Here is a 106,708-nt window from a genome sequence, read left to right on the forward strand (position 1 = left end):
CGCGGCGGCCCACATCAGCGACGCGGCCAGGGCCAACCGCGCCGTGCTGGGCGAGGCACTGAGCGCGGCCGGCCTCGTCAACTACCCCACCGAGTGGTGGCACTGGTCGTACGGAGACCGCTACTGGGCGCTGATGACCGGCGCACCCGCCGCTCTGTACGGGCCCAGGGAAAACAGCTCGACGAGCCTGACAGCTTGACGTCTTAGGACCTGTCCGGGCCGGTGTCCGGGGCGGCGAACGCGTTCACGCCCGTCCGTTGCGCCGACAGCTCCCACAGGCGGGCCGCCTGCCCGGGGTCGATCGCGTAGGCCTTGACGCCGGTGCGCTCGCCGTCGGCCGGTGCGGGCTCGGCGATGTCGCAGTCCTGGAGGTACACGCCGCCCAGGCCGTCCAGCCGGGTCGAGGTCGCCGCCCAGACCTGGGTGGCGGCGCCCTGCTCGGGAGTCTTCATGCCCTCCTGCGGGATCGGGTTGCCGTCCTCGTCGATCCAGCCGCTCGCCACCATCTCCGCCCTGGGCAGATGCCGCTGGAGGGGAGTGAGGATGCCGCCGGGGTGCAGCGAGAAGGCCCGCACGCCGCGGTCCCGGGCGAGCCGGTCGAGGTGGACGGCGAACAGGACGTTCGCCGTCTTGGCCTGCCCGTACGCCTCCCACTTGTCGTAGCCCCGCCGCCAGTCGATGTCGTCCCAGCGGACGCCGGCGAAGTGGTGTCCGCGCGATGACACGGAGACCACCCGGGCGCCGCCGGGCTCGATCGCCGGCCACAAGTGGTTGACCAGGGCGAAGTGGCCGAGGTGGTTCGTGGCGAACTGCGCCTCCCAGCCGGGCCCGACCCGGGTCTCGGGGCAGGCCATGATCCCGGCGTTGTTGATGACGAAGTCGATCGTGCGGCCCGAGGCGAGGAACCGCTCGGCGAAGGCGCGCACGCTGTCCAGGTCGCCGAGGTCCAGCGCGTCCACCTCGACCCCGTCGACACCGTCCAGTGCCTCGTGCGCGGCGGCGGCGCGGCGGGCGGGGACGACGACTCGGGCGCCGGCCTTGGTGAGCGCGCGGGTGGTCTCCAACCCGAGGCCCGAGTAGCCGCCGGTCACGAGCGCGAGTTTTCCGGTCAGGTCGATGCCGGCGAGGACGTCGTCGGCGGTGCTCCGGGCGCCGAAACCCGAGCCGATCCTGTGCTGTTCCGAGGGCATGGGTGCGGTGCTCATGGTCGCAACGCTACGAATTCGAGCGCTCTCGAAGTCAAGCCCGGGCCGCGGCGTGCGGGCCCGGGCATGAGAAAGCCCCGACCGGACGGGGGAATCACGGTCGGGGCGGCCAAAAGGTGGGCACGGATGGCGGTCGCCTCTCGGCGAAAGGCTCCACAGGGCTTCAGCCGAACGATCGTCCCTGTGGGCAATGGTTGAGGCCCGGGGACACTGTCCCATCCGCACCCACGACCTGTTCAACGGGCAACTACCCCTGGATGTTCCTCCGTTCAGCCCGTTACGGGGTGAGGCGCGTCACGGTCGTCGGGAGCCGACACGGTCTCCGTCCAGAGGTTCTCGGCCTGCAACAGCAGGGTCCCCAGGACGGCCGTCCGGGCGGCTCCGTGCGCGGCATGCTCCAGCAGGCCGTCCTGAAGCCTCTCGTGCAGCTCCCGCATCGCGTCTTCGACGCCACAGTCCTGACGTATGTCGGCGTGGGCGCCCAGCAGACGACGGCTCTCCGCGTGGCAGACGTCTCCGATCAGCTCCAGCAGCCGGGCGTACGAGCGCAGTACCGGGCCGTCGGGCGGTGTGGGCGTCCGGTCGGCGTCGGCCGCCACCGCCAGGGTCCGGGTCAGCGCCCTGATGTGTCCGGTGACGCGGCTCCAGCGTTCGTCCTCCGACTCGGCAGGGGTGGCGGCCTGCGGAACCCTGCGGACGGCGCGGATCGGGCGGGAAGCCAGCCGCAGGCTCTCCCGGCTCCAGCCGCGGGCCGACCGCAGCGCGTCCAGGCGCCGCTCCAGCCGTGCCGAGGCGTTCGACCAGCCGGCCGCGGACTGCGTGTCCCCATCGTCGTGCCGCAGGTCACCGGCGAGGCTGTGCAGCACGTCTCCCGCTTCCTGAGCGAGCGCCGCGAGGTTCTCGGGTACGTCCCGCAGGTGGATCGGCGGCAGAACGAGCGCGTTGACCGCGACCCCGATCACCGCGCCGAGCCCTGCCTGGCCCATGCGGTGCCCGACCGCCGACACCGTGACCGGGTCCGAGGTGAGAGTGAACAGCGCGGTCGTCGCCGCGTAGATGCCCTGGTCGCCGAAGCGGGGCGAGTTCGCGAGCAGCATCAGTACCGGTATCGACAGGGCCAGGGCCGCCAGGGTGTCGCCGGTGAGCGCCTGTGCCGCCGACGCCAGCAGCGAGCCCGCGCAGATCGCCGTGAACTGCTGCGCTGCCTGCCGCAGCGAGCTGTAGACGGTGGCCTGGACCAGCACGAGCGCCACCCAGGGCGCCATCAGGGCCATCGGGTCGCCCAGCCAGTCGCTCGCCACGAACCAGGCGAGCAGCGCCGCCGCCGCGGCCTTCAGCGACTGCACGACCAGATCGCGCTCCCGGCCGGGGCTTCGCCAGGCGGCCCGGGCGGCTCGGGCGGCTCGGTCGACGGCGTGCGCCTCCCGTCGTAGCGCATCGGCCGTCCGGGCACCACGGGCTCGTACCGCATCTGTCACTCGGATCATCCGGAGCGGGTATCCGCATCACCCGGCACGTCACGCCGTGGGGTGCGCCGCGATCGCCACCAAGCCCGTGCTCCAGCGAGGCGCTCCGCGACCGCCGCCAAGCACGTCGCCGCGGGGCACTCCGTCAGGATCGCCGCCCGTCCGCCACGACTCCCTCACCTCACGTACCACGTCAGGCGTTCGCCACTCGGTCCGGAGTCCGGCCCTGACGGGTCCAGGCCAGCAGTTCGTCCAGGGGCCACGTGGTGACCACGCGCTCCGCGGGCACCCCGCACTCCTCGGCCCGCGCACAACCGTGGATCTGCCAGTCCAGCTGGCCGGGCGCGTGCGCGTCGGTGTCGATCGAGAACAGCACGCCCGCCGCCACGGCCCGGCTCAGCAGCCGCCGCGGCGGATCGAGCCGCTCGGGCCGGCTGTTGATCTCCACGGCCGTCCCCGACTCGGCGCACGCGGCGAACACCTCGTCCGCGTCGAACTCCGACTCGGGCCGCCCCCGCCCCGTCACCAGCCGCCCGGTGCAGTGCCCGAGGACGTCGGCGTGCGGATCGCGTACGGCGGCCACCATGCGCCGGGTCATCGAGCGGGCGTCCATGCGCAGCTTGGAGTGCACGGACACCACCACGACGTCCACCCGCTCCAGCAGCTCCGGCTCCTGGTCGAGCGAGCCGTCGTCGAAGATGTCGCACTCGATGCCGGTGAGGAGGCGGAACGGCGCCCATGTCTCGTTGAGTTCCGCCACGACCTCCAACTGTCGGCGAAGCCGCTCGGGCGACAGGCCGCGGGCCACGGTGAGCCGCGGCGAATGGTCGGTCAGCGCCGCCCACTCGTGCCCCAGCTGCGCCGCCGCCCGGCCCATCTCCTCGATCGGGCTGCCGCCGTCCGACCAGTCGGAGTGCAGATGGCAGTCCCCGCGCAGCAAGGCCCGCAGCCGCTCGCCGCCCCGGGCGCGCGGCGCCGCGCCCTCGCCCTCCAACTGCTCCAGGTAGCCGGGCACCCGGCCGTCCAGCGACTCCCGCACCACCTGCGCCGTCTTCGGTCCGACGCCCTTGAGCGACTCCAGCGTCCCGGCGTCCGCCCGCTCACGCACCTCGCCCTCGGGCAGCGCGGTCAGCACCCGGGCCGCCGTACGGAAGGCGCGCACGCGGTACGTCGGCGCGAGGGACCGCTCCAGCAGGAAAGCGATCCGCTCCAGGGCCTCGACGGGATCCATCGCCACCTCCTCCTCCAGAGTTCCCCAGGGCCGGGGCCGTCGCGCGACGGGCGGGCGGTTTGTCCGGTACCCGGCCGGGTACTGCGATGCCTCATCACCCGCCCGCGCCCACGAGGAGGCCTGTCATGTCCGCTCCCACCGCATCGCGCAGCAAGGTGGCCGTGATCACCGGGGCCGACTCCGGGATCGGCAAGGCCACCGCCGTCCGCCTGGCCCGGGCGGGAATGGACATCGGCATCACCTGGCACAGCGACCTCAAGGGCGCCGAGGAGACCGCCGAGGAGGTCCGCGCCCACGGCCGGCGAGCCGCCGTGGGCCAGATGGACCTCACCCGGCTGCCCACCGCCGCCGGCACCGTCGACGAGCTCTGCGACCGGCTCGGCCGCGTCGACGTCCTGGTCAACAACGCCGGTACGGGCACCATGACGCCCTTCCTCGACCTGGAGCTCGACGACGTGCGCGAGGTCATCGAGGTCGATCTGATCGGGCCGTTCCTGTGCGGGCAGCGCGCGGCGCGGCACATGATCCGGCAGGGCGACGGCGGTCGGATCGTCAACGTGACCTCCGTCCACGAACACCAGCCCCTGGTCGGCGCCGCGCCGTACTGCGCGGCCAAGGGCGGCCTCGGCCTGCTCACCCAGGTCATGGCCCTGGAACTCGCCGAGCACGGCATCACCGTCAACGCGGTGGCGCCCGGCGAGATCGCCACGCCGATGACCGGCCAGGAGGACACCGACCCGCACACCGAGTACCGCCCCGGCGTCCCGCTCGGCCGGCCCGGCGACGCCCGCGAGGTCGCGGCGGTGATCGCCTTCCTCGCCGGCCCGGAAACCTCGTACGTCACCGGCGCGTCCTGGAGCGTGGACGGCGGCATGCTCCGGATGGGTCCGGAGGCCGGATCGCATCTGGCCAGCGACGACTGGCGGCGACCTTGAACGGACTCCCGTGAAGCATTGCCGGACACCGCCGCACCGAAGCCGATGCGGCCGTCGTCGACCCGCTGGCGGGCGAACGCACGCCTCTCCCTCTCGCGGGTTGCGTTCTACGCTCTATCCATGACCGAAATGTCGAGCCCGCACATCACCCACCCGCGGATCCTGGTGCTCGGGGTACAGCCGGGCACGCCGCCGTTCCGGATCGTGGAGATCGACGGCCAGGTCGTCGGTGAGGCGAAGGCCGTCACGGACGTGCTGGAGGCCGCCGCGGCCTTCGGCATCCAGGTCCACGACCTGGACGATCCGGAGATGGTCCGCTGGGTGGGCGGGGACAAGTTCACCTGGACCCGCCACTGACCGAGCGGGTCGGTCACCTCCGCCGGCCGGCGGCGCCGCTCACAACCAGCCCGGCCCGTCGCCACGGACCTCAGCTGTGCACCGCCCGGCTCAGCCGCCGGCCCAGCAGCAGATAGCCCACCAGGGCTCCGGCCGTGTTGAGGATGACGTCGTCGACGTCGAAGGCCCGTCCGGTGACCAGCGCGCCCTGCGCGAACTCCACCATCAGCATGACGATCGCGGTCAGCAGGAGCACCCGCAGGATCCCGCGCGTACGCGGTGCGACCACCGGCACCAGGATGCCGAACGGGACGCCCAGCAGCAGGTTTCCGCCGATCTGCCGGACGGCGTCCCGCAGCGCGGGCTGGTCCAGATAGGCCCGCAGGGTGCGCCCCGGATGCAGATTGGTGTGGGCCAGCGACTCCGAGGCGGGGGAGGGTCGCAGGGTCAGCCGGGCCAGTACGACGGCGAACGCCAGCATGAACGCGAAGGCACACACCATCGCCAGCAGGCGGACGAGGAAAGGCAGGAAGCGCCGCTCGCGTCGGGCCGGCCGTGACCCGCCCCCGGTCTTGTCGGACGTCTTCGACTTGGTGGCACGCAGGCGCAACGCGGCACGCGGACGTGAGGCTGCTTTGGCCATGCGGTCCTCCAGTTGTCAACTTCCCCGCGTCGTAAGGTGATTACCCCCGAACCCGCCGAGAATGCCGTCGCGCTGCCCCGGGTCGTATCCGCGGGCGTTTCTCTTCGTACGGCCGGGGCACTCCGGGCTGAGACCGCGCGCGCCGCCACCGCCCCCACCCGGGGCGGTGTTTGGATGGCGCGGAAACCGCGAAACCGGCATTTCGCCGCACGGGCGAGTGAGCGGACCCCGAGGAGGTGGCGCATGAATCCGCGCGCGACGCTCCTCGCCGTCGCCGAAGTCCTGGCCTGGTGGGCCCCACTCGCCGTGCTGTGGCTGGTTTTCATCAGCGGGGTGGACACGCTGGAGCTCGCGGTCGGCGCGGGCGCGGCCGGCCTCGCCGCGCTGGCGGCACGGGCCGCCCGGCGGGCGGTGACCGGACGGTGAACGGCTGGACGCTCGCGGCCACCGTCACGCTCGGCGGCGGCGTGGGAGCCACCCTGTGGGGCGTCGCCACCGGACCGCTGCGGCGCCGGGTCGTCGCACAGAACCTGTCCACCGCCCTGGCCTGTCCCGCGCTGCTGCTGCTCGCCGAGGGCTACGACCGCCCGTCCTACGTCGATCTCGCCCTGGTCCTCGCCCTGCTGGGCCCGGTCGGCACGCTCGTCTTCGCCCGGCTGCTCGCCGACGAACTGGCCGAGGACCCGCCACGTGCCTGGGCGGTGACCTACGCCGCCGCGGGCATCGGCGCGGCGGTCGTGCTGGTGCTGTGCGTGGCCACCGGACCGAGCCGGGCGATGGTCAAGCTGCTGGTCGTCGGGGCGCTGCTGATCGGCGGGAACATCGTGGCCTCGCGCGCCCTGTCCGGTGGATTCCGGGGGATCCGCCATGGCTGACGCGGTGATCGTCGTCGCGCTGCTGCTGGTCGCCGTGGCGGCGACCATGGCGGTCCTGGTCCGCGACCCGGTGCGCCAGGCCCTGGTCCTGGCCGTCCTCGGTGTCGTCCTCGCGGTGCTGTTCACCGTGCTCCAGGCGCCCGACGTCGGGTTGTCGCAGCTCGCGGTGGGCTCCGCCCTCACCCCGCTGTTGCTGCTGCTCACGGTCCGCAAGGTCAGACGGCGCGGTCAGAAAAGTGGACCGAAAAGCGGACCGAAGAGCGGACAGGACGGCGGTCGGCAAGGTGACCACAAGGAGGTACCCGGGCGGTGAACCAGCGCATCCGGCTCTGGCTCGTGGCCGTGGGAGGCGCGGGCCTGGCGGTCCTGCTCGTCGCCGCCTGCCTCGACCTCCCGGACTTCGGCGGCGACCGGCATCCCTACGGAGACCGGGCCGTGCGCGAAGCCCTCGCCCGGCACACCGCGAACACCGTCGCCTCCGTCAACTTCGACCAGCGCGCCTTCGACACCCTCGGCGAGATGACCATCCTCTTCGCGGCCGTCCTGGGCTGCGTGGTCCTGCTGCGGCAGACCCGCGACGAACACCGGGCCCGGCCCGAACCCGAGCCGGTGGCCCGCCCCGTACGCCGCTACGCCCTGATCGTCCTGCCCGTCGCCCTGCTCACCGGCCTGTACGTCATCGCGCACGGGCAGCTCAGCCCCGGCGGCGGCTTCCAGGGCGGCGTCGTCGCCGCGACCTCCCTGCACCTGCTCTACCTGGGCGCCGACTACCGCGCTCTGGAACGCATCCGCCCGGTCGGCCGCTACGAGGCCGGCGACGCGGTCGCCGCCTGCGCCTACCTCGTCACCGGCCTCGCCGGCCTGCTCGGCGGTACCGCCTTCCTCGCCAACACCCTGCTGCCGTACGGCACGTTCAACACGCTGTCCTCCGGCGGCACCGTGCCCCTGCTGAACGCGGCCATCGGCATGGAGGTCGCCTGCGCGGTCGTCGTGCTGCTCGCCCGCTTCCTGGACCAGGCCGTCGAGATCGAGGAAGAGATCGGGGAAGAGTTCGAGGAGGAGAGCGGGACATGACGCACGTCCTGCCGTACCTGGTCGCCGCATGGGTCTTCCTGGCCGGCTGCTACGGCCTCGCCACCAGCCGCAATCTGATCCACGCCGTCGGCTGCCTGTCCGTCTGCCAGGCCGCCACGTACGTCCTGCTGCTGGCCGTGGGCTACCGCGACGGCGCCACCGCGCCCGTTTTCTCCGACGTGCGGCCCGGCTCCAGGCCGGTCGTCGACCCCGTCGTGCAGGCGCTGGCGCTCACCGACGTCGTCGTCGGCGCCACCGTCACGGCGCTGCTGCTCGCCCTCGTGGTCCAGGTCGCCAAACGCCACGGCACCCTCGACCCCGACGAACTGACCGAGCTGCGCGGCTGATGAACGACCTGCTGCCGCTCCTGGTCGCCATGCCGCTGCTCGGGGCCGCCCTGCTGGTGGCCTGCGGCCGCCGCGTGCCCCGGCTCGTCGCCGAGTCCGTGGGCTGCGCCGTCGCGGGCGGCACGGCCGCGCTCGCGCTCGTGCTGCTCCTGAACTCCTCTCCCCCCATGGTCGAGTGGGCCGGCGGCTGGACGCCCGTGAACGACAGGAGCGTCGGCATCGTCCTCGTGGGGGACGGACCCGGCCTCGGCATGGCCGCGCTCGCCTCGCTGCTGACGCTGGCGGCCCTGGCGTACTCCTGGCACTACTTCGACGAACCGCCGCGCCGCCACGCCGGTTCGTTCCCGGCGCTGGTGCTGCTCTTCCAGGCGGGCATGTGCGGCTTCGCGGTCGCGGGCGACCTGTTCAACGCGTTCGTGTGGTTCGAGCTGATGAGCGTCGTCGCGTACGCGCTCACCGGCCACCGGATCGAGGAGGCCAGGGCCGTGCAGGGCGCCCTGACCTTCGGGGTCGTCAACTCCCTCGGCGCGTACGCGATGCTGATGGGCATCGGGCTGCTGTACGCCCGCACCGGCGAGCTGGCCATGACCCAGATCGGCCGGGGCCTCGACGCACACGGCGCGCCCGACACGCTCGTCCTCGCCGGCTTCGTCCTCGTCCTGACCGGCCTGCTGGTCAAGGCCGCCGCCGTGCCCTTCCACTTCTGGCTCCCGGACGCGCACGCCGTCGCACCCACGCCCGTGTGCATGCTGCTGTCCGGCGTCATGGTCGAACTCGGCGCGTACGGCGTGTGGCGCGTGTACGGCACCGTCTTCGCCGGGCCCGGCGGGGTCCCGGCCGCCGACTTCGAACGGGCGCTGCTGGTGCTCGGCGCGCTGACGGCGGCGGTCGGCGCGGTGATGTGCTGGTACCAGCGGCACATCAAGCGGCTGCTGGCGTACTCGACGATCGCCCACATAGGGCTGTTCCTCATCGGCATCGGCGTCCTCAAACCCGAGGCGGACGACGGGATCGCCCTGTACGTCCTGGGCCACGCGGGCGTGAAGGCCGCCCTGTTCGCCTGCGCCGGCATCCTCCTCGACCGCTACGGCAGCGTCGACGAGCACGCGCTGCACGGACGGGCCGGGGAACTGCGCGGCGTCGCCGTGCTGTTCGCCGTCGGAGCCCTGGGGCTGGCCGGGCTGCCGCCCTTCGGCACGGCCCTCGGCAAGTCCGTCACCGAGGAGGCCGTGGGCTGCCCGCTCACCGTGCTCTACGTCGTGGCGACCGCGATCACCGCCGGAGCGGTACTCCGGGTCGCCGCGCGGGTCTTCCTCGGCCTCGGGCCCGCACCCCGGGACGAGAACGCGTACGAGACGACCGGCACCGGCGAGCGGCCCGAGACCCGGCACCGGCTGGGCCGGATCCCGGACACCATGACGGCGGTTCCCGCGGTGCTGCTCGCCGGGGCGCTCGCCGTCGGCGTGGCACCCGGCTTCGCCGACGTCGTGGCGCACGCCGTGAACGAAGCCGGGTCCGGGGGCGCCGTGGTCGCACCCGTGCACTGGACCCCGGCCGGCATCCTGCTGGGCCTGGCCTCGACCCTGCTGGCCGGGGGCCTCGCCGCCCTCGCTGTCGCCCGCCCGAAGCTGCTCGCCGCACCGCAGTGGGCGCACCCGCTGCGGCGTCTGCAGTCCGGGCACGTCGGGGACTACGTGGCCTGGGTGCTGATCGGCACCACGGTGCTCGGCGCCCTCGCGCTGCCGGGGATCCTCGGCGCCTGATCAGCCGCCGTAGGTGACGCGCACCTCCTTGAAGCCGAGGGAACTCAACAGACCTTTCAGCATGCTCGTGGTGTTGCTCTCGGCCCGCTTGGTCAGCTCGCTCTTCTTCGCCGCGTCGCTGATGTGCCGTACCGCGAGCTTCTGCACCGCCTGTTCGCTGTTGGGGTTGTCCGAGAAGAGGTCGCCGAGGCGGTCGAGGAGACCGCGCTGTTTGGAGACGGCGTAGGAACGGTCGGCGTCCAGGGTGGCCTTGCCGAGTCGGGCGTGCGGCAGGCGCAAGGTGGCGGACGTGCGGTCGTCGTTGACCGTCACGTCGTTGTCGCCGACCTTGCCGAGGTCGACGTAGGCGTCGACGGTGCCCGCCCCGACGTACAGGGTGCGGGAGCCGCGGATCGCGTCGGGCAGGTACTTGGTGTCCTTCTCCAGGTCGACGACGATCTGGAAATTGCCGGACGCGGCGTCGTAACGGCTGATGTCCTGGATGGACTGGAGCAGTGCGGGACCCGAGCGGTCGTGCGTCTCGGTGCCGAACAGGTCCTTGAGGCCCGGCAGCACGCTCAGCCGGATCCCCGCGAAGAACACGACGAGCACCAGCACTACGGCGCTCACCGCCTTCGCCCAGCCGGGCATGCGCTTGGACACGCGCCTGATGGGAGTCGTCATGGCGACGGCCCTCCTTCCTACTGGACGAATGCCCCCTCAAAGGCCTTGCCAGACCGCCGCGTTGGCCGATTGGCACCGCTGACGGGGCAAGGGCGGCGCACTAGCGTGAAGTGACCCTCCCTTCCAGCGCGTCTGGAGACCCGATGAGCGCAGACAGCACCTCCCGGACCCAGTGCCCCATGCACCGCATCCCGCTCCCCGAGCCCGGGCCGCCCCGCCTGGGTACCCTGGCCACCGGCACCCCGGTCTGGCTGGTGACCCGGTACGCCGAAGTGCGGCAGGTGCTCATGGACCCCCGGTTCGACCGGAGTTCCCTGCACGCCGAGGGCGCCCCGCCGCTGCTCGTCGTACCGAACCTGCTGGACGCCCCGGAGAGTCTGCTCAATCAGGACGGACCCGCCCATCAGCGGCTGCGCGGCACGGTCCAGCGGGCGTTCACGCCCCGGGCGATCGCCCGCTGGCGGCCCTGGGTCGCCTCGGTGGTGGACACGCTCCTCGACGAGTTCGCCGAGCGGCCCCGACCGGCCGACATCGTCGAGGGGTTCACACGTGCCCTGCCGGTCGCGGTCGTCTCGCGTCTGATGGGGCTCGGCCATGCCGACTGGGAGCGCATCCGGTACTGGGCCGACCACGCCCTGTCCGGCGGCGCGCACACCGCCGAGGAAGTCGGCCTGGCCATGCGGGAGTTCGGTGCTTTCGCCGGTGACCTGGTGGTCGAGCGGCGGAAGGCTCCCGGCGACGAGCTGGTGAGCGCGCTGGTGGCGGCGGGCGACGAGCTCGGGATCGACGAACGGCAGCTGGTGAACCTGGTCTGCGGTCTGGTCGTGGCCGGACACGAGACGACGATGACGGCGCTCGGCAACATCGTCGTCCACCTCCTCACCGACGGGCGGGCGGCCTGGCCGCGCCTGGCCGAGGGCGAGGAGGCGGCGGCGACCGCGGTCGAGCAGCTGCTGCGGACGGTCCCGCTCAGCGAGGGACGGGTGCTGCCCGGCCTGATCCGCCGGGCCGTCGAGGACGCCGAGATCGGCGGAGTGACCATCCCGGCGGGCAGCGTGGTCGCCGTGCAGACCAACGCCGCCAACCGCGACCCCGAGGTCTTTCCGCCGGGAGCACCTGGAACCCCTGGAACACCTGGAACACCTGGAACACCGGGATCGCCCGGACAGCCCGGACAGCCCGGACAGCCCGGCCCGCCCGGCCCGGCCGACCTGTTCGCGCCTCTGCCTTCGCCCAGCGTGGTCTTCGGCGCCGGGCCCCACCACTGCCTGGGCGCCTGGCTCGCCCGGCTGGAACTCGGTCTCGCCCTGCACCGCCTGGCCGCCCGCTTCCCGGGGCTGCGCGCCGAGTTCACCCCTGACACGATCGAGTGGCGCGAGGGACAGATAACACGCAGTCCGCGACGACTGCCGGTGTCCTGGTGACGTTCGGGCCGAAACCCGTCAGTGCGGCTCGAGTTCGCGGTCGCCCGACGGCCGCGACCACCACACCCCCTCCCCGTGCGTGAGCCCGGGCAGCCGCAGCTCGATCTCGCGCACCCGCCGGGCCGGGAGCTCACCGGTGATCAGCCAGGCCGTGGCCCCGCCCGTGGTGCCGGTGAACTCGGCTCCGAGGGACGCCAGTTGAGCCGTGACCGGGGCCAGCGCGTCCAGCGGGACCTCCGCCTCGAAGGCGTGGTACGGCTCGTACAGCCGGGTCCCCGCCCGCTGAAGGGCCCGGCGCAGCACGATCGGGGTGAGTCCGCGGAAGTCGGCGGCGGTGCTGAGCGGCGCGCAGAAACCGGACCGGATCAGTGTGACCCGGTAGTCGGCGACGGACGCCCCGGACAGCCCGGTCGTCATGGTCGAGTGCACCGTCTCCTCGATGGCCTGATGGAAGGCGCGGGGGAGCGCGCCGAGTTCCGTCTCGTACGTGAACACCCCGCCGGAGCCGAACGGTCCCGGCTCGACCCGCAGACCGATCGTCGCCCAGTAGTGGGTGTGGTCGTGCCAGGGCATCTCGTCGAAGGCCTCGCCGACGCCGGCCGGCCGCTCCAGGAACCGGACGCGGCCCGGCTCGAAGTCGGCCTCGATGCCGAATTCCTGGACGAGCGTCGCAGCCAGCACCTCCATCTGGACCTCGCCGTACAGGAGCAGCGCGGTGGCGCCGGACGCCGCGGGGCGGGCGTGCATCAGCGGGTCCTGGTCGGCGAGCGCCAGCAGAGCGGAGCGCAGCGGCGCCGCCTGCTCGGGGCGGCGGGCCCGGACCAGGGTCTCCAGGGTCGGCGGCGCGAACTGCGGGGCCCGGTCGGTGAGTTCGCCGAGCCGGTCGCCCACCCGGATGCCGGGCACGCCGGTGAGGGCCGCGATGTTCCCCGCGGTGAGCGGCTCGGGCCGCCCGACGACATCGAGGCGGGTCACCCGCCCGCCGACCTCGGTGCTCCGGCCGTCGGCCTCGCGCCGCAGGAACCTCAAGGGCTGACGCCGGACGACCTCACCGTCGTACAGACGCAGATACGCGGTGCGCTCGCCGCCGGGACCGGGCCGCACGGCGAACACCGTGCCGCGTGGTGCCGAGTCCCCGGTCGCCGGGGGCGGCGGGATCAGCCGGGTCATGCCCTCGACGAGTTCGGCGACGCCCTGGCCGCCGAGGGCCGAGCCGAAGAAGACGGGATGGCACGAGCCGTCGGCGGTGCGGGCGGCGAGGGCGGCGCGCAGGTCGTCCGCGGTGGGCTCGGGGCCGTCCACGACCGCCGCCAGGATGTCCGGGTCCACCTCGGCGAGGGCTTCGGCCAGCCGTCGGTCGGCCGGCGGGACAGGCGTCACCCGCGCCTGCGCCGTGCCGATGCCCGTCACGTCCGTGAGCGGCACGACCTGCGGGGTCAGCTTGCGCCGGATGTCGGTGAGCAGGCTCTCGCAGCGGGCGCCCGCCCGGTCGATCTTGTTGACGAACACCAGCGTGGGCAGCCGCAGCCTGCGCAGGGTCCGCATCAGGACGCGCGTCTGTGCCTGTACGCCCTCCACGGCGGACAGCAGCAGCACCGCGCCGTCCAGGACCTCCAGGGCGCGTTCGACCTCGGCGATGAAGTCGGAGTGCCCCGGCGTGTCGATGAGGTTGATCTGGGTGTCGCCGACGGTGAAGGCGGCGACGGCGGAGCGGATGGTGATGCCGCGCTGCCGTTCGATCGCCCCGTCGTCGGTGCGGGTGTCACCGGCGTCGACGCTGCCGAGCCGGTCGATCGCGCCGTGGTCGAACAGCAGCCGCTCGGTGAGGCTGGTCTTACCGGCGTCGACGTGGGCCAGAATTCCGATGTTCAGGGTGTGCATGCGTGGTCGAGTCCTCAAGAACCGTCGTCCAGTAGGGGCGCTGGGAGATTCCGAGGAGTCGGCGCATGTGAGGTTTCCTGACGTGAGAGAACGACGTGAGAGAACGACGTGAGTGAACCGTGCGGGAACACGGGCACGTGGCCATCATGGCCCGCGCCCATGGACGCTCCGCAACCGGTTTTCGCCCGGCCCGTAGCATGAGGCCCGGCAGCCGGAATGATCACGCGAGGAGCGGACCGTGCGAGACATCGCCGTGTTCAGCGGGAGTGCCCATCCAGAGCTGGCTCAGGAGGTCTGCGCGCATCTCGGTGTGCCGCTCAGCCCCACCCGGGTCAGCCGGTTCGCGAACGACTGTCTGGAGGTACAGCTCCAGGCGAACTGCCGGGAACGGGACGTCTTCCTCATCCAGCCGCTGGTCAAGCCGGTCCAGGAGCACCTCGTGGAGCTGCTGCTGATGTGCGACGCGGCGCGCGGCGCGTCGGCCCGGCGGATCAGCGTCGTCATGCCGCACTACTCCTACGCCCGCTCCGACAAGAAGGACGAACCGCGTATCTCCCTGGGCGGGCGGCTGGTCGCGGACCTGATGGTGGCGGCGGGCGCGAGCCGGGTCCTGGCGATGACGCTGCACTCGCCGCAGGTCCACGGCTTCTTCTCGGTCCCGGTGGACCATCTGCACGCCCTGCGCGAGCTGGCCGCGCACTTCAGGCAGTACGACCTGACCCGCACCACCGTCGTCTCGCCGGACCTCGGCAACGCCAAGGAGGCCGCCGCGTTCGCCCGGATGCTCGGCGCCCAGGTGGCGGCCGGCGCCAAACAGCGGTTCGCGGACGACCGGGTGAGCATCAACTCCGTCATCGGCGAGGTCGCCGGACGGGACGTCATCGTGCTGGACGACGAGATCGCCAAGGGCAGCACCGTCCTCGAACTGCTCGACCGGCTGCGGGAGCTGGGGCCGCGCTCGATCCGGGTCGCCTGCACGCACGGACTGTTCGCGGACGGCGCGCTGAAGCGGATCGGCTCGCAGCCCGACGTCCTGGAGATCGTGTGCACCAACACCGTGCCGGTGTCCGAGGAGGAGCGCACGGACAAGCTGCGGATCCTGACCGTCGCCCCGGCGCTGGCCGAGGCCGTGCGCCGCATTCACAACGGTGAGTCCGTCAGCGCCCTGTTCGACGCGGCGCGACCCGAATGACGGGTGAGCCGGGCTCGGGCACGGTCATAACGAGCCGGACGCCGCCTCGGGCTGACCCAGGGCCGCGTCCAGCGTCGGCATCGGGGGCAGCAGCCGGGACAGACCGGTGACGCGCAGTACTCGCAGGGTGAGCGGATGCGTGCAGACCAGGAGCAGCTGCCCGCCCTGGTCGAGCACCCGGCCGCGGGCGCGGTGGAGCAGGCGCAGCCCGGAGCAGTCGAAGAACTCCACACCGCTGAGGTCGATCACCAGACGGGTGCCCGGCCGCCCCGTCACCCGGTCCAGATACGGGATGATCTCCATGGCCGCGGCGATGTCGATCTCCCCGTGGAACTCCAGCACCGTGTGACCCCGGTCCTGGTGGACACGTAGATGCCGGGTGAGCGGTGCGGGTTCCTGCTGCACGACGACATCGCCTCCAACCGGCTCCTCAAAGCGGCGGGGTTGCAGGGCAAATCCGTTCCTCGCCCTGCAAGTTACCCTCGATGGAGTGAATTGGAGCATGTTCGATTGACATATGTCTTCGAATTGGGGCGGACGTCTTAGGACAGGGCCTGCCAGGCCTTGGAGAGCGCCTGGCGGAACTGCTGGGCCTGGTGCGCCGAGAGGTCCCGCACCATCCGCTCCTCCAGCTCCCGTACGGGCTCCACGTAGCGCGCGAGCAGCTCGCGGCCCTCGTCGGTCAGCAGGATCAGCAGCTCGCGCCGATTGCGGGGGTTGCGCTCCCTGTGTACCAGCCCGCGACCTTCCAGTGACCGTACGAGATCGGCGATCGACTGGGCGGTGACGAACGAGTCGCGGGCCAGCTGGGCCGCCGACAGTCCGTCGTGTCGCTCCAGGACGGTGAGCGCGGTGTACTGGAGTGCGGTGATTCCAGCTGGTTTGACCAGCTCGTCCAGATGGGAGCGCACGACGAGCTCCACCTGCTTCACCATGTAGAGGAGCGACGGCGGCGCCTTGGTCGCCTGTGTGTCCAGCATGAGTTAACCCTAGAGCATTGACAGGAAACCTGTCTGTAAAGAGACTGCGAACCAACAGGAATCCTGTTGATTGAAATCTTGGCAATGACGCTGAGGAGTGGTGATGACCACCTTCGAGATCGAACCCGGACAGCTGTTCATCGGGGGGCAGTGGCTCGAGGCCGCCGACGGAGCGCGCACCGAGGTGGTCGACCCGTCCCGGGGCGCGGTCGTCACCACCGTCGCGGAGGCGGGCGCCGCCGACGTGGACGCCGCCGTACGCGCCGCCCGTGCGGCCTTCGACGGCGGCACCTGGTCCGGGCTGAGCGGACGTGAGCGGGGCAGGGTGCTGCACCGCGTCTCCGAGCTGATCCGTGAGCACGCCGAGGAGATCGCCGAGCTGGAGAGCCTGGACGTCGGCAAGCCGATCTCCCTGTGCCGGCCGGTCGACGTGCTGACCGCGGCCGACGAGTACGAGTACAACGCCGCCCTCGCCCAGACCCTCGACGGCGCAACCCGGGACACCCCGATGAACGCGCTGGCCTACACCCGGCGCGGCCCGCTCGGCGTGGTCGCCGCGATCACCCCCTTCAACTTCCCGCTGGTCCTCTCCAGCTCGAAGCTCGCCCCCGCCCTCGCGGCCGGCAACACGGTCGTGCACAAGCCGGCCGACGAGACCCCGCTCAGCGCCCTGTACATGGCCCGGCTGCTCCAGAAGGCCGGAGTCCCGGACGGCGTCGTCAACGTCGTCACCGGCATGGGCCCGGTCGCCGGCGAGGCGCTGCTGAGGCATCCCGGCGTCGACAAGGTCGCCTTCACCGGCTCCACCGCGGTCGGCCGGCACGCCGCGAGCGTGGCCGGCGAGGCGCTCAAGCCCGTCACGATGGAGCTCGGCGGCAACGCGGCCCACGTCGTCTTCGAGGACGCCGATCTGGAGAAGGCGGTCGGCGCGGTCATCAAGGGCTTCGTCTTCAACACCGGACAGTTCTGCATGGGCGGACCCCGGCTGCTCGTGGCGCGCTCGGTGTACAGCACCCTGCTGGGCATCCTCGCCGACGCCGTCCCCGGCGTGCCGCTCGGCGATCCCCGGCGGCCCGAGACGGTCGTCGGGCCGATGGCGGGGGAGAAGCACCTGAGGAAGGTCGAGGAGTACGTCGACCTGGCCCGCAAGGAGGGCGGCCGCATCGTCTGCGGCGGCGAACGCCTCGACCTCGACGGAGGCTACTACTACAAGCCGACCGTGATCGCCGACCTGCCGAACGACTCCCGCGTCGTCCAGGAGGAGATCTTCGGACCGGTCCTCACCGTGCAGCCCTTCGACTCCGAGGACGAAGCCGTCGAACTCGCCAACTCCACGCCGTACGGCCTGGCGTCCGGCGTCCAGACGACGAACCTCGCCCGCGCGCACCGCATCGCCGACCGGATCCAGGCGGGCATCGTCTGGATCAACGACTGGGCGATGCTCGACCCGGCCATCCCGTTCGGCGGGGTCAAGGACTCCGGCTTCGGCCGCGAGTACGGGCCCGAGGCGCTCGCCGCCTACACCAAGGTCAAGTCCGTCGTCGTCTCGCTCGACTGAGCGCGCCTTTCAAGGAGTTCCCGCGATGTCCCTCACCACCCGCGCCGCCGTCGTCGAGTCCGGCGGAGCGCCCTTCACCCTCGCCGACGTCGTCCTCGACGAGCCCGCACCGCACGAGGCGGTCGTCCGTATGGTGGCAACCGGCCTGTGCCACACCGACCTCGGCGTGGCGAGCGGCGGACTGCCCTTCCCCCTCCCCGGAGTTCTGGGGCATGAGGGCGCGGGCGTCGTGGAGGCCGTCGGCTCCGCCGTCACCGGCGTCGCGCCCGGCGACCACGTCGTCCTGTCCTTCACCTCCTGCGGCGACTGCCGCAACTGCCGTGGCGGTCACCCCGCGTACTGCGCCACCTGGCTGCCGCTCAACCTCATCGGCGGTCGCCGGGCCGACGGCACCAGCACCATCAGCCGCGACGGCGAGCCGCTCGGCGGTCACTTCTTCGGCCAGTCCTCGTTCGCCGAGCGGGCCCTGGTGGACGAGCGCAGCCTGGTCAAGGTCGACCCCGACGTACCGCTGGAGTCGATCGCCCCGCTGGGCTGCGGTGTACAGACCGGAGTCGGCGCCGTCTGGAACGTACTGAAGCCGGCCACCGGCTCAGCGGTCGTCGTCCTCGGCGCCGGAGCCGTAGGCCTGTCGGCGGTCATGGCCGCCGCGCTCAGCCCGGCGAGCACGATCGTCGCCGTCGACAAGGTCGGCGAACGCCTGTCGCTGGCCCGGGAGCTGGGTGCCACCCACACCGTCAACGCCGGCGAGGCCGATCTCGGGGAGACCATCGCGGAGATCACCGGCGGCCAGGGCGCGGACGGCGTGGTGGAGACCACGGGCAGTGTCGCCGTCCTGCGCCAGGGCGTCGACGCGCTCGGCGCCCGCGGCACGCTCGTCGTGGTCGGCGCCCCGCCGTTCGGCAGTGAAGTCGCCCTGGACGTCAACGGGCTGCTCGGCGGCAAGCGGGTCGTCGGCCTCACCCTCGGCGACGCCGAGACGCAGACCTTCATCCCCGCCCTGGTCCAGCTGGTGAAGGAGGGGCGCCTGCCGTTGCACCGCCTGATCAGCACCTATCCGTTCGCGGACATCGACCAGGCGGTGCGGGACATGCGCGCGGGCAAGGCGATCAAGCCCGTGCTCACTTTCTGACCCCTCGGGTCAGTCGACCGTGAGGACCAGCTTGCCCGTGGTCCGGCCGGTGCCGCCCAGCGCATGCGCCTCGGCGGCATCGGCCAGCGGGAAGGTACCCGCGATCGTGGCGCGCAGCTTGCCCCGCTCGACGAGGTCCACGATCGTCTTCATCCCGGCCCGGTCGGCGTCGACGAGCATGCGCAGGGCCCGCACACCCAGCCGCTTCGCCTCCTCGTAGAAGTCGTCCGGGCCGACCGGCAGGATCGATACCACGAGCCCGCCCGGTCGCAGCACGCGCAGCGAGCGCAGGGAGGTCTCGCGGCCGATCGTGTCCAGCACGACGTCGACGTCCTTCACGGCCTCGGCGAAGTCCGTCTCCCGGTAGTCGATCGCCTCGTCCACGCCGATCTCGCGCAGGAAGTCGTGCTTGCCCGCGCTCGCCGTGCCGATCACATGCGCGCCCCGCGCCTTGGCGATCTGCACGGCCACGTGTCCGACCCCGCCGGCCGCCGCGTGGATCAGCACGCGCTGACCCGGCTGGAGGTCGGCGTTCTCGACCAGGGCCTGCCACGCGGTCAGGGAGACCAGCGGCAGCGCGGCCGCCTGCGTGTGGTCGATCATGGACGGCTTGTGCACGAGAGCGCGGGCCGGAGCGATGACGTACTCGGCGTGCGATCCGTGGCCGAACGGGTACGGCAGCATGCCGAAGACCTCGTCGCCGGGCCGGAACGCGGCCACGCCGATGCCGACCTCCTCGACCACGCCGGAGACGTCCCAGCCGAGCACGAAGGGCGGCTCGCCGAGGAAGCCACCGGTCTCGCGGTGCTTCCAGTCGGTGGGGTTGACCCCGGCGGCGCGAACCCGGACCAACACCTGGTTCGGACGCGGCTTCGGACGCTCCACCCGCACTTCCTCGAGGACCTCGGGACCGCCCAGGACGTCCTGGCTGATGGCTCGCATCGTGTTCACAGTGCTCATGGTGAACCAGCCTGCCCGGAATCGCCCGTCCGGGAAATGGCATGATTGCCAAGCTTCGATAAGATCTTGCCATGGATGATGCGGAGCGGCGGGTCGAGCGGGTGGAGCGGGTCGTGGTGCTGGCCCTGGACGGCGTGTACCCCTTCGAACTCGGCATCCCCAGCAGGATCCTCGGCGCGGCCGACGGCCGGTACGAGGTGCTGACGTGCACCGTCGACGGTCAACCCGTGCGCACCAACGCGGACTTCGGCATCACCGTCGACCATGGCCCCGAGGCCCTCGCCACCGCCGACACGGTGGTGATCGCGCCCATCTCGCCGTCCCGGGTGACCGCCGACCTCCCGGACGAGATCCTCGCCGCCCTCGCCTTCATTCGCCCCGACGCGCGCATCGTCTCCATCTGCACCGGCGCCTTCGTCCTCGCGGCGGCCGGGCTCCTGGACGGCCGCAAGGCCACCACCCACTGGCAGCTCGCCGACCGGTTCAAGCGCATGTTCCCGCACCTCGCCCTCGACCCGGACGTCCTCTTCGTCGACGACGGCCGGATCCTCACCTCGGCGGGAGCCGCCTCCGGCGTGGACGTCTGCCTGCACGTCGTCCGCCAGGACCACGGCAGCGAACTGGCCAACACGGTCGCCCGGCGCTGCGTGGTCCCGCCGTTCCGGGACGGCGGCCAGGCGCAGTACATCGAGCAGCCGGTCCCGGAGCGGGGCGGCGCGAGCACGGCAGCGACCCGTGCCTGGGCCATGGAACGCCTCGGCGAACCCCTGACCCTGGCGGACCTCGCCGGCCACGCCCGGATGAGCCTGCGCACCTTCGCCCGCCGCTTCAACGACGAGACCGGCCTCAGCCCCGGCCGCTGGCTCATCCAGCAGCGCATCGCCCGGGCCCGGCACCTGCTGGAGTCCAGCGACCTGCCCGTGGACCAGATCGCCGGCCGCGTCGGCTTCGCCACGGGCGCCTCCCTGCGCCAGCACCTGCACGCCGCGATCGGGGTCTCGCCACAGGCCTACCGGCGGACGTTCCAAGCTGCGGGCGCCCGCTGAACGCTCTGTTCCCTCACCGGCTCGCGTGCAGGGCGACCAGCAACTGCCAGACCTGGTCGGCGATGTCGCCGGCGTCGGCTTCGAGGAGGCCGTGCAGCCAGTCGGCGAGGACTCCGGCGAAGGTGGCGGCGACGGCCGAGGCGACCAGCGGGGCGTCGGCCGCGCCCGCCAGTTGGCGTTCGCGCAGGCTGTAGGCGCGCAGATCCCGGTGCAGCACCCGGCCGAGGGGGCCGCCGCCGCCCGGGCTCAGCAGCACGCGGTACAGCGCGGCGCGCGGGGCGAGCGAGGCGAAGAACTCCGCCAGCGCGGGCGGCGCGTGCACCGGATCGGGCCGGCCGCGCCAGGCGTGCAGCGCCTCCACTGCCTCGCGTACGACGTCCGCGCACGCATCGACCGCCAGGGCCTCCAGGTCGGCGTAGTGGACGTAGAAAGTGGCCCGACCGACCCCCGCCCGGCGGGCCAGCGCGGCCACACCGACCTCCGACAGGGGCCGTTCGGCGCACTCGTCGAACAGGGCCCTGCGCAGCCGCGCCCGGGTGCGCGCGGCCCGCGGGTCCTCGGGCCCGCCGCGGTTCACCGCGCGAGCAGGACGGCGCCCAGGGCGAGCGCGCCGGGCAGGGCCTGCGCGAACAGGATGCGAGGGTTGGCGGTGGCGGCGCCGTAGCCACCGGCGACCACGACGCAGCACAGGAAGAACACCTGGACGCGGAAACCGGTGGGATCGGCGGCGATCAGCCCCCAGACCAGGCCCGCCGCGAGGAACCCGTTGTACAGCCCCTGGTTGGCGGCCATCGGCGCGGTCGCCCGGGCCATCTCCCGATCGAACCCGTGCAGCGCCCGGCCGGGCTTCCTCTGCCACAGGAACATCTCCAACACCAGGATGTAGGCGTGCAGAGCGGCCACGAGGCCGACCAGTAGGGCCGCCAGGGTTTCCATGAGCTTCCTCTGTTTATTGGACAGGTGTCTACCATAGCAAGACATCTGTCCAGCAAGTGGCTCGTCGCCTGCAGCGCGGGGTTGTTCGCCGAGGACGGCGGCACCCGGGACGTGAGCATCAACGTCGACTGGCCGCGGGAGCACGGAGCGGCGTCGTTCGCGACGGCCCTCGAAGACCCGGCACGGCTCGTGCTGGTGGCGGACCGCGGCGGGCAGGTGGTCGGACACCTGATGGGTTCCGTGACCGAGCCGACGGCCATGCGGCCGGTCAAGTCCGCCACGCTGATCAGCATGTACGTCCGCCCTGCCCACCGGCGAGCCCGCGCCGGGGCCCGGCTGGTGGAGGAGTTCCTCGCCTGGGCCGGGGCGCGGGGCGCCGGACTGGCGGAGGTGACCGCCTACTCGGCCAACACGGACGCGATCCGCTTCTACGAGCGGCACGGTTTCGGGCCGCGCTCGCTCACGCTGGGGCGACCGCTCCGGGGCGAGGAGCAGGACAAGCCGTAGGCAGGACGGCTGGTCGCCGACTGAATCGGCCGGGCCGGGATATCCGCAAGGGAGAGGGCGCGGGGCACGACCCCGCGCCCCGGACCCTTCGGAGGAGACATGGCCTTGGTGAAAGCGGGCGTCGTCGTGCTCGACTGCGCCGAGCCCGAGAAGATCGCGGTGTTCTACAAAGAGCTGCTGGACGCCGAGCAGACGCACGAGAGTGCCAACCGGGTGGAGATCAGGGGCGCCGACGGGATCCGGCTGGCGTTCCGCCGAGATGCTAACGCGACGCCGCCGAGCTGGCCCCGCCCCGAGAACGCCCTCCAGGCCCACCTGGACTTCGTGGTGGAGGACCTGGACGAGGCGGAGCGCAAGGTCGTCGGGCTCGGCGGGCGCCCCCTGGAGACGAAGGAATCCGCCGGGCCGTACGAGGAACGCGGTTACGCCGACCCGGCCGGTCACTCCTTCACCCTGCGCCTCGTCCCTTCGAGCGCGCCCAAGCAGGGCTGAGGAACGAGGTCAGTCCCGGCCGCCCTTCTCACCGGTCGGCCAGACGCCCGTGGAGCGCTCGATGGCCTTCGCGCCCGTGCGGTCCACCGCGCTGCGCACCACGGCGAAGATGGCACCCTGGACCGCGGCCGCGAACAGGATCTCCCCCCAGCCGCGGTCCCGGTCCAGCGCGTCGGGCGCGTCCTCCTCGTGCCGGATCGCCATCCACGTCTTGCGGAAGGCGAGCCCCGCCAGCGAACCGCTCACCCAGCCCAGCGCGAACCCGAGGGGCTTGTAGGCGAGGGGAAGGTGCAGTTTCTTCCGCTTGGTCTTGGCCATGTACGTCTCCTTCGTCGGTCAGGGCCGTCCCCGCTCCGGAACCTCCTCGGCCGGCGGTGGCGGCCCCGGCGGTGTCCCGTCGCCGAAGGGCCGGCCGCCCAGCTCCGCACGGTGATGCGGCGTCAGCCAGCCGGACAGATCGGGGCCGAGAGGCACGATGCCGGTGGGATTGATGCCGGTGTGCACCTGGTGGTAGTGCCGCTTGATGTGGTCGAAGTCGACGGTGTCACCGAAGCCCGGCGTCTGGTAGAGGTCGCGGACGTATGCCCACAGCACCTCGTTCTCGGTCAGCTTCCAGCGGTTGCACTTGAAGTGGCCGTGGTAGACGGCGTCGAAACGGACCAGCGTGGTGAACAGCCTGATGTCCGCCTCGGTGATCGTGTCGCCGACGAGATAGCGCTGCCGGGCCAGCCGGGGCGTCAGCAGCTCCAGGCGCCGGAAGACATCCGCGCACGCGGCCTCGTACTCCTCCTGGCCGGTGGCGAAGCCCGCCCGGTACACGCCGTTGTTCACGTCCTCGTAGATCTCCGCCATCAGCGCGTCGATCTCGTCGCGCCGCGCCCGCGGGTACAGATCGGGCGCCCCTGCGCGGTGCAGGGCCGTCCACTCGGTGGCGAGGTCCAGGGTGATCCGCTCGTAGTCGTTGGTGACCAGCTTCCCGCTGGGCACGTCCACGACCGCGGGCACGCTCACGCCGCCCGGGTAGTCGCTCTCCCGCCGGTCGTAGGCCTCGCTGAGGTAGCGGATGCCGAGGACGGGGTCGCGGCCCTCGGGGTCGAGGGTGAAACGCCAGCTGCGGTCGTCCTGGATCGGGTCGGCGATCGCGAGGGACAGGGCCTCCTCCAGGCCGAGGAGCCGCCGGGAGACCAGCGATCGGCTGGCCCACGGACAGGCACGGCTGACCACCAGACGGTAGCGGCCCGCCTCCACCGGCCAGTCGTCCCGGCCGTCCGCCGTGATCCGGTCCGTGAAGTGGCTCTTGGACCGCTTGAACGCCTTCCTGCCGTACGCGCTGTTGCCGTCGTGCGCGCTGCCCATGCTTCCTCCCTGTCGTGCGCCTGCCCTGGTGAACGCGTTCCCCGTTTTCCGCCGACGGCACGGTATGAGTCGTACCGACCGGGGCAGTCGGCGAAGGTGAGCGGGACATCCACGCACCGGGAATCGACGACTCGGGAATCGACGGCTCGGGAATCGAAGGATCAATCGACGAATCGGGAATCCACGAACGCCTCATCGACGAACGCGTCGTCCACGGACGGCAAGGCCGATCGCAGGACGCGCGTCACCGTGCTCGTGGCGCTCGCGGCCAACCTGGGTATGGCGGTCGCCAAGGCGGTCGGAGGCCTCGTCGCCGGCGCTGCTGTCGGAGGCCGCGCACTCCGTGGCCGACAGCATGAACGAGATCTTCCTGCTCGCCGCGCTGCGCCGCAGCCGCCGCCCGGCCGACCGGCGCCACCCCTTCGGCTACGGCAAGGAGCGGTTCTTCTGGTCGCTCCTCGCGGCCGTCGGGATCTTCGTGATGGGTGGCTGCTTCTCCTTCTTCCAGGGCTTCGAGGCCCTCAGGAACGGCACCGAGGAGAATCTCAGCGGTTACGTGGCGGGACTGATCGTCCTGGGCGTCGCCCTCCTCGCCGAGGGAACCTCACTGGTACGGGCCCTGTACCAGGCACGACGCCAGGGCGGGGGCGGGGACGGCCTGCGTGACCCGGCCCTGCGCACGGTCGTCGCCGAGGACGGCACGGCGGTGCTCGGCGTCACCCTCGCGATGACCGGCATGGCGCTGCACATGATCACCGGACAGGTCGGGTGGGAGGCGTCCGCCTCACTGGCGATCGGCGCGCTGCTCGTCTATGTGGCCTACCGGCTGGGACGCGAGGCACGGGACCAGTTGATCGGGGAAGCCGCCGACCCGGAGTCCAGCCGCAGGATCCGGACCCTGCTCGAAGCCCAGCCCGAGATCGACAGCGTGGAGGCGTTGTTCACGATGAAGACGGGGCTGGACGCATTCCTGGTCGCCGCCCGCATCGACCTGGTGCCCGGGATCGACAGCGAGCGGGTCGAGGAGGTCGCCGTGCGCATCAAGCGGTCCATCGCCGCCACGGTTCCTCAGACGGGCCAGATCTTCCTCGACGTGACCGACCGTCCGGCCGCGGAGGCACGAGAAAGCCCCGCCGCGACGGGGGAACGCGGCGGGGCCTGACGCTCGGGTGCCCGGCGGACGCGGGTCCATGCGTCCCCGGGCAAGAATTTTTTCGAGAGTGCTCAGCTCCCGTCCGAGGGCTCCAGAACGAAGACCGGAATCTCCCGGTCTGTCTTCTTCTGGTAGTCGGCATACGGCGGATACGCGGCGACGGCGTGCTCCCACCACTCGGCCTTCTCCGCCCCGGTCACCTCACGGGCCGTCATGTCCTGCTTCACCGGACCGTCCTGGAGTTCCACCTGCGGGTCGGCCTTCACGTTGAAGTACCAGACCGGGTGCTTGGGCGCCCCACCCAGGGAGGCGACCGCGGCGTACCGCCCCTCGTGCTCGACGCGCATCAGCGGTGTCTTGCGCAGCTTGCCGCTCTTGGCGCCTCGGGTGGTGAGGACGATCACGGGCATACCCGTGTCCATCAGGGTCGTTCCCTCGGTGCCGCCGGAGCTCTCGTACAGCTCCACCTGGTCGCGTACCCACTGCTGCGTGCTGGGTTCGTACTCGCCCTCAAGAGGCATTGGCATCCATCCCATCGTCGTCAACTACGTGTTGCTCGTACCAGTGTTTAACATCAGTACGAACGGGATTCATCCTTGCCTGTTTCCCCTGCGGCCACACGGCACAGTTGTGACCAAGCCGCATGACAGTCGCCGGCGTCGCCCGGCTCCGTCATGACGGACCCACCACCATCCGCACGGCCAGCACCGTGATCACGCCGCTCGACAGCAGTGCCGTCACCAGCCGTCCCCGCCGGCCCGTCAGCGCCCGGCCCAGCAGGGCGCCGCCCCCGGCGAGCAGCAACTGCCAGCTCGCGGACGCGGCGAAGGCCGCCAGGACGAACACCCCTTGTTCCAGGGGGCGTACGGCGTCCTCGGCGCGGGTGCCGAGCACCAGTGCCGCGAAGTAGATCACGGTGACGGGGTTGAGCAGGGTGATGCCGAGCAGCCCCAGATAGGCGCGAGCGGGGCTCGGGGGAGGCGGGTCGGAGCGGGTGGCGAGCCGGTGGCCGCGGTACCGGCGTACGGCGGTGACCGCGCCCAGGACCGCCAGCGCCATCAGCACCAGGGCGGAGACCCAGCGCAGCGGACCGAGCAGGGGCCGCAGCGTACCGGCGAGGGCGGAGCCGCCGAGCGTGGCCACCAGGGCATAGAGTCCGTCGGCGGTTGCGACGCCGAGCGCGGCACAGGCCCCGGTCCGCAGGGACGTACGTGCGGTGAGGGAGACCAGATAGGTGCCGACCGCGCCGACGGGTACGGCGATGCCGTAGCCCGCGAGCAGCCCCGCGACGAGCGCGGCGGTCACGAGCGTGGAAGCGTCGGCCTCCAGGGACGGCCGGGCTGCTGCTGGACGCGCACCGGAGGAACGGCGGTGGCGGTCGGCGGCAGCAGGGCATCGGTTTTCAGCATGGCCAGATCCTGCGGGCGGGGCCTGTGCCCCGACAACCGAATTTCCGAGGTGCGGTCGACGAACCGGTCCCGGCGGTGAACCCGGCCCCGTGATTGCCGGTCGCGCAGCGGCGATCTCCGGCCAGATCGCGCCCGTCACCGATCTGGCCGAACTTGCCGTCGCCCCATAGATGCCTCGGGCATCTAATGAAGGTCTGCACCACGCACTTCTTCGTCTGCGAGGTCTTCCATGACGGAAACGGAACCTGTCGCCTTCCCCCAGGACCGGACCTGCCCCTACCACCCGCCCACCGGCTACGACCCGCTGCGCGAGGCCCGGCCGCTGAGCCGGATCACTCTCTTCGACGGCCGCCCGGCCTGGCTCGTCAGCGGTCACGCCGCCGCCCGCGCCCTGCTGGCCGACCCGCGCCTGTCCAGCGACCGGACGCGGGCCGGCTTCCCCGCGCCCACGGCGCGCTTCGCCGGGGTGCTGAACCGGAAGAGCGCGCTGGTGGGCGTCGACGACCCCGAGCACCGCACCCAGCGGCGGATGATGATCCCCAGCTTCACGCTCAAACGCGCCACACAGCTGCGCCCGCGCATCCAGCAGGTCGTGGACGAACGGCTGGACGCAATGATCGCGCAGGGGCCGCCCGCCGAGCTGGTGACCGCCTTCGCGCTGCCCGTGCCGTCGACCGTCATCTGCGCGCTGCTCGGCGTCCCCTACGCCGACCACAACTTCTTCGAAGGACAGTCCCGGCGGCTGCTGCGCGGCCCGACGGCCGCCGACATCATGGACGCGCGCGACCAACTCGATACGTACTTCGATGAGTTGATCGACCGCAAACAGAAACAGCGGGAGCCCGACGACGGCGTACTGGACGAACTCGTCCACCGGCAGTTGCGGGACGGCGACCTCGACCGCGAGGAACTCATCGCCCTGGCGACCGTCCTGCTGGTCGCGGGCCATGAGACGACCGCCAACATGATCTCGTTGGGCGCCTACACCCTCCTCCAACACCCCGACCGCCTGGCCGAGTTGCGCGCCGACCCCGCGCTGCTGCCCACCGCGGTCGAGGAACTGATGCGGATGCTGTCGATCGCCGACGGGCTGCTGCGCATCGCCACCGAGGACATCGACGTGGCGGGCACGACGATCCACGCGGGCGACGGCGTCGTCTTCTCGACCTCGGTCATCAACCGCGACGAGACCGCCTACGCCGACCCCGACACACTGGACTGGCACCGGCCGGCCCGCCACCACGTCGCGTTCGGCTTCGGCATCCACCAGTGCCTCGGCCAGAACCTGGCCCGCGCCGAGCTGGAGATCGCCCTGCACACGCTCTTCGACCGGCTGCCCACGCTCCGCCTCGCCGCCCCGGCGGACGAGATCCCCTTCAAACCCGGCGACACCATCCAGGGGATGCTGGAACTCCCCGTGACCTGGTAAGAGGCTCCGGCCATGCACATCGACATCGACAAGGACGTCTGCATCGGCGCGGGCCAGTGCGCCCTGGCCGCCCCGGACGTCTTCACCCAGGACGACGACGGCTACAGCACCCTGCTGCCCGGCCGGGAGGACGGCGGCGGCGGCGACCCGATGGTGCGCGAGGCGGCCCGGGCCTGTCCCGTCTCCGCCATCACCGTGTCCGAGACCGTGCGCTGACCTCCGGCAGATCAAGGACACCGAGCCCGAGCCGACCGAGCCGCGCCGGGTCGGCGACGACGTCGTACGCCGTGATCCGCTCGCCCTCGACGGTCACGGTGAGGGCGAGCACCAGCCGTCCGTGCGGGGCGACGACGACGCCGACGTCGCCGTCGACCAGGGCGGCCACCGCGAACCGGGAGCGCTCGCGCAAGGCCACGGTCCCCTCCGCCATCGCCCGCGCCCCCCGCAGCTCGGGCGCCACCCCGGGCGGCAGGGCGGCCGGGTCGGCCCGCCGCACCACGTCGGGGGCCAGCACCTCCAGCAGCCCGTCGAGGTCACCGCCCCGCGCGGCGGCCAGAAACGCCTCGACCACCTGCCGGTGCCGGTCGAGGTCGGCACCCGGGACCGCGGGAGTGCCCCGGACCTTCTGCCGGGCCCGGCTGGCGAGCTTCTTCGCGGCCGGCCGGGAGCGGTCCACGACCTGGGCGATCCGGTCGAAGGGCACACCGAACAGGTCGTGCAGCACGAACGCGATCCGCTCGGCGGGCGCCAGCCGGTCGAGGACCACCAGCAGGGCGAGGCTCACGGAGTCGCCCAGTACGGCCGCCTCCTCGGGCGCGTTCGCGTCGGACGCCGCCGGGACCCGCGGGTCCTGGCCGTAGGGATCCTCCCGCCGGGACGCACGGGACCGCAGCAGGTCGAGGCAGATCCGGGAGACGACCGTCGTCAGCCAGCCCGCCAGGTTGTCGATGCCGTCGCCGCCCGTGCGGCTCAGCCGCAGCCAGGCCTCCTGAACGGCGTCCTCCGCCTCCTCGAAGGAGCCCAGCATGCGATGCGCCACCGCCCGCAGTTGTCCGCGATGCGCCTCGAAGCGCCGGGCCAGCTCGTCGTGGCCGTCCATCGGTCACCTCTCTCCGTCGTGCTCGGTCACCCCCCTGACGAACCCGACCCGATCGAGGTGACCGAGATGATCCTCCTGCACATCGACTCCAGCGCCGACACGGCCGACGACTCCGTCAGCAGGCGCCTGACCGACCTGTTCGCGACGACATGGCGCGCCCGCGACGGCTCGGCCGAACACCGCCACCGTGACCTGTGCGCCGACCCGGTGCCCGTGCTGACCCCGGCGTACACCGCCCTCGGCCGCCGCGTGGAACGCGAGGGCTTCGTCCCGCCTGCGAAGGTGCCGGCCCTGATCGAGAACGCCGCCGAGGAACGCGAGTGGGACCTCACGCTGCCCCTGATCACCGAACTGCTCGCGGCCGACACGGTGTTGCTCGGCGTACCGATGTACAACTTCGCGGTCCCCGCCGCACTGAAGGCGTGGATCGACCGTGTGACCTTCCCCGGCGCGTACACCGACGCCGACACCGGTGAGAACCTGCTGCGCGACACCCGCGTGGTCGTGCTCATGGCGCGCGGCGGGGGCTACGGCCCCGGCACCCCGCGCGAGTCCTTCGACTTCCAGACGCCGTACCTCACGGCCTACTTCGGCGATCTGGGGGTGGCGCCGGAGAACCTCCACCTCGTCGCGACCGAGCTGACCCTCGCCGGCCTCCTGCCGCACCTGGCGGGCCACGAGGACCTGGCGGCGGACTCCTTCGCCCAGGCATGCGCGGCGGTGACGGCGCTCGCCGCCACCTGACCTCAGCGGGACCCCAGCAGCAACCGGGCCGCCTCACGCGCCTCGGCGGCCGGGTGCGTGCTCCGGGTGATGCCCGCCGTGACCATGGCGCCCTCGGCGAGCAGGAACAGCGGCCCGGCCAGTGCGGCGGGCCGCCCCGCGCCGGTCACGAGCGAGGCGAGGTAGTCGCCGAACGCCCGCTTGTGCGCCCGGACCTGGGCGGCCACCAGGGAGGACGTCGCGCCCAGTTCGCCGTACGAATTGATCCACGCGCACCCGCGGAAGCCGTCCTCGCCGAACCACCCCTCCAGCCAGTCGAAGACCGCCAGGATCCGCCGCTCGGGCTCCACCTCGCGCTCCACGCACGCGGCGAGCCGGCCGCGCCAGCGTCCGTCCCGCCGCTCCAGATAGGCCTCGACCAGTTGCTCCTTCGCCGGGAAGAGCTGGTAGAGCCGCTTGAGCGAGACGCCCGAGGCGCCGCGGATCTCGTCCATGCCGACGGACTGGATGCCGCGCCCGTAGAACAGCTCCTCGGCGGCGTCCAGCACCCGCTCCCGGGCGACTGCGCTGTCCATGGGACGACCACTCCTTGACGCGAGAACGAGCGTTCTCCTACGGTAGCAGCCGCGCGGAGAACGTACGTTCTCCCCTCTTCGATCCGCCGCCGGAGGAGACCATGAACGACCGACCGCCCCTGCCGCCCTTCACCCGCGAGAGTGCCGCGCGGAAGGTCCAGGCCGCCGAGGACGCCTGGAACACCCGCGACCCGCACAAGGTGGCGCTCGCCTACACGCAGGACTCGGTGTGGCGCAACCGCGACACCTTCGTCACCGGCCGCGCGCGGATCGAGGAGTTCCTCACCGCGAAGTGGGCGCGCGAGCGGGAGTACGCGCTGCGCAAGGACCTGTGGGCATTCGACGGCAACCGCATCGCCGTCCGCTTCCAGTACGAGTGCCGGGACGCCGAGGGCCGGTGGTGGCGGTCGTACGGCAACGAGTTGTGGGAGTTCGACGAGCACGGGCTGATGAACCGGCGCGAGGCCGGCATCAACGACGTGGCCATCGAGGAGACGGAGCGGCGGATCTTCGGCCCGCGTCCGGAGGCCGAGCGCGGCCGGTCCTTCCCGCTCCGATAGGCCGCTTGAGTAGGGTTTCCTGGTGACCGAACAGGCCGAGCAGCCCTTCCTCTACGTGGTCGTCTGCGCCGCCGGGATCGCCGCGGACGTCAGCAAGCTGATCACCGTCGCCCAGGAACGCGACTGGGAGGTCGGCGTCATCGCGACGCCCGTCGCGATGAACGGCTTCTTCGACACCGCCGCCGTCGAGGCACAGACCGGCCGGCCGATCCGCTCGGCCTGGCGCAGCCCCGGCGACCCGCGTCCCTTCCCGCCGCCGGACGCCGTGGCCGTCGCGCCCGCCACCTTCAACACCATCAACAAGTGGGCGGCCGGGCTGGCCGACACACTCGCCGTGGCCACCCTGTGCGAGACCTACGGCCTGGGCGTCCCGGTCGCCGTACTGCCCTGCGTGGCCGACGCGTTGGCCGCCCACCCCGCCTACCAGGACAGTCTGATACGGCTGCGCGGGATGGGCGTGCGGTTCGGCGAGCCGTACTCCGGTGAGGCGGGGGAGGACGGCACCCGGCCGGAGTTCGGGTGGAGGCGGGCACTGGATCTGCTCGGGTGAGCCAGCGAGTTTGACCTTGGAGCGCACACGAAGTCGTACGCTCCCTTCGTACCCATCCCGAAGGCAGGAGCAGCAACGATGCAGTACGTGAAGCTCGGTTCGACGGGCCTGGACGTATCGCGGATCTGTCTGGGCTGTATGACCTACGGACTGCCCGACCGCGGCACGCACGAGTGGACCCTCGGCGAGGAGGCGTCACGTCCGCTGATCCGGCAGGCGCTGGAAGCCGGGATCAACTTCTTCGACACCGCGAACGTCTACTCCGACGGCACCAGCGAGGAGATCGTCGGCAAGGCGCTCGGCGACTTCGCCCGCCGGGAGGAGATCGTGCTCGCGACCAAGGTGCACGGCCGGATGCGGCCCGGGCCCAATGGCGCCGGGCTGTCCCGCAAGGCGATCATGACCGAGATCGACCACAGCCTCGCCCGCCTCGGCACCGACTACGTCGACCTGTACCAGATCCACCGCTTCGACCCGCACACGCCCGTCGAGGAGACGATGGAGGCGCTGCACGACCTGGTCAAGGCGGGCAAGGTGCGCTACATCGGGGCCAGTTCGATGTACGCCTGGCAGTTCTCCAAGATGCAGTACACGGCCGAGCGGCACGGCTGGACCAAGTTCGTGTCCATGCAGAACCACTACAACCTCCTGTACCGCGAGGAGGAGCGGGAGATGCTGCCGCTCTGCGCGGACCAGGGCGTCGGTGTGCTGCCCTGGAGCCCGCTCGCCCGCGGCCGCCTCACCCGGGACTGGGGCGCCGTCACCGAGCGCAGCGCCAAGGACGGCTTCGGCAGCCGGCTCTACCAGGAGGGCGACCGCGCCATCGTCGAGGCCGTCACCCGCATCGCGAACGACCGCGGCGTCCCGCGTGCGCAGGTGGCCCTGGCCTGGCTGTTGCACCAGGACACGGTGGCCGCACCGATCGTCGGCGCGGCCAAGCCGCAGCACCTCGAGGACGCCGTGGCCGCCGTGGACCTGGAGCTCAGCGACAAGGAGGTCGAGGAGCTGGAGCAGCCCTACGGCCCGCACCCGATCGTCGGTCACAGCTGACCGGTCCACGGGCGCGTACGGCTCAGTGCGGCCCGTGCGGTGCGAACTCCGTGCCGCACGGGCCCGCGCCCTCGCTCCGCGGCAGCGGGACGCGCTCGCCGCTCATCGACAGCGTGCGGTAGAAGCCCCCGATGCGCTCGGCCGAGCGGCCGACGTAGTGGCCGATGAACGAGCGGCGGAAGCGGTCGGCCGTCCGGTTGGGCTGCGAGCCGTGCACCAGGCTGCCGTTGAAGAACAGCACGTCGCCCGGCTCCATGTCGACCGGTACGGGCGCGAGGCCGGGCGGCGGCGGAACGTACTCCCGCGCGAAGGACACCTCGGCGTCCGCCACCTCCGGGCAGAACAGCTCCATGGCGTGCGTGCCGGGGACGACCTCCAGACCGCCGTTGTCCCGGTCGATCACATCGCAGGCCACCCACGCCGCCACACAGGTCCCGGGCTCGACCCGCAGATAGAAGTTGTCCTGGTGCAGCGCCTGGCCCCGCGCTCCGGGCGGCTTGAAGTAGAACATGCTCTGCGCCGCCAGGACCTCCTCGCCGAGCAGCGTCTCCAGCACCGAGCGCAGCCGCGGGTCCAGCAGGACGCGCAGCGCCAGGTCGTCGATCTCGTGCGGGTGCATCACCCTCGGGTAGGCGTGCAGCGGATCCGCCGACGCGCGCGGCTCGAAGTGACCGGGCACCGGCCCGGCCGTGTGCAGCGCCGCGAACTCGGCGCACAACCGGTCGATCTCGTCGTACCCGAACAGCCCCGGCACGACCGTGAAACCGTCGTCCTCGAACTGTCGCAGCCCGTCCTCGGGCAGGATGGAAGCGCCGGCGGCGCCGATGTCCGTGGCTGTCATGCGTCCGCTCCTCGGTCCGGTGTCCCCGGTACGTCACGCTAGGCCGCCGCGTGCCCGAGGAGGATGCCCGTGAACGCTGACGGATTGCCCGAGACTGCTGTGCCCAGGAATCCCGGTGATCCCGCTCCGCCGCCGGGCCTCGTGGTGGTCGGCCGCTTCGACCAGCTCCCGGGGTACGGCGTGAACCGGCCGCGCGGGGCCGACAGCTGGCTGTTCACCTGGACGACGGGCGGCCGGGGGCGACTGCGCCAGGGGACGGCCGAGACCCGGGCGGGCGCCGGGGACCTGGTCGTGCTCGCCCCGGGCGTCCGGCACGACTACGGCGTCGAACCGGGCGCCGGGCACTGGCGGTTCTGGTGGGCGCACTGCCGGGCGAGAGCGTCCTGGCCGGCCTGGCTGCGCCCGTACGGCGTCGGCGACGGCCTGTACGTCGTCACCCCGACCCCCCTCGGCGCGCACGACCGGGTCGAGGCCGCGTTCCGCCGCATGCTCGCCGACGCCCGCTGGACGGGGACCGGGGCGCCGCCCGCCACCACGCCCGCCGACGACCGGGAACGGGTCGCCGTGGCCCACGCGGCGGCGGCCAGGGAACTCGCCCTGGGCGCGCTTGAGGAGATCGTCCTGCTCACCGCCGGCGCCGCGCGCACCCCTTCGCCCCGGCCCGGCATCGACCCCCGGGTGCGCCGGGCCCAGGCGCTGATCGCGGCCGACCCGGGGGCGCCGCACACCGTACGCTCCCTTGCGGCCGGCGTCGCGCTGTCCCCCTCCCGGTTCGCGCACCTGTTCACCCAGCAGCTCGGCCGGTCCCCGATGCGGGAACTGCGCGAGGCGCGGCTGCGGCACGCCGCCCGGCTGCTGGAGGGCACCGACCTGTCCGTGGAACGCGTGGCCGCCGCCTCCGGCTTCGCCAGCCCGTTCCATTTCAACCGGGTCTTCCGCGAGCGCTACGGGATGCCGCCCGGCGCCTACCGGACCGGCGGTCCAATGGTTGGAATGTGATCCGCTCGGACCGGCTGTATGCCCGGTGGAGTGGCCGTTCAATGGTTTGAGCTCCGGGCCGCGCCCAGTGACATGAATACCGTTCCCGAATAGGGCACCGATAGAGCGGCAATCCCTTTAACTATCCTGCTTGACGATGAGTCAAATCCCGTTGGCCTGAACGCAATGGCCAAAACGGCGAGATCGCTTGTTCCGCCTCGCCGGGCTGTGCAAAGGTGTGCCTGTCGGCGCACGGACAATAATAATTCCCCCTGTGCGCACGAGGCCGGTCCGTTCGCTCCCCAGCTTCAAAAGAGCTGCCCCTGGCGGGCGTTCGGGCTGCCGAACCCTGTGCGGATCGACCCCCGTCGCGTCGTCGGCGGGACCGCATACCCATTGGTATGGACTTTATGCAGCACGCCCTCGGAGGAATGTCGCCGTGAATGACGCAGGCCTGTCGAATTCTCCGACTCCCGCTCGACCGTCCGACGCCACGGACGAGCAACTGAGCGCCGAGCTCAAGAGGTGGAGTGGGGGGACCCCCGCGGTGCAACCCGTGGGTGAACTCCTCGACCGGCACTGGGAAGCGGCCTTCGCCTACGCCCGGCTGTGCACCGACGGCACCCGCCCCGCGGGAATGCTGACCACCGCGGCATTCACCCGGCTCTTCGGGGAAACGCTGCGCCAGACCGGCCCGGCGTCCGCCTGGCGGCCCTATCTGCTCGTCACCGTGCGCCGGATCGCGGCGGAGTGGGACGCCGATCGCAGACGCGAAATGCTGCACCCGGAACTGAGAACCGAGGCCGGTGGACCGGAGCGCGTCGCGGCCCGCCTGCTGCCGCCGCCGGGCCGACGGCTGCTGGCCGGAGCGTTCAAGCGGCTGCCCCAATCGGCCCGCTGCCTGCTGTGGCACACCGAGGTCGAGAACGAACCGCTCGGCCTGCCGGCCGCACTGCTCGGACTGGACCAGGAGGACGCCGGCGTCGCACTGCGGCGGGCCCGCGACCGGCTGCGGGAGGAGTGCCTCGCGGTCCACCGCGAACTCGCCCCCGAGCAGGAGTGCCGCCACTACGAGCGGCTGCTGGACGTCACCTACCGGCGCGGCGGCGTCAACCACGACGCCGATCTGCGCGGCCATCTGGAGCGGTGCAAGCACTGCCGGCAGACCGCGGACCAGCTGCACCAGTTCAACCAGGAACTCGGCGTCGCGCTGGCCGAAGCGGTGCTCGGCTGGCGGGCGCGCGCCTATCTGGAGGGACGCGCGCGCGTGTACGCCGCTCCCGACGAGGCGGCACAGGTCCCGCCGCGGCCCACGGCCCTCGCGGGCGAGTCCTTCTTCGCCGAGACAGCCGAGGAGACCTCCACCCCGGGGGCCCCTCCCCGTACCGGCCCGCGCACCGCCTCCCGCCGGGCGCCGCGGCGGGCGTCCCGTCGCGCCGCCCGCCGCAACCTCACCGTGGGCGTCCTGACCGTGAGCGGGCTGATCGTCCTCCCGCTGGTGCTGTGGTCCTCCCTCGGTTCCTCGGACGGGACCCCTCCGGCGGACGCGGGCCGGCCCTCGGAGGTACCCGGTTCCGGCGCGGGCAGCTCGACCACCGACCCGTCCTGGGTCGGCGCCGGTGACGCGGAGCAGGGCACCCTGCGCGGCCGGCTGCACAACCTCGAGTCCGGCCAGTGTGTCGGCGTCGTCGGCAAGAAGGCCGTCAAGGGCGCCGAGACCGAGCTCACCACCTGCTCCGCGGCGGCCGGACAGCAGTGGTCGTACGAGCCCGACGGGCTGCTGCGCAACGGTGAGGCCCCCGACCTCTGCCTGGACTCCCACCTCGGCTACTCGGTGCGGCTGGCCCCCTGCGCGGGCGCGGCCAAGCCCGCCGCCAAGAACGTCCGCTACGACTTCACCCTCCAGGGCACCCTGGTGCCGCGCTGGGACCAGGACCTGGCCCTGACTCCCGCGGCCACCGACGGGGCGGGCGCCCTGGTCGTCAAGACCCGCGACGACAGCTCCGCCCAGCGCTGGGTGATCGACACCACGAAGACCAACCTCCAGCTGGAGGTGGTCAACTGGAACGAGGACACCACCCCCTCGAAGACACCCGCGCACGAGCCCCCGCCCGAGCCCTCGAAGACACCGGCTCCGAAGCCCACACGCACGCCGTCGGCGACCCCGTCGACCCCGCAGGCCTCGCCGACGCCGACGAGCCCGTCCCCCACGAGCCAGCCCTGCTACTCCTCCCCGTACTACTGCTGGTGGGGCGGGCAGTACGGCGGCGGGTACGGATACGGCGGCGGGTACGGCGGGTACGGCGGTGGTGACGGACGTCGCTGACACGTGTCGAGTGGCACTCAGCCCCCGAAGACCCGGAGCGACACCCACAGGGCGACCACGGCGGACCCGAGCGCGGCCGGCACGCAGAGCAGGCCGAGCCGGGTGAACTCCTCGAGCTGGACCTCGTGCCCGTACCGGTGCGCGATGCGTCGCCACAGGAGCGTGGCCAGCGATCCGGCGTAGGTGAGGTTCGGGCCGATGTTCACCCCGAGCAGCACCGCGAGCACCGCGCCGGGTCCGGCCCCGGCGGTCAGCGGCAGCAGGACCAGCACCGCGGGCAGGTTGTTGATCAGGTTCGCCAGTACGGCGGCGAGCGCGGCGATGCCGAGCAGCGCGGTCGGTCCCGTCCCGTCGGGCAGCACCCGCCGCAGCGCGTCGGCGAGGCCGTTGTCGACGACCGCGCGTACGACGATGCCGAGCGCGAGCACGAACGCCCCGAACGCCGGGGCCGCCGCCCGCACCACCGTGAGCGGGGCGGCCCGCCGCCGCACCAGCGCCCGTCCGGCCAGCACGAGCGCCCCGGTCAGCGCGGCCCAGGCCGGCTCGACGCCGACGGCGGAGGTGACGACGAACCCGGCCAGCGTGCAGACGACGGTCACGAGCGCGAACACCGGCAGCTCGGGGGCGGCGTCCGACGGCCCGGGGGAGTGGACCACCTCCGCGCCCTCCGTCAGCTCGCGCTCGAAGAAGCGCCGGAACACCGCGTACTCGGCGCCGATCGCGACCAGCCAGGGCAACGCCATCAGCACCGCGAACCGCGTGAAGCTCAGCCCGCTCGCCGTGAACGCCAGCAGATTGGTCAGGTTGGAGACCGGCAGCAGCAGCGAGGCCGTGTTCGACAGATGCGCGCTCGCGTAGGCGTGCGGCTTGGCGCCGACCCCCATCCGGGAGGCGGTGGCGAACACCACCGGCGTCAGCAGCACCACGGTGGCGTCCAGACTGAGGACGGCGGTGATCGCCGACGCCAGCACGAACACCGCTGCCAGCAGCCGCCCGGGCGAGCCCTGCGCCCGGCGCGCCATCCAGGCCCCGCACGCCTGGAAGAGCCCCTCGACGTCGCAGAAGTGGGCGAGCACCAGGACCGCGGCCAGAAACCCGACCACCGGCCCGAGCTGCCCGGCCTCCTCCCGCGCGTGCCCCAGCGAGATCGCCCCGGTCGCGATCACCACTCCTGCCGCCGGGACCGCCACCACCGCCTCGGGCCAGCCGAAGGGACGGATGACGGCCCAGGCGAGTACGGCGACGAGCAGCGCCACGGACAGTGCTTCGGCGAGCGGGGTGTTCAGAGCTGGATCCTTCGGGATGTGATCAGGCCGTACCCGCCGATCACATCACGCCCGGGTAAGAGGCCCCTCGCCGCCGGTCAGGCGCCGGTGCCGGGGCTGAACGGGAGCAAGCGGACGGTCGACGCGTTGCCGGACACGGGTACCTCCCCGCCCGTCCACTTCACCGTCAGCGGATCCCGCTCGTCCGGTGGGGTCACCAGCAGTGCCTTGGGGGTGGCCGAGCGTGCCCCGCTGACCTCGGGGTTGGAGAACGTCAGCCCGGCCCACGCGCTCCGGCCCGGAGCCAGCGTGACGGTCGTGGGTGAATCGGCGGACCGCTTCGGATCCGGCCCCAGCTGCTTGCCGGACGCGTCGAGGAAGGCGGCCCCCGGGTAGCCGTGCACGGTGCACGTGCGGCTGGACGTGTTGGTCAGGACGACCGGGAAGTTCTCCTGTCCCGCGCCGGGGTTGTTGCGGCCGACGGACGCGCGCAGCTCCGAGGTGTGGCAGCGGCCGCCGGCGGCGGTCTCGGACTCGGGCTCGCTCACGGTCGCGGTCGGGATCGGTGCCACGGAGTCGCTGGGCTGGGCGCGCGGTGTCGCGGTGCCCGTCGTGGGGCCGGTGTCGGAGGCGGCCGAGGCGGTGGTAGGGCCGCCGGTCGCGGGCACGGCCGTGCCGGACTCCGTCCGCGGAGTGCTCGCCGTGTCGGCGCCACCGCCGCAGGAGGTCAGGATCCCGGTCACCGCGACCGCGCTCGCGAGCAGGGCCGCCCGTCGAAAGCTCAGGGGCTTCTTCGCCATGTCATCCACACTCCCCGCACATCTCCTCACGCGCGCGGCACACGTGGCACACGCACATACGGCGCTCTGTGCCCTCCTGAGAAGCCCACTCCTCGAGAAGCTCACTCCTCGTCCAGGAGAGAGATCTCCGCCCAGATCGTCTTGCCCTCGGCCGTGTGCCGGCTGCCCCAGCGCTGGGTGAGCTGGGCCACCAGCAGGAGACCCCGGCCGCCCTCGTCCCACGTCTTGGCCCGGCGCAGGTGCGGAGCCGTGTGGCTGGTGTCGGAGACCTCGCAGATCAGCGTGGTCGCGTCGTGGATCAGCCGCAGCCGGATGGGGTGGGAGCCGTACCGGATGGCGTTGGTGACGAGCTCGCTGACCACCAGCTCGGCGGTGAACGCCGCGTCGCTCAGCCCCCAGGTGGCGAGCTGGGCGACGACCTGCTTGCGGATCGGAGAGACGAGCGCGGGGTCGGCCGGGATGTCCCAGGTGGCGACCTGGGAGGCGGGCAGCCCCAGGGTGCGGGCCAGCAGCAGGGCCACGTCGTCCAGCGCGCCGCCCGGCGGGAGCAGGCCGTTCAGGACGCGGTCGCAGCTCTCCTCCAGCGAGGCGGAGGGGACCTCCAGGGCATGGCGGAGCAGCCGGTGGCCGGCGTCGATGTCCCGTTCCCGGGTCTCGATCAGCCCGTCGGTGTACAGGGCGAGCACGGTGCCCTCGGGCAGTTCGAGCTCGGCGGACTCGAACGGCAGTCCGCCCAGGCCCAGCGGCGGCCCGGCGGGCAGGTCGACCTCCAGGGGCGTGCCGCCCGGCGGGACCAGCACGGGCGCCGGATGGCCGGCCCGGGCCAGCGTGCAGCGCCGCGACACCGGGTCGTACACCGCGTACAGGCAGGTGGCGCCGACCTCGCCGGGGCTGCCCTCGCCGCCGGCCTCGGCGGACAGCCGTACGACCAGGTCGTCGAGGTGGGTCAGCAGTTCGTCGGGGGCCAGGTCGATGTCGGCGAGGGTGCGCACGGCGGTGCGCAGCCGGCCCATCGTCGCCGAGGCCTGGATGCCATGGCCGACGACCTCCCCGACGACCATCGCGACCCGCATCCCGGACAACGGGATCACGTCGAACCAGTCGCCGCCGACCCCCGCCCGCGCCGCCGGAAGATAGCGCGAGGCCGCTTCCACGGCGGCCGTGCGCGCCAGCGTCCGGGGCAGCAGGCTGCGTTGCAGGGCGAGGGCGGTCTCGCGCTCGCGGGAGTAGCGGCGGGCGTTGTCGATGCAGACGGCGGCCCGGGCCGTGACCTCCTCGGCCAGCAGCACGTCGTCGGGCGTGAATCCGTCCGGCCGCCGGAACCGGGTGAGGACGGCGACGCCGAGGGACAGGCCACGGGCCAGGATCGGCACCGACATCGTGGCGTGGATGCCGTACTGCCGGATGCGCTCGCTGCGCTCCGGGTCCCAGGAGAGCCAGTCGGCGATGTCGCCGGTCTCCGCCGACGCCACGATGGTGTGGCCCGCCACCAGGGAGTCGGCCTGGGGCGAGGAGGCGGGATAGACGTCCACCTGGCCCGGCTTGGCCACGGCCTCGGGGTTGCCCGGGTTCACGGATCTGTGGGCGGCCCGGCGCAGGCTGATCGGGGCGGTCAGCCGCGCGGTCAGGAGCTCGCCCCCGGCCTCCGGCGGGTCCACCAGGTCGATACTGACGAAATCGGCGAGAGCGGGGACGAAGACGTCCGCCAGCTCCTGCGCCGTTCGGGTGACGTCGAGGGTGGTGCCGATGCGGACGCTCGCCTCGTTCACCAGCTGGAGCCGCTCCCGGGCCAGGTACTGGTCGGTGAAGTCGTGGGCGGCGACGCACACGCCCCGCACCTGCCCTTTGGCGTCGGTGATGGGCGCCATCCGGGCCAGCCAGGCGTACATGCGGCCGTGGTCGCCGATCGGCAGGTACGTCCGCACGTCGTGCCCCCGGCCGGTGGTGAGCACGCGGTGCAGGTGCTGCTCGATGTCCGCGCTCTGCGCCCTGCCGCTCATCTCCGGCACCCGCAGCCCCCGCACGCGCTCCTCGGGCAGTCCGAGCACCTCGGCCATGGCGCCGTTCATCCGGCGCAGTCGCAGCCGCTCGTCGTAGATCGCGACGGCGCACGGGGACTGGACGAGCTCGGCCCTCTCCAGCGGATCGTCGGACGGGCGCGGCCCATCGCCCTCCAGCGGGGTGACCACCAGCCACCGTCCGGGGCCCTCGCCGTCCGGCTCCCTGCGGTGGGCGAGCAGCCACACGGTCACCGCCGAGCCGTCCCGGTGACGCAGCGTGAGCGTGCCGTCCCAGCGGCTGCCCGGCGGCATCCGCACGCCGTCCGCGCCCTCCCCGGCCAGCAGATACGCGGCGGGGCGGCCCACGACATCATCGGCCGAGTGGCCCAGGAGCCGGTGCGCGCCCTCGTTCCACTCGACGAGCATGCCGGTGTCGTCGATGACGGCCCGCGCTGTCGCGGCCTCGTCGAACGGGTACACCGGGCTCATCGTCGCCACTCCAACGCGCACACTCACAGTGAACAGGTGTGTCACTCGAGTTCCAGACTAGTCCGTCAGGGTCCCGCGCGGACCGGGAACGTCCAGGGTGCGGAGTGCCGTGAATGAGCCGCGGTCAAGGGGGAAATCCGGCCGTTGTGACGCCTGGGACAGAAGCTCGCCACCGCACCCTTGACGGCCAGGAGTGGCGCACCGTCAGAATCTGTTTGTTCACGATCAGTTGTGAGTACTTCTGGGCCCTAATGAGGGAGAGCCGCCATGACGGTCACTCGCAGATCGGTTTTACTCGCTTCCGCCGCCGCTCCGGCGGCCGGAGCGCTCCTGGGCACCCGGACGGCCTGGGCCGCCGAGGCCGCCGGGGACGTGTCCGGCCGCCGTACGGTCGCCCTGCGTGACGGCTGGCGTTTCGCGCTGGTCGATCCGGGCGGGATCACCGACCCGACCGGGGAGTACGCCGATGCCGCCGCACCCGGTCACGACGACTCGGGATGGCGCGAGGTCGCCGTTCCGCACGACTGGAGCATCGAGCAGACCCCGACCACCCAGTACGGCACCACCAGCGGCACCGGGTTCTTCCCCGGCGGCCTCGGCTGGTACCGCCTCGCCTTCACCCTGCCGCCCGGCTACGCGGGCAAGCGGGTCTCGGTGGAGTTCGACGGCGTCTACATGGACTCGTACATCTACTGCAACGGCACCGAGGTGGGCCGCCATCCCTACGGCTACACCGGCTTCGCCTTCGACCTCACCGACCTGCTGCACACCGACGGCACCACCGAGAACGTGATCGCGGTCAAGGTGCAGAACCGGCTGCCCAGCAGCCGCTGGTATTCGGGCAGCGGCATCTACCGCGAGGCCCGCCTGGTCGTCACCGAACCGGTGCACGTGGCGCGCTGGGGCACGTATGTCACCACCCCGGACATCACCGAGGAGCGCGCCCTGGTCAGGGTGCGGACCTCGGTGGTGAACGAGACCGGCGCCCCGGGCCCGGTCGAGATCCGGTCGAGGGTCAAGGACCCCGCCGGCCGCACCGTGGCGCGTACGGCCACCACGGTCGCGGTCGAGGACCGGGCGACGGAAACCCACGAACTCACCGTCCCCCGGCCGAAGTTGTGGGGCTTCGAGTCGCCTCACCGCTACACGCTGGAGACCGAACTGCGAGTCGACGGCAAGGCGGTCGACACCTACCGCACCCCCTTCGGCATCCGCACGTTCCGCCTCGACCCCGACGAGGGCTTCCAGCTCAACGGCGTCCACGCCAAGCTCAAGGGCGTCGACCTGCACCACGACCTCGGCGCGCTCGGTGCCGCCGTCAGTATCGACGCCATCCGCAGGCAGATGACCATCATGAAGTCGATGGGCGTCAACGCCTTCCGCACCTCCCACAACCCGCCCTCGCCGGAGATGATCCAGGTCTGCGAGGAGATGGGCATCGTGATGATGGTGGAGGCGTTCGACTGCTGGAAGAGCCCCAAGACGCGGTACGACTACGGCCGGTTCTTCGACGAGTGGGCCGACAAGGACGCCACGGAGATGGTGCTGGCCGCCCGCAACTCGCCCGCCGTCATCATGTGGTCGATCGGGAACGAGGTCTCGGAGTTCACCTCCACCGCCGGCCTCGCCATGGCGGACCGGCTCATCGCCGCCGTCAAGGCGTCCGACGCCACCCGCCCGATCGTGATCGGCTCCCACCGGCACCGCAGCCTGCCCGCCGTGGGCTCCCCGGGCGACCTGATCCTGGCCAAGCTCGACGGCCTCGGCCTCAACTACAACACCGCCAAGTCGGTGGACGCCCTGCACGCCCGCTACCCGAACCTCTTCCTCTTCGAGTCGGAGTCGTCCTCCGAGACCTCCACCCGCGGGGCCTATCAGGAGCCAGAGCGCCTCAACACCGGCGAGAACTACACGCCGGGCAAACGGGCGACCTCCTCGTACGACAACAACCTCGCCTCCTGGACCATGAGCGGCGAGTACGGGCACAAGAAGGACCGGGACCGGAAGTGGTTCACCGGGCAGTTCCTGTGGTCGGGCATCGACTACATCGGGGAGCCCACGCCGTACGACGTCTTCCCGGTGAAGGCGTCCTTCTTCGGCGCGGTCGACACGGCCGGCTTCCCGAAGGACATGTACTACCTCTTCCAGAGCCAGTGGATCAGCGAGCCCATGGTCCATCTGCTGCCCATGACCTGGAACCACCAGGAGGGCGACACCGTCGAGGTGTGGGCGTACGCCAACGTCGACACCGTCGAGCTGTTCCTCAACGGCACGTCGCTCGGCACGCGGAGGTTCGACACGAAGAAGACCACCGACGGCCGCGCCTACCTGGAGACCACCGAGGCGACCGGCGACGACAAGACCTTCACCGACGGCCCCTACCCCGGCAGTTACACCAGCCCGAACGGCAGCGCGGGCAAGCTCCACCTCACCTGGAAAGTGCCGTACAAGCCCGGCGAGTTGAAGGCGGTGGCCCGCAGGGACGGCAAGGTGGTCGCCACCGACGTCCTGCGCACGGCCGGCGCCCCGCACGCCGTACGCCTGAGCGCCGACCGCAAGTCCCTCGCCGCCGACGGCCGTTCGCTGGTCTTCGTGACCGCGGACATCGTCGACGCCCGCGGGGTGCTGGTGCCCGACGCCGATCACCTGATCTCCTTCGACGTGACGGGCGGCTCCCTCGCCGGACTCGACAACGGCCGGGAGGAGAGCGCCGAGCGCTACCAGGCCAGCACCCGGACCGCCTTCCACGGCAAGGCGCTCGCGATCGTGCGGTCCGGCACCAAACCGGGCACGCTGAAGGTGACCGCGCGCGTGGCCGGCCTGCGATCGGGCAGCGCGACCGTGCGCACCACTCCCGTCCGGTCGGCCGCCGTCACCGCGCCCGCCGCGTTCGACCCCGACTATCCGACGCCGCCGAACTACCCGTACGCGGACGCCAGTTACTCCGGCCGGCCGGACACCCTCCCCGCCGCGATGCTCGACGGCGACCCGGCCACCGGCTGGTCCAACGCCTTCAACAAGGCGGCCACCGCCCTGCTGCCCGCGTTCAACGGCGCCCGCGCCGAGGACTGGGTCTCGGTGGACTTCGGGCGGACGCGGACCTTCGACCGCGTGGCGGTCTCGTTCACCCTGAGCGCCGGCCACAGCCTGCCCGCCGCCGTCGAGGCCGAGGTGTGGGACGGCCGCCGCTACGTGCCGGTCGAAGCAGCGGCCGTCGACTGGGCGACGGCCTCGGACGAGCCGACGGTGCTCACCTTCGACCCGATACGCGGCTCCCGGATTCGGCTCAGCCTGACCAGCGGCGCTCCCGGCCAGGTCCAGGGCGCGATGCGCATCAGCAAGCTGGAGGTTCCGGCCGTCTGAGCGCCTCCTCATGCGGTCCGGACGGGAACCAGTCCCGTCCGGACCGTTGACGGAGTGTCATGCCTCAAACAAGCATGGCCTGCGTCCGCATCTGGGAGCGCTCCCATGGGAGCGTCACCCGCACCTCCTCCGAGGAGCCCAGGCGTGAAACGACGCAGAACCACCTTGTTGTCCCTGACGGCCTTGATAGGGGCGGCACTCGTGGCCTTGCCGGCCCCCCTGGCCGTCGCCGACGAGGTCGAACAGGTCAAGAACGGCACCTTCGACACCACCACCGACCCCTGGTGGACGACCAGCAACGTCACCGCGGGCCTGTCCGACGGACAGCTCTGCGCGGACGTGCCGGGCGGCACCGCCAACCGCTGGGACGCGGCGGTCGGCCAGAACGACATCACCCTGGTGAAGGGGGAGTCGTACAAGTTCTCCTTCACCGCGAACGCCGCGCCCGACGGACACGTCGTGCGCGCCATCGTCGGGCTGTCGGTGTCCCCCTACGACACCTACTTCGAGGTGACCCCGCAGCTGAGCGTCTCCGGCAACGCGTACTCCTACACGTTCACCTCGCCCGTCGACGCCACGCAGGCCCAGGTCGGCTTCCAGCTCGGCGGCAGCGCCGAGCCGTTCCGCTTCTGCATGGACGACGTGTCGCTGCTCGGCGGGGTCCCGCCCGAGGTGTACGAACCCGACACCGGGCCCCGGGTCCGCGTCAACCAGGTCGCCTATCTGCCCGCGGGCCCGAAGAACGCCACGCTGGTCACCGACGCCACCGCCAAGCTGCCCTGGCAGCTGAAGAACGCCGGCGGTTTTGTGGTCGCCCAGGGATCGACCGTGCCGCGCGGCACCGACGCCTCCTCCGGGCAGAACGTCCACTCGATCGACTTCGGCGCCTACAAGAAGCAGGGCAAGGACTTCACCCTGGTCGTGGACGGCGAGACCAGCCGGCCCTTCGACATCGGCACGAGCGCCTACGACAAGCTCCGCCTCGACGCCGCGAAGTACTACTACACCCAGCGCAGCGGCATCGAGATCCGCGACGACCTGCGCCCGGGCTACGCCCGCCCCGCCGGACACGTCGACGTGGCGCCCAACCAGGGCGACTCCAACGTGCCCTGCCAGCCGGGGGTCTGCGACTACACGCTCGACGTCACCGGCGGCTGGTACGACGCCGGCGACCACGGCAAGTACGTCGTCAACGGCGGCATCTCCACCTGGGAGCTGCTGAGCACCCACGAACGTTCCCTGTCGGCCCGCACCGGACAGCCGGCGAAGCTGGGCGACGGCACGCTCGCCATCCCGGAGAGCGGCAACAAGGTGCCGGACATCCTCGACGAGGCCCGTTGGGAGCTGGAGTTCCTGCTGAAGATGCAGGTGCCCGACGGGCAGCCGCTGGCGGGCATGGCCCACCACAAGATGCACGACGAACAGTGGACCGGCCTTCCGCTGCTGCCGAGCGACGACCCGCAAAAGCGCGAACTGCACCCGCCGAGCACCCAGGCCACGCTGAACCTGGCGGCCACGGCGGCGCAGGCGGCCCGCCTGTACCAGCCCTACGACAAGGCGTTCGCGGCGAAGGCCCTCGCGGCCGCCCGCGAGGCCTGGACGGCGGCGCTCGCCCATCCCGAGATGTACGCCGACCCGGACGACGGCATCGGCGGCGGCTCCTACGCCGACTCCGACGCGAGTGACGAGTTCTACTGGGCGGCGGCGGAGCTGTATCTCAGCACGGGCGAGAAGGAGTTCGCGGACCACGTAGTGGGCTCGCCCGTCCACACCGCCGACATCTTCGGCCCTCTCGGCTACGACTGGGCCAGAACGGCCGCGGCGGCCCGGCTGGACCTCGCGACGGTACCGAGCAAGCTGCCCGGCCGGGACCAGGTGCGCCAGTCCGTCGTCAAAGGCGCCGACCGCTACCTGACCACCCTCAAGGCACACCCGTACGGCATGCCGTACGCCCCGGCCGACAACCAGTACGACTGGGGCTCCAGTCACCAGATCCTGCACAACGCGGTCGTGATCGCCACCGCGTACGACATCACGGGCGGCTCGAAGTACCGTGACGGAGCCGTGCAGAGCATGGACTACATGTTCGGCCGCAACGCGCTGAACATGTCGTACGTGACCGGCTACGGCGAGGTCAACTCCCACAATCAGCACAGCCGTTGGTACGCCCGTCAGCTCGACCCGAAGCTGCCGGCCCCGCCCGACGGGACGCTCGCGGGTGGACCGAACTCGGCCATCCAGGACCCCTACGCACAGAGCAAACTCCAGGGCTGCGTCGGCCAGTTCTGCTACATCGACGACATCCAGTCCTGGTCGACGAACGAGCACACCATCAACTGGAACTCCGCCCTGACCCGGATGGCTTCTTTCGTGGCGGATCAAGGCTGACCCGCTCGGGCTCCACGAGTTCGCCCGGCCGCTCGTGGGCGGTCAGGGTGTGGAGCCGGGCCTGATCGAGCGGCTGGTGCACCTCGACGTACTCACCGTGCGGCAGCCGCTTGATCACGCCGGTCTCCCGGCCGTGCAGCACCATCTCCTTGTCGCGGAGTTGGAGCCCGAGACAGATGCGGCGGGTGACGACGAAGACGACCGCCGGGACGACGAACACCGCGATCCGCACCGCCCACGTCACCGTGTTGATCGACAGATGCAGACGGGTCGCCACGATGTCGTTGCCGCCGCCCGCCAGCAGGATCAGATAGACGCTGATCCAGGCCGCGCCGATCGCCGTACGCACGGGCCGGTTGCGCGGGCGGTCCAGCAGGTGGTGCTCCCGTTTGTCGCCCGTGATCCGGGCCTCCAGGAACGGATACACGCCGATGAACAGCAGGAGCAGCGGAAAGACGACGATCGGGATCAGCACGCCGAGGGCGAGCGTGTAGCCCCACAGGGTGATCTCCCAGCCCGGCATGACCCGCACCAGTCCCTCCGCGAAGCCCAGATACCAGTCGGGCTGGGCACCTGTGGAGACCTGGTCGGCGCGGAAGGGGCCGTACGACCAGATCGGGTTGATCGACGCCACGGCCGCGATCAGGGTCAGGACCCCGAAGACCAGGAAGAAGAAACCGCCCGCCTTCGCCAGGTACACCGGCATGAACGGGGCCCCGACGACGTTCCGTTCGGTCCGCCCGGGGCCCGCGAACTGCGTGTGCTTGTGGTAGACGACCAGCAGGATGTGAGCCACGACCAGCGCCGCCATGATGCCGGGGATCACCAGGATGTGCAGCGCGTAGAAGCGGCCCACGATGTCGTCGCCCGGGAACTCGCCGCCCAGCAGGAACATCGACAGATACGTCCCGACGACCGGGACCGACAGCAGGGCGCCGTTGACGAACCGGAGGCCCGTCCCCGACAGCAGGTCGTCCGGCAGCGAGTAGCCGAACAGGCCCTCGAAGAGGCCGAGGAACAGCAGCGACCAGCCGAACAGCCAGTTGATCTCCCGCGGTTTGCGGAACGACCCCGTGAAGAAGTGCCGCATCATGTGCGTGAACATCCCGGCGACGAAGACCAGCGCCGCCCAGTGGTGCAACTGCCGGATCAGCAGTCCGCCGCGCACATCGAAGCTGATCTCCAGTGTGGAGGCGTACGCCTCCGACATGCGCACGCCGTTGAGCGCGGTGTAACTGCCGTGGTACGTCACCTCGTTCATCGACGGATGGAAGAAGAACGTGAGCCATACGCCGGTGAGGATCAGCACGACGAAGCTGTACAGGCAGATCTCGCCGAGGAGGAAGGACCAGTGGTCCGGGAACACCTTGCGCAGATACCGCTTGCCGAGACTGTGGATGCCGAGCCGCCCGTCGAACCAGTCGGCGACCCGCTCGCCCTTGCTGGTCACCCTTCCTCCTTCCGCTTGACCCGCCAAAAGTGCGGATCCAGGTCCAGCGGGCCACGTCGGGACGCGTACGACGCGATGAGCCGGACGAGGCCGGATCCGTCGGCGGCGACCAGGGGCTCGGGATGCCGGACGAACACCCCGGTCGCCGCGTCCAGCGGGTCGCCGGTATCGGGAACCTCGGAAACGGTGTGCTCGGACATGTGTGGGCCTCCCCGGTTGCGCACTCACTACTGCGAGGGGTCTCGGGGGCCGGAATGTGACATCACCGGGGCGGAATGTGACCCAGGTCTCAGCCATACGGGGCTATCGGCAGGCGGATAGGTTGACCCGATGGGCTTTTTCGACAAACTGACCGGCACCAAGTACCCCGACAGCGGTGTCGCGCCGCGGTCCGCCGAGGAGGTCCGTGCGGCGCTGCTCGCGATCAACGGCCCGGGCGTGCCGTACGTCGTACGCGACGGAACCTCCTCCGGTCGCGCGAGTACTCCCGCGGGCAGGTGACCGCGACCACCCGGTACTGGAAGGTCGAGCGCGGGGCGGACGGCCGGCCGCACAGGGCGGAGGTGTTCCGCTTCGACCCCGTGGAGATGAAGAACCCCCTGCGGGACGCGGTCCTCGGCGCGGGATGGACGTGGCGCGGAGTGGTGTTCAGGCTGTGACCGGCCGGCAGCTGCATATCTAGGCCGCGTCGTGGAAGACGAGGCCCAGGGCGTGCCGGCGGCCGGAGCGCACCACGCTCATCCCGTGTCGCAGCGCGCCGGCCGACCAGCCGCGCCGGGTGCGCACCGGGCGGTCCCGGGTGGTGAAGACCAGGCCGTGGCCCTGCCGGAGCACGGTCGCGGTGCCCCGGGACTGGGCCCGGGGGCGCTGCTCCACCAGCAGGAACTCGCCGCCCGTGTAGTCGGTGCCGTACTCGTCGAGGCCGACGACCACCTGGAGCGGGAAGAGCATCTCGCCGAACACGTCACGGTGCAGGGCGTTCCAGTCGCCCTCCGTATAGCGCAGCAGGATCTGCGCCGACCGGCCCTGCCCGGCCGCATGGCATCGCTCCAGCCACTCCTGGAGAGAGTCCGGCCAGGGCGCCGGCCGGCCGAGCCGGGCCGCCCAGTCCCGGGCGACCGGCAGCAGACGCGGGTAGAGGGCCGCGCGCAGGCCGGCGACGGCGGCGGGCAGATCGTGGGTGAAGTAGCGGTACTCGCCGGAGCCGAAGCGGTGCCGTCCCAGGTCGACGGTGGTCCGGAACAGCTCCGGCTTCTCGTACAGCGCCGCCAGGTCGCGGCACTCGGCGGGCGTCAGCAGCCGCCGCGTCGGCGCGCAGCCGTGCTCGTCCAACTCGGCGGCGAGCGCGGCCCAGTCGGTCTCGGCGACCCGGTTCAGGGCCCGTTCGGCGCTGCGGGTCATCAGGTTCGCCCCTCTTCCTCGGTCAGTGCTCGCGGTCTCTTCCCGCCTACGAGTCTGCCGTCCTCCCCGCCGCCCGTCCGGCGGGAATCGGACATCGCGCTCCTGGCCCCAGGTACCGCAGGAGTACCGACTTGACCTGCGAGTATTTACGAGTAAGTACCCGAGCGGTACCGTGGGAGCATGCCTGCCCTGAACGTGGAATTCAGCGACCGCGAGCTGGAGGATCTGCGGCAGATCGCCAAGGAACGCGGTACGTCGATGAAGGCACTCGTGCGCGAGGCCGCCGCGGCCGACATCGCCCGGCACCGGGCGCTGCAAGAGGGTGCCGAGGCCTTCCGCCGGTTCTTCGCCTCGCACGCCGACGAGTTCGCGGCCGCCTTCCCCGAAGACGAACCGCATCGCCACAGCGAGGGACGGGTCGCCTGACCGATGGCTCCCGTCGTCCACATCGACGTGCCCTGGCTGCTCCAGCGGCACGAAGAGGTCCTGCCCGACCAGCCCACGATCAACGACTTCTCCGCGCTGGTGGCCGCCGTCGCCCGGCACCGCGTCGACCCGCCCCGCCTCGGCAACGACTCCGACCCCGCCTGGCGGGCCGCCGCGCTGCTGCACACCCTCGCCCTGCTCAAGCCCCTGCCGTCGGCCAACGCCCGTTTCGCCTGCGCCACGGCCGTCGCCTACATGTTCGTCAGCGGCGTCGGCATCGACCCGCCCTACGGCGCCCTCGTCGACCTCGCCCGCGACCTGATCTCCGGCAAGACCGATGTGTACGGCGCGGCCGACCGGCTGCGCTCCTGGCAGATCTGACCCTGGGCCAGAGCCCGCGCCCCGCGCTCCGGCGCGTGCGCGTGTTTCACACGGGGCGCATGCAATACCCAAAGCCTTGTTGGCCAGGAGTAACTTGTGCAAGGGTGAACTACCGGTGTGTGGGGGGTATGGGGCCGGCTCGCATTCGTCCCGTGGGGAGCCGGGGCGGACGGACGTTGGTGAATTCCACACTCCTCGCGCCCGCGCCCGAGAGGTATCCCGACCCGGGGTCCTTTTCGGCGACCAGAACTTCTGTGCTTCATGCGCGTGGGAAGGAATCCGCTCAGTGCCCACCCCCCACCCCCCTCGCCCGCCTTATCCTCCGGCCGGCGGGGTTCCCGAGGAATCCGACGAGAGCCTCGGCGCCGCTCTCAGCGGCAGTCCGGACACCGAGGTCGCCTCGTCCGTCGCGCTGCTCATGGCGCGGCACTGGCGGCCGGTCCACGAGTACGCGGTGATCTGCCTCGCCTCCCCGGACGAAACCGCCTCCATGGTCACCGCCGCCGCCTTCCACCAGGTCTTCGACCGCCTGACCGTCGGCGAGACGGCCGTGGCGTTACGCCCGCGGCTCCTGCTGACCGTGCGGGACACGGTCAGACAGTGGTCGGCCGAGGAGCGGATATCCGGTGTGCTGCCGGGACTCGGGAAACCCGCCGGCGGCCGTGGTATGCGGGCGACCAAGTCCGTCACGCCCGAAAACCGAAAGTTGGCCGAGCGGTCGTTCCACTCCCTTCCCGGACTCGCCCGGTGTTTGTTGTGGCATGTGGAGGTGGAGGGGGAGCCCATTGCCATCCCCGCCGCCCTCCTCGGCATGGACACCCGCATCGCGTCGGCGGCGCTCGAACAAGCGCGTGAAAAATTCCGCGAGGGTTGTGTACATGCCCATCGAGAACTCGCGCCGACCAAGGATTGCCGCTTCTACAACCGCCTCCTCGACGTTCCGATTCGCCGGGGCGGGGTCCTGCTGCCGGATGTCCAGCAGCATCTGGGGGAGTGCCGCCACTGCCGTAACGCGGCCGAACAACTGAGCCATTTCGAGGGCGGCTTGGGCGTGCTGCTCGCCGAGTCGGTGCTCGGCTGGGGTGCCCGCCGCTACCTCGACCGCCGTCCCGGCCGAGACCGTCAGGAACCGCGGACACGCGGCTCCGCCCGGCACGGCGGCGGACGCCGTCGCCTGCTGGGGGCGATTCCCGCGCCCGGCCGCCGTACCCCGGGCGGCCTGCGCTCCTCGCGGGCCCTGCTCACAGGAGTGGGCCTCGCCTCCGCGGGACTGCTCGCCACCGTGCTCGTCGCCAGCCTCTGGTCGGACGACGACGGCGTCGACCCTGCCGCCTCCACCAGCGCCTCCGGCGGCGTCGGCGCGGCCCCCGGGACCGGTTCGCAGGTGCCGCCGGCGGCCTCCGCGCCGCCGGGCACCGCCCAACTGCCCGCCGTGCCCGGGCGCACCAGGCTGCGCAACGCCGCCGCCGACCTGTGCCTCGCGATCGACGGCGAGCCGAAGGCCGGGGCCGGGACCGAGCTGGCGGCGTGCTCGTCCGCCGCCGGCCAGCAGTGGTCGTACGAGAACGACGGCCTGCTGCGCAGCGTGGCCGACCACGATCTGTGCCTGGACTCGCATGTCGACGCCGGCGTGGTGGTCCTCGGCACGTGCGCCGCCGAGAAGGCGAAGCGGGGTGACGACATGCGCTACGACCTCACCGTGCAGGGGGAGTTGCTGCCGCGCTGGGACGAGCAGCTCGCCCTCACCTCCACGACCGAGGACCCGGGCGCCGACATCGTCGTCAAGGTCCGCGACGGCTCCGCCCAGCAGCGCTGGCTGGCCGACCCGCTCTCGACGGCCAGCCCCGGTTCGCTGTCGGACACCGGGACCGCGACGCCGTCGGCACGGCCCGTCGAACTGTCGGACCGGACGTAGGCAACGCCTTCCTGTTCACCTTCCGTACGGCCCCGCCGGCTCCTCTTCGAGGTCGGCGGGGCCCACGGTCGCCGGGGTGGCGTGTCCGGTCAGGGCGAGCGTGAGGTCGAACTCCGCGAGCAGGCAGCGGATCACGTGCTCGACGCCGGCCTGTCCGTCCAGCCCGAGGCCGTAGACGTAGGGCCGTCCCACGAGGACCGCCCGCGCGCCCAGCGCGAGTGCCTTGAAGACGTCGTCCCCGGTGCGGACGCCGCTGTCGAACAGGACGGTCAGCCGGTCGCCGACCGCTGCCGCCACCCGAGGCAGCGCGTCGGCCGCCGCGAGGGCACCGGCCACCTGGCGGCCGCCGTGGTTGGACACCACGACACCGTCCATCCCGGCGTCGGCGGCGAGCCGGGCGTCGTCCGGGTGCAGGACGCCCTTGAGGACGATCGGGCCGTCCCAGTTCTCCCGCAGGAACGCCAGGTCCGGCCAGGTCTTGGCGGGATCCGCGAACATGCCGATGAAGTGCATGACCGCCGCGTTCGGATCCTCCTGCACCGGCTTCGCCAGGCCCGCCCGGAAAGCCGGGTCGGAGAAGTAGTTGGCGGTGCCCACGCCGTGCAGGAACGGCATATACGCCTGGTCGAGATCGCGTGGCCGCCAGGACAGCAGAGGCGTGTCCAGGGTGACGACGAGCGTGCTGAACCCGGCCGCCTTCGCCCGGTTCAGGAAACTCCGGGCCACCTCGGGATCCCTCGGCCAGTACAGCTGGAACCACCGCTCGGCGTCCCCCATCGCCTCCGCGACCTGCTCCATCGGCGTGCTGGACGCCGACGACAGGATGTACGGCACGCCCTGTGCGGCGGCGGCCCGCGCGGCGGCGGACTCGGCGTCCGGATGCATGATCGACAGCACGCCGACCGGGGCCAGAGCCAGCGGTGCGGGCAGGGCGCGGCCGAGGATGTCGACCGACAGATCACGCTCATGCACGTCCCGCAGCATGCGCGGCACGATCCGCCGGCGCTCCAGAGCGGCCCGGTTGGCGCGCGCCGTGCTGCCGTTGCCCGCGCTGCCCGCCACATAGCCGACCGGGCCGGGGCCCAGCCGCCGCTCGGTCAGCTCCTCCAGCCGGGTCAGATCCGTGGGCAGCCGCGGTACGGCGCCGGCCATCCCGTTCAGATAGATCTCGTACTGGAAATCCGCCCAGTGCTTCGCCACCGTACGTCCCGCCTCTCGTCGTTGAGACCGCGCTGTACGGCGACGATACCGGCAGGTAGGCACAGGGGAGGGGCCCCGGACTCAGCCCTTGGCGGCCGACTCGTGGAGGACACGCGCCAGTTCACGCGGCTGCGAGAACATCGGCCAGTGCCCGGTGTCCATGTCGACCCGCTCCCAGCGCTCGCTCTCCAGCAACTCGGCCACGACAGGCCTCGGTTCGTCGCCGTCGAGCAGGCATTTGACGTAGGTGGCGGGGAGTTCACTCAGGGGCCGGGTGAGGACGGCCGGTTCGGTGAGTGTGGCGCCCGGGTGCGGGGTCGAGCCGGCGACGATCCGGGCGATCTGTTCGTCCGTCAGATCCTGGTCCGCGTAGTAGGCGGCGGTCGCCCGCGGCCAGAAGCCGCCGCCCGCCGCGATGGCCTCCCGTACAGGGTCGCTCGGCCAGCCGGACAGGAACGTCTCCCCGTCGACGGGGACGTTCGCATCGACGAACACCACGCGCCGCAGCCGGTCGCCGATCCGTTCGGCGGCCTGGCCGACCGGGACGCCGGCGTAGCTGTGCCCGACCAGGACGACGTCCCGCAGGCCGAGGCGCTCGACCTCCCCGACGATGTCCTGGACATGGGTCTGCTGCCCGGCCAGAACGCCCTGCTTCTCGGCGAGGCCGGACAGGGTCAGGGGATGGACGTCGTGCCCGGCGGCACGCAGTTCGGCCGCTGTCTCGTCCCACGCCCATGCCCCGAGCCGAGCGCCCGCCACCAGTACGAAGTGAGTCATGCCCGCAACGTAGCGGAGGGGTCTGACAATGACGTCTCGTCACCCTGCGCGCCGGGACCGGTGATCGCCCGCACCGGGATGTCGACGGTCCGGGCCGGCCGCGCGCCCTCGGGCCCGTACACCGCCCGCGGCTCGGGGAACAGCCGCAGCAGTGTCAGGAACAGCACCGCGGCCACGACCAGGGACAGCGGCAGGCTGATGTCGACGCCGTTCGCCAGATCGCCCAGCGGGCCGACGAACTGGCCCTGGATGTCGGTGAACAGCACGCCGATGAGCGCCGACACCCACCAGGCGGTCGACGACGGGTCGCGGTCGCCGGGGTGTGCGGCGTGAACGGATGACGTCCTTCGGGGTGGGCGAAACCTCCCTCACTCGTCGTCCGTCGGCGTGTCCTCCGGTTCGGTGTCGGGGCCCTGGGACCTGACCCGCTGGACGTGTTCGAGGGACTCCCGCAACTCGGCGAGCCAGTCGTCGGTGTGGCGCTGGACCAGCCGGACGCACCAGGCGAGGGCTTCACTGCGGCTTCGGGCGACGCCGGCGGCGATGAGGGTGTCCAGGACCTGGCGCTCGGGCTGACGCAGCCGGCTCATGACGGGTGCCGCCACATGCGTGTACAGGGCGCGCTCCCCCCCGCACTCCACGCCCCAGGAGACCTTCCGGCCGAACCGGTGCTCGGCGTCGCGCGCCACCGCCATCCGGTCCTCACGCGTGCGTTCCCGGAACTCCTGGATCCGGCCCTGTACGGCCGCCCCGCGCTCGGCGTCCGGGGCGTCCTCGGCCAGCCGCGGCTCGGGGATGCGGCCGATCACGGTGATCTCCTCGCGGTCGGCCGTCACCTCGACCAGTTCCTCGAAGAGGTCGTCGGGCAGGCGGCCGGCGAACCAGCCGCGCAGTTTCTCTTGTTGCTCTGTCGTAATCATGTAATCACGATTACTCCGGCAGGTCAGGAACGCAAGGGCCTGCCGCGGAGTGCGCTCAGGGCTGAAACAGGCGCGCCGGGCAGCGACCCCCGGCCAGGCGGTGGCTGGTGTCGCACCAGGGGTAGCGGCGACTGCGGCGGCAGGTGCACAGGGCCACGCGGAAGCGGTCGGAGGACACCGTGGTGCCGTCCTCCAGTTCCACCTCCACCGGTCCCTCCACCAGCAGCGGGCCCCGGCGACGCATCGTGATCCGGCGGGGCGGTTCAGACGGGGAGTTCGGCACGGACGACCACCAGCTCTTCCTTCTCGTCGGCGGGGGACAACAGGCCGCGCCCGCGCAGCCAGTCCTCCCGCGCGCGCAGAACCGGACCGAACGCGATCCGGCGGCGGCGGATCACGCAGACCTCGAGGCCGGCCGCGCGCAGGTGCGCCACAGTCCGGCCGGGGTCGCTCAGCGCGGAGTGCACGATGAGCAGGACACCGCCGGGCCGCAACAGGGCGGGTGCCTCCCGGCAGATCCGGTCCAGGACGAACCGCCCGTCGCGCCCCGCGTCCCAGGCCCGGGCCGTGCCGTGCGGCGGCCGTCCGTCCGTCGGGGCCGGCACGTACGGCGGGTTGCTGAGGATGAGGTCGAACGACCGGTCCCGTACGGGAGTGAAGAGGTTCCCGCGCCGGATCCGGACCGGCACCCCCGCCACCCAGGCGTTCAGCCGCGCCGTCCACACCGCGCGCCAGGACACGTCCACCGCGGTCACGCGGGTGTCGCGGCGAGCGGCCGCGATGGCCAGTGCCCCGCTCCCGGTGCCCAGGTCGAGGACGTCCGCACCCGGCCGAAGGAGTTCCTCCGACAGGGCCCCGGCCAGCAGGGCGGTGTCCTCCTGCGGGTCGTAGACACCCGGGGGGACCAGCGGCGGCACCAGAGAACTCACTGCGTCCGAGTACCCCGGCCGTCCGGAGCTACAGGGGATTCCGGTGGTCGGCGGGCGGTCCGGCCGGCGCGTTCACCGGAGGTCGCGGCGACGAGGCCAGGGGCGTGCGCAGCGACGACCGGCCCGCGCGCCAGTCGGCGAGCAGACGCGCGGCGAAGCGGTCCTCGAGGTGTCCCGTGGCGTCGACGCCGAAGGCGACGTCGGCGGCCAGGTGCGGTTCCTCGGCCAGCAGACCGCCGATGACGTCGTGGCGCACGACCTGTTCGTGGACCGCGTCGGCCTCGACATGCTCGTCGTAGAAGAATTCGGCGGCGGGCCCGGCGCCCGTGCGCCGCATCGCCTCGGCCAGCCGCCGCGAACCGGGCGAGGAGGTGGTCTCGACCGCCGCGAAGTGGCCCACCAGGGCGCCCCGGAGGGAGCGGTGCAGGCCGAAGAGGGACATGAGGTTCACCGTGGCCAGGACCTCCGCGGACGCCGCGTCGAGGTAGCGGCCGTACCTCGTGTCCAGGCCCAGATCCGTCATCAGGCCGGCGAACAGGCGCGCGTGTATCCGGTCGGGGCGGCCGCCGCCGTACTCGTCGAACTCCACCGCCGCCATGGCCGCCTTGGCCCGGCCCCACAGCCGCGGCAGCACCCAGGCGTGCGGATCGGCCTCCTTCAGGTGATACAGCGAACGCTGGGCCGCGTACTCGCGCAGCTGCCACAGCTCGCCCTCGTCGCGCAGATAGTGGGAGACGCCCGTGCCGTCGACCGGCTCGACGAGAATCTCCCCGAGTGCCTCCTCGACGCTGTCGTGGACGGTCGTGTCAGCGCGCAGGACGGCCAGGAAGCGGTGCTCCAGGGCGGCACGCGTGCGCAGCAGATCCGGGTCCCACTCGAGATCCGGGGCCACGCCCGCGAAACCGCGGTAGTGCAGTTCGTAGCAGAGGTACAGGGCCAGCTGGAGGTCGTCGCCGTACACGGCCGCGCCCGCGACGTAGTCGTCGCGCGGCAGCGGTCCGGTGCCCAGCACGTACTCCCCGACGGATGCGGAGACCGGGCCCCGGGGGGAGGGCAGCCGTGGTTCCTGGCTCGCGTGCGGCATGCGCCCCGGGTACCCCGGGGGTGCCCGGCCACCCGCCGAGTGGAGCCGTGGTGAGCGCCCGGGCGGCGCGCCCCTTGGACACGCCGCCCGGACAGGGCTCGCGGTCAGTCGCCCCGGGACTCGTCCTGGGCGCGCCTGTTGGGAGTGATGGCCTCCGCGACCTCACCCCGGCGGCGCCTTCGTTCGGCGGATTCCCGAGTACGCGTCTCGGCGTCCTCCACCTCCCGCAGAACCTCTTCGAGCGCCGTCTCGGGCGTCTTGCCGGTGGGTTCCCTGTCGTCGGACATGGCTGTGTCCTCCCTCCTCCTCGGCTTGTCTCAGTTCGTCGCGGTCGCGATGTGCAGGGGTACGGGGTCCGGGGGAGTGTCCTCCTCATGGCGGCGGATGATCTCCGCCCACCAGGACGCCCCGTCCTCGATCCGGCGCAACAGCACTCCTTCCCGGATCGCCCACGGGCACAGCGTGAGCGCACTGATCCCGGTCAGCTTCATCGCCGTGTGCCCGACCACCGCACCCGCCAGACTCTGCGCGGCGCGCGGCGCGGAGATACCGGGCAGCTGGGCGCGCTCGGCGGCGGACAGGGCGGCCAGGCGGTCGACCGCCTTGCGCAGGGCCGGACGGTGCAAACGCCGCTCGGTGAACGGGCCGTGCCGCCCGGGCGGTGCCCCGCACAGGCGCCCCAGCTGCTGGAAGGTACGTGAGGTGGCCACCGCCGTGTGCGGCCCCTCCCAGCGGATCCGCGCCGCCACGTCCCGCAGCTGATGGCGGACCTTGCGGCGCAGCGCCCGCACCAGCTCCGGCGGCGGCGGATCCTGCCCCTCGAAGAACTCGTGCGTCAACCGGCCCGCGCCGAGCGGCAGCGAGGCCACGAAATCCGGCAACCGGCCACGGCCGAAGGCCACTTCGAGCGAGCCGCCGCCGATGTCCAGCACGGCGAGCGGTCCCGACCGCCAGCCCATCCAGCGCCGCGCCCCGAGGAACGTGAGCTCGGCCTCCACCTCGCCCGGCAGGGTGCACAGGCCCACACCCGTCCGTGCCCGGACGGTGCGCAGCACCTCCTGGCGGTTCGGCGCGCCGCGTACCACGGCTGTCGCGAAGGCCAGGGGACTCGCCGCGCCCCACCGGGTCGCGGTCCTGGTCGCCTCGCCGACCGCGTCGACGAGCCGCTCGACGGCCTCCTCCGGCACCGGACCCCCGGGCTGTACCTGGTCGGACAGCCTCAGGCGCCATTTGGCGGTGTGAACCGGCAGTGGTACCCCGCCCTCCGCGTCCGCCACGACCAGTCTGACCGTGTTCGATCCGACATCCACCACGCTGATTCGCATGAAGGCGTGGGTACCCGTTTGCGGGGTCGTCCCACCACCAGGAGCGGACCGTTGGTGGTAAATGCGCCTTTATTCCTTGACGGGAATATAACCGCCGAGGCATATTGAAGTCATGTCCGACGCCTCGCTCTGGACCGCCCTCGCCGACCCCCACCGGCGGGCCATCGTCGCGCTGCTGCTCGAGAGGCCGCGGTCGGTCGGCGAGATCGTGGCGGCCTGCGGGCTGAGCCAGCCCAGTACGTCCAAGCATCTGAAGGTGCTCAAGGAGGCGGGCCTGGTCCGGGTCCGGCAGGACGCCCAGCGCCGTGTCTACGCCCTCGACCCGGCCCCGATCGCCGAGCTGGACGCCTGGCTGGCCCCGTACCGCGCGCTCTGGAACGGCAGCCTGGACGCGCTGGGCCGCCGCCTGGACGAGACAACGCCAAACGCCCCCGAGGAACCCTCACCGAAGGACTGATCCGCCATGCCCGCCGACCTCACCGGCACCTATCTGATCCTGGACGACGGCCGTCCCGCCATCCGCTTCAGCCGTACCTACGACCACCCCGTCGACCGTGTCTGGCGATTCGTGACCGAAGCCGACGAACTCGCCCACTGGTTCCCCTCCCGCGCCGAGATCGAGCTGCGCGCCGGCGGCACGATCACCTTCGGCGGCGACCCGGACATGGAGGACTCGACGGGCCGGGTCATCGCCGTCGACCCGCCCCGCCACCTGTCCTTCGAGTGGGGCGGCGACGAACTCCACTTCGACCTGGAACCGCTGGACGCCAAGCGCACCCGCTTCACGCTCACCAACGTCCTGATCGCCGCGGACACCGCCGCCCGCAACGGCGCCGGCTGGGAGGTGTGCCTGGCCGCACTGGACGCGAAGGCGCGCGGCGAGCGGTTCGAGGGACCGCACGCCGGCATGAACGCGCCCTGGAAGGAGTTCTACGACGCGTACCTCGCGGCCAAGATCCCCTCCGGCGCCCCCGTCCCCGGCTAGGGCCTGTTGCGAAAGTGGCCTCTGCCGCGCGACGCCCAGCACGCTCCCCCACTGCCTTAAGGGCGTGGGAGGTGCCCCCACTCGCCGCACCGCCCGAAAGCCCGAGTACGCCCAGTACGAGGGCTTCCGGGCGGCACGCCGAGAGCACGCACCGGACGCCGCGCGGCCGCCCTGCGGGCGACGAGGCCACTTTCGCAACAGGCCCTCGACGCCTGACCGCTCACGCCATCTGCCGCCGCACCAGCTCGTGCAGCCGGCCGCCGGTGTCCGCGAGGAGCTGCGTGGGCGGACCGTGCTGGGCGACCTTGCCGTCCTCCATCACGATGACGCGGTCGGCGTCCATGACCGTCGACAGGCGGTGCGCGATGACGATGCGGGTGGCGTTGAGGGCCTTGGTGCTCTCGATGACCGTGCGCTGCGTCTCGTTGTCGAGGGCGCTGGTCGCCTCGTCGAAGAAGAGGATGCGCGGACGGCGGATCAACGCCTGCGCGATCATGAGGCGCTGGCGCTGCCCGCCGGAGACGGCGCCGCTGCCCGCGACGATCGTGTGCAGGCCCATCGGCATCCGCTTGATGTCCTCGGCCAGCCCCGCCAGCTCGGCCGCCGCCATCGCCTCCTCCGGCGTGTAGGGCTCGGTGCCGCAGATGACGTCCAGGATGGAACCGGTGAACGGCTGCGCGTGCTGGAGCACCACCCCGCACTGCCGGCGTACGGCCGACTGGTCGAGGGCGGCCAGGTCCTGGCCGTCGTACAGCACACTGCCCGAGACCGGCCGGTCGAAGCCGATCAGCAGCCTGAGCAGGGTCGACTTGCCGCAGCCGCTCGGGCCGACGATCGCCACGAACTCGCCCGGCCGTACCTCGAACGACACGTCGTCCAGGACGAGCGGGCCGTCGTCGGAGTAGCGGAAGGAGAGCCTGCGCGCCTCCATCGCCCCGGTCAGCGGGCCCGGCCGGGTGCTCGCCGTGCGCACCTCGGGCGCGGCCTCCAGGACCGGCTTGATCTCTTCGAACAGCGGCAGCGCGGAGACCACCGAGACGAAGGAGCCGGTCAGCTGGGTGACGGCCGTCAGCAGCATCGTCACCGAGGTGTTGAAGGTGAGGAACGCGGCCGCCGACATGGACCCGCGCGCCGGGCCCGCCAGCAGCATGAACATCAGCAGGGTGCACACCGGCAGGTAGACCGCGCCCATCACGGTCGTGAGGTTCTTGATCCGCCCCACCTTCTGCTGGAGCTCGCGGCTGCGGGCGAACTGGGAGGCCCAGGCCGCGTAGGCGTAGTTCTCGGCCGCCGCCACCCTGAGCTTCGGCAGACCGCGCAAGGTCTGGAACGCCTGGTTGTTCAGCTTGTTGCCGAGTACGACAAGGCGCCGCTGCCAGCGCACCTGCCACAGCCCGAGCCCCAGGAACACGGCGGAGATGACGACGAGCATGCCGATCGCCGCCATCGCCATCGAGGCGCTGTACCAGAACAGCAGCCCCAGATTCATCGCGCCCACGGTGACCGACTGCGCGACGACCGGACCTAGTCCCGCCATCATCCTGCGGATGGAGCTGATGCCCATCGCCGCGCTCGCCAACTCGCCGGTGGAGCGCTCGGTGAAGAACTTCGTGGGCAGCCTGAGCAGCCGGTCCCACACCGCCGGTTGGAGGGTCGCTTCGATACGGCCCTCCAGGCGCAGGATGGTCAGGTTCTCCAGCAGCATGAAGGCCGCCGCCACCACGCTGCTGATCATCACGGCCAGACAGACCTGGACGATCAGGTGGCTCTGGGCCTTCGGCACGAACTCGCCGAGCACCTTGCCGGTCGCGATCGGCACCAGCGAGCCGATCGCGACCGTCACCAGGCCGCTGATCATAAGGTTCCGCAGGTCGCCGCCCGTGCCGCGCATGCTGAAGCGGAGCAGTCCGAGCGGACTGAGCCGTCGTTCGGGCAGCGGGCGGTAGAACATCACCGCGCGCGGCTCGAACTCCTCCGCGTTGGCCTTCTCGACCGGGGTCTCGCGGCCGGTCGCCGGGTGCACGGCCACATATCCGCCGCGCCGCCACAGCAGCGCGACGGGAGCGCCGGACAGGGCCCGGTGGCCCACCAGCGGTCCGATGTTGTCGCGCCACCAGCGGCCGTCCAGGCGTACGGCCCGGGTGCGGACCCGGGAGGCGATGGCGACCTGCTCGACCGGGTCGAGGCGCTCGCTCTCCGTGCCGGACTGTGCGGGCTCGGCGATCGGGATCCCGGCCGCCTGGCCGACCAGCTTGCACGCGGCGTGACTGGCGTCCGCGTCGGCGGCCGTCGTGCGCTTCCCGGACCGCTTGCCGATCGACGCCAGCAGTGTCTGATCGGCCTGGGCGCGGACCGCCTCACCGGCCCTGATGCCCTCCGCCGTCCGGGTCTCGTGGGTGCGCTCCAGCTGTTCGATCCAGCGGTCCAGCGTGGTCAGCAGCCGGTACTGCTGGTCGACCATGCTCTGCCAGATCGCCGGGTCCATCAGCAGGTCGGCCGCGGCCTCCGCGCCGTACAGCGAGCCGTACTGCACGCTGCCGGGCGGCACCTGCATCCAGAAGACGTCGTCGTCGGTCAACGCGGCGGCCCGTTCGGTGGCCATCGGCGCCTGGAAAAGGATCGACAGGCTGCGGCCGACGCCCAGGGCGAGGGCGTACTCCAGCGGGCTCGTCGTCGGCGGGACGTACTGGGGGTTGCCGTACTCGTCGTAGGACCAGGTCTGGGTGTCCGCGGGCTGGTACAGCTCGCGCAGCCCGATGCGGTGCACCACGCAGTCCCTCAGCGGGCGTGCGACCAGGGTGTGCTGGGGTCCCGCGACCGGCCCGAGCAGCAGCGAGCCCGCCTCCAGCCGGCCGAGGTGGTGCCAGTGGCCCTGCTGCTCGGCGTCCACCGCGAACAGGTCCATGGCGCCGGACGCGACCAGCCACAGCACCTGCGGCCCTTCCAGATCGATGCGGCTGAAGCCGGCGCAGTCGACGGGCGTGCCCATGGAGCCGAGCGCGCCCAGAACGAGGTCGCCCTCGTGTGCGGTGGTCATCTCAGTGCTCCCTGACCAGCTGGGCGTACGCGCCGCCGCGCGCCACCAGCTCCTCGTGCCGCCCGCGCTCCACGATCGTGCCGTGCTCCAGTACGACGATCTCGTCGCTGTCGCGCACGGTGCTGAGCCGGTGCGCGATCACCACACAGGCGCAGCCACGCTTGCGCAGGTTGTCCATGACCACCAGTTCGGTCTCCGCGTCCAGCGCGCTCGTCACCTCGTCCAGCACCAGGATGCTGGGCCTGCGCACCAGCGCCCGGGCGATCTCCAGGCGTTGACGCTGTCCGCCGGAGAAGTTGCGGCCGTCCTGCTCGACCTTGCTCTGGATGCCGCCGGGGCGCCGCGTGACGACGTCGTACAGGGCGGCGTCCCGCAGCGCGTCCACCACGGCGTCGTCCGGGATCGACGGGTCCCACAGCGCCACGTTGTCGCGGACCGTGCCCTCGAAGAGGAAGACGTCCTGGTCGACGAAGGAGACGGAGGCCGCGAGCGCCCCGCGCGGGATGTCGTCCAGGCGCTGCCCGTCGATGCGGATCACGCCCTCCCAGGGTGCGTACAGGCCCGAGATCAGCCGGGACACCGTCGACTTGCCGCTGCCCGAGCCGCCGACCAGAGCGACCTGCTGGCCCGGGCCGACGGTCAGGTCGAAGCCGGTCAGCAGCGGCTTGTCGAGCGGGTTGTAGCCGAAGGCGATGTTCTGCAACTCGACATGGCCCTGGAGGCGGCGCGTCGACTCGCCCGCGCCGGGGCGGTCGTAGAGCGGGTCCGCCTGGAAGTTCTCCACGTCCTTCAGGCGGGCCACGTCGGCCGCGAAGTCCTGGATGCGGCCCGCGACGCCGTTGAGGCGGGTGATCGGGGCGGTGAAGCGGGTGACCAGCGCCTGGAAGGCGACCAGCAGGCCGACCGAGATGCCGCCCTCCACCGCCCGCATGCCGCCGATCCACAGGATCAGCGCGCTGTTGAGGCTCGCGAGGGTCGGCGCGACCACACCCAGCCAGGCGGTCGGCACGCCGAGCCGCTGCTGCTCCTCCAGCGTGGTGGCGTGCTGCCCGGCCCACTTGCGGAAGTAGCCGTCCTCACCGCCGGTCGCCTTCATCGTCTCGATCAGCTGAAGCCCGGTGTAGGCGGTGTTGGTGAGGCGGGCGCTGTCGGCGCGCAGTTTCGCGGTGCGGGTGGCGCGCAGCCGGATCACGATCCGCATGGCCACCACGTTCAGCAGCGCCACGCCGATGCCGACGTACGTCAGCTGGGGGTCGTAGGTGTAGAGCAGCACCGCGTACAGGACGACGACCACCGCGTCGACGCCCGCCGCCGCGAGGTCGCGGGACAGGGTCTCGGCCACCTGGTCGTTGGACTGGAGGCGCTGCACCAGGTCGGCCGGGCTGCGCTGGGAGAAGAAGGTGACCGGCAGCCGCAGCAGATGGCGCAGGAAGCGGGCGCTGGAGAGGGTGGAGGAGATGATGCGGCCGTGCAGCAGGTTCGACTGCTGGAGCCAGGTCAACAGCAGGGTGAGCAGCACGCACGCGCCCATCGACGAGAACAGCACGTCGAGCAGCGAGGTCTGCCCCCCGATCAGGAACATGTCGATGTAGGTGCGGCTCAGCGCGGGCACGGCGGCGCCGACCAGCACCAGGAGCAGGCTCGCCAGCACGGCGGCCGGCATGGTGCCCGCGGTGCCGCGCAGCCGCGCCGGCATCGCGCCGAGTATCCCCGGCTTGCGCCCGCCCTTGGTGAAGCCCTCGCCGGGCTCCATGACCAGGACGACACCGGTGAAGCTGCCGTCGAAGTCCTCCATGGGCACGAAGCGGCGGCCCTTGCCGGGGTCGTTGATGTACACCCCGCGGCGGCCGAAGCGGCGCCCCATGCCGTCGTAGACGACGTAGTGGTTGAACTCCCAGAACAGGACGGCCGGTGTCTTCACCCCGGCGAGGGCGGCCGTGTCCATCTGCATGCCCTTGGCCGTCAGGCCGTAACTGCGGGCCGCCTTCAGCAGGTTGCTGGCCCGCGAGCCGTCCCGGGAGACACCGCAGGCGATGCGCAGCTCCTCCAGCGGGACATGCTTGCCGAAGTGGCCGAGCACCATCGCCAGGGAGGCGGCGCCGCACTCCACGGCCTCCATCTGGAGGACGGTGGGCGTGCGGACGGTCTTCGCCTTCCCCTTGGGGACCGGGCGTTTGGGCGGGGCGGCGCGGCGCCTGCTTCTGGTGTCCTGCGCGGCACTCACGGCAGCAGCCAATCGACGGGACGCTGATCGGCCAGCCGGATCGAGCCCTCGGCCGTCGTCATGGAGGTCAGGGAGAACGGCGGCCCGTCCGTCGACGACCACTTGTAGCCGCTCTTCGTGCCGGACGACTTGTCCAGCTTGACCAGCACGGCCACCGGCCTGCCGTCCTTGGTGAACTGCTCGCCGAGCTGGCTGTCCCCGAGGAACGCGCCGATCTGCTGGGCCGACTGGGCGGCACGGTCCACCGTCTTCACATGGCCGCGCAGCACGCCGTACTCCTGCGTGGGCACCGAGGAGACGGTCAGGTCCACGGCGGCGTTCGCGGGGATGGAGGCCGCGTTCTCGGCGGGCACGTACACCGTCGCGTACAGCGGGTCGCCGGCGCGGGCGACCTTCTCGACGGCGGCGACGTTCGCGCCGGTCTGGATGATCTGGCCGATGGTGGCGGCGAGCGCGGTGATCCGGCCCGCGGCGACCGTACGGACGACGGTGTCGCCCTCGGCCGTACGGACCTTGAGCACGGGGGAGCCGGCGGGCAACCGCTGGCCCTGCTGGGCGACGACCGCGGTGACCTGGCCCGCTACCGGGCTCTGCAGGATGTAACTGCCCTCGCCGTGCGTGAGGATGGCGGGCGCGCCGACCGTGGAGGCCACCGAGCCGGTCACCGCCCACACGGACGCGGCGGCGATCACGACCACCGTCACGGACAGGACGAGCCAGCCCTGGGGGCGGGCGAAGCGCACCGGTAGATCAAGCTCTTCGGGCGACTGGAGCTTGGCGAGGGCCTGTTGGCGGAACTGCACGGAACTTCCCTCACCTGGGAGAGATCTTTTACGGCATCCGAGAATCCCGGAGCCGCGATACGGCTCCGGGACTCAACGGTCACAAAAGGTGCGATCAGAGACCGGCAACCAGGTCGGTGACCGGGGCGGTGTTCAGGCCAGTGGCGCCCTCGACCGTGCCGATGGCGGTGTTGAGCAGACCGGAAACCGGGACGATCCCGTCCACCAGGCTGGTGGCGGTGCCCAGAGCGTTCACGGACAGGCCGCCGGAGACGTTGTCGAGGTCAGCGTCGGAGATCTCGACGGTCTCAACCTGGGGGGTGGAGTTCATGTTGGAACTTCCCTTCGTATGGATATTTCACAAGGGGGGAGCGGCCCCCTCCTGGGGACAGACGGACGGCCGCGATCGCAGGCGCCGGGCGTTCGTTTCCGAAAGCCCTTGGCGGCTCCTGCGGTGCGATGGATCAAAGCACGCTGCGGGTGGGCGCTTCCAATCAACCATCCGTCTCACCAGGGCACTTGCGCCCCAGGAGTACCGATCCGTGCAGAAGTGGGCACGCCATGGTGGCGACTTCTTCACATGCGCTGCGGCATCGGCTCGCGCAAGCTCTTGCCGTGGTGACGACGAATAGGGCACTCCGCGCCAATGACGTGACGACGCCGTCGGCTTGTGCAGATCATTCGCTCGCGGTGATCGGATTGGGTATTCGATGTGCAGATTTGCTGAAGCCGGGATTATGTCCGGTGATCGCGACAGAACGTTGCTGACCGGTTGCCGATCGTGTCAGCCCAGAAGTGCATAAACCATGCTGGCTTTTGCCGCGATCCGCCTCGGTCCTTCGTCTCGCCCCGTTCCCTCGTCGCTCATCGTGATGTCGGCGAACGCCATCCGGCGGCCCAGCTTGGTGACGACCGCTTCGATCAGGACATCCGAACCGGTCACCGCGCGCTGGAAGGACGTGGACTGCTGAACCGTCGTCATCGGTCCGTAGGCGCCCCGGGCCGCCGACACCGCGATCACGGTCGCCGTGTCGGCGGCGGCCATCAGGGCCTGTCCGCACAGCCCGCCGCCCTCCCGGGACAGCCGGTCCGACCAGGGAAGTCGCAGGATCGCGCGGTCGTCGCCCAAGGCCTCCACACACAGCCCCAGTTCGAGGACCCAAGGGGCGAAGTTGTCGGCGAGGATCTTGTCGGCTTCGGCGGTGGTCATCGTCATATGGGGGATTGTTCCCGCCGCGAAACCATCGCGCGCGGGCCGTGGCCGAATCGGTGCCGCACGCCGGGCGCGCGCAGAGGGAATTGAACGCCCCGCGCACACCGTGCGTACCCACTGCCGTCAAGGCGCCCCAACAACTGCCGCACGGCGGCAGCAGACTCCGGTCCCTCAGGAGGTCGAGAAGTTTGAGTCACAAGCGAATTCCGAAGCGCAAGGCCGCGATAGCGGCGGGCAGTGTGGTGGCGCTCGGAGCAGCCGCGATCCTGCTGCCGAACGCCAACGCGTCCCAGGACGGCGCGTCGGACGACGCCGCGGCCGCGCCCAGGACCCTGAAGGCGGCGGACGCCTCGGATCTCGCCTCGCAGGTCGCCGGGATGCTCGGTGACACCTTCGCCGGCTCGTACTACGACACGGACAGCCAGAAGCTGGTCGTCAACGTCGCGTCCGGCGGCGACGACGCCACGGTCGCCCAGGCGAAGGCGGCCGGCGCGACGGTCCGCGAGGTCGACAACAGCATGGCCGAACTGGAGGCCGGCGCGCAGACGCTGAAGTCCGAGGCGACCATCGCGGGCACCTCGTGGGCCGTCGATCCCAGGACGAACAAGATCCTGGTCACCGCCGACAGTACGGTCACCGGCGACAAGTGGGACAGACTGGAATCGACCGTCGACACCCTCGGCACCGGCATGGCGACCATCAAGAAGTCCGCCGGCACCTTCAAGACGTTCGCCTCCGGCGGCGACGCCATCTTCGGCGGCGGCTCGCGCTGCTCCCTCGGCTTCAACGTCACCGCGGCCGACGGCAGCCCCGCCTTCCTGACCGCCGGTCACTGCGGGGTCGCGGCCGCCGAGTGGTCGGACACGCAGGACGGCGCGCCGATCGCCACCGTCGACCAGGCCACCTTCCCCGGCGAAGGCGACTTCGCACTCGTCAAGTACGACGACCCGGCGACCGAGGCACCCAGCGAGGTCAACGTCGGCGGCGGGCAGACCGTCCAGATCGCCCAGGCCGCGGAGGCCGAGGTCGGCACCCAGGTGTTCCGGATGGGCAGCACCACGGGGCTCAGCGACGGTTCGGTCCTGGGACTCGACGCCACGGTGAACTACGCGGAGGGCACGGTCACCGGCCTGATCCAGACCGACGTCTGTGCCGAGCCCGGCGACAGCGGCGGCGCGATGTTCACCCAGGACGGCAACGCCATCGGCCTGACCTCCGGCGGCAGCGGCGACTGCACGGTCGGCGGCGAGACCTTCTTCCAGCCGGTCACCACCGCCCTGGAGGCGGTCGGCGCGACCCTCGGCGCGGGCGACGCGGCCGGTGGCGCGGGCGACGCGGCCGGTGGTGAAGAGGCAGGTGCCGGCGGCGAAGAGGCAGGTGCCGGTGAAGTCGGCGGCGAGGAGGCCGGTGCCGGTGAGGAGACGGGCACGGGCGAGGGGACGGGCAGTGGCGTCGAGGACGGCTCGGGCCTGACACAGAGCCAGTGATCCGCCGATCCATCACCGATTCCACTGATCCACCGATCCACTGATCCACCGATATATCGATCCACCCATGACTGATCCGGGTGCCGCCACGGCGGTCCAGGATCGCTGACCCGGCCCCGTCGACAGCGGTTCGCCCCCACTGAGCCGCTCTCGACGGCGGTCGAGGCAGACCCACCGTCCGGCCCACACGCGGTTCCGGGCGGCGGTGGAGCGGTCCGGCCCTCCGGCGGGAGGGCCGGACCGCTCTGTCTGCTTACTGTCTGCTCTGTGTCCGCTCCGCCGCCGCGCCGAAGGGTCAGCCGCCCGCCCGCGCCCGGAGCAGCAGCAGCGCCACGTCGTCGATCCGCTCCCGCGTGGTCGCGCTGTGCCGCACCAGATCGTCGGCCAGTTCGTCCAGGGGCCGATCCCCGACCTCCGCGAGCCGCCGCCCCAGATCGGCGAGCGCGTCCTCGATGTCGACACCGGGCGACTCGACCAGTCCGTCGGTATAGAGGACAAGCACACAGCCCGGCGTCAGCTCCACCTCCGTCGTCGGATACGTGGCCGCGCCGTCGATGCCCAGCAGCGGACCACCGGCCAGGTCGAGCACCCGCACCCGCCCGTCCGGCCGGCGCAGCAGCGGCGGCGGATGCCCCGCGCGGGCCATCACGGCCCGGCCGCGCTCCGGATCGAGCCGCAGATACAGACAACTGGCGAACAGATCGGAGCCGAGGTCGATCAGCAGCCGGTTGGTGCTGCGCATGACCTCCCCGGGGGTCTGCCCGACGGTCGTGTAGGCGCGGACGGCGGTTCGGATCTGCCCCATCAGCCCGGCCGCGGTCACGTTGTGGCCCTGCACATCCCCGATCACGGCCGCCGCGAGCCCGCGCGTCGGCACCAGGTCGTAGAAGTCGCCGCCGATGTCCATGCCCTGCGTGGCCGGCAGATAGCGCGCCGCCGCGTCGATGCCGGGCAGCGGCGGCAGCGAGTGCGGCAGCAGGGCCGCCTGAAGCCCGTGCGCCAGCTGGTGCTTGACGTCGTAGAGCACCGCCCGCTCCAGGGCCTGGGCGATCAGCCCGCCCAGACTCGTCAGCACGGCCCGCTCGTCCGCGGGGAAGGGATGCCGTTCGGCGTAGGCGAGCACACAGGTGCCCACCGGGCGGCCGGAGGCGATCAGCGGCAGAAACGCCCAGGCCGCGAAGGTGTCGGGCATCGCCTGCCGCGCCGGGTACAGGCGCTCCAGCTCCTCCCGGGACTCGAAGAACCCGGGCACCCCGCTGGTCAGGACGTGCGTGCCCGGAGTGGGCTCGGTCAGCGGCAGGCCGTCGAACCGCTCCACGACGTGCGGGTCCGTATATCCGCGGTGCCCCAGCACATGCAGCCGACCCGCCCGGGAACCGAGGACGACCAGGGCCTGGCTGCCCGCGGCCGGCGCGATCTCGTCCGCGACCAGCTGCACCACGTCCTGCACACTCACCGCCTCGGTGAGCGCGCCGGCCAGGCTCAGCACCTGGGAGATGGTGACGAGCCGGGACGGGGCGGGGTCGTGCGGCGGTCCGGGCCGGTTCATCTCCGTCACGGTCCGCGCCTTGCCGATCCGCACGCTCAGCCCGGTGGTACTCGGATACAGACGGAACGACAGCCAGTCCCCGGGCGGCCGCAGCGCCACGAACGACGTGGCGTGCTGGCTGAGCAGCGCGGCCCGGTAACGGTCCTCGTACACCGGGTCGTTGAGCCAGGGGGCGGACGCCCACAACTGGGAGCCCAGCAGTTCACTGACGGGCACACCGATGAACTCGGCGGCCGCCGCGTTGGCGAAGCTGATCCGCCCGTGCAGATCGAGCGAGCACAGCCCGTACGGCAGCCGTGCCACCATCCGCGCCGCCTCCACGGTGCCGAGCGTGTCGGCGACGCCCCCCATCGGCGACCCGGCGATCAGATCGGGCTCGGCGTGCGGCGGAAGGCTCTCCTCGACGGCGCGCTCCAGGCGCACCGCGAGCCGGTCGCAGCCCGCGGTCAGATGGTCCCGCTCCCGGCTCGACAGCTCCGGCGGATGCGAACCGGGCCAGGTCATGAAGACCGCGCCGTACACGGTGGACTCGGTGGCGATCGGCACCGCCGCCAGCGCGAAGGGATACGGCAGCACCACCGCGATCCGCGGAAAACGGGCCGCCATCTCCTGCTCGCCGCCGACCCAGACCAGCCGCCGCTCGCGCACCGCCTCGGCCACCGGGATCGGCGCGCTCAGCCCCACCCGCTCCCACGGCGCCGCGAAGGCCCGGGGCAGCCCCGCCATCACCGCCATCTCCAGCACCGATCCGTCGGCCGCCAGCAGATAGACCGCGCCGGAGTGCGCGTGCACCTCGTCCATCATCGAGGCCAGCGCCAGCGACAGCAGGGGACGTCCGACCCGCGTCCTGGCGGTCAGCGGCGCCTGGGCGGCTGCCTGCCCCTCGGACACGCCCACCACCTCCTCGCACCGACCGCGCGACGAGTCCCAGGTCAAATCTCCCTCTCGACGGCCCATCGCGCACGGCGAGTGACACGCCCCCGGACGCGACCGCCGCGTTCGCCCGGGTGGCGGCCGGAGGGGTTCGTCGAGTCCGGGCTCCCCAGGTACTCCACGGGACGGTCACAGGGGCTGCGCGGCTTCCGGATACGCGCTGTAATGGCGGACGTGGTCAATGAGGGCACCGCGGGACGCGGAACGCGAACGCTGCGTGCCGAGGTTGCCCTCAAGACGGTCACCGCCGATCCGGACTCACCCGAACGGCTTCGCCGCGTCCTCGAACAGGCGCTCGTCTTCGCAAGGGCCACGTTCGCCGCCGTATACGCCCCGGGTGAGGACGAGGACGCGCTGTACCCCGTCGAGTCCGTGGGCGTGCCCAGGACGCTGTACGGGCTGCGCGACAGCTACCCCCGCTCCGGACGGTCCCCGGCGGCCGACGTGCTGCGCACCGGGCGGGCGGTCTGGCTCGGCCCCGAGGAACTCGCCGCGAGCCCTCAGGCCCGGCGGGCGCTGTCGCGGGAGTTCTTCCTGGCGGCCCTGCCCGCCCAGGGGGACGACGGCGCAGCCTGCCTCCTCGCCGTGAGCGAGAGCACCGCCGGTTTCGACACCGGCGACCGCGCCTGCCTCGAACTGATCGCCGACGCCGTCGTCTGCCCCGTGCCGGCCCGGGCCGGCGAGAGCGGCGACATGCCGGCGGGCGCCTTCAGCCTCGCCATGGACAGCGGCCGCGTCGCGGTCGGCGACGACGTCCTGGAACTGTTCGGCCTGGCCCCCGACGACTTCGACGGCAAGGTGGAGACCCTGCTGGGCCTGACCGTGCCGGAGGACCTGCCCTCGCTGATGTCCGTGGTGGAGGCCGACCACATGTCCATCGGCGACCGCGAGCTGGAGTTCCGGGTGCTTCAGCCCTCCGGGGTGCCCAAGTGGCTCAGGCTGCGCGGCCGGCTCCTGCCGGGCGGCGCGGGCCGGCCGGCGCGGCTGGTCGGCACGGTCGGCGACGCGTCCAAGCTGCGCTCCGGCGTCACCGACGTGGCCCGCGTCCAGCGCCTGGCCGCCGCCCTCGCCATCGCGGGCACCGTCCGCGACGTCAGCCAGGCCGTCGTCTCCGCGCTGCGCGGGCCGCTCCAGGCCGACCGGATCGCGCTCGCCGAGCTGGAGAACGACCGGCTCGTCGTCACCGTCCTCGACCCGCCCGAACAGGAGGCCTGGCCCGAGCTGTGGCGCTCGGAGTGGCGCTCCGAATGGCCCGACGCACCCGTGCGCACCATGCCCACCCTCGCCGCCGCCCTGCGCGAGGGACGCGCCCACGTCTGGCCCGCCGGCACCCCCCTGGAACCCGCGCTCGCCGAGGTCGGCCCCGGCGGCCTCGCGGTCCTGCCGCTGCCCGCCTCGGGCCACATGGCCGGCGCCTGCCTGATCGGCTGGGACGCCCCGCACGACTTCGGCCCCGACGAACGCGCCCTGCTCACCGCCTCCGCGGGCCTGGCCGGGCAGGCCCTGATGCGCGCCCACGCCTTCGACGCCGAACACGAACTCGTCGGCATGCTCCAGCGCCAGCTGCTGCCGCGCCGACTGCCCACACTGCCCGGCGCGGTCGCCGTCGCCCGCTATCTGCCCAGCACGGCCGGACTCGAGCTCGGCGGCGACTGGTACGACGTGATCCCGCTGCCCGACAACCACGTCGCCCTCGTCATCGGCGACGTCCAGGGCCACAGCGCGGCCGCCGCCACCGTCATGGGCCAGATGCGCACCGCGCTGCGCGCCTACGCCGTCGAAGGACACCCGCCGGACGTCGTGGTCTCGCACTCCAACCGCCTCCTGGCGGACTTGGAGACCGACCTCTTCGCCACCTGCGCCTACGTCGACGTCGACTTGGAGGAGGGCTCCGCCTGGTGCGTGCGCGCCGGACACCTGCCGCCGGTGCTGCGCCACGCGGACGGCGGCACCGAGATCGCCGAGGCGGACGGCGGCCCGCCGCTCGGCGTGGTGGCCCAGGCCGACTTCCCGATGAGCCCGCTGCGTCTGGCACCCGGCACGATCCTCGCCCTGACCACGGACGGCCTCGTCGAGTCCGTCGAGGCCGACATCGACGAGGGCATGGACCGCTTCGCCCATGAACTGGGCGGCTGCGACCCCGCCCACCTCGGACTCGTCGCCGACGCCCTCCTCGGCAACGCCCGCCGCAGCGACGACGTCGCCCTGCTCCTCATGCGCTACGACGGCATGGCCGTGCGCCCGCTGCGGGAGAGCTGGACGGTGTGGCGCGTCCCCCAGGCCGTCGCGCAGGCCCGCCGCTTCACCCGCCGCACCCTGCGTACCTGGGGCGTGCCGGAGGGCGCCATGGACGCCGTCCTCCTCGTCGTCTCCGAACTCGTCACCAACGCCCTCGTGCACACCGACGGCCGGGTCCGCCTCGACCTCACCCGCATCGACCACCTGATGCGGGTCGCCGTCGCCGACGCCTCCCCGCGCAGCCCCGTCAAACCGACCAGCATCGGCTGGGAGGCCACGGGCGGCCGCGGCATCCTCCTCGTCGAGGCGATGTCGACGGCATGGGGGATCGTGCCGGTCAGCGGCGGCAAGCAGGTGTGGAGCGAGCTCGCGCTGGAGGCGTGAGGCAGGCCCGTCCACGGGGGTACCCGGGTCCGCGAACCCCGAGGAATCCCGAGGAATCCAGAGGAGAGGGAGGTACGTCATGACCCAGCACGTCAGCGACATCATGACCAGCGCACCGGTGACCGTGGAGCCGCAGACCTCCGTGACGGCGGTCGCCAGGATCATGCGCGACCAGGACCTGGGCGCCGTTCTGGTCACGGACGGCGACCGGCTGCGCGGCCTGGTCACCGACCGCGACCTCGTGGTGCGCTCGCTCGCCGAGGGCGGCGACCCCGAACAGAGCACCGTCGTCGGCGCGTGCAGCGACGATCTGGTCACCGTGAGCCCCGAGGACGAACTGGGTCGCGCGGTGGAACTCATGCGCGAGCACGCGGTACGGCGGATTCCGGTCGTCGAGGGCGGACGCGCCGTCGGCATCGTCGCGCTCGGCGACCTGGCCATGGAACGCGACCCGGGGTCGGCCCTGGGCGACATCAGCGCGGCCCGCCCCAACACCTGAGGTGCGGCGCGGGCCCGGCGACGGAGTACCCGTTTGGCCCAACCGCCGCCGGGGGACTCGGTGGCAAGCACGGAAGGACGCATCCGCCCCGGCCCCGAGCGGGCCGGGGCGGATGAACGCAGAGGAAAACGCAGAAGGAAGTCGAAGCGCCGTGACCGCGCAGATCAGTGAGAAACCCGCCGTCCGCCGCCCGGAAACCGGCTGGTCCAGGGCCCGCCGCCTGCGCGGCGAACCCGCCCCGCGCACCTGCCTCCCGGCCGTCGAGAACGACAGCGCGCCACGCGCGGCGCGGCCAGATTCTGAGGGGAACATCTACCGGGGCGAGGACTGACTGGTTCCACTTCTGTAACGCACAAGCCGCACCCCCTCCATGGTCCGTTCGACGGGAGACGGGCTAAGGTGAAGCAGATGAAGGCTCTCGTGCTCGCCGGTGGTGCCGGTACACGGTTGAGGCCGATCACGCATACCTCGGCCAAACAACTCGTCCCCGTGGCCAACAAGGCCGTCCTCTTCTACGGACTGGAATCCATCGCCGCGTCCGGTGTCATAGACGTGGGCATGATCGTCGGCGACACCGCCGCCGAGATCGAGGCGGCCGTCGGAGACGGGTCGAAATTCGGTCTCAAGATCACCTACATCCCCCAGGAACGCCCCCTGGGGCTCGCCCACGCGGTACTGATCGCGCGGGACTACCTCGGCGACGACGACTTCGTGATGTACCTCGGCGACAACTTCATCGTCGGCGGCATCACCGACCTCGTCGACGAGTTCCGCGAGCACCGTCCCGACGCCCAGATCCTGCTCACCAGCGTGCCCGACCCCCGCTCCTTCGGCGTCGCCGAACTCGACCCGAGCGGGCAGGTGATCGGCCTGGAGGAAAAACCGGAACACCCCAGGAGCGACCTCGCCCTGGTCGGCGTGTACCTGTTCACCCCTCGCATCCACGAGGCCGTGCGCGCCATCGAGCCCTCCTGGCGCGGCGAGTTGGAGATCACCCACGCCATCCAGCACCTCATCGACATCCAGGCCGATGTACGGTCCACGGTCATCCAGGGCTACTGGAAGGACACCGGCAACGTCTCGGACATGCTGGAGGTGAACCGCAGGGTCCTGGAGACCCTCGAACGCCGGATCGACGGCGAGGTCGACGAGCGGTCGGAGACCGTGGGACGGGTCGTCCTGGAAGAGGGGGCGCGCATCGTGAACTCGCGGGTCGTCGGACCCGTCGTCATCGGCGCCGGAACCCTGGTCAGCGACTCCTACGTCGGACCCTTCACCTCCGTCGCCGAGAACTGCCGTATCACCGACAGTGAGGTGGAGTTCTCCATCATCCTGCGGGACTCCTCGATCCACGGCGTGGGCAGGATCGAGTCCTCACTGATCGGCCGCCATGTCGAGGTGACCCCGGCACCCAGCGTGCCCAGCGCCCACCGCCTCGTCCTCGGAGACCACAGCAAGGTGCAGATCCATACATGAACCTCCTCGTCACCGGCGCCGCCGGGTTCATCGGCTCCACATACGTCCGCACGCTGCTCGCCTCCGACGCGCCGGACGCCCCCCGGATCACGGTGCTGGACAAACTCACCTACGCCGGCACCCTGGACAACCTCGAACTCGACCATCCCCGGCTGGAGTTCGTGCAGGGCGACATCCGCGACGCCGAACTCGTCGACAAGCTGATGGCCGAAGCCGACCAGGTCGTGCACTTCGCCGCCGAATCGCACGTCGACCGCTCGATCACCGGGGCCGACGACTTCGTCCTCACCAATGTGGTGGGTACCCAGACCCTGCTGGAGGGGGCCCTGCGCCAAGGCGTGGAGACCTTCGTGCACATCTCCACCGACGAGGTGTACGGCTCCATCGAGCAGGGCTCCTGGCCCGAGGAGCACCCGCTGCGGCCCAGCTCCCCGTACTCCGCCTCGAAGGCCTCCTCCGACCTGCTCGCCCTGGCCTACCACCGCACCCACGGCCTGGACGTCCGCGTCACCCGCTGCTCCAACAACTACGGGCCGCACCAGTTCCCCGAGAAGGTCATCCCGCTGTTCATCACCAACCTGCTCGACGGCAAGAAGGTCCCCCTCTACGGGGAGGGCCTCAACGTCCGCGACTGGCTGCATGTCGACGACCACTGCCAGGGCGTCGAACTCGTGCGCACCAAGGGCCGTCCCGGCGAGGTCTACAACATCGGCGGCGGCACCGAACTGAGCAACAAGGAGCTGACCGGCCTGCTCCTCGATGCCTGCGGGGCCGACTGGGACAGCGTCGAGTACGTCACCGACCGCAAGGGCCACGACCTGCGTTACTCCGTCGACTGCGGCAAGGCCCGCACCGAACTCGGCTACGTTCCCCGGCACGAATTCGCGGCCGGCCTCGCCGACACCGTCGCCTGGTACCGGGACAACCGGGCCTGGTGGGAGCCCCTGAAGCGGCGCGCGCAGGGCCTGACATGAGGTGGCTGGTCACCGGCGCGGGCGGCATGCTCGGCCACGACATGGTCGAGGAACTCCTCAGGCGCGACGAACTGGTCGTGGGGCTGGACCGTGCCGCCCTGGACATCACCCGTCCCGAGGCGGTCGCCGACGCCTTCGCCGAGCACCGTCCCGACCTGGTGGTCAACTGCGCCGCCTACACCGCCGTCGACGACGCCGAGACGGACGAGGAGCGGGCCCTGCGGATCAACGGCGAGGGCCCGCGGCTGCTCGCCCGCGCCTGCGCCGAGACCGGCGCGCGACTGGTCCACGTCTCCACCGACTACGTCTTCTCGGGCGACGCCCGCACCACCCCCTACCCCGAGGACCACCCGCCCGCCCCGCGCACGGCCTACGGCCGCACCAAGCTCGCCGGGGAACAGGCCGTCCTGGGCGAACTGCCCGGAACGAGCGCCGTCGTGCGCACCGCCTGGCTCTACGGCGTCCACGGCCGCAACTTCGTCCGTACGATGGCCGACCTCGAAGCCCGCCGCGACACCCTGGACGTCGTCGACGACCAGCGCGGTCAGCCGACCTGGAGCGCGGACGTCGCCGAACGCATCGCCGACCTCGGTCCCCGGATCGGCCGCGACGCGAGCGGTATGCTGCACGCCACCAACTCCGGCGAGGCCACCTGGTACGACCTGGCCCGCGAGGTGTTCCGCCTCCTCGGTGCCGACCCGGACCGGGTACGCCCCGTCGGTAGCGAGGCCTTTCCCCGGCCCGCACCCCGCCCCGGCTACAGCGTCCTCGCGCACGGCCGCTGGCCGGAGATCGGTCTGTCACCCCTGCGTGACTGGCGATCGGCCCTGCACGAAGCACTGCCCCGGATTCGCAAGGAGTCACTGCGTGAAACGCCATGAGTTCCTCAAGGAACTGCACAAGGTCACCGCGAACCGCAACTACCTGGAGATCGGTGTCAACGACGGTCGCAGTCTCAGACTGTCCCGTGTCCCCAGCATCGCGATCGACCCCGCGTTCAAGGTGGTCAGCGAAATCCGGTGCGACGTCCACCTGGTGAAAGCCACCAGCGACGACTTCTTCGCCCGCGCCAACCCCCTCGCCCACCTCAAGGGCGGCCGTCACCCGGTGCGCAACCTGCGCCGGGGCCGCAGCCCGATCGGCCACTGGCGCCGCACCACCCTCGACCTGTCGTTCATCGACGGCATGCACCTGTTCGAGTACGCGCTGCGCGACTTCATGAACGTGGAGAAGCACTCCGACTGGAGCAGCGTGATCGTCCTCGACGACATGCTGCCGCGCAACATCGACGAGGCGGCCCGCGACCGGCACACCGGCGCCTGGACCGGCGACGTCTACAAGGTCGTGGAGATCCTCAACCGCTACCGCCCCGACCTGGTCACCGTCCTGGTCGACACGCAGCCCACCGGACAGGTCGTCGTCTTCGGCGCCGACCCGGAGAACACCGTGCTGCACGACAAGTACGACGAGATCATCGCCGAGTTCGAGGTGCCCGACCCGCAGAAGGTGCCCGAGGCGATCCTGGAGCGGGTGCGGGCGGTGCCGCCGAAGACGCTGCTGGAAGCACCCTTCTGGCGCTCGCTGGTGCGGGCCCGCAACCTCGGCGTCCGGCGCTCCCGCGGCCTGGAGCCGCTGCGCAACGCCCTGGAGCAGCTCTCATCCGTCAGCCGCTGAGCCGACGGCCGCGCAGTTCCTCGTAGAAGGCGGAGCAGGTCCGGTACGACGGCAGTCGTCCGGACCGCTCCGCCTCCGCGAGTGACGGCGCCTCGGCGTCCTTCGGCGACAGCAGCGGCTCGATGCCCTCGGGCCAGGCGATGCCGAGCTCCGGGTCCAGCGGGTTCACCCCGTGCTCGCGCTCCGGCGCGTAACCCGTCGAACACAGGTACACCACCGTCGCGTCGTCGGTGAGTGCCATGAAGGCGTGCCCGAGCCCCTCCGCGAGGAACACGGCGTGCCGGTTGCCGTCGTCGAGCCGCACCGCCTCCCACTGCCCGAAGGTCGGTGAACCCACGCGCAGGTCGCTCACCACGTCGAGGACGGCGCCGCGCATGCAGGTGACGAACTTGGCCTGGCCGGGCGGCACGTCGGAGTAGTGCACCCCGCGCAGGACGCCCCGGCGGGAGACCGAGCAGTTGGCCTGTGCCAGCGACAGGTCGTATCCGGTGGCCTCGCGGAACTCCTCGCCGCGGTACCACTCGTGGAAACTGCCCCGCTCGTCCGGGAAGACCTTGGGTTCCAGTACCCAGGCGCCCTCAATACCCAGTGATCGCACGCTGTCATGCCCTCCTAGCCTTGACCTGGGATGCTGCCTTCCTTGCCTTCCGCCGGATTCTGCCGAGCACGCGCCGCGTCCTGCGGGCGAGCCGCAGCGCGACGCCCGGTCCGGGCGGACGTACCACCTGCACTTCGCCCCCGCTGACCCGCAGGGCGAGTGACAACGGAAGGAAGCGCGGCTCGTCGGCGCCCGGGGCCGGGCTCAGCGCGACCCGCCAGATGCCGGCCTTGAGGCTGCTGACGGGCAGCACGGCCTCCAGCAGCGCCCCGGAGCCGTCCGGGGACAGCGTGCCGGTGGCGTCGAAGGAGGAGGAGCCGTCGCGGAGCCGCAGCGACACCTCGGTGTCGCCGGGGACGTACAGCGGCAGGGGGACGCGCAGCCGGTCGCCGGTGACGGTGACGTCCTCGGGCGTGAGGCGGCCGAGGCCCAGCCGCTTGGTCGCGCGGTCGATGTCCAGGGCGAGATTGCCGTGCGGGTCGGTCCAGTACGGCAGCACCACCCGGCCGGCGACCACACCGGGCTCCGCCGCCGTCTGGCCCTTGCGGGGGACAGGGCCCAGCCGGCACTCCTTGGTCCAGCCGCCCAGCTTGACCCGGACGAAGGCGTCCCACAGGCCGCCGCCCGGCGGGACGCCGTCGGCCGCGGTGGCGGGGTGGACGGCGGCCGTGGCACGCAGCACCAGGCGGACGCCCTCGCCCTCTTCCACCGGGACGATCTCCCGGGTGACCTCCACGGGCTGGAAGTACTGGGCGGAGTTGGTGCGTTCCCGCAGCAGCAGGTCCGCCGTGGCCTTGCCGAACTTGGCGACGCTGTCGGCACCCACCCAGGCGACCGCCTCGGCCACGTCCTTCGGCGGACCGTCGGGCGAGTCGCCGGCGGGGCCGGCCGGGAACGTCATCGGCGCCCCGCCGGTCGCGTACTCGGCGGCGAAGTCGATCCGCAGCGCGCCGTCCTGCCACCGGATGCTGCCGGGCTCGGCCCTCAGGGCGACGGAGGCCTCCCACTCGGCGAACGCCACGATGTCCTCGAACCGGTCGGCGGCGATCAGCGCGGCGACGATCCGCTGCGTCGGCTGGAGCTCGGGCGCGACACCGGGACCGAAGCGCTCCACGACGACATCGCGGATCTCGTCGAACAGCTCCTTGCGGTAGTCCGGGGGGAAGGCGAGGAAGCGCCGGCCGCGCATCCGCTCGACCATCTCGTTGCGCAGCCAGCGCCGGAAGAGCCGATCGCGCGTCGGCCCCGGCTCGGTGTATCGCTCGACGACGTCGAGGGCCTCGCGGAGGTTCTTGAAGTATCCGACCGGGTCGAAGCGCTGGAAGCCCGCGTTGGACGCGTCGTCCCGCTTGACGTGGTAGTAGCAGACGTAGTCGCTGAGCACCGAGACGTTGTCCGCGCGCAGAAACGCCTCGGTGACGAAGACGTGGTCCTCGAGGCGCCGCCTGCCCTCGGGGAAGCGCAGCCCGATGTCGTCGAGGAAGGCCCGGCGGAGCATCTTGTGCGGGGTGAGGCTGTCGATCAGCGGGGCGGTGTCGACGGTGGCGCGCGGATGGTTGCGGCGGAACAGCTCCACCGGGACACCGCGGCCGTGGCCGGCCATCTTGCCGACGACGACGTCGGCGCCGTTGGCCACCCCGTAGTCGTACATCCGCTCCAGGGCCTCGTCGCCGAGGTAGTCGTCGTTGTCCACGAACATGACGTACTCGCCCTGGGCGGCGGCGATGCCGACGTTGCGGGGCTTGCCCGACCAGCCGGAGGGCTCCTGGTGGATGACCGTCACCCGGGGTTCCTCGGCGGCGAGCGCGTCGAGCCGGGCGGGTGTCTCGTCGGTGGAGCCGTCATCGACGAAGATCACTTCGTACTCGTTCGGAGGCAGCGACTGCCTCAGCAACGAGGCGATGCAGTCCTCGATGTATGTCCCGGGGTTGTAGACCGGGACGATGACGCTTACCTTGACCGGCATCGGGTTCCGGGCTCCCTCGGATCGCTCGCCGTGTGTGCGGAAATGTTCGTGCGCGTGGGCAGATGCTAACGCCATCGGCCGCGGTTTCCACCTTCGGCCCCCCGACAAGAACACCTGCGTGTCCCGGTCAGCCGTGCGTTTTCGCCGGCGGCTCCAGGAACCCGGCCACGGGCAGGTACCAGTGGGCGAGCAGCGGGCCGGTCGGAACAGACGGCGAGTACGGTCGGTATCCCGGCGGGGCTGTCCTCCCTGACCGGCAACTGGGCCCACCCACACGCGAGTTGTGGCTTCGGCGGGCGAACGGCGGCGAGGGGAGCGGTCCCGATGCACGAGCACCCGACCGGCGGGGCGACACCGGTCGACTCCTCCGAGGCGCACCCCGCGCGCGTCTGCAACGCCTGGCTGGGCGGCCGGGACAACTACCCCGCCGACCAGGAGGCGGCCGAGCCGGCCGCCGCGGCCAACCCGCGGATCGTCCCCGCCGTCCGGGCCGACCGCGCCTTTCTCGGACGTGCCGTGCGCGTAGTGACCGCGAAGGCCGGCATCCGGTTCAGTTCCTCGACATCGGGACCGGCATTCCGACGGCGGACAACACCCACGAGGCGGCGCAGCGGGCCGACCCCGCACCCGGCGCACTGCCGATATGGTGCGGGGTCGGCCGCAGGCTCTGAGCGGGGTATTAGCCGACGACGCGCCCCAGCTCGATCCGGTCGATGTTCGGGGCCCACGCGTTCGCGTTGCCGAACGTCACCTGGTTGGCGCCCCTCTTCAGGTCGACCGGGACGCCCAGCGTCCAGTAGTCGTCCCAGCTCCAGGTGTTCTTGAAGGTGACCCTCTGGGGCGTGCCGTTCCCGACCGTGATGTCCGCCGTACGGGACATGATGTCCGTGTTGTAGGCGTGGCCGTTGTCGCGCCGGTCGTTGTGCGCGTACTGGACGACCAGCATGTAGCGGCCGGACCTGGGCGCGTCCACCGTGAACTCGGCGGTGCCGGCCGCGCTGTTGCCGATCCGGCCGATGTAGGAACCGGCGGAGGCGTGGGCGGAGTCGATGAGTTCCGCGCCGCCCGCGAGGGTGGCCGAGGCGCCCTCGTAGGAGAGCGTGCCGGCGGTCGAGCCGCTGCCCGAGACATCGAGGGATCGGACCGAGGCCTGGTAGCCCTGGGCCGTCGTCGCGATGCGGTTGTTGCCGGCCACCAGGTAGAGACGCACGGGCCGGCCAGGTGCCGCCGTCACCGTCTCCCCGTGCAGGGCGAGCTTCACCGCCGCCGACGCTTGCGGCACCACCGTGTAGTAACCGTCGCGCGGGGCGTAGACGTCGAAGACCGCCTTGTCACCCGAGCGCAGGACGAGGGCGCCCGTGCCCACGCCGGCCGACGAGGAGTAGTCGTACGACGGCTTCCCGCTGATGTCCGCCAGTGTGGCCTCGTACGAGGCGGACGGCGCACCGGTTCGGGCGGTCAGGTCGATACGGTCGAGGGTGACCTCGGCGTCGCCCTTGGCGAGCGTCAACACATGCGACCCTGCCGGGAGTTGGACCGTGACATCCTTCTTGGCGCGGTAGGTCCAGTTCTCGGTGGACGGGTAGGTGACCGTGACCGGAGTCCCGCCGTCGACCGACAGTTTCTGTGTGGCGGGGGCGCCGGACTGGTTGCCGTACAGGATCGCCAGGTCGTAAGCCCCGGCCTTGGGTACCGTCACCGTGAAGTCGACCTTGCTGGAGGCCGTGTTGAGGGAGCCGACGTCCTTCGTCCCGGAGGCCGCGTAGCCGTTGGCGTTGCTGACCGTGCCCTGGGTGTAGACCTGGCCGCCTGTGATGGCCGCGTCCTCGGCCTCGTACGACGCCGACCAGGGGACGGAGGCGGCGGACGGGGTGCCCGAGCCGCCGGGGGTGAGGACGATCCGGTATGCCGACATCTTGTGCATGCCGCGCAGCGGGACGGTCACCGTGCCGTCGGCCGCCACCTTCACCTTCGTCCGGGCGAGGACGCGCGGCGTCGCGTGCTGCCCCTCGTAGCCCGACCAGGCGGCCTCCGAGACGGTCGCGGTGACCGTGCGGCCGAAGACGGACGGGGAGACATTCTGGACGACGACGTCGGAGTCACCGGCGCTGCCGCCGAGCAGGACCTGCGCCTGGCGGCGCGAGGTGTCCAGGGAGGCGAGACCCTGGAGGGTGTCGATGGCGTTGGCCTGCGGTGGGGTCACCTTGACGGTGTCACCGGTCATCCCGGCGTACCAACGGAAGAACCACCAGCCACCGTTGGGGATGTTGGACCGGACGACGTTGCCGTCCATGTTTCCGGCGGCGTCCCAGTAGGCCTGGTTGGCGTACACCTTGTTCCGCTCGAACATCGAGACCCACTGCACGAGTTGCCCGGGGACGGACAGGTCGCGGCGGTTGGCGTACTCGTCGATGTTGATTTTGAGAGGTGCTATGCCCAACTGGCGCTCGATCGAACGGTAGTTGTCGTAGTGCGCCTGGAAGTCGCGCAGGGAGCCGGAGCTCAACTCGTGCCAGGTCAGCACCTGGGGCAGGACGTTCTCCCGCTTGGCGAAGGCGAGGAAGTCGGTCATCAGCCGGGTGTGGTAGCCCGTCTCGTTGGGCCCGGCGATCCGCGCGTCGGGGTCGATCGCGCGGATGCGCTGGTACACCGTCTTCCAGTCCTTGAAGAACCGGTCGCGGTTGACCTCGTACTGCGCCTGGTCGGCGACGCCGATGTTGTACCAGATCGCGTCGGGCTCGTTGAACGGGATGTAGACGAAGCGGTCGCTGTTCGGGTCCGCCGACACCTCCTTGGCGATCTTGTCGACCTTGGGGAGATAGTCGTCGATGCCGAGGTCCTCGTAGGGCCACTTGGCGTAGATGTCCTGCATCATCACGTTGATCTCGCCGCCGCCGTTGCGGAAGAACGACTTGGAGACGGAGAGCGCGTCGCCGTTGGGGTGCTGGGCGCCGCCCTCCGGCTTCTGCGAGATGCTGGTGATCTTCAGGGGTTCCAGCGCGGCGTCGCTGGGCACCCCGTCGTCGCTGAGCCCGTACAGCGCGCCGTTGGCGCCGAGCGTCACCGGGCCCTCGGAGGCGCCGAGGTCGACGGTGACGCGCTGGGGGTCGGCCGCGGCCGCGGGTCCCGCCGCGGGGAGGGTGCCGGCCATGGCGGCTGCCGCGAGTACGGCGGTGACGAGGGCGGTTCTCGTACGCGATCTCGTGCGGGTGGGGGTGCTCACGTTGCTGGACCTCCAGTTACTTGACGGCTCCGCTGGTGATTCCGGACACGATCTTTCGCTGGCCGACGAGGAACACGGCGACCATGGGCAGGCTCATCACCACGACGTACGCGAAGACGAGGTGCCAGTTGTTGAGGTAGAGCTGGGCGCTGGCGACCTGGTAGAGGTTCAGCGGGAGGGTCGCCCGTTCTCCGCCGCCGAGGACGAAGAAGGCGTAGAAGATGTCGCTCCAGGCGTAGAGCATCACCATGATCGTCGCGGTGGCGATCACCGGCCTGAGCAGCGGCAGGATGATCCGGGCGAAGATCCGCGCCGGGCTCGCCCCGTCCATCCGCGCGGCCTCCTCCAGTTCCATGGGGATGGCGCGGATGAAGCCCGTCATGAAGAAGATCGACGTGGAGAGGTACATCCCGGTGTAGACGGCGATCATGCCGGGGCGGGTGTTGGCGAGCCCCATCTGCCGCAGCTCCATCACGATGGTGATGACGGCGGGCGGCAGCAGCAGTCCGCTGATGCACAGCGCGTACGCCGCCGAGATCAGCTTGGACTTGCGGCGGGCGAAGACCCAGGCGGCGCCGGCCCCGAGGATCAGGACGAGAGCCACCGAAGGCAGCACGACGAGCAGCGAGTTGACGAAGCCGCGCAGCATCTCGCCCTGGCTGACGGCGTCTTCGTAGTTGCTGCCGGGCTGCCAGTGACCCGGCAGATCGAGGTTCGGTTCGATGGCCTCCGCCTGCGGCTTGGCGGAGGTGACGATCACCAGCCACAGCGGTACGCCGACGGCGAGCCCCGCGAGGAGGAGGACGAGGGCGGGACGGCCGTACCGCCATGCCAGGGACGGGTTCACAGGAGCTGCTCCCTTCGCCGCAGGCCGACGACCAGCGGGATCGCGACCGCGACCACCACCAGGAAGAGGACGAGGCTCATCGCGGAGGCCTGGGCGTACAGGCCCTGACCGAAGATCCGGAACATGTAGATGTTGAAGACCTCCGTGGAGGCCGCGGGCCCGCCGCCCGTGGTGGCCTGCACGATGTCGAAGGTGTTCATCGAGCCGATCAGCGCCGTGGTCACGTTGAAGGTGACGGCCGGCGCGAGCATCGGCCAGCGCACCGACCAGAAGGTCCGCCAGGGGCCGGCGCCGTCGCACTTCGCGGCCTCCAGCATCTCGCCGGGAATGCCCTTGAGCCCGGCCAGATAGATCAGCATGGCCAGGCCCATCCACTTCCAGCCGTGGATGACGGTGACCAGGACCAGCGTCCAGGTCGTCGAGCCCAGCCAGGGAATGTCCGTGCCGAGCACCGAGTTGACGGCGCCGTCCTGGTCGAGGAGGGCCTGGAAGACGTAGCCGGTGGCGAGCGCCGAGATCAGCACCGGCAGGAAGAAGACGGCGCGGAAGAACCGGTTGAAGCGGCTGTCGGCCTCCAGCAGCAGTGCGAGCACCAGCCCGAAGCCGTTCTGGAACAGCGCCGCCAGCAGGGCATACACGAGCGTCGTGCGGATCGCGCGCAGCAGCGTGCCGTCGTCGGCGATGGTCTTGAAGTTGTCGAGGCCGGTGAAGGCGATGTCCGCGTGGTACGAGGACCAGTTGGTGAACGGGTAGTAGAAGTTGAGCAGGTTCGGCACCAGGAAGAAGCCCGCGAAGACGGCGATCGCGGGGAGCGCGAACCACCAGGGGTGGTGCACGGCGGCACGCGGGACCCGTCCCACCGTCCTCGTTCCGCCCGTTGCCGGTTTCTGCTTGCGCGTACGTCGCGTACGTATGGCCGTGTCCGCCATCGGAAGTCCCGCCCGTGGATGTCGGGGAAGTGGGGGAGAGGTCGTCGCAGCCGGCTAGAAGCCCGGTGCGCCCTGGGCCTTGGCCACCTGGGCGAACTGGTCCTGGATCGCCTGGGCGACCTGCTGCGGGCTCTTCTTGTCGAAGATCATGTCGGCCAGGTAGAGATGCGTGTCCGGGGCGACGATCGCCTTGGCCTGGAACACTCCGATGGCCTTGGGCAGGGCCGCGACCTGGTCCTTGGACGTCTGCGGAAGCCCGTCGGGGGTGGGCACGGACGGCTGCACGGACGGGATCTTCATCGCCTTGATGTAGTCGGCGTAGTCCGGTCCGAGCCAGAAGGCCAGGAACTGCCGGGCCGCGTTCTGCCGCTTGTCGTCACCGGTCTTGAAGGCGACCACGCCGTTGGTCTGGTCGGGCGAGTACAGGCCGGTCGCGGAGGAGTTGGCGATCGGGAACCAGCCGATCTTCTTGTCGATCTCGGCCGTGGAGTACTTGGCCTGCAACTGGCTCTGGAAGGAGGTGACATTGAGGACCATGCCGGCCTCGCCCTTCCACAGCGCGTCGGCCTGTCCGGTGAAGGTGCCCGTCTTGTAGTTCTTCTGGGCGAGCCCGGCGCCGAGCAGCTTGTCCTTGTACTTCTTGATCGCGCCGACGACGACCGGGTCGGTCCACTTCTTCTTGTTCGCGTTCAGATCCGCCCACCACTGCTTGTCCAGGTCGGTGAGCTGGACCTGCATCTGCCACTGGAGGGGCCACTTGTCGCCGCCGGCCTCGTAGAAGGCGGCCGCGTCCGTGCCGTCGACGACCTTGTGGCCGAGGGCCAGCAGTTCGTCGTACGACTTGGGGAGGTTCTGCTCGGTGATTCCTGCCTGCTTGAAGACGTCCTTGTTGTAGTAGACGCCGAGCATGGCGGGGCTGGTGACGATCGCCGCGTACCGCTTGCCGTCGATGACACCGAGCGTCCGCTCGGTGCCGCCGAGCTTGGAGACCCACTCCTCCCCGTCGAGGGTGAGGAGGTTCTGCTGCGGCTGGATGAACGGCAGCGTGGAGATGGACGGCTGCCAGAACATCAGGTCGGGCCGGTCGCCTGAGGCCAGCTTGGTCGGCACGTTCTGCTCGTAGAGGTCCGGGATCGCCTCGGTGTCCACCTCGGCACCGGTGGCCTTCTCGAAGGCGTCGATGACCTGCTTCGGTGCGGTCACCGTGTTCTGCGCGGTCCACATGGTCAGCTTCACGCCGTCCAGGCGGGCGGTCGGGTCGACCGCCGTCTGCTTCGCGTCCGAGCCGGAGTCGCCGGAATCGCCGGCGGTGGGATCGCTGCACGCCGTGGCGGCCAGGGCGGAGATACATATCAGTGCCAGCGCGGGGAGAGCTCTTGTCTTCATCACGTACCTCAAGTGCCTTTCACAGACGGGGAGTTCAGGACAGCGGTGCCGAGGTCACAGTTGATGGCGGACGGGGCCCGAGCTCTCCCGCACCACCAGCTCCGGTACGGAGACGGGATGCGGGGCGATCGGCGCGGACTCCTCCAGCACCCCGTGCAGCAGGGCGAACGCGGACCGGCCGAGGCCGGTGAAGTCCAGGCGCACGGTCGTCAGCGACGGAGTGAGATAGGCGGAGTGCGGGGCGTCGTCGAACCCGGCCACACTGACCTCGCCGGGGACGGACCGGCCGGACTCGTGCAGGGCGCGCAGCACCCCGAGCGCCAGGTCGTCGTTGCCGCACAGGATCGCGGTGACGGCCGGGTCCCGCGCCAGCTTCCGGCCCGCCGCGTGGCCGCCCGCCGGACCCCAACTGCCCTGTACCGGGCGGGGTTGTGGCGCTCCGGCCTCCGTGAGCGCCTGCCGCCAGCCGGTGGTTCGGGCACTGGTGCGCCGGGTGCTGGACGGGATGGCCACGTAGTGCACGGTCTCGTGGCCCAGGGACAGGAGATGGCGGGTCGCCTCGTAGGCGGCCTCGCGGTCGTCGGTCCACACCCAGGGGTGGCCGGGGTCGGGCGTGCTCGCGGGGGTCTCCACCACGCCCACGACCGGCAGTTCGGCGGGGACGGCGCCCAGGGCCCGTACGCCGGACGGGTCGTAGGCGATCACGATCAGTCCGCCGCTCGCGTCCGCCGCCCGCCGCACCTCGGCGGCGACCGCGGCCTCGTCCGCCGATTCGAGGACGCCGATGCCGACCGCGTAGGAGGCGGCGCGGGCGGCCTCCTCGATGCCCTGGAGGATGGAGGCGTAACCGTAGTGGGTGGTGTTGGCGGTCAGCACGGTCACGGCCCTGCTGCGCCCGCTGGCCAGGGCGAGCGCGGTGGCGTTGCGCCGGAAGCCCAGCTCGTCGATGGCCGCGAGCACCCGCTCCCGGGTGGACGGCTTGACGCTTGGATGGCCGTTGATCACCCGGGAGACGGTCTGGTACGAGACCCCGGCGGCCGTCGCCACGTCCCTGATGCTCGCCGGGCGCCTTGTGTGACCGGTCACATTCATGCCAGGATTGTGACCGGTCACACTGAGGTCGTCAAGAGACCGTAACAATGGATTCACGCGACTGACGCGGACCGCCGGCCCGGCGGCTCAGGAGCGGTATCAGGATCGGTAACCAGGAGGGGAACACCTTGACCGGTACGGCGGGTTCGGCGGGCATGGCCTCCAACGGCCTGTTCAGTTGGGGTCACTCGGCACTGACGGTCCAGTTCGCCCCCGCCTCCGACGGGACGCTGCGGCTGATCCGGCTCACCCGCCCCGGCGAGTCCGCACCGTCGGCCGACCCCGAATCGGCCCTCCCGCTGGTCGAGTTGACGGCCCTCGGCCATGGCAGCGGCTGGTCCGGCCCGCGCTTCACCGGCACGGCCTTCGGCAGTCGCCTGCGGTACCGGGACCACCGCCTCGGCTCACGCGCCGACCGGGAGTGGCTGACCGTCGAACTCCACGACCCGGCAAGCGGATTGACGGCCTTCGTCGAGCTGACGTCCCCCGCTGGTCTGCCGGTGCTCCGCTCCCGGGTCCGGCTCCGCAACGACGGCGCCGAGCCCCTGGTCGTACAGTCCGTCAGCAGTCTGCTGCTCGGCGGCCTGCCCGCACCGGACGCCCTCGACGTGCACCGGGCCCGCAACGACTGGCTCGCGGAGTGCCGTTGGTACGCCGAGCCGCTGCGGGACACCGTCGCCGACATCAACGCGGAAGCCCATCAGCACGACAGCCGGGCCGCCCTCGTCCTGGTCGGGCGCGGCAGCTGGCCCACCGACGGCCACCTGCCGATGGGCGCGCTGACGGAAAGGGACGGCGGCCGGACCTGGCTGTGGCAGATCGAGTCCCCGGCCGGCTGGCGCTGGGACCTGGGCGAACGCGCGCACGGTACCTATCTGGCGCTGAACGGACCCACGGACGCCGAGCACCAGTGGCGGGTCCGGCTCGCACCGGGCGAGGAGTTCACCACCGTGCCGGGCGCCCTGGCTCTCGGCACCGGCCTCGACGAGGCGATGGGGGCCCTGACCTCGTACCGCCGTGCCGTACGCCGTCCGCACCCGGACCACATCGCGCTGCCCGTCGTCTTCAACGACTACATGAACACGCTGATGGGCGACCCGACGACCGAGAGGCTGCTGCCGCTGATCGACGCGGCGGCCGAGGCGGGCGCGGAGTACTTCTGCATCGACTCGGGCTGGTACGACGACGACACCGAGGGCTGGTGGGACAGCGTCGGCGAGTGGCTGCCCTCGCCGCGCCGCTTTCCCGACGGCGGCATCCAGGCGGTCCTGGACCGGATCCGGGAACGCGGCATGGTGCCCGGGCTGTGGCTGGAGCCGGAGGTCGTCGGGGTGCGCAGCCCCGTCGCGGCCGCGCTCCCGCCGGACGCCTTCTTCCAGCGCGACGGCGTACGCATCGGCGAACAGGGCCGCCACCAGCTCGATCTACGGCACCCGGCCGCCCGCGCGCACCTCGACAAGACGGTGGACCGGATCGCCGGCGACTGGGGCGTGGGCTACCTCAAGCTCGACTACAACATCGTGGTCGACCCGGGCACCCGCGCCCCCGGGGATCTCGCACCGGGCGCCGGACTGCTCGGCCACGCCGAGGCGTACCTGGACTGGCTGTCCGGCGTACTGGACCGGCATCCGGCGCTGGTGATCGAGAACTGCGCCTCCGGCGGCATGCGCATGGACGGCGCCACGCTGGCCGTCACCCAGCTCCAGTCCACCAGCGACCAGCAGGACCCGCTCCGCTTCCCGCCGATCGCCGCCGCCGCACCGACGGCGGTCCCGCCGGAGCAGGGCGCCGTGTGGGCGTACCCGCAGCCCGAGTTCGACGACGACCTGATCGCCTTCACCCTGGGCGGGGCGCTGCTCGGCCGCATCCATCTGTCCGGCCATCTGAACCGGATGTCGGACCACCAGCTGGGCCTCGTGCGGGACGCGGTGGCCACGTACAAGACGATCCGCGGGGATCTCGCGCGGGCCGTGCCGTTCTGGCCGCTCGGACTGCCGGGGTGGACCGATGAATGGCTGGCGCTGGGGATGCGGGTGCCGGAGGGGCCCTCGTATCTTTCGGTGTGGCGCCGGGGCGGGGAGGCAGAACTCCGGCTGCCGGTAAGGCACTTGGTGGATCAGGGGGTTCGTGTCGAGATCCTGCACCCGTCCGCTCCGACCGCCGGCTCGGCGGTGTGGGACGGTGACGGACTGCGGGTGTCGCTGCCGCGCTCGCCCGCCGTATTGCTGGTCCGTCTCGTGCCGGGTGCGTAGGTCCGTCTCATGCCCGGTGCATAGGGACGGGTGCATAGAGACGGGTGCATCGGGATATGCGCCGAGCGTCGAGTACCTTCAGATCGGGGGATCAGGGGAGTCGACCGGCCTAGGGTTGATTGCAGTCGTTGGTTTTACCTGTGTTTCCTGGGTGTGGCTGCGTATCACGGTCTGCTGGGGGCCGGGCTGGTACGCGTTGTTTTCACATGATTGAGCGACAGGTGGACTGGCCTGTGGATAGCTCGTGTTGGGGCCTTTGTAGCGTCCTGGATATGGAACTCCTTCGTTTGTCGGTAGCCGCGCGTCGGGTGGGTCTGCATCCCGACACGCTGCGGGTGTGGGCGGATGCCGGCAGGGTTGCGGTGGTGTGGGTGGGGCGGGAGCGCCGGTTTTCGACGCAGGCGCTCGCGGAGTTGATCGAGGGTGAAAGTCCTGAGGTGGGGACGCGGCGTGAGGCGTTGTACGTACGGGTGTCGGGCCGGACGGGGCAGGAGTCGTCCCTGGCCGCGCAAGAGGCGGAGTTGCGGACCACCGCGACCGGCGAGGTGGTGGCGGTGTTTAGGGACCGGGCTTCGGGGCTGCGGGAATCGCGGCCGGGGCTGGACCGGTTGCTGCGGCGGGCGCGCGGGGGCGAGTTCACCCATGTGCGGGTGACTCACGAGGATCGGCTGGCCCGTTTCGGTACCGCGTGGATCACCGCGTTGCTGGAGCGGGATCAGGTACGGGTGGAGGTCCTGCATCCCTGCCGCGGAACACCGGGTGGGAGTGAGGAGCTGCTGGCTGACTTCATGATGCTGGTCGCCTCGTTCTCCGGCCGGATGTACGGGATCCGCTCACGGCAGGCCCGTCAGCGTCTGCTGGAGGCGGCTGCCACGCCACGGGCGCAGCACCGGAGTGTGGAATGTCAGGGCGGGGAGGTGGACGGTGCGGCGGAAGGTCCAGCTTGGTGAAGGGGAGACGGAGCGCATCGCGTGTGCCTGCGCGTCCGCGTTCCGGGGCATGGACACGGTCACCGGCGAGGTGTGGGGCGCGGATGTGCTGGCCGAGCGGGTGGGCTGGCTGGCGTCCCTGGTCGAGACGCTGTGCACCGAGGTCACCTCGGCACACTGGAACCGGCCCGACCTCGCGCAGCTCGCCTCCGGGAGGGACTTCTGCGGTGCCCGGCTGCCGTCGAACGCCTGGACGGCGGTGCGTACGCTGGGCTGGGGCGCGGTCGTACCCGACGGGCTGTATCTGCCGGACCGGGTGCGCAGGGTGGCAGAGGAGCAGGCCGGGCGGGCGCTGCGGTCGGCCTGGTGGCGCAGCGAGATCACCGACGCGGTCCTGGCCACCTGGCCCACCGGTCCGGATGCCGATCCCCTGCGGCGCAGTGAGGGTGAGTGGGCAGCGTTGCGGGCATCGTGCCCGGACGGGCACGCGGTGTCGGCCTGCGTACTGCGCGGACGGACCCGTCAGATTGCCGCTTTCCAGGCGGCGCAGGGCGGCCGTCTGCCAGTGGATGTGTGTGCGCTGGAATCAGCTCCGGGTGGTGGGCGGCAGGTGGTGCTGGCCGCCGCCGACAAGCAACTGTGCACCCTGACCCGCTGCGAGGACGACCCCGCCCACTACGGGGTGCTGACCCTCCGGCTGCCGGTGCGCCCCGATCCGCGCACCCGCCACGACTGGCATGCGGCCGTGATCCGCTTCCGGCTCCCGCCGACCATCCCCCTGGCCGCCGCCCTGCACGCCCCCACCCTGCGGGTGCGCGGCGGCCGACTGCGGCTGGATGTCGCGTTCACCATCGCCGCGCCCAGGACCCGCCCCGGCGGGCATACCCGTGCCGTCGCCTTCGACTACGGGCTGGGCACCTTGCTCACTGGCGGCACCCTGACCCTGACCGGTGGCGCCCAGCCGACCGTGGTCACCGACGGACGGCCGGTGTTCTTCCGCCCGGACGGGATCCTGGCCAAGGCCGACCGGCTCCGCATCCTCGGTGAACATCTGTGGACCAAGACCGCCCATCTGCAAGCCCTCGTCGACGGGCGGGCCGTGGCCGGGCAGTGGCCCGAGCCACTCACCACAGCGAAGCTGGCGGTCCTCAAGACCGAGCACGCGGCGGTCAGCAGGCGGCGGACGAAACTGAACGAGCAGCTGGCCAAGGCCGCCGCCCGCTTCATGGTCGAGACAGCCCGCGCAGCCCGGGCGACGGTGATCTACCTGGAGGATCTGCGGAACATGGAGGCACGCGGCAAGGGCCGCACCCTCAACACCCGCCTGTCCTCCTCGGTCCGCGGACAGATCGTGACCCACACCCGCCACCAAGCCGCCGCCTACGGGATCGCGGTGGTCATCGTCCCGGCCCGGGGCACCTCGAAGTACTGCCCCCGCTGCCTGCACGCCTTCCGCCACCACACCGCCCCTGACAACACCAAGCCCGGCTGGAAATGGGCCACCTGCCCCAACACCGCCTGCGGTTACAGCGCGGACCGCGACGTGGCCGCCTGGCAGCGCATCGGCGCACGCGGACTGACCCACCAGCACCTGACCGTCCTGGACCGATGCAGCGGCACGTATGTGATCCGCCGCACGGTTCAGGAGCTGGACCAGCCGGTCCGGCACACCCCCCACCCCGGCACCGTCCCTTCGTCCGGTCCTGCGCAGCCTCGCGCCGCGGCGGACCGGACGAAGACGGCGCCGACGAGAAACCGCCCTGCGCCCAGGCAGCGACGCAGGGTCCCCGCCCCACCCGCAACCTCCGCAGCGCGAACCGCCGCTACGGGCCCGGGTGGACAGCGTCCGGCGGGGCGGCAGCCCCAGTCACCAAGGCGCCACCCCCAGTGGCGCGGACGGCGGCAGGCACCGCACACGATGAGCAACCCCACCCGGCACCAGCCGCGCGGGGCCAGACTCGGCGCAGGGTTCCACCTGAATGCCCACGCCACCCCCGTCACATCACGGGCACGGCCATCCGGGCAGCCGAGAAGCTTTTCCCAGGACCGGAGCCGGGCCCAAAACCCAGCCCCACCCAGGAAAACCTAAGCTCATCTGCGACGCTGACCCCGTGCGCCTGCTCCTGATGTCCGACACCCACCTCCCCAAGCGAGCCAGGGAACTCCCCGCGCCGCTGCTGGCCGAGCTCCCGCACGCCGATGTCGTGTTCCACGCCGGGGACTGGGCCGACACCGCCACCCTCGACCTGCTGGAGAGCCGCAGCCGCAGGCTCGTCGCCGTGTACGGCAACAACGACGGGCCGCCGCTGCGCGCCCGGCTCCCCGAGGTGGCGTACGCCGAACTCGGCGGACTGCGCTTCGCCGTCGTGCACGAGACGGGCCCCGCCCAGGGCCGCGAGGCACGGTGCGCCGCGCGCTTCCCGGACGTCGACGTCCTGGTCTTCGGGCACAGCCACATCCCCTGGGACACCACCGCGCCCACCGGCCTGCGCCTGCTCAACCCGGGCTCCCCGACCGACCGCCGCCGCCAGCCCCACTGCACCTACATGACGGCGACCGTGTCCGACGACCGCCTCACGGACGTACGGCTGCACCGCCTGCCTCCACGACAGCCGGCGGCGCGCGGCCGGTAGCTCGCGGCCGGCAGCGGGATTGTCGGACCTGGCTGGTTCCAAGACGCCGAGCCGCTGGTCAGCACCAGGGAGGCGAGCGCGAGGGCGTATCCGTCGACTACCCACCGAAGGCCCCCGATGTCGGTCCCCAGGACCGGTGCGGGCACGAACTGGCGGGCACTGCACCTGGCGCTCACCCGACTCGCTGAACAGGACCCGCTGATCGGCCTGCGGCACGACGAGGTCCGGCGGGAGATCCTCCGGCTCTCGCCGTCCAGGGCACGATCAAGGCGCTGAAGACGCGCACCCCACGCGGCCCCACACCTCGAAGCCAGGCCTCTCGCTGCGATCTGCGTATGGGAGAAGGGCTCAGTGATCCGGGCGAGCCCGGACACACGCCGGCTCCGGCGTACTGGAGGGTAAGATTCCGGCCGATTGAGTACACGCGCTGGAGCAGCGTCTGCCGGGCCTCACGCGAGGCGAGGGTGAACTGGAGAGCGCCTTCGACCACTACGCCCCGGTCACGCGAGGCGCGGTTCCGCGACGTCCGCGTGCCGACCACCACCCGCTGGACCGCGGGGAGTATCCGCTGAACGTGACGCGCCGTGTCGGCGGCTGAGCCCTCGGTGGTGGCCGAGAGTGAACTTACTCCAGGGTCAGCAGTGTTGACGGTTTCGCGATCCCGCCGGACTGTGATGGACATGCCGAATACTCGCGCGCGTCTGCTCGTTGTTCTGGTGGTCCTCTCCGGATGCCTGACGGCCGCGGGCGTGCGGCCCGCCACCGCCGAAGCCCTCCCCGACTCCCTCTGGTTCGACGACAGCCCCGTCACCGTCCAGGACGGCCGTTTCACCGACAGGCACGGCCGCGAGATCGTGCTGCGCGGCTACAACGTCTCCGGCGAGACCAAACTGGCGGAGAACAAGGGCCTGCCCTTCGCCTCGGTCGCCGACGCGAAGAAGTCCGCGACCGCGCTGCGCGCCCTCGGCGGCGGCAACAGTGTCCGCTTCCTGCTCTCCTGGGCGTACGCCGAACCCGTGCGCGGCCAGGTGGACACGGCCTATCTGGCCGCCGCCACCGACCAGATGCGCGCCTTCCTCGACGCCGGCATCCGCGTCTACCCCGACTTCCACCAGGACCTCTACTCCCGGTACCTGTTCGATCCGGACAGCTGGTACACGGGCGACGGCGCCCCCAAGTGGGCGGTGGACGCCGGGAACTACCCGGACGAGAGCTGCGGGATCTGCCTGTTCTGGGGCCAGAACATCACCCAGAACGAGGCCGTGAAGCGGGCGACGTACGACTTCTGGCACAACGCGTACGGCCTCCAGGACGCGTTCCTCACCACGGCCCAGAAGACCATGGCCTACGTCAAACAGCACGTCAGCGCCGCCGAGTTCGCGGGGGTCGTCGGCTTCGACCCCTACAACGAACCGCACGCCGGCGTCTACGACTCCGGCCAGACCAGCCGCGCCTGGGAACGCGACGTGCTGTGGCCCTTCTACGAGAAGTTCCGCGCCCGCATGGACACGGCCGGCTGGCAGGACAAGCCCGCCTTCGTGGAGCCGAACCTGTTCTGGAACGCCAACATCAGCTTCCAGAAGCAGGAGGGCGGACTGCTGGACGCCGGCACCCTCGGCCCGGACTACGTCTTCAACACCCACTTCTACGACCAGAAGGCCATCTCCGGGATCTTCATGCCGGGCAAGGCCGCGGACGGCCAGTACTCGGCCGACTTCGGGACGGTCCGCGACCGCGCCGCGGCCACGAACACCGCGGGCATCATCAGCGAGTTCGGCCATCCCCTGGCGGGCAACGTCTCCGACAAGGCCCCCACGGTCCTGAAGGGGATGTACCAGGCGCTCGACTCCCGTCTGCCCGGCGCGAGTTGGTGGTCCGATCCGACGGCCTCCGGCTCGGTGCTGTCCGGCACGCAGTGGCAGTGGGACATCTACAACGGACGCCACCGCGAGCTGATGAACGGCAACCCCGACAAGGTGCTCACCTCCGGCGACGCCTGGAACGACGAGGACCTGTCGGCCGTACGCCTCGACGACACGGGGAAGGCGGCCCTGCGCCAGGACGCCCGGCTCCTCGACCGCGTCTACCCGAGCGCCACGGCCGGCACGACGGTCGGCTTCACCTACGAGGACCGCTCCCGCGACGGCTCCACCACCCTGACCTGGAACCCGGTCCCGAGCTCGCTCCCCAATGTGGCCCGGCTGGTCGGTTCGGGGCAGTACGGGCTGCTGCTGTGGCGCTCCGACGGCTCCTCGGCGCCCACCGAACTGCACCTCCCGGCGTCCTTCCCGACCTCGACGACCACGGTGGTCTCCGACCTGGGCACGTCCTACGCCCCGCCCGCGTACACGAACTCGACCCCGATCGCGGCGGCCCCGGAACCGGGCGGCACGGGAAGCCGCCGCCTCCTGCTCACCGCACCGGACAACGGACAACCGCACTACGCGCTCGTGACCAACGGGACGACGGCCCCCTCGGCGGCCCTGCTGAACGCGGCCCGCTCCGAGCTGTCCGCGTGGGCGGCGCAGCGGGTCGGCTGAGGGCGTCGAGGGGCGACTGAGACGCGACTCAGGGGCGATTGAGAGGCGATTGAGAGGCTGCTGAGAGGCGGTTGACCCTCCCCTTACGTCAGGGTTCAGGCTGTACCCCGACGAAAGGGCAGGTGAATGAGCTACTCCGTGAGGCAGGTCGCGTCCTTCGCCGGAGTGACGGTGCGCACGCTGCACCACTACGACCGGACGGACCTGCTCACGCCCAGCACCCGCAGCCGGGCCGGGTACCGCCTCTACGACGAGGCCGACCTGGCCCGGCTCCAGCAGATCCTCTTCTACCGCGAGCTCGGGTTCTCCCTCGACGAGATCGCCGCCATCCTCCAGGACCCGCAGGCGAATGCCCTGGTCCAGCTGCGTGCGCGGCAACGGCAGTTGGCCGAGGAGATCGCCAGGCTCCAGCGCCTCGCCGAGGTCGCCGAACGGGCCATCGAGGTCCAGCAGACCGGGGTGTCCCTGACCCCGCGAGAGCGCTTCGAGGTCTTCGGCGAGATCAGCTTCGACCTCAGCTACGCCACCGAGGCGCGGCTCAAGTGGGCCGACTCGGAGGGACAGCGCGAGTCGATGGCGCGGGCCGCCGCCCACAGCAAGGAGGACTGGCGGCAGCTGATGGGCGAGGCCGCGGACTGGCGGGCCGAGTTGCTCGCGGCCTTCGACGCGGGGGAGCCCGCCGACGGCGAACGGGCCATGGCCCTCGCCGAGGAGCACCGGCAGCACATCACCCGCTGGTTCACCACCTGCCCGCCGGACATGCACCGGCGTATCGCGGACGACTTCGTCGCCGACCCGCGCGCCTTCGCCCTCGTCGTCCCGCCCTAGGGCCCGGCCTCGCCGCCTACTTGGGCAAAGCCGTGCACGCCAACGCGTCCCGGATCGAGTCCGCATCCACCGAATCCGAGGAGCAACGATGAGAATCCTGATCGCCGCGGCCGGATCGCGCGGCGACGTCGCGCCCTACACGGGGCTCGGTGGAGAGCTGCGCAGGGCCGGCCACGAGGTCGCCCTCGCCACCTCGGACGCCTTCGCGCCCCTGGTGCGGGAGGCCGGGCTGGAGTTCCGCGCGCTGCCCGCCCGGACGGAGAGTGAGGGCGGCGGCACGCCGAACACACGCGAACTCATGCGTGCCGCGGCCGCGTTCGTCACCGAGCTCGGACAGGGCTTCGCGGACGCGATGGCCCGAGGCACGGACCTGCTCCTGCTGTCGACCACCACGGCTCCGCTCGGCTGGCACCTGGCCGAGGCCACCGGCACACCGGCCGTCGGCGCCTATCTCCAGCCCGCAGGCCCGACCGGCGACTTCCCGCCCGTCGTCACGGGCGCCCGCTCACTGGGCCGCCTCGGCAACCGCATGGCCGGACGCCTCGCCCTGCGCATGGCCGACCGCCTCTACACCCAGGCCGTCACCGAGCTGCGCCGCCGCCTGGACCTGCCTCAGCTCGCGCCCCACGCGATGCGCCGACGACAGGAGCAGGCCGACTGGCCCGTCCTGCACGGCTTCAGTTCGACTCTCGTTCCGCGCCCCTCGGACTGGCGGCCGGGCCTCGACGTCGTCGGCACCTGGTGGCCGTACGCCGACGCCGGCCGGCGACTGCCCGCGGACCTGGAGAACTTCCTGGCGGCCGGGCCCAAGCCGGTGTTCATCGGCTTCGGCAACATGGCGGCCGGACACGGGGAGCGCCTGACCGGCATCGCCGTACGGGCCCTGCGGACGGCCGGACTGCGAGGCGTCCTCCAGACCGGCAGCGCCAAACTCGCGGCCGACGGCAACGACGTCCTCACGATCGGGGACGTACCGCACGCCCTGCTGTTCCCGCGGGTCGCCGCCGTGGTCCACCACGCCGGGGCGGGCACCGCGGCGGCCGGGCTGCGCGCCTCAGTGCCCGCGGTACCCGTGCCGGTGACGGCGGACCAGCCGTTCTGGGCGGCCCGGCTCGCCGCGATCGGCGCCGCCACCGCGCCGATCCCCTTCAGGTCTCTCACCGCCGAACGGCTGGCCGAGGCGCTCGGCCGGGTCGTGAGGCAGCAGTCCTACGCCCGCGCCGCTTCGGCCGCCGCACAGCACCTGGCGACCGAGGACGGGGCGGGCCGGGCCGGGCGGTCAAGGCCCTTGAGCGGCTGACGGGTTGAGCCTCAGGAAGCCGGGCCCGTCCAGCCCGCGGTCACGTGGCCGAGGCGTACACGCTGCGGGTGATCGCCCACCGGTACCGAGACCGTCTTCTTGCCGGTGGCGAAGTCGATGGCCGTGACCTGATCGGCGCCGCTCTCGGAGATGACGCAGCTCTTGCCGTCACCGCTGACGGTCGCCCAGTAGGGCTTGGCGGCGGGGACGAGCGGGCCCTCCTGGAGCGTGGCGCGGTCCACGACGGTCGCGTAGTCGTCCATCGTGCCCGCCACGCACAGCTTGGAGCCGTCCGGTTTCATCGAAATGCCGTGGTGGCGCGAGTCGTTGACGAACGTGGTGCGGTCGTCGCTGGTCGCCGGGTTCTTCGGCAGGGTCTTCGTCCGGGTGATCTTGTCGGTGGCGATGTCGTACTCGAAGAAGCCGTTGAAGAACGACACCTGGAAGTACAGCTTGGACTCGTCCGGTGAGAAGGCGGCGGGGCGGACCGCGTCGGAGTAGTCCTTGAGGCCGATCGCGTCCAGCCGCTCCCGCATGTCGATGACCTTGGCCTCCTTGTACGTAGTCGCGTCGACGACGGTGATGCGCCGGTTGCCCTTCGTCCAGTCCAGCCAGGGGGCGTCGGTCGCGGTGTTCACCTCGCCGATGGACATGTTCCAGATGTACTTGCCGTCGCTGGTGAAGATGTTCTCGTGCGGCTTGTCGCCCGTGGCGAACGAGCCGAGCTGCTTGCCGGTGACGATGTCCAGCACGTGCACGGTGTTCCCGGTCGACGCCGACACCGCGACCCGCTTGCCGTCGGGGGAGACGGCCATGTGGTCGGCGCGGTAACCCGACACGGGGAAGCGCCAGTTGATCTTCCCGGTGGCGAGGTCGATCGAGACGACGTCGGCGAAACTCGGCCGCGAGACGACCACCGAGGTGCCGTCCGGGGTGGAGTACATGTCGTCGGCGAACTGGTCGTGGCCCTCGCCGACGGTGTTGCGGATGGTCATGAAGGCGATCCACCGGATCGGGTCGGCGTTGATCTCCGCCATCCGCTGGTCCTTGTCGGGGATGACGTCGATCCGGCCGATCTTCGCGAAGTCCCCGGTGGACTTGATGACATCGGCGGTGCCGTCCCAGTTGTTGCCCACGAACATCACCTCGCGCAGGGCGGCGGCGGAGGAGTCCGGCGCCGTGGTCGCGGCGGTCGCGGGAGCGGTGACAGTGAGCACCAGGGCGGCGGCTACGACGCAAAGGTGCCGGGGGCGGAAAGCAGGCATGACTGCTCTCTCCTCTGGAGGTGGGCGGCTCGTGAGTAGGACATGCCAAAAGCGGCGGCAGATCTGAACGCGGCAGATCTGAACATGGTCGGCTTCAGAGTCAACTTACTGAAAAGTAAGGAAGGGATGCCCTTCTCCACAAGACTGCGTACACGACAAAATTGGCTGTCGGACGGATGGCCCGACCTCGGGCGGAGCACAAGGAGGCACGGTGACGGGCAGGCTCAGGCCGCCGACCGGCCGCTACGGCGGCAAGTCAGCACAGCAACGGCAGGTCGAGCGGCGCAGCCGCTTCTTGGACGCCGCTCTCCAACTGTTCGGCGACACGCCCGGCTACCGGGCCACGACCGTAGCGGCGCTCAGTGAGACCGCGGGCCTGTCCACCCGTCAGTTCTACGAGGAGTTCCGCACCCTCGAGGACGTCCTGGCCGCCCTGCACCTCCAGGTCAACGACTGGGCCGAGCAGGCCGTCGTGGCCGCGGTGGCCGGCGCGGGCCACCTCTCCCTGCCCGAGCGGGCCGCCGCGATCTTCCGCGCGTACGCCGCGAACGTCACCGGCGACCCGCGCCGCGTCCGCATCACCTTCGTCGAGATCATCGGTGTCAGTCCCCGCCTGGAGGAACAGCGGCTGGCCCGCCGCGCCCGCTGGGTCGACCTGGTGTGTGCCGAGGCACAGGCGGCCGTCGCCCGCGGGGAGGCGGTGCCGCGCGACTACCGGATCGCGGCGGCGGCGTTCATCGGCAGCATCAACGGCCTGCTGCACGACTGGAACGCCGGGTGGGTGGACGCGACGCTGGACGAGATCGTCGACGAACTGGTCCGGCAGCTGCTGGGCATTCTGCGTCCGGTCGGCTGGGAGCTGCCCGCTGTCTAGTGCGGGTGCTGCCGGCTCCCGAGCCGGTTCACCGCGTCCAGTACGGGCGCGATGCCGTCCTCACTCCGGATGCGGATCCCCAGGGTCCGCGCCCGCTGTCGGTGTCCGGGATCCCGGGTGGCCCGGACCAGCGCCGAGGACAGCGTGTCGGCGGTCAGGCGGCGCAGGGGCACGGCGCGTGGGGCCACGCCCAGACTGACCAGTCGCGCGGCCCAGAACCCCTCGTCGAACTGGACCGGCACCGGCACGGCCGGAACTCCCGCGCGCAACCCGGCCGCCGTCGTGCCCGCACCCGCGTGGTGCACCACGGCGGCCATTCGCGGGAAGAGGGCGGAGTGCGGGACCTCGTCGATGGTCAGCATGTCGGCGCCGGTCGCCTCCAGTCCGCCCCAGCCCCGCTGGATCACCCCGCGCAGCCCCGCCCGCCGCAGCGCGCGCACGATCTCGGTGCTGAGCCGCCCGGGGTCGGGCACCGTCGCGCTGCCCAGACCCACGAAGACCGGCGGCGGCCCGGCCTCGATGAACTCCTCCAGGTCGCGGGGGAGTTGAATCTCGCCGTCGTACGGCCACCAGTAACCCGTGATGTCCAGCCCCGCCCGCCAGTCGCGCGGCCGGGACACCACCTGCGGACTGAAGCCGTGGAGTACCGGCCAGCCCTGCCGCTCCCGGGCCCGGAGGGCCGCAGTGGTCCGCGTCCGGGGCAGGCCCAGTCGTGTCCGCACCGCCGGTACGGCCGCGGTGAACACCTGCTCCACGGCCAGGCTCACGCTCAGCCCCGCCATCCGGTTGCCGACGGCTCCCCAGGAGCCGACGCCCAGCATCGGTGGCGCGAACTCCCGGGTAGGGGCGAGTGGTTGGAGATGGACACCCATGCTCGGCAGAGACAGCCCCTCGGCGATGGTGTGCCCCAGCGGGCCGAGGGGCGCGGCGAGGAGCAGCGCGTCGCTCGCCCGGGCCGCCGCCACGAGGTCGTCGGTCATCCGCCCGGCCAGCGCCCGCGCCATCACCGCCAGCCGCACCAGCTTGCCCACGCCGGTCGCACTGCGGTGCAGCCCCCGCCCCCGCGAGGACTCCATCTCAGTCCGCGGGTCCACCGGCAGCGGATGGAAGCGAAGTCCCGCCCGCGCCGCCAGCGGCTCGAAACGGCCGTGGGTGACCAGGGTGACCTCGTGTCCGGCACGGGCCAGACCGTGCCCCAGACCGGTGAAGGGGGCCACGTCGCCCCGGGATCCCGCCGTCATGATGGCTACGCGCACGACCGTCAGTATGGCGGCGAGGCACGCCGCCCGGGGCAAAAGAGCCCGCACACCGGCGAAGGCGAAGCCCCTGTCCGCGATGATCAGCGGTCCGGGCCGGTCGGCGACCAGGTCTTCATCGACGTCGAGCCTGGCCTGGAGCACTTCGCGTTCGTCGAGTTTCGGGTTCGCCGGCGCCCACCGGATCGGCATCCCGGTCGGCGTGCACACCAGGTACAGGCGCAGCCCCCAGATTACGGGAACATCGCTGCGAGGTTCTTGCGGGCTAACCGCGGCCACCGGGCCTCGGAGCGGAAGCCGAGCAGCGCCTGCGCGACCGCGAGCGTGACCAGCTCGGCATCGCTCAACTGCGGTGGGCAGCCCATCCATCGCTCCGCGACGATGGCCGTCGAGCCCCTGTCGGTCTCAGTGGAAGACCCGCTCCACGAACGCGTCGAGGTTGCCGCGCAGGCGCTCGATCTGCTGCTCGACAGTGAGGTGCTCCTCCATGCGCCCGCCCGGTGCCGCCTTCTTCCTGCCCCGTACGTACAACGAGCAGTCCAGGTCGGCGCAGATGTAGAGGCCCACGGAGTTGCCTTCGCGGCCGGCCGGGCCTGCCTTGGGGGCGGTCATGAGGGAGACGCCGCTGCCGGGATGCGTGGTCAGGCACAGCGAGCACAGGCTGCGGCGCAGGAAGCCGCGGTTGCCGGAAGCGGAGCGCAGGGACAGGCCGACGAGTTCATCGGCGCGTTCGACGACGAGATACCTGCGATCGGGCGCGGACAGATCGAACCAGCCCAGGAAGTCCAGGTCGTCCCAGTGGTCGAGGTCCGCCAGGTTCTTGGGCAGGGGGAGGCGTTTGGCCTCGCCCTTCGAGCAGTTGACGAACGAGGTACGGATGTCGTGCTCGGTCAGGGGTTTCATGGAGGATCCTTCGAGGGGTGAGGTGGACGGTGGTGGGACACGACCCCGGCTCGCTAGGCCGGTGCGTCGTTTCCGGCGTGCTTCGGCGTCTTGTGCCGTACGGTGAGGCCCGCTACCAGGGCGGCGAGCAGCAGGACGCCCGCCGAGCACCAGTAGGCGACGGAGAAGCCGTGCACCATGCCTTCGTTGAGGCTCGCGCCGCCGTGGGCCGGATCGTGCGAGTGCGAGTGGACGTAACGACTGGTGGCGCCGGTGGCGATGGTGTTGAGCAGTACGGTGCCCAGCGAAGCGCCCATCTGCTGAACGGTGTTGAGGACAGCCGAGGCCACACCGGCGTCCTGCGCGGGCACGCCGGCGGTGGCCGTCGCGTAGACCGGCATGAAGGTCAGGCCCATGCCCAGACCGAGCAGCAGCAGGGCGGGCAGCACGTGCGGGACGTACTGCGCATGCACGGTCAGGCTGCTGAGCAGCACCATGCCGGCGGCGGCCAGCACCATGCCGGACGACATCAAGGTGCGCGGCGCCGTGCGTGGCAGCAGGCGGGCCGCGATCTGGGTCGCGCCGATGACGATACCGGCCGAAATCGGCACGAAGGCCAGGCCCGTCCGCACCGGCGGGTAGCCGAGGACGACCTGCAGGTAGTACGTCAGGAACAGGAAGACACCGAACATGCCGATGGTGGCCAAGCCCATCGTCGCGAGCGATCCGGCCCGGACACGGTCCTTGACGATGCGCAGCGGCAGCAGCGGGCTCGCCGCGCGGCTCTGCCACCACACGAAGGCGGCGAGCAAGATCACGCCGGCCACGAGCAGCGTGAGCACCGACGGGCTGGTCCAGCCGCGAGGTTCGGCCTCGCTGAAGCCGTACACGAGGGCGACGAGCCCGCCGCAGCCCAGCAGCGCGCCCGGCACGTCCAGCTGCCCGCCCCGGCGGCCGGAGCGGTCGCGCAGGAAGGCCGGTGCGCCGAGCAGGGCGGCCAGCGCGATGGGCACGTTGACGTACAGGGACCAGCGCCAGTTCAGGTACTCGGTCAGCAGACCGCCCACGATCAGCCCGACCGCGCTGCCGCCGCCGGCCAGCGCACCGTAGACCCCGAACGCCCTGGCCCGCTCCTTGGGGTCGGTGAACGTCGTCGTCAGCAGCGACAGGGCCGAGGGCGCCAGGACCGCCGCGAACGCACCTTGCAGGGCCCGCGCCGCGAACAGCGTCCCGGGACCGGCCGCCGCGCCGCCCAGCGCGGAGGCCGCGGCGAACCCGGCCAGGCCGATGACGAAGGTGCGCTTGCGGCCCACCAGATCGGCGATCCGGCCGCCGAGCAGCAGCAGCCCGCCGAAGGCCAGCGTGTAGGCGGTGATCACCCACTGCCGGTCGGCGTCCGACATGCCGAGAGCGCGCTGGGCGGAGGGCAGCGCGATGTTCACGATGGTGCCGTCAAGGATCACCATCAGCTGGGCGAGGGCGATGACGGCCAGCGCCCACCAGCGCTTCGGATCCGGTGCCGGTGCCGGAGTCGCGGTGGGAACCTCGCGGTCCGGGGAACGGTCGGTGGCCGTGGAAGGGGCGGACGGGAGGGGTTCCCCTCCGGGACGTTTCTTGCTCATGGCGATCACGCACGTTTCGTGTCGAAGTGCTGTCGAGACAGCCGGCCAGGGACGGTCGCAGTGGTGACGACGGGCCGGTGTACGCAGCACGGGGACACGGCATGGCGGTGGGGCAGCGGGAACCGCGGACAGCACCCGGGGCCTGCCTCACCAGCTGCGTGTCACTCACGCCGGCGCTCTTGCTGGTCGTGCGGCGGAGAGTGCCGAGATCACGGTGACCAGCAGAAGAAGGGCCCGTCTTCGGGCACGCGCCCCCGCGGCCCGCGCGGCGACGAACCGCGCAGGCCAGGACATCTCGTGACGCGGCATCTCAGGAAGATGCCGAAGACAAGAAACAAGAAGGGGGAAGAGTTACCGCGCGCCGCAGAGGAGGGAGGGCACACGGCCGGAGGCAACTATGGCCGCAACGCATTCGGCACGGTCCATGTCTCTCGCCTCCTTCCGGGCAGGGCACGCGGTGCGTGTCGACGCCGAGCGCGCCGAGCGGGGCGGCAGAGAACCTGCCGCGCGAAATCCCGGACAGGATATCCCATCGACTCGGCGCCCAGCATGGGTGATTGCTTGACAGCTGCTGGTGCAGCCCCGACACGTATGCGGCCTGGCCGCCGCGGGGCTTGATGTCCAGCACGACCCAGGTGCCGAGTAGTCCTGCTGCTCTCGCTCGACCCCAGGCTCGACGTCGATGAAGACCTGGTCGGCGACCGGCCCGGACCGCTGATCATCGCGGACAAGGGCTTCGCCTCCAAGGAGTTCGAGAATGACCCGGTCACGCGTGGGGCCGAACTGCTGCGGCCCTCGTTCAAGCGGGAGAAGAAGCGCAAGGGCGAGGGCCTGCTCAAGTCGGTGCGCCAGCTGATCGAGTCCGTGAACGACACCCTCAAGGGGCAGTTGGACCTGGAGCAGCACGGCGGACGGACGCAACCACAAGACCGGCGCCCCGAGCACGCGGTCGCCGGTCGCATTCGATCACTGAATACATCGGACTTATTCGTCTAGGTGAGACACACCAGTAGGAAAGCCGCGGCCACCGCGGCGCCGCCCAGCAGGCAGCAGGCCAGCAGGTGGCGCCGCAGGTGGCGGTACGCCTCCTCGTACTCGCCCCGCAACTCCCCGGCCCGCGCCGCCGTGCGCTGCCAGGAGGCGCGGGCGAGCGCGAGGTACTCCGCCTCGAACCGGCGCTCCAGTTCCTCCCGCTGAGCGTCGGTCAGCCAGTGGACCGGGGCGGTGAAGCGCGCGGCGGCGGTACGTCCCTCCTCGTGGGTGGCGGCCAGGAGCAGATGGCCCTCGATGCCGTTGAGGAGCGTCTGGGCGTCCTTGGCGCTCATGGGGCGACCAACTCCTTTTCCGACGAAGGGGTGTGGTGCAGGTCGAACGCGGGGGATTCGCTGCGGATCCTGGGAAGGGTGAGGAAGTTGTGCCGGGGCGGCGGGCACGAGGTCGCCCACTCGAGCGAGCGGCCGTAGCCCCACGGGTCGTCGGCAGTGACCGGCTTGCCGTACTTGGCCGTCTTCCACACGTTGTAGAAGAAGGGCAGGATGGACAGGCCGAGGAGGAAGGAGAAGACGGTCGACAGGGTGTTGAGCGTGGTCAGGCCCTCCACCGCCAGATAGTCGGGAATCCGGCGCTGCATTCCGTTCACGCCCAGCCAGTGCTGGACCAGGAAAGTGCCGTGGAAGCCGATGAACAGCGTCCAGAAGGTCATCTTGCCGAGCCGCTCGTCGAGCATCTTGCCGGTGAACTTGGGCCACCAGAAATGGAATCCGGCGAACATCGCGAACACCACGGTGCCGAAGATGACGTAATGGAAATGGGCCACCACGAAATAGGTGTCGGAGGTCGGGAAGTCCAGCGGCGGTGAGGCGAGCATGACGCCCGTCAGGCCGCCGAACACGAAAGTCACGAGGAAGCCCATGGCCCACAACATGGGCGTCTCGAAGCTCAGGGACCCCTTCCACATCGTTCCGATCCAGTTGAAGAACTTCACGCCCGTCGGTACGGCGATCAGGAACGTCATGAAGGAGAA

General features: G+C 71.4%; 99 protein-coding genes and 8 pseudogenes (1 of these 107 cut by a window edge). 54 read left to right on the top strand and 53 right to left on the bottom strand.

Features of this window, described 5'->3' with window-relative positions:
- Positions 1-199 carry the 3' portion of a M15 family metallopeptidase gene (locus AB0I77_RS07800; RefSeq protein ID WP_363281492.1) on the top strand. Its footprint begins 470 nt before the window's first position, so 199 of the gene's 669 nt are visible here — the last part of the coding sequence; its start codon lies off the left edge, out of view; the stop codon is at positions 197-199.
- Positions 200-203: 4 nt separating this feature from the next.
- Here the strand turns inward: AB0I77_RS07800 and AB0I77_RS07805 are convergent, their stop codons facing one another.
- The 3 genes from AB0I77_RS07805 to AB0I77_RS07815 form a co-directional block, all read right to left on the bottom strand.
- Positions 204-1,190 (bottom strand): SDR family NAD(P)-dependent oxidoreductase, encoded by a 987-nt coding sequence (locus AB0I77_RS07805; protein ID WP_363281601.1) that lies wholly within the window; start codon positions 1,188-1,190, stop codon positions 204-206.
- Between the two features lie 284 nt (positions 1,191-1,474).
- Entirely contained in the window at positions 1,475-2,692 is a 1,218-nt protein-coding gene (locus tag AB0I77_RS07810; protein WP_363281493.1) for an aromatic acid exporter family protein, read from the bottom strand.
- Between the two features lie 172 nt (positions 2,693-2,864).
- Entirely contained in the window at positions 2,865-3,902 is a 1,038-nt protein-coding gene (locus AB0I77_RS07815) for a PHP domain-containing protein (RefSeq protein WP_363281494.1), read from the bottom strand.
- A gap of 125 nt (positions 3,903-4,027) precedes the next feature.
- Here AB0I77_RS07815 and AB0I77_RS07820 point away from each other — a divergent pair, with 125 nt between their 5' ends.
- On the top strand, positions 4,028-4,837 hold the full coding sequence (locus AB0I77_RS07820) for an SDR family oxidoreductase (protein ID WP_363281495.1): 810 nt from the start codon (positions 4,028-4,030) through the stop codon (positions 4,835-4,837).
- A gap of 120 nt (positions 4,838-4,957) precedes the next feature.
- On the top strand, positions 4,958-5,194 hold the full coding sequence (locus AB0I77_RS07825; protein ID WP_363281496.1) for a hypothetical protein: 237 nt from the start codon (positions 4,958-4,960) through the stop codon (positions 5,192-5,194).
- 70 nt (positions 5,195-5,264) lie between these two features.
- On the opposite strand, the gene AB0I77_RS07830 is transcribed toward AB0I77_RS07825, so the two are convergent.
- Positions 5,265-5,816 (bottom strand): VanZ family protein, encoded by a 552-nt coding sequence (locus AB0I77_RS07830; protein WP_363281497.1) that lies wholly within the window; start codon positions 5,814-5,816, stop codon positions 5,265-5,267.
- A 243-nt stretch (positions 5,817-6,059) separates the two neighbouring features.
- Here AB0I77_RS07830 and AB0I77_RS07835 point away from each other — a divergent pair, with 243 nt between their 5' ends.
- From AB0I77_RS07835 to AB0I77_RS07860, 6 genes and pseudogenes are all read left to right on the top strand, one after another.
- A complete protein-coding gene (locus AB0I77_RS07835; protein ID WP_363281498.1) occupies positions 6,060-6,242 on the top strand; it encodes a hypothetical protein in 183 nt (60 codons plus the stop codon).
- On the top strand, positions 6,239-6,691 hold the full coding sequence (locus tag AB0I77_RS07840) for a monovalent cation/H+ antiporter complex subunit F (RefSeq protein WP_363281499.1): 453 nt from the start codon (positions 6,239-6,241) through the stop codon (positions 6,689-6,691). The genes AB0I77_RS07835 and AB0I77_RS07840 overlap by 4 nt, the downstream gene beginning before the upstream one ends.
- Positions 6,684-6,923, top strand: a pseudogene (locus AB0I77_RS07845) (hydrogenase subunit MbhD domain-containing protein); the annotation flags it as partial. The gene AB0I77_RS07840 and the pseudogene AB0I77_RS07845, both read left to right, overlap by 8 nt.
- Positions 6,924-7,000: 77 nt before the next feature.
- On the top strand, positions 7,001-7,765 hold the full coding sequence (locus tag AB0I77_RS07850; protein ID WP_363281500.1) for an MnhB domain-containing protein: 765 nt from the start codon (positions 7,001-7,003) through the stop codon (positions 7,763-7,765).
- Positions 7,762-8,112, top strand: a complete 351-nt coding sequence (locus AB0I77_RS07855) for a cation:proton antiporter subunit C (RefSeq protein ID WP_363281501.1) — start codon at positions 7,762-7,764, stop codon at positions 8,110-8,112. The genes AB0I77_RS07850 and AB0I77_RS07855 overlap by 4 nt, the downstream gene beginning before the upstream one ends.
- On the top strand, positions 8,112-9,875 hold the full coding sequence (locus tag AB0I77_RS07860) for a complex I subunit 5 family protein (RefSeq protein ID WP_363281502.1): 1,764 nt from the start codon (positions 8,112-8,114) through the stop codon (positions 9,873-9,875). The genes AB0I77_RS07855 and AB0I77_RS07860 overlap by 1 nt, the downstream gene beginning before the upstream one ends.
- Here AB0I77_RS07860 and AB0I77_RS07865 read toward each other — a convergent pair whose 3' ends face one another.
- Complete coding sequence (locus AB0I77_RS07865) at positions 9,876-10,538, bottom strand: DUF4230 domain-containing protein (RefSeq protein ID WP_363281503.1); 663 nt, start codon at positions 10,536-10,538, stop codon at positions 9,876-9,878.
- 143 nt (positions 10,539-10,681) lie between these two features.
- On the opposite strand from AB0I77_RS07865, the gene AB0I77_RS07870 reads away from it, so the two are divergent.
- Positions 10,682-11,962 (top strand): cytochrome P450, encoded by a 1,281-nt coding sequence (locus AB0I77_RS07870; protein ID WP_363281504.1) that lies wholly within the window; start codon positions 10,682-10,684, stop codon positions 11,960-11,962.
- A gap of 18 nt (positions 11,963-11,980) precedes the next feature.
- Here the strand turns inward: AB0I77_RS07870 and otr(A) are convergent, their stop codons facing one another.
- Entirely contained in the window at positions 11,981-13,843 is a 1,863-nt protein-coding gene (otr(A), locus tag AB0I77_RS07875; RefSeq protein WP_363281505.1) for a tetracycline resistance ribosomal protection protein Otr(A), read from the bottom strand.
- 238 nt (positions 13,844-14,081) lie between these two features.
- Between otr(A) and AB0I77_RS07880 the strand changes: the two genes are divergently transcribed.
- Positions 14,082-15,035, top strand: a complete 954-nt coding sequence (locus AB0I77_RS07880) for a ribose-phosphate diphosphokinase (RefSeq protein WP_363281506.1) — start codon at positions 14,082-14,084, stop codon at positions 15,033-15,035.
- 24 nt (positions 15,036-15,059) lie between these two features.
- Here AB0I77_RS07880 and AB0I77_RS07885 read toward each other — a convergent pair whose 3' ends face one another.
- Complete coding sequence (locus tag AB0I77_RS07885) at positions 15,060-15,440, bottom strand: anti-sigma factor antagonist (RefSeq protein ID WP_363281507.1); 381 nt, start codon at positions 15,438-15,440, stop codon at positions 15,060-15,062.
- A 137-nt stretch (positions 15,441-15,577) separates the two neighbouring features.
- Positions 15,578-16,015: a MarR family transcriptional regulator gene (locus AB0I77_RS07890; RefSeq protein WP_363281508.1), complete on the bottom strand. Its 438-nt coding sequence runs from the start codon at positions 16,013-16,015 to the stop codon at positions 15,578-15,580.
- Positions 16,016-16,118: 103 nt separating this feature from the next.
- On the opposite strand from AB0I77_RS07890, the gene AB0I77_RS07895 reads away from it, so the two are divergent.
- Entirely contained in the window at positions 16,119-17,573 is a 1,455-nt protein-coding gene (locus AB0I77_RS07895) for an aldehyde dehydrogenase family protein (protein WP_363281510.1), read from the top strand.
- A gap of 25 nt (positions 17,574-17,598) precedes the next feature.
- The gene (locus tag AB0I77_RS07900; protein WP_363281511.1) at positions 17,599-18,705 is read left to right on the top strand and encodes an NAD(P)-dependent alcohol dehydrogenase; all 1,107 of its coding nucleotides are present in this window, start codon (positions 17,599-17,601) and stop codon (positions 18,703-18,705) included.
- A 9-nt stretch (positions 18,706-18,714) separates the two neighbouring features.
- Here the strand turns inward: AB0I77_RS07900 and AB0I77_RS07905 are convergent, their stop codons facing one another.
- Entirely contained in the window at positions 18,715-19,665 is a 951-nt protein-coding gene (locus AB0I77_RS07905) for an NADP-dependent oxidoreductase (protein ID WP_363281512.1), read from the bottom strand.
- 71 nt (positions 19,666-19,736) lie between these two features.
- Here AB0I77_RS07905 and AB0I77_RS07910 point away from each other — a divergent pair, with 71 nt between their 5' ends.
- The gene (locus AB0I77_RS07910) at positions 19,737-20,711 is read left to right on the top strand and encodes a helix-turn-helix domain-containing protein (protein ID WP_363281513.1); all 975 of its coding nucleotides are present in this window, start codon (positions 19,737-19,739) and stop codon (positions 20,709-20,711) included.
- A 13-nt stretch (positions 20,712-20,724) separates the two neighbouring features.
- Here the strand turns inward: AB0I77_RS07910 and AB0I77_RS07915 are convergent, their stop codons facing one another.
- A complete protein-coding gene (locus tag AB0I77_RS07915; RefSeq protein WP_363281514.1) occupies positions 20,725-21,288 on the bottom strand; it encodes a TetR/AcrR family transcriptional regulator in 564 nt (187 codons plus the stop codon).
- Positions 21,285-21,647, bottom strand: a complete 363-nt coding sequence (locus AB0I77_RS07920; RefSeq protein ID WP_363281516.1) for a DUF1304 domain-containing protein — start codon at positions 21,645-21,647, stop codon at positions 21,285-21,287. Before AB0I77_RS07920 ends, AB0I77_RS07915 begins: the two co-directional genes overlap by 4 nt.
- A 24-nt stretch (positions 21,648-21,671) precedes the next feature.
- Here AB0I77_RS07920 and AB0I77_RS07925 point away from each other — a divergent pair, with 24 nt between their 5' ends.
- Both AB0I77_RS07925 and AB0I77_RS07930 read left to right on the top strand, forming a co-directional pair.
- A complete protein-coding gene (locus tag AB0I77_RS07925) occupies positions 21,672-22,154 on the top strand; it encodes a GNAT family N-acetyltransferase (protein WP_363281517.1) in 483 nt (160 codons plus the stop codon).
- Positions 22,155-22,253: 99 nt separating this feature from the next.
- Complete coding sequence (locus AB0I77_RS07930; protein WP_363281518.1) at positions 22,254-22,646, top strand: VOC family protein; 393 nt, start codon at positions 22,254-22,256, stop codon at positions 22,644-22,646.
- A 9-nt stretch (positions 22,647-22,655) separates the two neighbouring features.
- Here the strand turns inward: AB0I77_RS07930 and AB0I77_RS07935 are convergent, their stop codons facing one another.
- Together AB0I77_RS07935 and AB0I77_RS07940 are read right to left on the bottom strand one after the other, a co-directional pair.
- The gene (locus tag AB0I77_RS07935; protein WP_363281519.1) at positions 22,656-22,964 is read right to left on the bottom strand and encodes a DUF4235 domain-containing protein; all 309 of its coding nucleotides are present in this window, start codon (positions 22,962-22,964) and stop codon (positions 22,656-22,658) included.
- An 18-nt stretch (positions 22,965-22,982) separates the two neighbouring features.
- Positions 22,983-24,002: a glutathione S-transferase C-terminal domain-containing protein gene (locus AB0I77_RS07940; protein WP_363281520.1), complete on the bottom strand. Its 1,020-nt coding sequence runs from the start codon at positions 24,000-24,002 to the stop codon at positions 22,983-22,985.
- 249 nt (positions 24,003-24,251) lie between these two features.
- Between AB0I77_RS07940 and AB0I77_RS07945 the strand changes: the two are divergent.
- Positions 24,252-25,164: pseudogene (locus tag AB0I77_RS07945) on the top strand (cation diffusion facilitator family transporter).
- A 62-nt stretch (positions 25,165-25,226) separates the two neighbouring features.
- Here AB0I77_RS07945 and AB0I77_RS07950 read toward each other — a convergent pair.
- Together AB0I77_RS07950 and AB0I77_RS07955 are read right to left on the bottom strand one after the other, a co-directional pair.
- Positions 25,227-25,676: a nitroreductase family deazaflavin-dependent oxidoreductase gene (locus AB0I77_RS07950; protein ID WP_363281602.1), complete on the bottom strand. Its 450-nt coding sequence runs from the start codon at positions 25,674-25,676 to the stop codon at positions 25,227-25,229.
- A 151-nt stretch (positions 25,677-25,827) separates the two neighbouring features.
- The gene (locus AB0I77_RS07955; protein ID WP_363281521.1) at positions 25,828-26,460 is read right to left on the bottom strand and encodes a LysE family transporter; all 633 of its coding nucleotides are present in this window, start codon (positions 26,458-26,460) and stop codon (positions 25,828-25,830) included.
- 333 nt (positions 26,461-26,793) lie between these two features.
- Between AB0I77_RS07955 and AB0I77_RS07960 the strand changes: the two genes are divergently transcribed.
- Both AB0I77_RS07960 and AB0I77_RS07965 read left to right on the top strand, forming a co-directional pair.
- Complete coding sequence (locus AB0I77_RS07960) at positions 26,794-27,993, top strand: cytochrome P450 (RefSeq protein ID WP_363281522.1); 1,200 nt, start codon at positions 26,794-26,796, stop codon at positions 27,991-27,993.
- Positions 27,994-28,005: 12 nt separating this feature from the next.
- Positions 28,006-28,209 carry a ferredoxin gene (locus AB0I77_RS07965; protein WP_363281523.1) on the top strand — a complete coding sequence of 68 codons (204 nt, stop codon included), beginning with the start codon at positions 28,006-28,008 and terminating at the stop codon, positions 28,207-28,209.
- Here AB0I77_RS07965 and AB0I77_RS07970 read toward each other — a convergent pair.
- Entirely contained in the window at positions 28,184-29,092 is a 909-nt protein-coding gene (locus AB0I77_RS07970; protein ID WP_363281524.1) for a sigma-70 family RNA polymerase sigma factor, read from the bottom strand. The two genes, AB0I77_RS07965 and AB0I77_RS07970, sit on opposite strands and share 26 nt — an antisense overlap.
- A 66-nt stretch (positions 29,093-29,158) precedes the next feature.
- On the opposite strand from AB0I77_RS07970, the gene AB0I77_RS07975 reads away from it, so the two are divergent.
- Complete coding sequence (locus tag AB0I77_RS07975; protein ID WP_363281603.1) at positions 29,159-29,836, top strand: NAD(P)H-dependent oxidoreductase; 678 nt, start codon at positions 29,159-29,161, stop codon at positions 29,834-29,836.
- 2 nt (positions 29,837-29,838) lie between these two features.
- Here the strand turns inward: AB0I77_RS07975 and AB0I77_RS07980 are convergent, their stop codons facing one another.
- On the bottom strand, positions 29,839-30,390 hold the full coding sequence (locus tag AB0I77_RS07980) for a TetR/AcrR family transcriptional regulator (RefSeq protein ID WP_363281525.1): 552 nt from the start codon (positions 30,388-30,390) through the stop codon (positions 29,839-29,841).
- 101 nt (positions 30,391-30,491) lie between these two features.
- On the opposite strand from AB0I77_RS07980, the gene AB0I77_RS07985 reads away from it, so the two are divergent.
- The 3 genes from AB0I77_RS07985 (at position 30,492) to AB0I77_RS07995 (ending at position 32,550) form a co-directional block, all read left to right on the top strand.
- Complete coding sequence (locus AB0I77_RS07985; RefSeq protein ID WP_363281526.1) at positions 30,492-30,950, top strand: nuclear transport factor 2 family protein; 459 nt, start codon at positions 30,492-30,494, stop codon at positions 30,948-30,950.
- A 22-nt stretch (positions 30,951-30,972) separates the two neighbouring features.
- On the top strand, positions 30,973-31,500 hold the full coding sequence (locus AB0I77_RS07990; protein WP_363281527.1) for a flavoprotein: 528 nt from the start codon (positions 30,973-30,975) through the stop codon (positions 31,498-31,500).
- 78 nt (positions 31,501-31,578) lie between these two features.
- Positions 31,579-32,550 carry an aldo/keto reductase gene (locus tag AB0I77_RS07995; RefSeq protein ID WP_363281528.1) on the top strand — a complete coding sequence of 324 codons (972 nt, stop codon included), beginning with the start codon at positions 31,579-31,581 and terminating at the stop codon, positions 32,548-32,550.
- A gap of 22 nt (positions 32,551-32,572) precedes the next feature.
- Here AB0I77_RS07995 and AB0I77_RS08000 read toward each other — a convergent pair whose 3' ends face one another.
- On the bottom strand, positions 32,573-33,391 hold the full coding sequence (locus AB0I77_RS08000; RefSeq protein WP_363281529.1) for a phytanoyl-CoA dioxygenase family protein: 819 nt from the start codon (positions 33,389-33,391) through the stop codon (positions 32,573-32,575).
- 63 nt (positions 33,392-33,454) lie between these two features.
- On the opposite strand from AB0I77_RS08000, the gene AB0I77_RS08005 reads away from it, so the two are divergent.
- Together AB0I77_RS08005 and AB0I77_RS08010 are read left to right on the top strand one after the other, a co-directional pair.
- The gene (locus tag AB0I77_RS08005) at positions 33,455-34,390 is read left to right on the top strand and encodes a helix-turn-helix domain-containing protein (RefSeq protein WP_363281530.1); all 936 of its coding nucleotides are present in this window, start codon (positions 33,455-33,457) and stop codon (positions 34,388-34,390) included.
- Positions 34,391-34,808: 418 nt separating this feature from the next.
- Positions 34,809-36,695, top strand: a complete 1,887-nt coding sequence (locus AB0I77_RS08010; RefSeq protein ID WP_363281531.1) for an RICIN domain-containing protein — start codon at positions 34,809-34,811, stop codon at positions 36,693-36,695.
- A gap of 17 nt (positions 36,696-36,712) precedes the next feature.
- Here the strand turns inward: AB0I77_RS08010 and AB0I77_RS08015 are convergent, their stop codons facing one another.
- The 3 genes from AB0I77_RS08015 to AB0I77_RS08025 all read right to left on the bottom strand — a co-directional run bounded on the left by AB0I77_RS08015 (position 36,713) and on the right by AB0I77_RS08025 (position 41,249).
- Positions 36,713-37,981, bottom strand: coding sequence for an SLC13 family permease (locus AB0I77_RS08015; RefSeq protein ID WP_363281604.1), 1,269 nt, complete (start codon positions 37,979-37,981; stop codon positions 36,713-36,715).
- A gap of 77 nt (positions 37,982-38,058) precedes the next feature.
- Positions 38,059-38,760, bottom strand: a complete 702-nt coding sequence (locus AB0I77_RS08020) for a DUF4232 domain-containing protein (RefSeq protein WP_363281532.1) — start codon at positions 38,758-38,760, stop codon at positions 38,059-38,061.
- A gap of 101 nt (positions 38,761-38,861) precedes the next feature.
- Positions 38,862-41,249, bottom strand: a complete 2,388-nt coding sequence (locus tag AB0I77_RS08025) for a SpoIIE family protein phosphatase (RefSeq protein ID WP_363281533.1) — start codon at positions 41,247-41,249, stop codon at positions 38,862-38,864.
- Between the two features lie 267 nt (positions 41,250-41,516).
- On the opposite strand from AB0I77_RS08025, the gene AB0I77_RS08030 reads away from it, so the two are divergent.
- On the top strand, positions 41,517-44,612 hold the full coding sequence (locus AB0I77_RS08030) for a glycoside hydrolase family 2 TIM barrel-domain containing protein (protein ID WP_363281534.1): 3,096 nt from the start codon (positions 41,517-41,519) through the stop codon (positions 44,610-44,612).
- A 144-nt stretch (positions 44,613-44,756) separates the two neighbouring features.
- A complete protein-coding gene (locus AB0I77_RS08035; RefSeq protein ID WP_363281535.1) occupies positions 44,757-47,000 on the top strand; it encodes a glycoside hydrolase family 9 protein in 2,244 nt (747 codons plus the stop codon).
- On the opposite strand, the gene AB0I77_RS08040 is transcribed toward AB0I77_RS08035, so the two are convergent.
- Positions 46,945-48,450 carry a cytochrome bc complex cytochrome b subunit gene (locus AB0I77_RS08040; RefSeq protein ID WP_363281536.1) on the bottom strand — a complete coding sequence of 502 codons (1,506 nt, stop codon included), beginning with the start codon at positions 48,448-48,450 and terminating at the stop codon, positions 46,945-46,947. The two genes, AB0I77_RS08035 and AB0I77_RS08040, sit on opposite strands and share 56 nt — an antisense overlap.
- Positions 48,447-48,650 carry a hypothetical protein gene (locus AB0I77_RS08045; protein ID WP_363281537.1) on the bottom strand — a complete coding sequence of 68 codons (204 nt, stop codon included), beginning with the start codon at positions 48,648-48,650 and terminating at the stop codon, positions 48,447-48,449. The genes AB0I77_RS08040 and AB0I77_RS08045 overlap by 4 nt, the downstream gene beginning before the upstream one ends.
- Positions 48,651-48,780: 130 nt before the next feature.
- Between AB0I77_RS08045 and AB0I77_RS08050 the strand changes: the two genes are divergently transcribed.
- Entirely contained in the window at positions 48,781-48,951 is a 171-nt protein-coding gene (locus AB0I77_RS08050; protein WP_363281538.1) for a hypothetical protein, read from the top strand.
- Positions 48,948-49,109, top strand: a complete 162-nt coding sequence (locus tag AB0I77_RS08055; protein ID WP_363281539.1) for a hypothetical protein — start codon at positions 48,948-48,950, stop codon at positions 49,107-49,109. The genes AB0I77_RS08050 and AB0I77_RS08055 overlap by 4 nt, the downstream gene beginning before the upstream one ends.
- Positions 49,110-49,128: 19 nt before the next feature.
- On the opposite strand, the gene AB0I77_RS08060 is transcribed toward AB0I77_RS08055, so the two are convergent.
- A complete protein-coding gene (locus tag AB0I77_RS08060) occupies positions 49,129-49,851 on the bottom strand; it encodes a 2OG-Fe(II) oxygenase (protein WP_363281540.1) in 723 nt (240 codons plus the stop codon).
- A gap of 180 nt (positions 49,852-50,031) precedes the next feature.
- On the opposite strand from AB0I77_RS08060, the gene AB0I77_RS08065 reads away from it, so the two are divergent.
- The 3 genes from AB0I77_RS08065 (at position 50,032) to AB0I77_RS08075 (ending at position 52,573) form a co-directional block, all read left to right on the top strand.
- Positions 50,032-50,277, top strand: a complete 246-nt coding sequence (locus AB0I77_RS08065; protein ID WP_363281541.1) for a hypothetical protein — start codon at positions 50,032-50,034, stop codon at positions 50,275-50,277.
- 3 nt (positions 50,278-50,280) lie between these two features.
- Entirely contained in the window at positions 50,281-50,658 is a 378-nt protein-coding gene (locus AB0I77_RS08070) for a toxin Doc (RefSeq protein WP_363281542.1), read from the top strand.
- 286 nt (positions 50,659-50,944) lie between these two features.
- Entirely contained in the window at positions 50,945-52,573 is a 1,629-nt protein-coding gene (locus AB0I77_RS08075) for a ricin-type beta-trefoil lectin domain protein (protein ID WP_363281543.1), read from the top strand.
- Between the two features lie 15 nt (positions 52,574-52,588).
- Here AB0I77_RS08075 and AB0I77_RS08080 read toward each other — a convergent pair whose 3' ends face one another.
- The 9 genes and pseudogenes from AB0I77_RS08080 to AB0I77_RS08120 all read right to left on the bottom strand — a co-directional run bounded on the left by AB0I77_RS08080 (position 52,589) and on the right by AB0I77_RS08120 (position 58,808).
- Positions 52,589-53,773 (bottom strand): lactate 2-monooxygenase, encoded by a 1,185-nt coding sequence (locus tag AB0I77_RS08080; RefSeq protein WP_363281544.1) that lies wholly within the window; start codon positions 53,771-53,773, stop codon positions 52,589-52,591.
- Between the two features lie 81 nt (positions 53,774-53,854).
- Positions 53,855-54,550, bottom strand: coding sequence for an alpha/beta fold hydrolase (locus AB0I77_RS08085; protein WP_363281545.1), 696 nt, complete (start codon positions 54,548-54,550; stop codon positions 53,855-53,857).
- Positions 54,547-54,846, bottom strand: a pseudogene (locus AB0I77_RS08090) (cytosine permease); the annotation flags it as partial. The pseudogene AB0I77_RS08090 and the gene AB0I77_RS08085, both read right to left, overlap by 4 nt.
- Positions 54,847-54,918: 72 nt before the next feature.
- Positions 54,919-55,470, bottom strand: a complete 552-nt coding sequence (locus AB0I77_RS08095) for a hypothetical protein (protein ID WP_363281546.1) — start codon at positions 55,468-55,470, stop codon at positions 54,919-54,921.
- Between the two features lie 55 nt (positions 55,471-55,525).
- Complete coding sequence (locus tag AB0I77_RS08100) at positions 55,526-55,753, bottom strand: CDGSH iron-sulfur domain-containing protein (protein ID WP_363281547.1); 228 nt, start codon at positions 55,751-55,753, stop codon at positions 55,526-55,528.
- The gene (locus AB0I77_RS08105; RefSeq protein WP_363281548.1) at positions 55,734-56,399 is read right to left on the bottom strand and encodes a HemK2/MTQ2 family protein methyltransferase; all 666 of its coding nucleotides are present in this window, start codon (positions 56,397-56,399) and stop codon (positions 55,734-55,736) included. Before AB0I77_RS08105 ends, AB0I77_RS08100 begins: the two co-directional genes overlap by 20 nt.
- A 28-nt stretch (positions 56,400-56,427) precedes the next feature.
- A complete protein-coding gene (locus AB0I77_RS08110; protein ID WP_363281549.1) occupies positions 56,428-57,483 on the bottom strand; it encodes an iron-containing redox enzyme family protein in 1,056 nt (351 codons plus the stop codon).
- Between the two features lie 104 nt (positions 57,484-57,587).
- A complete protein-coding gene (locus AB0I77_RS08115) occupies positions 57,588-57,770 on the bottom strand; it encodes a hypothetical protein (RefSeq protein WP_363281550.1) in 183 nt (60 codons plus the stop codon).
- Positions 57,771-57,800: 30 nt separating this feature from the next.
- A complete protein-coding gene (locus AB0I77_RS08120; RefSeq protein ID WP_363281551.1) occupies positions 57,801-58,808 on the bottom strand; it encodes a Ppx/GppA family phosphatase in 1,008 nt (335 codons plus the stop codon).
- 112 nt (positions 58,809-58,920) lie between these two features.
- Between AB0I77_RS08120 and AB0I77_RS08125 the strand changes: the two genes are divergently transcribed.
- Both AB0I77_RS08125 and AB0I77_RS08130 read left to right on the top strand, forming a co-directional pair.
- A complete protein-coding gene (locus AB0I77_RS08125) occupies positions 58,921-59,265 on the top strand; it encodes a metalloregulator ArsR/SmtB family transcription factor (RefSeq protein WP_363281552.1) in 345 nt (114 codons plus the stop codon).
- Between the two features lie 6 nt (positions 59,266-59,271).
- Positions 59,272-59,793: an SRPBCC family protein gene (locus AB0I77_RS08130; protein WP_363281553.1), complete on the top strand. Its 522-nt coding sequence runs from the start codon at positions 59,272-59,274 to the stop codon at positions 59,791-59,793.
- A gap of 220 nt (positions 59,794-60,013) precedes the next feature.
- On the opposite strand, the gene AB0I77_RS08135 is transcribed toward AB0I77_RS08130, so the two are convergent.
- The 5 genes from AB0I77_RS08135 to AB0I77_RS08155 form a co-directional block, all read right to left on the bottom strand.
- Entirely contained in the window at positions 60,014-62,830 is a 2,817-nt protein-coding gene (locus AB0I77_RS08135) for an NHLP bacteriocin export ABC transporter permease/ATPase subunit (protein WP_363281554.1), read from the bottom strand.
- Position 62,831: 1 nt separating this feature from the next.
- Positions 62,832-65,054, bottom strand: coding sequence for an NHLP family bacteriocin export ABC transporter peptidase/permease/ATPase subunit (locus AB0I77_RS08140; protein WP_363281555.1), 2,223 nt, complete (start codon positions 65,052-65,054; stop codon positions 62,832-62,834).
- The gene (locus tag AB0I77_RS08145) at positions 65,051-65,857 is read right to left on the bottom strand and encodes an HlyD family efflux transporter periplasmic adaptor subunit (RefSeq protein WP_363281556.1); all 807 of its coding nucleotides are present in this window, start codon (positions 65,855-65,857) and stop codon (positions 65,051-65,053) included. Before AB0I77_RS08145 ends, AB0I77_RS08140 begins: the two co-directional genes overlap by 4 nt.
- Before the next feature lie 94 nt (positions 65,858-65,951).
- Positions 65,952-66,167 carry a type A2 lantipeptide gene (locus tag AB0I77_RS08150; RefSeq protein WP_363281557.1) on the bottom strand — a complete coding sequence of 72 codons (216 nt, stop codon included), beginning with the start codon at positions 66,165-66,167 and terminating at the stop codon, positions 65,952-65,954.
- A 453-nt stretch (positions 66,168-66,620) separates the two neighbouring features.
- Positions 66,621-67,052 carry a PaaI family thioesterase gene (locus AB0I77_RS08155; RefSeq protein ID WP_363281558.1) on the bottom strand — a complete coding sequence of 144 codons (432 nt, stop codon included), beginning with the start codon at positions 67,050-67,052 and terminating at the stop codon, positions 66,621-66,623.
- Between the two features lie 185 nt (positions 67,053-67,237).
- Between AB0I77_RS08155 and AB0I77_RS08160 the strand changes: the two genes are divergently transcribed.
- Positions 67,238-68,536: a S1 family peptidase gene (locus AB0I77_RS08160; RefSeq protein ID WP_363281559.1), complete on the top strand. Its 1,299-nt coding sequence runs from the start codon at positions 67,238-67,240 to the stop codon at positions 68,534-68,536.
- A 295-nt stretch (positions 68,537-68,831) separates the two neighbouring features.
- On the opposite strand, the gene AB0I77_RS08165 is transcribed toward AB0I77_RS08160, so the two are convergent.
- A complete protein-coding gene (locus AB0I77_RS08165) occupies positions 68,832-70,985 on the bottom strand; it encodes a SpoIIE family protein phosphatase (protein WP_363281560.1) in 2,154 nt (717 codons plus the stop codon).
- A 198-nt stretch (positions 70,986-71,183) separates the two neighbouring features.
- On the opposite strand from AB0I77_RS08165, the gene AB0I77_RS08170 reads away from it, so the two are divergent.
- From AB0I77_RS08170 to AB0I77_RS08200, 7 genes are all read left to right on the top strand, one after another.
- Positions 71,184-73,640 carry a SpoIIE family protein phosphatase gene (locus AB0I77_RS08170; RefSeq protein WP_363281561.1) on the top strand — a complete coding sequence of 819 codons (2,457 nt, stop codon included), beginning with the start codon at positions 71,184-71,186 and terminating at the stop codon, positions 73,638-73,640.
- A 79-nt stretch (positions 73,641-73,719) separates the two neighbouring features.
- The gene (locus AB0I77_RS08175; protein ID WP_363281562.1) at positions 73,720-74,139 is read left to right on the top strand and encodes a CBS domain-containing protein; all 420 of its coding nucleotides are present in this window, start codon (positions 73,720-73,722) and stop codon (positions 74,137-74,139) included.
- Between the two features lie 151 nt (positions 74,140-74,290).
- A complete protein-coding gene (locus AB0I77_RS08180; protein WP_363281563.1) occupies positions 74,291-74,470 on the top strand; it encodes a hypothetical protein in 180 nt (59 codons plus the stop codon).
- Between the two features lie 77 nt (positions 74,471-74,547).
- Positions 74,548-75,615 (top strand): glucose-1-phosphate thymidylyltransferase, encoded by a 1,068-nt coding sequence (locus tag AB0I77_RS08185; RefSeq protein ID WP_363281564.1) that lies wholly within the window; start codon positions 74,548-74,550, stop codon positions 75,613-75,615.
- Positions 75,612-76,589, top strand: a complete 978-nt coding sequence (rfbB, locus tag AB0I77_RS08190) for a dTDP-glucose 4,6-dehydratase (protein ID WP_363281565.1) — start codon at positions 75,612-75,614, stop codon at positions 76,587-76,589. The genes AB0I77_RS08185 and rfbB overlap by 4 nt, the downstream gene beginning before the upstream one ends.
- Positions 76,586-77,470, top strand: coding sequence for a dTDP-4-dehydrorhamnose reductase (gene rfbD, locus AB0I77_RS08195; protein WP_363281566.1), 885 nt, complete (start codon positions 76,586-76,588; stop codon positions 77,468-77,470). Before rfbB ends, rfbD begins: the two co-directional genes overlap by 4 nt.
- A complete protein-coding gene (locus AB0I77_RS08200) occupies positions 77,457-78,263 on the top strand; it encodes a class I SAM-dependent methyltransferase (RefSeq protein WP_363281567.1) in 807 nt (268 codons plus the stop codon). The genes rfbD and AB0I77_RS08200 overlap by 14 nt, the downstream gene beginning before the upstream one ends.
- Here the strand turns inward: AB0I77_RS08200 and rfbC are convergent.
- Positions 78,253-78,861: a dTDP-4-dehydrorhamnose 3,5-epimerase gene (gene rfbC / locus AB0I77_RS08205; RefSeq protein ID WP_363281568.1), complete on the bottom strand. Its 609-nt coding sequence runs from the start codon at positions 78,859-78,861 to the stop codon at positions 78,253-78,255. The two genes, AB0I77_RS08200 and rfbC, sit on opposite strands and share 11 nt — an antisense overlap.
- A 4-nt stretch (positions 78,862-78,865) precedes the next feature.
- Complete coding sequence (locus AB0I77_RS08210; protein ID WP_363281569.1) at positions 78,866-80,827, bottom strand: glycosyltransferase family 2 protein; 1,962 nt, start codon at positions 80,825-80,827, stop codon at positions 78,866-78,868.
- 324 nt (positions 80,828-81,151) lie between these two features.
- On the opposite strand from AB0I77_RS08210, the pseudogene AB0I77_RS08215 reads away from it, so the two are divergent.
- Positions 81,152-81,498, top strand: a pseudogene (locus AB0I77_RS08215) (SAM-dependent methyltransferase).
- 8 nt (positions 81,499-81,506) lie between these two features.
- On the opposite strand, the gene AB0I77_RS08220 reads toward AB0I77_RS08215, so the two are convergent.
- The 5 genes from AB0I77_RS08220 to AB0I77_RS08240 all read right to left on the bottom strand — a co-directional run bounded on the left by AB0I77_RS08220 (position 81,507) and on the right by AB0I77_RS08240 (position 88,304).
- The gene (locus AB0I77_RS08220; protein ID WP_363281605.1) at positions 81,507-83,978 is read right to left on the bottom strand and encodes a CBM35 domain-containing protein; all 2,472 of its coding nucleotides are present in this window, start codon (positions 83,976-83,978) and stop codon (positions 81,507-81,509) included.
- Between the two features lie 88 nt (positions 83,979-84,066).
- Positions 84,067-84,897, bottom strand: coding sequence for a carbohydrate ABC transporter permease (locus AB0I77_RS08225; RefSeq protein ID WP_363281570.1), 831 nt, complete (start codon positions 84,895-84,897; stop codon positions 84,067-84,069).
- Positions 84,894-85,826, bottom strand: a complete 933-nt coding sequence (locus AB0I77_RS08230; protein WP_363281571.1) for a sugar ABC transporter permease — start codon at positions 85,824-85,826, stop codon at positions 84,894-84,896. Before AB0I77_RS08230 ends, AB0I77_RS08225 begins: the two co-directional genes overlap by 4 nt.
- Before the next feature lie 54 nt (positions 85,827-85,880).
- Entirely contained in the window at positions 85,881-87,212 is a 1,332-nt protein-coding gene (locus tag AB0I77_RS08235) for a carbohydrate ABC transporter substrate-binding protein (RefSeq protein WP_363281572.1), read from the bottom strand.
- A 54-nt stretch (positions 87,213-87,266) separates the two neighbouring features.
- Positions 87,267-88,304 (bottom strand): LacI family DNA-binding transcriptional regulator, encoded by a 1,038-nt coding sequence (locus AB0I77_RS08240; protein ID WP_363281573.1) that lies wholly within the window; start codon positions 88,302-88,304, stop codon positions 87,267-87,269.
- A gap of 155 nt (positions 88,305-88,459) precedes the next feature.
- Between AB0I77_RS08240 and AB0I77_RS08245 the strand changes: the two genes are divergently transcribed.
- The 9 genes and pseudogenes from AB0I77_RS08245 (at position 88,460) to AB0I77_RS08285 (ending at position 98,786) form a co-directional block, all read left to right on the top strand.
- Positions 88,460-90,556 carry an alpha-galactosidase gene (locus tag AB0I77_RS08245; protein ID WP_363281606.1) on the top strand — a complete coding sequence of 699 codons (2,097 nt, stop codon included), beginning with the start codon at positions 88,460-88,462 and terminating at the stop codon, positions 90,554-90,556.
- Positions 90,557-90,828: 272 nt separating this feature from the next.
- Positions 90,829-91,506, top strand: coding sequence for an IS607 family transposase (locus tag AB0I77_RS08250; protein ID WP_363281574.1), 678 nt, complete (start codon positions 90,829-90,831; stop codon positions 91,504-91,506).
- Between the two features lie 49 nt (positions 91,507-91,555).
- The gene (locus AB0I77_RS08255; protein ID WP_363281575.1) at positions 91,556-93,574 is read left to right on the top strand and encodes a zinc ribbon domain-containing protein; all 2,019 of its coding nucleotides are present in this window, start codon (positions 91,556-91,558) and stop codon (positions 93,572-93,574) included.
- 22 nt (positions 93,575-93,596) lie between these two features.
- Positions 93,597-94,118 (top strand): metallophosphoesterase, encoded by a 522-nt coding sequence (locus AB0I77_RS08260; RefSeq protein WP_363281576.1) that lies wholly within the window; start codon positions 93,597-93,599, stop codon positions 94,116-94,118.
- Positions 94,119-94,235: 117 nt separating this feature from the next.
- The gene (locus AB0I77_RS08265) at positions 94,236-94,394 is read left to right on the top strand and encodes a hypothetical protein (protein WP_363281609.1); all 159 of its coding nucleotides are present in this window, start codon (positions 94,236-94,238) and stop codon (positions 94,392-94,394) included.
- Positions 94,395-94,506: 112 nt separating this feature from the next.
- Positions 94,507-94,716: pseudogene (locus AB0I77_RS08270) on the top strand (GTP-binding protein); the annotation flags it as partial.
- Positions 94,717-94,792: 76 nt separating this feature from the next.
- A complete protein-coding gene (locus tag AB0I77_RS08275; protein WP_363281577.1) occupies positions 94,793-96,658 on the top strand; it encodes a cellulase family glycosylhydrolase in 1,866 nt (621 codons plus the stop codon).
- 126 nt (positions 96,659-96,784) lie between these two features.
- Positions 96,785-97,578 (top strand): annotated as a pseudogene (locus AB0I77_RS08280) (MerR family transcriptional regulator).
- Positions 97,575-98,786 carry a nucleotide disphospho-sugar-binding domain-containing protein gene (locus AB0I77_RS08285; protein ID WP_363281578.1) on the top strand — a complete coding sequence of 404 codons (1,212 nt, stop codon included), beginning with the start codon at positions 97,575-97,577 and terminating at the stop codon, positions 98,784-98,786. The pseudogene AB0I77_RS08280 and the gene AB0I77_RS08285 overlap by 4 nt, the downstream one beginning before the upstream one ends.
- Before the next feature lie 11 nt (positions 98,787-98,797).
- Here AB0I77_RS08285 and AB0I77_RS08290 read toward each other — a convergent pair whose 3' ends face one another.
- Entirely contained in the window at positions 98,798-100,051 is a 1,254-nt protein-coding gene (locus AB0I77_RS08290) for a YncE family protein (protein ID WP_363281579.1), read from the bottom strand.
- Between the two features lie 211 nt (positions 100,052-100,262).
- Between AB0I77_RS08290 and AB0I77_RS08295 the strand changes: the two genes are divergently transcribed.
- Positions 100,263-100,925: a TetR/AcrR family transcriptional regulator gene (locus AB0I77_RS08295; RefSeq protein WP_363281580.1), complete on the top strand. Its 663-nt coding sequence runs from the start codon at positions 100,263-100,265 to the stop codon at positions 100,923-100,925.
- Here AB0I77_RS08295 and AB0I77_RS08300 read toward each other — a convergent pair.
- The 4 genes and pseudogenes from AB0I77_RS08300 to AB0I77_RS08315 form a co-directional block, all read right to left on the bottom strand.
- Positions 100,922-102,166: a glycosyltransferase gene (locus AB0I77_RS08300; RefSeq protein ID WP_363281607.1), complete on the bottom strand. Its 1,245-nt coding sequence runs from the start codon at positions 102,164-102,166 to the stop codon at positions 100,922-100,924. The two genes, AB0I77_RS08295 and AB0I77_RS08300, sit on opposite strands and share 4 nt — an antisense overlap.
- A 75-nt stretch (positions 102,167-102,241) precedes the next feature.
- A pseudogene (locus AB0I77_RS08305) lies at positions 102,242-102,546 on the bottom strand (IS982 family transposase); the annotation flags it as partial.
- Positions 102,547-102,586: 40 nt separating this feature from the next.
- Positions 102,587-103,084, bottom strand: coding sequence for an FBP domain-containing protein (locus AB0I77_RS08310; RefSeq protein ID WP_363281581.1), 498 nt, complete (start codon positions 103,082-103,084; stop codon positions 102,587-102,589).
- A 53-nt stretch (positions 103,085-103,137) separates the two neighbouring features.
- On the bottom strand, positions 103,138-104,685 hold the full coding sequence (locus AB0I77_RS08315) for an MFS transporter (protein ID WP_363281582.1): 1,548 nt from the start codon (positions 104,683-104,685) through the stop codon (positions 103,138-103,140).
- Between the two features lie 672 nt (positions 104,686-105,357).
- On the opposite strand from AB0I77_RS08315, the pseudogene AB0I77_RS08320 reads away from it, so the two are divergent.
- Positions 105,358-105,603: pseudogene (locus AB0I77_RS08320) on the top strand (IS982 family transposase); the annotation flags it as partial.
- A 74-nt stretch (positions 105,604-105,677) separates the two neighbouring features.
- On the opposite strand, the gene AB0I77_RS08325 reads toward AB0I77_RS08320, so the two are convergent.
- Complete coding sequence (locus AB0I77_RS08325) at positions 105,678-106,010, bottom strand: hypothetical protein (protein ID WP_363281583.1); 333 nt, start codon at positions 106,008-106,010, stop codon at positions 105,678-105,680.
- Positions 106,007-106,708 (bottom strand): cbb3-type cytochrome c oxidase subunit I (locus AB0I77_RS08330; RefSeq protein ID WP_363281584.1); only part of this gene is annotated, 702 nt, incomplete at its 5' end. The genes AB0I77_RS08330 and AB0I77_RS08325, both read right to left, overlap by 4 nt.

Origin of the sequence: Streptomyces sp. NPDC050619, assembly GCF_040654815.1 — a bacterium.
Classification (GTDB): domain Bacteria; phylum Actinomycetota; class Actinomycetes; order Streptomycetales; family Streptomycetaceae; genus Streptomyces.

Excerpts from the sequence above, each read along its gene's own strand:
- AB0I77_RS07930 (WP_363281518.1), top strand. The coding sequence starts at position 22,254 with ATGGCCTTGGTGAAAGCGGGCGTCGTCGTGCTCGACTGCGCCGAGCCC.
- AB0I77_RS08265 (WP_363281609.1), top strand. The coding sequence starts at position 94,236 with ATGTCGGTCCCCAGGACCGGTGCGGGCACGAACTGGCGGGCACTGCAC.
- AB0I77_RS07890 (WP_363281508.1), bottom strand. The coding sequence starts at position 16,015 with ATGCTGGACACACAGGCGACCAAGGCGCCGCCGTCGCTCCTCTACATG.
- AB0I77_RS08255 (WP_363281575.1), top strand. The coding sequence starts at position 91,556 with ATGGACACGGTCACCGGCGAGGTGTGGGGCGCGGATGTGCTGGCCGAG.
- AB0I77_RS08175 (WP_363281562.1), top strand. The coding sequence starts at position 73,720 with ATGACCCAGCACGTCAGCGACATCATGACCAGCGCACCGGTGACCGTG.
- AB0I77_RS08095 (WP_363281546.1), bottom strand. The coding sequence starts at position 55,470 with ATGATTACGACAGAGCAACAAGAGAAACTGCGCGGCTGGTTCGCCGGC.
- AB0I77_RS08220 (WP_363281605.1), bottom strand. The coding sequence starts at position 83,978 with ATGGCCGGCACCCTCCCCGCGGCGGGACCCGCGGCCGCGGCCGACCCC.
- AB0I77_RS07815 (WP_363281494.1), bottom strand. The coding sequence starts at position 3,902 with ATGGATCCCGTCGAGGCCCTGGAGCGGATCGCTTTCCTGCTGGAGCGG.
- AB0I77_RS07970 (WP_363281524.1), bottom strand. The coding sequence starts at position 29,092 with ATGGACGGCCACGACGAGCTGGCCCGGCGCTTCGAGGCGCATCGCGGA.
- rfbB (WP_363281565.1), top strand. The coding sequence starts at position 75,612 with ATGAACCTCCTCGTCACCGGCGCCGCCGGGTTCATCGGCTCCACATAC.
- AB0I77_RS07950 (WP_363281602.1), bottom strand. The coding sequence starts at position 25,676 with ATGCCTCTTGAGGGCGAGTACGAACCCAGCACGCAGCAGTGGGTACGC.
- AB0I77_RS07940 (WP_363281520.1), bottom strand. The coding sequence starts at position 24,002 with ATGGGCAGCGCGCACGACGGCAACAGCGCGTACGGCAGGAAGGCGTTC.
- AB0I77_RS07900 (WP_363281511.1), top strand. The coding sequence starts at position 17,599 with ATGTCCCTCACCACCCGCGCCGCCGTCGTCGAGTCCGGCGGAGCGCCC.
- AB0I77_RS08025 (WP_363281533.1), bottom strand. The coding sequence starts at position 41,249 with ATGAGCCCGGTGTACCCGTTCGACGAGGCCGCGACAGCGCGGGCCGTC.
- AB0I77_RS07825 (WP_363281496.1), top strand. The coding sequence starts at position 4,958 with ATGACCGAAATGTCGAGCCCGCACATCACCCACCCGCGGATCCTGGTG.
- AB0I77_RS08120 (WP_363281551.1), bottom strand. The coding sequence starts at position 58,808 with ATGCGAATCAGCGTGGTGGATGTCGGATCGAACACGGTCAGACTGGTC.
- AB0I77_RS07820 (WP_363281495.1), top strand. The coding sequence starts at position 4,028 with ATGTCCGCTCCCACCGCATCGCGCAGCAAGGTGGCCGTGATCACCGGG.
- AB0I77_RS08245 (WP_363281606.1), top strand. The coding sequence starts at position 88,460 with ATGGCCTCCAACGGCCTGTTCAGTTGGGGTCACTCGGCACTGACGGTC.
- AB0I77_RS07860 (WP_363281502.1), top strand. The coding sequence starts at position 8,112 with ATGAACGACCTGCTGCCGCTCCTGGTCGCCATGCCGCTGCTCGGGGCC.
- AB0I77_RS07960 (WP_363281522.1), top strand. The coding sequence starts at position 26,794 with ATGACGGAAACGGAACCTGTCGCCTTCCCCCAGGACCGGACCTGCCCC.
- AB0I77_RS07870 (WP_363281504.1), top strand. The coding sequence starts at position 10,682 with ATGAGCGCAGACAGCACCTCCCGGACCCAGTGCCCCATGCACCGCATC.
- AB0I77_RS07935 (WP_363281519.1), bottom strand. The coding sequence starts at position 22,964 with ATGGCCAAGACCAAGCGGAAGAAACTGCACCTTCCCCTCGCCTACAAG.
- AB0I77_RS08275 (WP_363281577.1), top strand. The coding sequence starts at position 94,793 with ATGGACATGCCGAATACTCGCGCGCGTCTGCTCGTTGTTCTGGTGGTC.
- AB0I77_RS07810 (WP_363281493.1), bottom strand. The coding sequence starts at position 2,692 with ATGATCCGAGTGACAGATGCGGTACGAGCCCGTGGTGCCCGGACGGCC.
- AB0I77_RS07980 (WP_363281525.1), bottom strand. The coding sequence starts at position 30,390 with ATGGACAGCGCAGTCGCCCGGGAGCGGGTGCTGGACGCCGCCGAGGAG.
- AB0I77_RS08050 (WP_363281538.1), top strand. The coding sequence starts at position 48,781 with ATGGGCTTTTTCGACAAACTGACCGGCACCAAGTACCCCGACAGCGGT.
- AB0I77_RS07865 (WP_363281503.1), bottom strand. The coding sequence starts at position 10,538 with ATGACGACTCCCATCAGGCGCGTGTCCAAGCGCATGCCCGGCTGGGCG.
- AB0I77_RS07905 (WP_363281512.1), bottom strand. The coding sequence starts at position 19,665 with ATGAGCACTGTGAACACGATGCGAGCCATCAGCCAGGACGTCCTGGGC.
- AB0I77_RS08210 (WP_363281569.1), bottom strand. The coding sequence starts at position 80,827 with ATGCCGGTCAAGGTAAGCGTCATCGTCCCGGTCTACAACCCCGGGACA.
- AB0I77_RS08135 (WP_363281554.1), bottom strand. The coding sequence starts at position 62,830 with ATGACCACCGCACACGAGGGCGACCTCGTTCTGGGCGCGCTCGGCTCC.
- AB0I77_RS08300 (WP_363281607.1), bottom strand. The coding sequence starts at position 102,166 with ATGACGGCGGGATCCCGGGGCGACGTGGCCCCCTTCACCGGTCTGGGG.
- AB0I77_RS07975 (WP_363281603.1), top strand. The coding sequence starts at position 29,159 with ATGATCCTCCTGCACATCGACTCCAGCGCCGACACGGCCGACGACTCC.
- AB0I77_RS07985 (WP_363281526.1), top strand. The coding sequence starts at position 30,492 with ATGAACGACCGACCGCCCCTGCCGCCCTTCACCCGCGAGAGTGCCGCG.
- AB0I77_RS07805 (WP_363281601.1), bottom strand. The coding sequence starts at position 1,190 with ATGCCCTCGGAACAGCACAGGATCGGCTCGGGTTTCGGCGCCCGGAGC.
- AB0I77_RS07895 (WP_363281510.1), top strand. The coding sequence starts at position 16,119 with ATGACCACCTTCGAGATCGAACCCGGACAGCTGTTCATCGGGGGGCAG.
- AB0I77_RS08085 (WP_363281545.1), bottom strand. The coding sequence starts at position 54,550 with ATGACTCACTTCGTACTGGTGGCGGGCGCTCGGCTCGGGGCATGGGCG.
- AB0I77_RS07910 (WP_363281513.1), top strand. The coding sequence starts at position 19,737 with ATGGATGATGCGGAGCGGCGGGTCGAGCGGGTGGAGCGGGTCGTGGTG.
- rfbD (WP_363281566.1), top strand. The coding sequence starts at position 76,586 with ATGAGGTGGCTGGTCACCGGCGCGGGCGGCATGCTCGGCCACGACATG.
- AB0I77_RS08230 (WP_363281571.1), bottom strand. The coding sequence starts at position 85,826 with ATGGCGGACACGGCCATACGTACGCGACGTACGCGCAAGCAGAAACCG.
- AB0I77_RS08315 (WP_363281582.1), bottom strand. The coding sequence starts at position 104,685 with ATGAGCAAGAAACGTCCCGGAGGGGAACCCCTCCCGTCCGCCCCTTCC.
- AB0I77_RS08125 (WP_363281552.1), top strand. The coding sequence starts at position 58,921 with ATGTCCGACGCCTCGCTCTGGACCGCCCTCGCCGACCCCCACCGGCGG.
- AB0I77_RS08030 (WP_363281534.1), top strand. The coding sequence starts at position 41,517 with ATGACGGTCACTCGCAGATCGGTTTTACTCGCTTCCGCCGCCGCTCCG.
- AB0I77_RS08285 (WP_363281578.1), top strand. The coding sequence starts at position 97,575 with ATGAGAATCCTGATCGCCGCGGCCGGATCGCGCGGCGACGTCGCGCCC.
- AB0I77_RS08185 (WP_363281564.1), top strand. The coding sequence starts at position 74,548 with ATGAAGGCTCTCGTGCTCGCCGGTGGTGCCGGTACACGGTTGAGGCCG.
- AB0I77_RS08170 (WP_363281561.1), top strand. The coding sequence starts at position 71,184 with ATGGCGGACGTGGTCAATGAGGGCACCGCGGGACGCGGAACGCGAACG.
- AB0I77_RS08065 (WP_363281541.1), top strand. The coding sequence starts at position 50,032 with ATGCCTGCCCTGAACGTGGAATTCAGCGACCGCGAGCTGGAGGATCTG.
- AB0I77_RS07835 (WP_363281498.1), top strand. The coding sequence starts at position 6,060 with ATGAATCCGCGCGCGACGCTCCTCGCCGTCGCCGAAGTCCTGGCCTGG.
- AB0I77_RS08130 (WP_363281553.1), top strand. The coding sequence starts at position 59,272 with ATGCCCGCCGACCTCACCGGCACCTATCTGATCCTGGACGACGGCCGT.
- AB0I77_RS08310 (WP_363281581.1), bottom strand. The coding sequence starts at position 103,084 with ATGAAACCCCTGACCGAGCACGACATCCGTACCTCGTTCGTCAACTGC.
- AB0I77_RS08110 (WP_363281549.1), bottom strand. The coding sequence starts at position 57,483 with ATGCCGCACGCGAGCCAGGAACCACGGCTGCCCTCCCCCCGGGGCCCG.
- AB0I77_RS07995 (WP_363281528.1), top strand. The coding sequence starts at position 31,579 with ATGCAGTACGTGAAGCTCGGTTCGACGGGCCTGGACGTATCGCGGATC.
- AB0I77_RS08070 (WP_363281542.1), top strand. The coding sequence starts at position 50,281 with ATGGCTCCCGTCGTCCACATCGACGTGCCCTGGCTGCTCCAGCGGCAC.
- AB0I77_RS08250 (WP_363281574.1), top strand. The coding sequence starts at position 90,829 with ATGGAACTCCTTCGTTTGTCGGTAGCCGCGCGTCGGGTGGGTCTGCAT.
- AB0I77_RS08020 (WP_363281532.1), bottom strand. The coding sequence starts at position 38,760 with ATGGCGAAGAAGCCCCTGAGCTTTCGACGGGCGGCCCTGCTCGCGAGC.
- AB0I77_RS08325 (WP_363281583.1), bottom strand. The coding sequence starts at position 106,010 with ATGAGCGCCAAGGACGCCCAGACGCTCCTCAACGGCATCGAGGGCCAT.
- AB0I77_RS08045 (WP_363281537.1), bottom strand. The coding sequence starts at position 48,650 with ATGTCCGAGCACACCGTTTCCGAGGTTCCCGATACCGGCGACCCGCTG.
- AB0I77_RS07830 (WP_363281497.1), bottom strand. The coding sequence starts at position 5,816 with ATGGCCAAAGCAGCCTCACGTCCGCGTGCCGCGTTGCGCCTGCGTGCC.
- AB0I77_RS08060 (WP_363281540.1), bottom strand. The coding sequence starts at position 49,851 with ATGACCCGCAGCGCCGAACGGGCCCTGAACCGGGTCGCCGAGACCGAC.
- AB0I77_RS07855 (WP_363281501.1), top strand. The coding sequence starts at position 7,762 with ATGACGCACGTCCTGCCGTACCTGGTCGCCGCATGGGTCTTCCTGGCC.
- AB0I77_RS07965 (WP_363281523.1), top strand. The coding sequence starts at position 28,006 with ATGCACATCGACATCGACAAGGACGTCTGCATCGGCGCGGGCCAGTGC.
- AB0I77_RS08155 (WP_363281558.1), bottom strand. The coding sequence starts at position 67,052 with ATGACGATGACCACCGCCGAAGCCGACAAGATCCTCGCCGACAACTTC.
- AB0I77_RS08290 (WP_363281579.1), bottom strand. The coding sequence starts at position 100,051 with ATGCCTGCTTTCCGCCCCCGGCACCTTTGCGTCGTAGCCGCCGCCCTG.
- AB0I77_RS08235 (WP_363281572.1), bottom strand. The coding sequence starts at position 87,212 with ATGAAGACAAGAGCTCTCCCCGCGCTGGCACTGATATGTATCTCCGCC.
- AB0I77_RS08005 (WP_363281530.1), top strand. The coding sequence starts at position 33,455 with ATGCCCGTGAACGCTGACGGATTGCCCGAGACTGCTGTGCCCAGGAAT.
- AB0I77_RS07920 (WP_363281516.1), bottom strand. The coding sequence starts at position 21,647 with ATGGAAACCCTGGCGGCCCTACTGGTCGGCCTCGTGGCCGCTCTGCAC.
- AB0I77_RS08150 (WP_363281557.1), bottom strand. The coding sequence starts at position 66,167 with ATGAACTCCACCCCCCAGGTTGAGACCGTCGAGATCTCCGACGCTGAC.
- AB0I77_RS08000 (WP_363281529.1), bottom strand. The coding sequence starts at position 33,391 with ATGACAGCCACGGACATCGGCGCCGCCGGCGCTTCCATCCTGCCCGAG.
- AB0I77_RS08115 (WP_363281550.1), bottom strand. The coding sequence starts at position 57,770 with ATGTCCGACGACAGGGAACCCACCGGCAAGACGCCCGAGACGGCGCTC.
- AB0I77_RS08240 (WP_363281573.1), bottom strand. The coding sequence starts at position 88,304 with ATGAATGTGACCGGTCACACAAGGCGCCCGGCGAGCATCAGGGACGTG.